The sequence below is a fragment of the Vibrio sp. SCSIO 43140 genome (genome assembly GCF_023716585.1).
Lineage (GTDB): Bacteria > Pseudomonadota > Gammaproteobacteria > Enterobacterales > Vibrionaceae > Vibrio > Vibrio maritimus_B.
This window is the reverse complement of the sequence record NZ_CP071851.1, coordinates 288,358-403,700: the sequence shown is the minus strand read 5'-3', so window position 1 is coordinate 403,700 and position 115,343 is coordinate 288,358. Positions and strand designations below refer to the sequence as shown.

At 46.4% G+C, this 115,343-nt stretch carries 92 protein-coding genes, 1 tRNA gene and 1 pseudogene (2 of these 94 only partly in view); 46 read left to right on the top strand and 48 right to left on the bottom strand.

Translation table 11 applies throughout. The features are described from left to right. Window positions 1-23, bottom strand: a tRNA-Leu gene (locus J4N45_RS20330); it reaches 61 nt to the left of the window's first position. A 379-nt stretch (window positions 24-402) separates the two neighbouring features. Here J4N45_RS20330 and J4N45_RS20325 point away from each other — a divergent pair. After that, window positions 403-861, top strand: a complete 459-nt coding sequence (locus tag J4N45_RS20325) for a magnesium transporter (RefSeq protein WP_252016485.1) — start codon at window positions 403-405, stop codon at window positions 859-861. After that, window positions 861-1,892 (top strand): HlyD family secretion protein, encoded by a 1,032-nt coding sequence (locus J4N45_RS20320; protein ID WP_252016482.1) that lies wholly within the window; start codon window positions 861-863, stop codon window positions 1,890-1,892. The genes J4N45_RS20325 and J4N45_RS20320 overlap by 1 nt, the downstream gene beginning before the upstream one ends. Window positions 1,893-2,009: 117 nt before the next feature. On the opposite strand, the gene J4N45_RS20315 is transcribed toward J4N45_RS20320, so the two are convergent. Next, window positions 2,010-2,303 carry a hypothetical protein gene (locus tag J4N45_RS20315; protein WP_252016479.1) on the bottom strand — a complete coding sequence of 98 codons (294 nt, stop codon included), beginning with the start codon at window positions 2,301-2,303 and terminating at the stop codon, window positions 2,010-2,012. A gap of 479 nt (window positions 2,304-2,782) precedes the next feature. Between J4N45_RS20315 and J4N45_RS20310 the strand changes: the two genes are divergently transcribed. Beyond that, window positions 2,783-3,463, top strand: coding sequence for a hypothetical protein (locus J4N45_RS20310; protein WP_252016476.1), 681 nt, complete (start codon window positions 2,783-2,785; stop codon window positions 3,461-3,463). A 117-nt stretch (window positions 3,464-3,580) separates the two neighbouring features. On the opposite strand, the gene J4N45_RS20305 is transcribed toward J4N45_RS20310, so the two are convergent. The 3 genes from J4N45_RS20305 to J4N45_RS20295 all read right to left on the bottom strand — a co-directional run bounded on the left by J4N45_RS20305 (window position 3,581) and on the right by J4N45_RS20295 (window position 7,253). Then, window positions 3,581-4,396 (bottom strand): hypothetical protein, encoded by an 816-nt coding sequence (locus J4N45_RS20305; protein ID WP_252016473.1) that lies wholly within the window; start codon window positions 4,394-4,396, stop codon window positions 3,581-3,583. Window positions 4,397-4,638: 242 nt separating this feature from the next. Further along, window positions 4,639-6,582 carry a GGDEF domain-containing protein gene (locus J4N45_RS20300; RefSeq protein ID WP_252016470.1) on the bottom strand — a complete coding sequence of 648 codons (1,944 nt, stop codon included), beginning with the start codon at window positions 6,580-6,582 and terminating at the stop codon, window positions 4,639-4,641. 296 nt (window positions 6,583-6,878) lie between these two features. After that, complete coding sequence (locus J4N45_RS20295) at window positions 6,879-7,253, bottom strand: YMGG-like glycine zipper-containing protein (RefSeq protein ID WP_234497280.1); 375 nt, start codon at window positions 7,251-7,253, stop codon at window positions 6,879-6,881. Window positions 7,254-7,527: 274 nt separating this feature from the next. Here J4N45_RS20295 and J4N45_RS20290 point away from each other — a divergent pair, with 274 nt between their 5' ends. From J4N45_RS20290 to J4N45_RS20280, 3 genes are all read left to right on the top strand, one after another. Continuing rightward, window positions 7,528-10,587 carry an efflux RND transporter permease subunit gene (locus J4N45_RS20290; RefSeq protein ID WP_252016467.1) on the top strand — a complete coding sequence of 1,020 codons (3,060 nt, stop codon included), beginning with the start codon at window positions 7,528-7,530 and terminating at the stop codon, window positions 10,585-10,587. 160 nt (window positions 10,588-10,747) lie between these two features. Next, window positions 10,748-10,897 (top strand): hypothetical protein, encoded by a 150-nt coding sequence (locus J4N45_RS20285; RefSeq protein ID WP_156110920.1) that lies wholly within the window; start codon window positions 10,748-10,750, stop codon window positions 10,895-10,897. Window positions 10,898-10,907: 10 nt separating this feature from the next. Continuing rightward, window positions 10,908-11,054, top strand: a complete 147-nt coding sequence (locus J4N45_RS20280; RefSeq protein ID WP_234497283.1) for a hypothetical protein — start codon at window positions 10,908-10,910, stop codon at window positions 11,052-11,054. 40 nt (window positions 11,055-11,094) lie between these two features. On the opposite strand, the gene J4N45_RS20275 is transcribed toward J4N45_RS20280, so the two are convergent. Then, the gene (locus J4N45_RS20275) at window positions 11,095-11,979 is read right to left on the bottom strand and encodes a DMT family transporter (RefSeq protein ID WP_252016464.1); all 885 of its coding nucleotides are present in this window, start codon (window positions 11,977-11,979) and stop codon (window positions 11,095-11,097) included. A gap of 229 nt (window positions 11,980-12,208) precedes the next feature. Here J4N45_RS20275 and J4N45_RS20270 point away from each other — a divergent pair, with 229 nt between their 5' ends. Beyond that, complete coding sequence (locus J4N45_RS20270; RefSeq protein ID WP_252016461.1) at window positions 12,209-12,727, top strand: hypothetical protein; 519 nt, start codon at window positions 12,209-12,211, stop codon at window positions 12,725-12,727. Window positions 12,728-12,754: 27 nt separating this feature from the next. On the opposite strand, the gene J4N45_RS20265 is transcribed toward J4N45_RS20270, so the two are convergent. Next, window positions 12,755-13,684: a LysR family transcriptional regulator gene (locus tag J4N45_RS20265; protein WP_252016458.1), complete on the bottom strand. Its 930-nt coding sequence runs from the start codon at window positions 13,682-13,684 to the stop codon at window positions 12,755-12,757. Between the two features lie 90 nt (window positions 13,685-13,774). On the opposite strand from J4N45_RS20265, the gene J4N45_RS20260 reads away from it, so the two are divergent. Both J4N45_RS20260 and J4N45_RS20255 read left to right on the top strand, forming a co-directional pair. Then, a complete protein-coding gene (locus tag J4N45_RS20260) occupies window positions 13,775-14,017 on the top strand; it encodes a DUF2798 domain-containing protein (RefSeq protein WP_042470784.1) in 243 nt (80 codons plus the stop codon). A 49-nt stretch (window positions 14,018-14,066) separates the two neighbouring features. Beyond that, window positions 14,067-14,615 carry a carboxymuconolactone decarboxylase family protein gene (locus tag J4N45_RS20255; protein ID WP_252016455.1) on the top strand — a complete coding sequence of 183 codons (549 nt, stop codon included), beginning with the start codon at window positions 14,067-14,069 and terminating at the stop codon, window positions 14,613-14,615. A gap of 224 nt (window positions 14,616-14,839) precedes the next feature. Here the strand turns inward: J4N45_RS20255 and J4N45_RS20250 are convergent, their stop codons facing one another. The 4 genes from J4N45_RS20250 to J4N45_RS20235 form a co-directional block, all read right to left on the bottom strand. Beyond that, window positions 14,840-15,289 (bottom strand): hypothetical protein, encoded by a 450-nt coding sequence (locus J4N45_RS20250; protein WP_128649840.1) that lies wholly within the window; start codon window positions 15,287-15,289, stop codon window positions 14,840-14,842. Next, window positions 15,286-15,651 carry a hypothetical protein gene (locus J4N45_RS20245; RefSeq protein ID WP_252016452.1) on the bottom strand — a complete coding sequence of 122 codons (366 nt, stop codon included), beginning with the start codon at window positions 15,649-15,651 and terminating at the stop codon, window positions 15,286-15,288. Before J4N45_RS20245 ends, J4N45_RS20250 begins: the two co-directional genes overlap by 4 nt. A 76-nt stretch (window positions 15,652-15,727) precedes the next feature. Next, the gene (gene gntH, locus J4N45_RS20240) at window positions 15,728-17,350 is read right to left on the bottom strand and encodes a guanitoxin biosynthesis MBL fold metallo-hydrolase GntH (protein ID WP_252016449.1); all 1,623 of its coding nucleotides are present in this window, start codon (window positions 17,348-17,350) and stop codon (window positions 15,728-15,730) included. 90 nt (window positions 17,351-17,440) lie between these two features. Then, a complete protein-coding gene (locus tag J4N45_RS20235) occupies window positions 17,441-17,959 on the bottom strand; it encodes an outer membrane beta-barrel protein (RefSeq protein ID WP_252016446.1) in 519 nt (172 codons plus the stop codon). Window positions 17,960-18,184: 225 nt separating this feature from the next. On the opposite strand from J4N45_RS20235, the gene J4N45_RS20230 reads away from it, so the two are divergent. Next, the gene (locus J4N45_RS20230; RefSeq protein ID WP_252016442.1) at window positions 18,185-19,030 is read left to right on the top strand and encodes a LysR family transcriptional regulator; all 846 of its coding nucleotides are present in this window, start codon (window positions 18,185-18,187) and stop codon (window positions 19,028-19,030) included. 99 nt (window positions 19,031-19,129) lie between these two features. Continuing rightward, complete coding sequence (locus J4N45_RS20225; RefSeq protein WP_252016440.1) at window positions 19,130-19,606, top strand: DM13 domain-containing protein; 477 nt, start codon at window positions 19,130-19,132, stop codon at window positions 19,604-19,606. A 190-nt stretch (window positions 19,607-19,796) separates the two neighbouring features. Here J4N45_RS20225 and J4N45_RS20220 read toward each other — a convergent pair whose 3' ends face one another. Then, window positions 19,797-20,195 carry a hypothetical protein gene (locus tag J4N45_RS20220; protein WP_234497295.1) on the bottom strand — a complete coding sequence of 133 codons (399 nt, stop codon included), beginning with the start codon at window positions 20,193-20,195 and terminating at the stop codon, window positions 19,797-19,799. A 315-nt stretch (window positions 20,196-20,510) separates the two neighbouring features. Here J4N45_RS20220 and J4N45_RS20215 point away from each other — a divergent pair, with 315 nt between their 5' ends. Then, window positions 20,511-20,789, top strand: coding sequence for a hypothetical protein (locus J4N45_RS20215; RefSeq protein ID WP_042470774.1), 279 nt, complete (start codon window positions 20,511-20,513; stop codon window positions 20,787-20,789). A gap of 73 nt (window positions 20,790-20,862) precedes the next feature. Here the strand turns inward: J4N45_RS20215 and J4N45_RS20210 are convergent, their stop codons facing one another. The 6 genes from J4N45_RS20210 to J4N45_RS20185 all read right to left on the bottom strand — a co-directional run bounded on the left by J4N45_RS20210 (window position 20,863) and on the right by J4N45_RS20185 (window position 27,603). Next, complete coding sequence (locus J4N45_RS20210) at window positions 20,863-21,837, bottom strand: TAXI family TRAP transporter solute-binding subunit (protein WP_234497296.1); 975 nt, start codon at window positions 21,835-21,837, stop codon at window positions 20,863-20,865. Between the two features lie 43 nt (window positions 21,838-21,880). Then, on the bottom strand, window positions 21,881-22,723 hold the full coding sequence (locus tag J4N45_RS20205) for a beta-keto acid cleavage family enzyme (RefSeq protein WP_252016438.1): 843 nt from the start codon (window positions 22,721-22,723) through the stop codon (window positions 21,881-21,883). A gap of 2 nt (window positions 22,724-22,725) precedes the next feature. Then, window positions 22,726-24,060 carry an aspartate aminotransferase family protein gene (locus J4N45_RS20200; protein ID WP_252016436.1) on the bottom strand — a complete coding sequence of 445 codons (1,335 nt, stop codon included), beginning with the start codon at window positions 24,058-24,060 and terminating at the stop codon, window positions 22,726-22,728. Between the two features lie 176 nt (window positions 24,061-24,236). Continuing rightward, window positions 24,237-24,806, bottom strand: a complete 570-nt coding sequence (locus J4N45_RS20195) for a DUF2959 domain-containing protein (protein WP_394150486.1) — start codon at window positions 24,804-24,806, stop codon at window positions 24,237-24,239. A 193-nt stretch (window positions 24,807-24,999) separates the two neighbouring features. Beyond that, entirely contained in the window at window positions 25,000-25,713 is a 714-nt protein-coding gene (locus tag J4N45_RS20190; protein WP_234497302.1) for a GntR family transcriptional regulator, read from the bottom strand. Window positions 25,714-25,986: 273 nt separating this feature from the next. Further along, window positions 25,987-27,603: a PTS fructose transporter subunit IIC gene (locus J4N45_RS20185; RefSeq protein WP_252016434.1), complete on the bottom strand. Its 1,617-nt coding sequence runs from the start codon at window positions 27,601-27,603 to the stop codon at window positions 25,987-25,989. A 387-nt stretch (window positions 27,604-27,990) separates the two neighbouring features. On the opposite strand from J4N45_RS20185, the pseudogene J4N45_RS20180 reads away from it, so the two are divergent. The 3 genes and pseudogenes from J4N45_RS20180 to manA (J4N45_RS20170) all read left to right on the top strand — a co-directional run. Beyond that, window positions 27,991-28,434: pseudogene (locus J4N45_RS20180) on the top strand (fructose PTS transporter subunit IIA); the annotation flags it as partial. A gap of 175 nt (window positions 28,435-28,609) precedes the next feature. Then, entirely contained in the window at window positions 28,610-31,249 is a 2,640-nt protein-coding gene (gene mngB / locus J4N45_RS20175; protein WP_252016433.1) for a mannosylglycerate hydrolase, read from the top strand. Between the two features lie 57 nt (window positions 31,250-31,306). Then, entirely contained in the window at window positions 31,307-32,494 is a 1,188-nt protein-coding gene (gene manA / locus J4N45_RS20170) for a mannose-6-phosphate isomerase, class I (protein WP_252016431.1), read from the top strand. A gap of 185 nt (window positions 32,495-32,679) precedes the next feature. Here manA (J4N45_RS20170) and J4N45_RS20165 read toward each other — a convergent pair whose 3' ends face one another. Together J4N45_RS20165 and J4N45_RS20160 are read right to left on the bottom strand one after the other, a co-directional pair. Beyond that, window positions 32,680-33,204, bottom strand: coding sequence for a cytochrome b (locus J4N45_RS20165; protein ID WP_252016430.1), 525 nt, complete (start codon window positions 33,202-33,204; stop codon window positions 32,680-32,682). A gap of 125 nt (window positions 33,205-33,329) precedes the next feature. Further along, a complete protein-coding gene (locus tag J4N45_RS20160) occupies window positions 33,330-33,785 on the bottom strand; it encodes an Lrp/AsnC family transcriptional regulator (RefSeq protein ID WP_042470759.1) in 456 nt (151 codons plus the stop codon). Between the two features lie 132 nt (window positions 33,786-33,917). Here J4N45_RS20160 and J4N45_RS20155 point away from each other — a divergent pair, with 132 nt between their 5' ends. Together J4N45_RS20155 and J4N45_RS20150 are read left to right on the top strand one after the other, a co-directional pair. After that, complete coding sequence (locus tag J4N45_RS20155) at window positions 33,918-35,729, top strand: trans-sulfuration enzyme family protein (RefSeq protein WP_252016428.1); 1,812 nt, start codon at window positions 33,918-33,920, stop codon at window positions 35,727-35,729. 162 nt (window positions 35,730-35,891) lie between these two features. Further along, the gene (locus tag J4N45_RS20150; protein WP_252016426.1) at window positions 35,892-37,688 is read left to right on the top strand and encodes a choice-of-anchor I family protein; all 1,797 of its coding nucleotides are present in this window, start codon (window positions 35,892-35,894) and stop codon (window positions 37,686-37,688) included. Between the two features lie 56 nt (window positions 37,689-37,744). Here the strand turns inward: J4N45_RS20150 and J4N45_RS20145 are convergent, their stop codons facing one another. The 10 genes from J4N45_RS20145 to J4N45_RS20100 all read right to left on the bottom strand — a co-directional run bounded on the left by J4N45_RS20145 (window position 37,745) and on the right by J4N45_RS20100 (window position 48,937). Continuing rightward, window positions 37,745-38,284, bottom strand: coding sequence for a GNAT family N-acetyltransferase (locus J4N45_RS20145; protein WP_252016424.1), 540 nt, complete (start codon window positions 38,282-38,284; stop codon window positions 37,745-37,747). A gap of 176 nt (window positions 38,285-38,460) precedes the next feature. Then, window positions 38,461-39,651, bottom strand: a complete 1,191-nt coding sequence (gene manA / locus J4N45_RS20140; RefSeq protein WP_252017271.1) for a mannose-6-phosphate isomerase, class I — start codon at window positions 39,649-39,651, stop codon at window positions 38,461-38,463. Window positions 39,652-39,929: 278 nt separating this feature from the next. Beyond that, window positions 39,930-41,204, bottom strand: a complete 1,275-nt coding sequence (gene gabT, locus J4N45_RS20135; protein WP_234497315.1) for a 4-aminobutyrate--2-oxoglutarate transaminase — start codon at window positions 41,202-41,204, stop codon at window positions 39,930-39,932. Window positions 41,205-41,229: 25 nt separating this feature from the next. Continuing rightward, window positions 41,230-42,657, bottom strand: a complete 1,428-nt coding sequence (locus J4N45_RS20130; protein WP_252016422.1) for an NAD-dependent succinate-semialdehyde dehydrogenase — start codon at window positions 42,655-42,657, stop codon at window positions 41,230-41,232. 81 nt (window positions 42,658-42,738) lie between these two features. Beyond that, the gene (aguA, locus tag J4N45_RS20125; protein WP_252016420.1) at window positions 42,739-43,821 is read right to left on the bottom strand and encodes an agmatine deiminase; all 1,083 of its coding nucleotides are present in this window, start codon (window positions 43,819-43,821) and stop codon (window positions 42,739-42,741) included. An 11-nt stretch (window positions 43,822-43,832) separates the two neighbouring features. Continuing rightward, on the bottom strand, window positions 43,833-44,699 hold the full coding sequence (gene aguB / locus J4N45_RS20120; RefSeq protein ID WP_234497318.1) for an N-carbamoylputrescine amidase: 867 nt from the start codon (window positions 44,697-44,699) through the stop codon (window positions 43,833-43,835). A gap of 97 nt (window positions 44,700-44,796) precedes the next feature. Beyond that, window positions 44,797-46,074 (bottom strand): NAD(P)/FAD-dependent oxidoreductase, encoded by a 1,278-nt coding sequence (locus J4N45_RS20115; RefSeq protein ID WP_252016418.1) that lies wholly within the window; start codon window positions 46,072-46,074, stop codon window positions 44,797-44,799. A gap of 31 nt (window positions 46,075-46,105) precedes the next feature. Next, window positions 46,106-47,590: an aldehyde dehydrogenase gene (locus J4N45_RS20110; protein ID WP_252016416.1), complete on the bottom strand. Its 1,485-nt coding sequence runs from the start codon at window positions 47,588-47,590 to the stop codon at window positions 46,106-46,108. Window positions 47,591-47,616: 26 nt separating this feature from the next. Then, complete coding sequence (puuR, locus tag J4N45_RS20105; RefSeq protein ID WP_042470741.1) at window positions 47,617-48,174, bottom strand: HTH-type transcriptional regulator PuuR; 558 nt, start codon at window positions 48,172-48,174, stop codon at window positions 47,617-47,619. A 16-nt stretch (window positions 48,175-48,190) separates the two neighbouring features. Beyond that, a complete protein-coding gene (locus tag J4N45_RS20100; RefSeq protein WP_252016414.1) occupies window positions 48,191-48,937 on the bottom strand; it encodes a gamma-glutamyl-gamma-aminobutyrate hydrolase family protein in 747 nt (248 codons plus the stop codon). Between the two features lie 347 nt (window positions 48,938-49,284). Here J4N45_RS20100 and J4N45_RS20095 point away from each other — a divergent pair, with 347 nt between their 5' ends. The 3 genes from J4N45_RS20095 (at window position 49,285) to katG (ending at window position 54,638) form a co-directional block, all read left to right on the top strand. Next, window positions 49,285-50,631: a glutamine synthetase family protein gene (locus tag J4N45_RS20095; protein ID WP_252016412.1), complete on the top strand. Its 1,347-nt coding sequence runs from the start codon at window positions 49,285-49,287 to the stop codon at window positions 50,629-50,631. 16 nt (window positions 50,632-50,647) lie between these two features. Then, on the top strand, window positions 50,648-52,123 hold the full coding sequence (locus tag J4N45_RS20090; protein ID WP_252016410.1) for a Na+/H+ antiporter NhaC family protein: 1,476 nt from the start codon (window positions 50,648-50,650) through the stop codon (window positions 52,121-52,123). 325 nt (window positions 52,124-52,448) lie between these two features. Beyond that, window positions 52,449-54,638, top strand: a complete 2,190-nt coding sequence (katG, locus tag J4N45_RS20085) for a catalase/peroxidase HPI (protein ID WP_252016407.1) — start codon at window positions 52,449-52,451, stop codon at window positions 54,636-54,638. Window positions 54,639-54,856: 218 nt separating this feature from the next. Here katG and J4N45_RS20080 read toward each other — a convergent pair whose 3' ends face one another. After that, window positions 54,857-56,044 carry an MFS transporter gene (locus J4N45_RS20080; RefSeq protein WP_234497324.1) on the bottom strand — a complete coding sequence of 396 codons (1,188 nt, stop codon included), beginning with the start codon at window positions 56,042-56,044 and terminating at the stop codon, window positions 54,857-54,859. A gap of 89 nt (window positions 56,045-56,133) precedes the next feature. Between J4N45_RS20080 and J4N45_RS20075 the strand changes: the two genes are divergently transcribed. The 3 genes from J4N45_RS20075 to J4N45_RS20065 all read left to right on the top strand — a co-directional run bounded on the left by J4N45_RS20075 (window position 56,134) and on the right by J4N45_RS20065 (window position 58,594). Next, the gene (locus J4N45_RS20075) at window positions 56,134-57,120 is read left to right on the top strand and encodes an endonuclease/exonuclease/phosphatase family protein (RefSeq protein WP_252016405.1); all 987 of its coding nucleotides are present in this window, start codon (window positions 56,134-56,136) and stop codon (window positions 57,118-57,120) included. Window positions 57,121-57,225: 105 nt separating this feature from the next. Continuing rightward, window positions 57,226-57,723 carry a GNAT family N-acetyltransferase gene (locus tag J4N45_RS20070; protein WP_252016403.1) on the top strand — a complete coding sequence of 166 codons (498 nt, stop codon included), beginning with the start codon at window positions 57,226-57,228 and terminating at the stop codon, window positions 57,721-57,723. A gap of 625 nt (window positions 57,724-58,348) precedes the next feature. Further along, window positions 58,349-58,594 (top strand): hypothetical protein, encoded by a 246-nt coding sequence (locus tag J4N45_RS20065; RefSeq protein ID WP_234497327.1) that lies wholly within the window; start codon window positions 58,349-58,351, stop codon window positions 58,592-58,594. 51 nt (window positions 58,595-58,645) lie between these two features. Here the strand turns inward: J4N45_RS20065 and fhuB are convergent, their stop codons facing one another. The 3 genes from fhuB to J4N45_RS20050 are packed head-to-tail and all read right to left on the bottom strand — an operon-like array spanning window position 58,646 to window position 62,365. Further along, window positions 58,646-60,640: a Fe(3+)-hydroxamate ABC transporter permease FhuB gene (gene fhuB, locus J4N45_RS20060; RefSeq protein ID WP_252016401.1), complete on the bottom strand. Its 1,995-nt coding sequence runs from the start codon at window positions 60,638-60,640 to the stop codon at window positions 58,646-58,648. A gap of 7 nt (window positions 60,641-60,647) precedes the next feature. Then, window positions 60,648-61,577 (bottom strand): ABC transporter substrate-binding protein, encoded by a 930-nt coding sequence (locus J4N45_RS20055; protein WP_252016398.1) that lies wholly within the window; start codon window positions 61,575-61,577, stop codon window positions 60,648-60,650. A gap of 20 nt (window positions 61,578-61,597) precedes the next feature. Further along, window positions 61,598-62,365, bottom strand: coding sequence for an ABC transporter ATP-binding protein (locus tag J4N45_RS20050; protein ID WP_252016396.1), 768 nt, complete (start codon window positions 62,363-62,365; stop codon window positions 61,598-61,600). Between the two features lie 297 nt (window positions 62,366-62,662). Between J4N45_RS20050 and J4N45_RS20045 the strand changes: the two genes are divergently transcribed. Further along, entirely contained in the window at window positions 62,663-63,394 is a 732-nt protein-coding gene (locus tag J4N45_RS20045; RefSeq protein WP_252016394.1) for a carbonic anhydrase, read from the top strand. Window positions 63,395-63,716: 322 nt separating this feature from the next. Further along, the gene (locus J4N45_RS20040; RefSeq protein ID WP_042470728.1) at window positions 63,717-63,962 is read left to right on the top strand and encodes a hypothetical protein; all 246 of its coding nucleotides are present in this window, start codon (window positions 63,717-63,719) and stop codon (window positions 63,960-63,962) included. Between the two features lie 32 nt (window positions 63,963-63,994). On the opposite strand, the gene J4N45_RS20035 is transcribed toward J4N45_RS20040, so the two are convergent. Continuing rightward, window positions 63,995-64,852: an SMP-30/gluconolactonase/LRE family protein gene (locus J4N45_RS20035; RefSeq protein ID WP_252016392.1), complete on the bottom strand. Its 858-nt coding sequence runs from the start codon at window positions 64,850-64,852 to the stop codon at window positions 63,995-63,997. Between the two features lie 203 nt (window positions 64,853-65,055). Between J4N45_RS20035 and J4N45_RS20030 the strand changes: the two genes are divergently transcribed. The 4 genes from J4N45_RS20030 to J4N45_RS20015 all read left to right on the top strand — a co-directional run bounded on the left by J4N45_RS20030 (window position 65,056) and on the right by J4N45_RS20015 (window position 67,894). Continuing rightward, entirely contained in the window at window positions 65,056-65,595 is a 540-nt protein-coding gene (locus tag J4N45_RS20030; protein ID WP_252016389.1) for an NUDIX domain-containing protein, read from the top strand. A gap of 92 nt (window positions 65,596-65,687) precedes the next feature. Further along, complete coding sequence (locus tag J4N45_RS20025; RefSeq protein ID WP_252016387.1) at window positions 65,688-66,026, top strand: hypothetical protein; 339 nt, start codon at window positions 65,688-65,690, stop codon at window positions 66,024-66,026. 239 nt (window positions 66,027-66,265) lie between these two features. Beyond that, window positions 66,266-67,414, top strand: a complete 1,149-nt coding sequence (locus tag J4N45_RS20020; protein ID WP_252016385.1) for an iron-containing alcohol dehydrogenase — start codon at window positions 66,266-66,268, stop codon at window positions 67,412-67,414. A 171-nt stretch (window positions 67,415-67,585) separates the two neighbouring features. Then, window positions 67,586-67,894 (top strand): DUF6482 family protein, encoded by a 309-nt coding sequence (locus tag J4N45_RS20015; protein WP_252016383.1) that lies wholly within the window; start codon window positions 67,586-67,588, stop codon window positions 67,892-67,894. 56 nt (window positions 67,895-67,950) lie between these two features. Here the strand turns inward: J4N45_RS20015 and sigZ are convergent, their stop codons facing one another. Next, window positions 67,951-68,490, bottom strand: a complete 540-nt coding sequence (gene sigZ / locus J4N45_RS20010; RefSeq protein ID WP_252016382.1) for an RNA polymerase sigma factor SigZ — start codon at window positions 68,488-68,490, stop codon at window positions 67,951-67,953. A 41-nt stretch (window positions 68,491-68,531) separates the two neighbouring features. Beyond that, window positions 68,532-69,455: an EamA family transporter RarD gene (gene rarD / locus J4N45_RS20005; protein ID WP_252016380.1), complete on the bottom strand. Its 924-nt coding sequence runs from the start codon at window positions 69,453-69,455 to the stop codon at window positions 68,532-68,534. Between the two features lie 365 nt (window positions 69,456-69,820). Here rarD and J4N45_RS20000 point away from each other — a divergent pair, with 365 nt between their 5' ends. After that, on the top strand, window positions 69,821-70,960 hold the full coding sequence (locus tag J4N45_RS20000) for a BamA/TamA family outer membrane protein (RefSeq protein ID WP_252016377.1): 1,140 nt from the start codon (window positions 69,821-69,823) through the stop codon (window positions 70,958-70,960). A gap of 47 nt (window positions 70,961-71,007) precedes the next feature. On the opposite strand, the gene J4N45_RS19995 is transcribed toward J4N45_RS20000, so the two are convergent. From J4N45_RS19995 to ohrR, 3 genes are all read right to left on the bottom strand, one after another. Further along, window positions 71,008-71,925 (bottom strand): DMT family transporter, encoded by a 918-nt coding sequence (locus J4N45_RS19995; protein WP_252016374.1) that lies wholly within the window; start codon window positions 71,923-71,925, stop codon window positions 71,008-71,010. A gap of 194 nt (window positions 71,926-72,119) precedes the next feature. Beyond that, a complete protein-coding gene (locus J4N45_RS19990; RefSeq protein WP_252016372.1) occupies window positions 72,120-73,043 on the bottom strand; it encodes a LysR family transcriptional regulator in 924 nt (307 codons plus the stop codon). 3 nt (window positions 73,044-73,046) lie between these two features. Then, a complete protein-coding gene (gene ohrR / locus J4N45_RS19985) occupies window positions 73,047-73,487 on the bottom strand; it encodes a transcriptional regulator OhrR (RefSeq protein ID WP_252016370.1) in 441 nt (146 codons plus the stop codon). Window positions 73,488-73,605: 118 nt separating this feature from the next. Between ohrR and ohr the strand changes: the two genes are divergently transcribed. The 3 genes from ohr (at window position 73,606) to recQ (ending at window position 77,582) form a co-directional block, all read left to right on the top strand. Continuing rightward, window positions 73,606-74,028, top strand: coding sequence for an organic hydroperoxide reductase Ohr (gene ohr / locus J4N45_RS19980; RefSeq protein ID WP_234497344.1), 423 nt, complete (start codon window positions 73,606-73,608; stop codon window positions 74,026-74,028). A 259-nt stretch (window positions 74,029-74,287) separates the two neighbouring features. Then, window positions 74,288-75,088 (top strand): glucosamine-6-phosphate deaminase, encoded by an 801-nt coding sequence (gene nagB / locus J4N45_RS19975; RefSeq protein WP_042470706.1) that lies wholly within the window; start codon window positions 74,288-74,290, stop codon window positions 75,086-75,088. Window positions 75,089-75,410: 322 nt separating this feature from the next. Then, the gene (recQ, locus tag J4N45_RS19970; protein ID WP_252016368.1) at window positions 75,411-77,582 is read left to right on the top strand and encodes a DNA helicase RecQ; all 2,172 of its coding nucleotides are present in this window, start codon (window positions 75,411-75,413) and stop codon (window positions 77,580-77,582) included. Window positions 77,583-77,883: 301 nt separating this feature from the next. Here recQ and J4N45_RS19965 read toward each other — a convergent pair whose 3' ends face one another. Both J4N45_RS19965 and J4N45_RS19960 read right to left on the bottom strand, forming a co-directional pair. Continuing rightward, a complete protein-coding gene (locus J4N45_RS19965) occupies window positions 77,884-80,070 on the bottom strand; it encodes a malate synthase G (RefSeq protein WP_252016366.1) in 2,187 nt (728 codons plus the stop codon). Between the two features lie 127 nt (window positions 80,071-80,197). After that, a complete protein-coding gene (locus J4N45_RS19960; protein WP_042494951.1) occupies window positions 80,198-81,151 on the bottom strand; it encodes a LysR family transcriptional regulator in 954 nt (317 codons plus the stop codon). 133 nt (window positions 81,152-81,284) lie between these two features. On the opposite strand from J4N45_RS19960, the gene J4N45_RS19955 reads away from it, so the two are divergent. After that, on the top strand, window positions 81,285-82,883 hold the full coding sequence (locus tag J4N45_RS19955) for an isocitrate lyase (protein ID WP_042470702.1): 1,599 nt from the start codon (window positions 81,285-81,287) through the stop codon (window positions 82,881-82,883). Window positions 82,884-83,080: 197 nt separating this feature from the next. Then, on the top strand, window positions 83,081-83,659 hold the full coding sequence (locus J4N45_RS19950) for a hypothetical protein (RefSeq protein WP_252016364.1): 579 nt from the start codon (window positions 83,081-83,083) through the stop codon (window positions 83,657-83,659). Window positions 83,660-83,734: 75 nt separating this feature from the next. Here the strand turns inward: J4N45_RS19950 and J4N45_RS19945 are convergent, their stop codons facing one another. Further along, entirely contained in the window at window positions 83,735-84,025 is a 291-nt protein-coding gene (locus tag J4N45_RS19945) for a hypothetical protein (protein WP_252016361.1), read from the bottom strand. A 294-nt stretch (window positions 84,026-84,319) separates the two neighbouring features. Here J4N45_RS19945 and J4N45_RS19940 point away from each other — a divergent pair, with 294 nt between their 5' ends. From J4N45_RS19940 to J4N45_RS19925, 4 genes are read left to right on the top strand one after another with little or no spacing between them, the layout of a single operon-like run. Next, window positions 84,320-84,832: a hypothetical protein gene (locus J4N45_RS19940; protein WP_252016358.1), complete on the top strand. Its 513-nt coding sequence runs from the start codon at window positions 84,320-84,322 to the stop codon at window positions 84,830-84,832. Window positions 84,833-84,843: 11 nt separating this feature from the next. Then, window positions 84,844-85,761, top strand: coding sequence for a sterol desaturase family protein (locus tag J4N45_RS19935; RefSeq protein WP_252016355.1), 918 nt, complete (start codon window positions 84,844-84,846; stop codon window positions 85,759-85,761). A 40-nt stretch (window positions 85,762-85,801) separates the two neighbouring features. After that, the gene (locus J4N45_RS19930) at window positions 85,802-86,488 is read left to right on the top strand and encodes a response regulator transcription factor (protein ID WP_252016352.1); all 687 of its coding nucleotides are present in this window, start codon (window positions 85,802-85,804) and stop codon (window positions 86,486-86,488) included. After that, window positions 86,475-87,752, top strand: a complete 1,278-nt coding sequence (locus J4N45_RS19925; RefSeq protein WP_252016349.1) for a sensor histidine kinase — start codon at window positions 86,475-86,477, stop codon at window positions 87,750-87,752. The genes J4N45_RS19930 and J4N45_RS19925 overlap by 14 nt, the downstream gene beginning before the upstream one ends. Window positions 87,753-88,070: 318 nt before the next feature. Here J4N45_RS19925 and J4N45_RS19920 read toward each other — a convergent pair whose 3' ends face one another. Next, window positions 88,071-88,556 (bottom strand): VOC family protein, encoded by a 486-nt coding sequence (locus J4N45_RS19920; RefSeq protein WP_252016347.1) that lies wholly within the window; start codon window positions 88,554-88,556, stop codon window positions 88,071-88,073. A 227-nt stretch (window positions 88,557-88,783) separates the two neighbouring features. Here J4N45_RS19920 and J4N45_RS19915 point away from each other — a divergent pair, with 227 nt between their 5' ends. Beyond that, a complete protein-coding gene (locus tag J4N45_RS19915) occupies window positions 88,784-89,125 on the top strand; it encodes a DMT family transporter (protein WP_252016344.1) in 342 nt (113 codons plus the stop codon). Window positions 89,126-89,235: 110 nt separating this feature from the next. Here J4N45_RS19915 and J4N45_RS19910 read toward each other — a convergent pair whose 3' ends face one another. Beyond that, window positions 89,236-89,682, bottom strand: coding sequence for a DUF2753 family protein (locus J4N45_RS19910; RefSeq protein WP_252016341.1), 447 nt, complete (start codon window positions 89,680-89,682; stop codon window positions 89,236-89,238). A gap of 175 nt (window positions 89,683-89,857) precedes the next feature. Here J4N45_RS19910 and J4N45_RS19905 point away from each other — a divergent pair, with 175 nt between their 5' ends. From J4N45_RS19905 to J4N45_RS19895, 3 genes are all read left to right on the top strand, one after another. Further along, the gene (locus J4N45_RS19905; RefSeq protein WP_252016338.1) at window positions 89,858-90,115 is read left to right on the top strand and encodes a type B 50S ribosomal protein L31; all 258 of its coding nucleotides are present in this window, start codon (window positions 89,858-89,860) and stop codon (window positions 90,113-90,115) included. 11 nt (window positions 90,116-90,126) lie between these two features. Further along, a complete protein-coding gene (ykgO, locus tag J4N45_RS19900; RefSeq protein WP_252016335.1) occupies window positions 90,127-90,270 on the top strand; it encodes a type B 50S ribosomal protein L36 in 144 nt (47 codons plus the stop codon). Window positions 90,271-90,364: 94 nt separating this feature from the next. Beyond that, on the top strand, window positions 90,365-90,523 hold the full coding sequence (locus tag J4N45_RS19895; RefSeq protein WP_252016332.1) for a hypothetical protein: 159 nt from the start codon (window positions 90,365-90,367) through the stop codon (window positions 90,521-90,523). A 65-nt stretch (window positions 90,524-90,588) separates the two neighbouring features. On the opposite strand, the gene J4N45_RS19890 is transcribed toward J4N45_RS19895, so the two are convergent. Both J4N45_RS19890 and J4N45_RS19885 read right to left on the bottom strand, forming a co-directional pair. Next, window positions 90,589-92,475: a beta-N-acetylhexosaminidase gene (locus tag J4N45_RS19890; RefSeq protein WP_252016330.1), complete on the bottom strand. Its 1,887-nt coding sequence runs from the start codon at window positions 92,473-92,475 to the stop codon at window positions 90,589-90,591. 227 nt (window positions 92,476-92,702) lie between these two features. Continuing rightward, window positions 92,703-95,537 (bottom strand): HD domain-containing phosphohydrolase, encoded by a 2,835-nt coding sequence (locus J4N45_RS19885; RefSeq protein ID WP_252016327.1) that lies wholly within the window; start codon window positions 95,535-95,537, stop codon window positions 92,703-92,705. Window positions 95,538-95,737: 200 nt separating this feature from the next. Here J4N45_RS19885 and J4N45_RS19880 point away from each other — a divergent pair, with 200 nt between their 5' ends. The 3 genes from J4N45_RS19880 to J4N45_RS19870 are packed head-to-tail and all read left to right on the top strand — an operon-like array spanning window position 95,738 to window position 100,680. Continuing rightward, window positions 95,738-97,366, top strand: a complete 1,629-nt coding sequence (locus J4N45_RS19880; RefSeq protein WP_252016325.1) for an ABC transporter transmembrane domain-containing protein — start codon at window positions 95,738-95,740, stop codon at window positions 97,364-97,366. Continuing rightward, a complete protein-coding gene (locus J4N45_RS19875) occupies window positions 97,353-99,392 on the top strand; it encodes an ABC transporter transmembrane domain-containing protein (protein ID WP_252016323.1) in 2,040 nt (679 codons plus the stop codon). Before J4N45_RS19880 ends, J4N45_RS19875 begins: the two co-directional genes overlap by 14 nt. After that, window positions 99,385-100,680 carry an HlyD family type I secretion periplasmic adaptor subunit gene (locus J4N45_RS19870; protein WP_252016321.1) on the top strand — a complete coding sequence of 432 codons (1,296 nt, stop codon included), beginning with the start codon at window positions 99,385-99,387 and terminating at the stop codon, window positions 100,678-100,680. The genes J4N45_RS19875 and J4N45_RS19870 overlap by 8 nt, the downstream gene beginning before the upstream one ends. 61 nt (window positions 100,681-100,741) lie before the next feature. Here the strand turns inward: J4N45_RS19870 and J4N45_RS19865 are convergent, their stop codons facing one another. Further along, window positions 100,742-115,343: the 3' portion of a VCBS domain-containing protein gene (locus J4N45_RS19865; protein ID WP_252016320.1), read on the bottom strand. Its footprint extends 2,750 nt past the window's final position; the window shows 14,602 of its 17,352 coding nt (coding positions 2,751-17,352); its start codon lies off the right edge, out of view — the gene reads right to left on this strand; its stop codon occupies window positions 100,742-100,744.

Sequence of the window (115,343 nt, the reverse complement as noted above, 5' to 3'; positions counted from 1 at the left end):
TCTACCAATTTCACCATCTCGGCATCGATAATGCGGCGTGTTGCTGCACTTATTGACATCCACTTAATTAGTGGATGTTGAAATATTAACTGACGATTTTGGGCTTGTATAGCGTTTCGTTGGATAAATGTAGTGAAATCAGTTTGTTCGGTGAATAATTCATCACTTTGCGTATTAGACGCTCAAACCGTTGTTTTCTCTAATCCATCTCCCCCATCTCAACTCACCGAAAAGCCGCTTAATTCATAAACCACATTTATGTTTAAAGCCAAGTTCAGGCTATGTATCCAAAAGTAAGCGTTAGTTACTATGTTCACACCCAAGGCAATAGCGACTAAACAAAAACGACTTGGGATGTTTTCCAATCACATAGCTACGGAGAGCCTGAATGAAGGAGCTGACATGGTCAGACTACTAAAATCAGCATTACGATTGAGTGTTAAATCAATCGTTATCGTCGGCGGCTTTCTGTCGCTGAGCTACGCGTTTGCGCAGCTTTCTACAATTCACGGTAAAACACTGCCGGCAGAGTATTTCTCACAAGGCTTACCTAATATTTTGGGTCTGTTTAATTCCGAGTTTTTTATGGGAATGATATTTGTCATTACCCTCTCAATCATCACTTACGTACTTTATCTTCTTTGGCAGTTGCATGAAGTGGCGGTACATCGCAGTCAATATATGCAAAGTGCACAAGCAAACCTAGTGTTCGCATTGTCTCTCTGCGGTCTGTTTATCGACAAGCTTTGGTGGGTACTCGCCATCATTATCGCCTTTACTAACTGGGAAGCAGTAGCGAGTGCAGTGAGTAAAGTCATCAATGTCGGTATCCACGGTAAGAAAGAGTCGGAGGAAGCGTAATGAAAGAGATCATGCTGCCTTACGTATTGATTATTTGGCTGCTCGTTAAACTCGGCGTCATAAAGTGGACGCTCAGAAATGCCGTTATCAGTGTTGGCTTTGGTGCATTTTTAGCATTCATGCTATTTACCGCGCACAGATTTTGGTCACCTGCCGACCTCACAGACAGCACCACGGTAAAAGCGCCTCATGCCGTCCTTAGCCCGCTTTTTGGTCAGCAGGTTAAAGATATCTATGTCACCCATAACCAAGAGGTTAAGAAAGGCGACTTACTGTACACCCTGGAATCAGAAGACACGGATGAAGAGCTTAAAAGCTTGCAATCCAGTTTAGTTGCCGCAGAGCACAGAATAACGAGCATTGAAGAACAAATTGCGATTGACGAGAAGAACTACAGACGTCTGATTGAACTTGACGAGTTCAGTTCCGAACAAGAACGCGATGAGCTATACACCCGAATTCAGCAAGGTACGGCGGACCTAATGGCCGCAAAATCTGATGTGGACGGTATTAAGGCTCAAATCAACCAGAAACAGTGGTTAAATGACCGAAACCAAGTGAGAGCACCGTTTGATGGCGTCGTCGGTATTATCAATATTGCTGAAGGTTCACGTACAGGTAACTTGCACTTATTCGATACCAGCCGAAAGTTTGTCGAAATGCGAGTGAGTGATCAAACGTATCGCTATATAGAACAGGGGCAATTTGCAGAGTTTTTTGTCAACTCACACCCTGGCGAAGTATTTAGAGGGCGAGTGCATAGTGTTACAAGCAATACAGGTGAAGCAGCGGTTGCAGCACGCGGGGCAACTCAGCATGTTAGACAACATGTTGGTGACAACACAAGTGCACACGGACGTACGGTAGTCATCGAGTTTAATGAGCCCGAAGGCTACAACGTACCGCTCGGTGCCACAGGTTCAGGTTGGATTTCAGCCACAAAACCTTCACCAAAGCTTGGATTTATGGACATAATCGGCGGGGCAACCGTTCGATTAAAAGCCTTGAAGGCATACTTGAATGCCCTGTAATACAACCAGTTAACCCTTTTTGGACCCGCGCATAGTTGGAACTCTGATTGGAACTTGGAACGGAAACTTGGGTCTACCGCACCTCACTTAGTTGAGGTGCTTTTTTTTGCCTAAAATTTAATAATTTAACGCCTCTGAGACAATTTTTTCTTGGTGTTTTCGATACTCCACCGCCTTTTCCTGACTGCCAAAGCACCCTCTCGCGTACGGGTTAATCTTTCTTTGTGTTAGCTCGCCGTAGACGCTGTCCATCGTCACCTCTTCGTCACCAATCATGGTGCTATTTTCTGCCACATTACCCGTTTGTAATGCCGTGCAAAGATCATCACTTGAAACTCCGGATACATGGTCTACAGGTGCGCTGCATGCAGCCAGAAGAAAAAGAGGGGAAATGATCAAGATTGGCTTCATCGTCATGCTCCATGTTTCGATAACATGTATATCGGTGTGTTTTTTCTAAGTTTAGACGAGGGATTGAGGAACGATACTTGGGATATATGATAAATCTCTGAACCCTGTCTATTTACAGAGTTCTGGCTTCTCACCTTAGAAGCGGGGCGCGTAGCCGGAAGGAGTGAAACGTTAAGCTTTAATCGAGCTATATACGCTAGTTTTGAGTCCGCTTTACCCCCTCTAACTCCCCCCTATCAATGGGGAGAACTGCAGGCTAGCTCCTATCGTCGCATCGCCTAAGTTAAATAGCGTTGCGCAGCGAGCCTGTTGCTCCTTCTCTTACTAAGAGGAGGTTGGGAGGGGGGCTCTTACAATACAAAAACTCCCCGACCAATCAAAATACCGAATAGTTCCTAACTTAGACCTATTGCATTTTCTAGGTACCTTTGTGCCGCTCCAATTACAGGAGCGAAAACAATAAAATAGGTAATAAGAAAATGAAAAAAACAGCAATCCTTCTCGCTATGACATCTGCATTCTCTGTAAACGCAATGGCTGAGGGCGTGACTGGCGGTATCGAGCTAGATGCGAAGTTCGTTGACGGTGTAAAAGAATACACAACCACTAACGGTTCTGGCATCAAAGCTTTCGTGGGTTACGAGGGATTTGGTCTTTCGGCAAAGCGTAAAGCAAACTTTGAGAACGAGTATAACGTTAACTACAAACACGACTTTGAAAGCTTCTGGCTAAAAGGTGAGTACGAGTTCGTCGATAAGAAAAGTGTTCAAGGCAATGTGAACGACCAAAACAAGTTTGGTGTTACTGTAGGCGGAAACGTTGCTGATATGTTTGATACATCACTTCGTTTGCGTAAGGATATTGACCTAAACTCAAACAATGGCAATGCTCGCGGCGACATCACTCGCTTTGACCTAGCTGCTGGTAGACAACTTACTGAACGCATGTATTTAAACGCTAAGTTAGTTGGTCAGAAGCAACATGAGAAAAAAGTGATTGCTGGCGATAAAAACAAAGACATGATCTACAACGTTGAGCTACGCGCGACGTTCAATGCTATCGACAACATGATCCCTTATGTTGAAATTGGTAACGAAGGTAAACACGGCACAGACAAGCGTAATACCTACGGTAAAGTTGGCATCGTCTTCCCGTTCTAATTTTTTCAACTTCCTCTTATTCCAAGATATTCGAAGGAATGAATATCTTCTCTTCCATAGTAGAGCGTCCTTGCTCAATGAACAATCTAATCTGACCACTCGTCAAAGCTGCAGCTTCTAGAACTGATAGTTAAACTCCACTCTTTGATCGCCGTCGAAGTAGCTTTGCTCTTGAGTCCAGTTAGCAAAATAGCGAACATTAAAACGTGGTGTGAACTGATAGGACACAGCAAACTCGTTAGTGAAAATAGAACCCATTCCTTGACCATAAGCATTTTCAACATAGGACTTTGAACCTGAGATCGTTGTCAGCCACATAGGATTGTAGTTCAACCATAGTTTGTCGGTAATCGCATACTTAGTATAAGCACCCACAACCGCGTAGGTTCCTGGGATGGTGTAACCGATGTTCTGCTGATCGATTTGGCAATCTACGCCGACATTAGCACAACCAGGAAACTCTCCATTTCGCACATTTACGCCAAGCCCCGCTAGCGGGTATAGGTTCAAGTTGCCCAATTTTGGCAGCGCCTGAATAAAGCTGTACGACGCATTTAGGCTCTCTTGCTCAACGTTGTAATTAAGATCAATTTGAGCACCACGACCATTGGTCGTGTTGACGCTGAAGTTACGAAAACGAACGCTATCAATTGAATTATCGCGATGGCTTGAACCTGACCAACCTAAATATTCACCAGCAATACCCTTCACCTCGATGATGTTCATTGCCATCGTTTCTGGGTTGCCCGTATCATAAGTTCGACCCACTTTAATGTTGAGGCCCTTATCTGACGCACCCGCGCCCGCCTGGGTATATACCGCTAACGGATCAGACATATCCTGAACGTCATTATCAGAGTTTTGGTCTGCAAAAGAAGAAAAAGAAACCGTCGCAGCGATAGCCGCGCTTAAAATGGAAATGCTCGCACGCATGTAAACTCACCCTGAAGTTAAAAAGCGCGTCCTTACTCAGTGTGGTTCGAAAATTGGCGACCACAGCACTTCAATCCTAAAGTGCGCGTGCAGCCTAAAGGGGCGGAGCGGTGAGCTCAATTAACTGAAAGTTATAGTATTTATTCCCGCGAGATTATTGACCTAATTATTAATAAAATAAAACAAGGACTTACTCATGAGCGCATAATCTCAATAGCTTCTCGGATTTGTAAGCGCGATCACTAAAGGATTCTGGTCGTTTTACTATTAAGTGGCTGTGAGTTCCTTTCCGTGTTGACTCGAACTTCGGCTTTGTTTTCATACATTAAAATATCCGCTTTACTCAGAGCCTCCTCTAGACCTATGTCCTTTTCAGCACGAAAGATACCAATGGCCACCGATACCAAGATAGAAGATGGCTCTTGCTCAAGTGGCACCAGAAACTCCTCTAGCATGGCTTGCGAATCTCTGAGCTGAGAATCGGTAGGCGTGCCTATTAACACAAACTCATCTCCCCCTACGCGATAAGCCTTACCGCGCCAATGCTTCTTGATGCGCTTACCCAGTAAGACTAATAATGCATCCCCCACCTTGTGCCCAAGCTTATCGTTAATCTGCTTAAATCGATTCACATCTAAGTACAATACCGTCTCACCTTCCTTGAGCCCTTTAAAGTAGCTTCTCTCTAGCGATCTTAGGTTCTTAAGCCCAGTAAGCGTATCGGTTCGTGAGGTTCGGTAAAGCAATACCGCGACCACGCATGCCATCATGATGATGAGCGCTGCAATGACGTAGATGAGTGTTGAAATTCTATTATGGGAGATCCAGATTTTCTGCCAGTCAGGCGGCGAATCATACGCGTTAATGATCTTTTCGATATCAACCAGTTCAAGCGCTTCCGAAAACAAGGCGGCAACCTGATTATGTTGGTCACGCTTTGAGAAGCCGACGGCGACGGGCACCGAGTGCACACTTGGAATGTTCATTTCAGGTCTGATTGGTAAAAGCTCATCAGCGAGCATGGCATTGAGACTCACTGAGTCCAACATGATGTAGTCCACTTTTTTACTGAGCAATGCTTCAATTAGAGCTTCTTGAGTGCCAAACAGAGTAATGGGTTTATTGGGTAAATAGCGCTCCCACAAATACTCTGAATAGTCCGCTTTGACCGCACCTAATTTTTCCAAGAACAGCTCAGACGCCGAATGATAAAAATGGTCCCTGTATCCGACACGCTTAACAACGTAGATTTCCGCTTCGTGAATGACATCGGAGAAATAGGTATGCAACTGACGAGGTTCAGATGAGACATAAGGGGCAATGACATCGACTTCACCTTGAATAAACTGAGCTTCGATTTCCTCCCAGGTCATATGTTTTGTATCAGTGATGGTGCAATGAAACTTAAGTAAACGACAGGCACTGTCGATGACTTCGAGCATTATCCCTTTTTGTTGACCAGCTTCATAAAAGCTAAACGGCTTTCGCCCCTCCAACGCAATATTCAGCGAGTAAGACAATGGAAAAAGCCGCTTAACTTTATAATCCAACGCCTCTAAGCGTGCGGACCTGATTGCCTGTTGAATCGTGTCATAAATGGTGAGCGCAGTGGTTTTTTCTGAGGCAACCGATGCGATATCTGTTAGCAGACCTGCTGCTGGGCTCTTTTTCAGCGCTGCCACCGAAGCCGGCGGCAATTTTAGTATGCCATCGACAGATTCTATAAAGACATCGTATTTCGCCACTCGTGCGAGGTCGCGATAGGTAATCAAGAATGCATCAATCTCATTTTGATTGAGCTTGTTGAACATGTCTGATTCAGCAAATAGCTCGACGGCATCAATGTGGGGAAATGCGCTAAGAAGATACTGCTTATAGGGTGAATGTACTTGTAGCCCAATGTGAAGTTTGTTTTGCCAATCGATGGGCTTCCTGCTTACCGCAAAAACAGGTTCTAAGTTTGTCGGGCTAGAATAGGCTATCTTACTTCCATTGATGTCACTACTTATCACATTAGCGACAAAATCAACACTTCCCTCTTCCAGCATAGAAATAGCGTGATACTGACTCTGCGCTTCAACTAGCTCGAACTCTGAATCGAGCGCTTGTTCAGCGGCAGAAAATAGTAGTGGTGCAACCTGGTCGCTCGGAGAAGTTGCCACCCGATAATGGCTCTCTGCCGCCATACACACGGCACCTATCAGCAGCCAGCAACCTATGCAAATAGTTAATAAATAGTTAGGCTTCAGAGAACGTTTAACTGACTCTGAGACAGGTAAAACCGGGTTCATATTGATTGCTGGAAGGGTCGAACGGGATAATAGGTGGCGATATATTATCCACTATTTTCGAAACCTTAAATGGTTCAAGCCGATTAACTATTAGAAATGTCAACTAGATCCCATTATATTTACAGATAGGTCAGGCGAACTTGAGCATTGACAATCGAATGGAATTGAGGCTATCAATACATGAAATGTCTCTACCAAGCATCATCCAGTGCTGCGTCCGCAATGGCATCATCGACTAAGCTATCTTCATAGTCTGCAATGATCGCATCTTCGACGATGGCTTCACCAACGACTCTATCTTCATAGTCGGACACAATAGCATCTTCAACAACTGCTTCACCAATCAAAGCATCACATTCAGCGTCATCATAAGCCCCATCAACAACGCCAGCAGCACCGCCAATCATAGCGCCAGTTTTGGCATCCCCAGCAATGGCGCCGACGACACCGCCAACGACCGCGCCTTCAACTGCATCGGTTACCACATTACCAGACTCACAAGGGTGATACGCGAAAGCAGAATGTGCGCCAAGCACGAAGAGGCAGCTAATAAGTATTTTTTTCATTGTTTTCCTAAGATGTTGATGTGCGAAGTGCACGATAGAAACGTGGCAGCACTTTAATGTGGTTGAGCCTATCCGAGAAAATGGTTTCTATTACATATTTGAATACATTAAGTTTGTGCTCTTAATTTAGGGAGAAACGACACCCAAAAAATCAAGCCATTCGAATGTTCGATATTAATCAGTTTATTTCCAAATAGATGAAGCTCGCTCTCATTTGAGATTGAAAAAACCGAGGCGTACACTCGGCACAATTATTCATCAATGGGTAGCTGACATGTTTAAAATGTTCATAGAAAGACCTAAGTTTGCAATTGTCATTGCGCTTCTGATTTCTCTTATTGGGGCAATATCTGCCGCTAATTCCCCCATAGGCCGATATCCCGATGTTGCGCCTGTCACAGTCGAAGTTCGCACCTTTATGGACGGGGCAAGCGCTGATGTCATGGCAAAATCTGTTGCTCCCGAGATTGAAAAGCAAGTCAACGGCGTGGCTGGTATGGAGTACATGAAATCCACCAGCGGCGCAGATGGCACCTACACCCTTGAAGTCGTTTTCGAGAGCGGTACTGACTCAAACAAAGCGGTTAACTTAGTTCAGAATCGTGTCAATCTTGCTCTGCCAGAGCTACCTGGCGATGTGATGCGAAACGGCGTCAAAGTGGAGAAGCTATCCAATGGCTTGATGCTTGGTATTTCGATTACCGACCCTTCAGGGAACGCCTCAGCAATTGATATCAGTGCGTTTGCTGGTGGTCCGCTAAAAGAGAAAATCCAACGTATCAATGGCGTGTCAAAGATCGACGTGCTTGGCGAGAAGAAGTACTCCATTCGTGTCTGGCTCAACCCAGACAAAATGAAGTACTACTCTATCAATGTTAACGAGATAAATGACGCGATTGCCACTCAGAACAAGATTGCTTCTGCAGGTAGTTTAGTTGATGACAAACTAGAGTTTCCGATTACCGTTGAAGGCGGGTTAACCTCGCCAAAAGAGTTTGGAAACATCGTGGTTCGTTCAGATGAACTGGGAAAAACCATCTTCTTGAGAGACGTTGCTAATATCGAGCTAGGCAGTGAGATCTATACCGCGAATGCATACGGAGAGAATGCGGACGGTGCAGTATTGTTCATCTATAAGACACCAGAAGCCAATGCTATGGACGTTGCCTCTGGTATTAAAACACTGCTCGCCGAGCCAAGCGACTACCAAATCAAAACGGTTTATGACGCCACTACCTTTATTGATGGCGCGATATACAACGTACTCGAAACCCTAGTGCTCGCGGTCGCTATTGTATCTTTGGTCACGCTCCTCTTTATGCAAAACTTTAGACTGACCTTGATTACAGTAACGGCAATTCCTGTTTCTCTAATCGGCACCTTTGCGGTTATGAGCGGACTTGGTATTCAAATCAATATCATTTCAATGTTTGGCTTGGTCATGGCCATCGGCATCGTTGTTGACGCAGCGATCATTGTTATTGAAAATGCCGAACACCAACTTCACGAGCACCCTGAGATGACGGTAAAAGAAGCGGTTTCCAAAGCGCTGGATATTACTTTCTCCCCTATCATTGCCTCTATGTTGGTTCTACTTGCCGTATTTACACCTTCTCTGTTTATCCCTGGTATGGCGGGCACGATTTATTCAGAATTTGGCATCGTGTTGTGTGCGTCTGTCGTTGTATCCACATTGGTTGCGCTCACCCTTACGCCTGCGCTCTGCGCACTGTTCATGACGCCGCCAAAGAAAAACGTCATTGCGAAATCGGTGGAATGGGTGATCACTCAAAAGATCAGAGCGTTTACCGGTTTGGCTTGGACCGCCACTCGCCTACCTATCCTAACTATCGCTTTACTAGCAGGTGGCCTGTACCTATCTGTTGAGCGTGGTGCAAGTTTGCCAACAGGCTTACTTCCAGAGGAAGACACTAGCGCAATCTTTGTCGTTGGCAGTTTCCCTCAAGGTACGGCTTTGTCTAAAACAGACGAGTATCTAGCGTCACTAACAGAGCAGCTCAACGCCCTACCTGGCGTGTCCACCAGCGTTGAGGCTTCAGGTTTTAACTTGTTGACCAATACCGCTGAAATGAGCAGCTTTATGATGTTGCTATCGCTTGATGAAATGCAAAGCCGAGCCACAAGCGATGCTGCAATCACAGAGCAAGTCAATGAAGTACTTGCGTCCAATACTGATATTCAGGCCTTTGCATTTAAACCGCCAGTGATCCCAGAGCTTGGCATGGTGGATGGCGTTAACTTTGTATTACTTGCGCCTGAACTCAACCCGACCGAGCTATATCAGCTGACGATGGACTTTAATACACGTCTGATGGAAGACGATCGCATCGGCCTTGCTATGGGGCAGTTTGAAGTTACCAAGCCATCAATGAAACTCAACATCAAGCGCGATGACCTGCTCAAATACGGTGTCACCTTCGCTGACGTTGTAGAAGGAATGCAGACTCACTTCGGGGGGATGTACATCAACACCTTTAACATGGGTGGTCGTAACTACAAGGTGATGGTGCAAAACGATCCTAAGTACCGACTCGATCCAGAAGCATTAAAGAAAACAGGACTTTCAAAGTCTAACGGTACTCGCATTACCTACGACAAATTCTTCGATGTAGAGGAGATCAAAGTCCCTAACTTCATCACTCGTTACAACGCAGAGCAAGGCGTATTTATCGACGTCATCCCGAGTGTCGCTTCCGGTCAAGCGATTGAGGCTATACAAGAATTAGCTGAAGAGTTTGGCTACCGCGTCGAGTTCACTGGAGCGGCAAAAGAAGAAGTCAGCGCAGGAAATACGGTCGCTATCGTAATGGGACTGGCGATGCTTATTACCTTCTTGGTATTGGTTGCCCAGTACGAATCATGGCTTATTCCGCTAGCCATCATGCTAACGGTACCTACGGCGGTTATTGGTATTGTGGAAGGCGTGATTCACATTAACGGTAACATCAACATCCTCACCCAACTATCTGCCATCTTGTTAATCGGCATGACAGTGAGGAACGCAATACTTATCGTTGAGTTTGCCAAGACACTTAGAGATGAGGGTGAGCTAACCATCAAGCAGGCAGCGGTACAAGCGCTACGCTTACGTGCACGCGCCGTGTTTATGACCGCATTCTCTTTCGGTGTCGGACTGATTCCACTGATGCTCGCTAACGCAGTAGGCTCTGGTGGTCAACAAGCTCTGGGCTGGGCGTCGTTTGGCGGAATTGTGACTGCGACGTTTGTTGGCTGCATTATGGCGAGCGTGTTCTTTGTGCTTATCCAGCAAATTCGAGAAAGGTTCAAGCCCGTTGCCATTCAGGCTATTTAAAATCGATGACGTTAAGGAGAGCTCCACTAGCAGCTCTCCTATTAGCGTAACTGATAGATACTAACTCGCACCATCTCGCCTTTCTGAGACAATAAGCCCATCCAAACACACAAACCTTGATTAACGGACTAATCACCTAAACCGATTAAACGAGGTCATGATGAAATATTTCCTAATCCAAAATGGTGCCAACCGCTTTGTTGTTGATTCTAGCGGCTTTAAACAGATCTGTGGCGAAGGCTGGTATGTTATCGATGTCACGATAGCTCCTTGCTACAAGTCAGCCGTTACTCTGTTTGCAGAATCGTAGCGGAGGTCTAATGGATATCGTATTGCAGCAAATGCACTACTGCTTAACCGACGATGCCAGCAATTGGCTGGTCATCGCGATTTCCGCGTTACTCGTCGTGCTTTGGTATGAACGTAAGCGCATCAAAGAGGCGATAAAGCAAGACAATACACATTAATCATGATGGGCAGGGAAATGAGTTCTCTGCCCCAATAGCTTTATGACTCCGCTTTTTTGGCGAAAGAAGAGAATGAAAAGCCCGTCACTAACATAGTGCCACTAATAACCAATACGGTGCCGACTACTGTGTTGACACCTATCGGCTCTCCAAGAAACAGATTTCCCCACAAGATGCCAAACATTGGGATCAAGAAGGTCACCGATAGCGCTGATGACGGACCAATATCAGTAATCAATCTAAAGTACAGCAAATAGGCCGCTCCCGTGCACACCACGCCGAGCAGGACAACAGACAACCAAACTTCTTGTGTTGGCACTTCTCGCATCGGGACAAAAGGGATTAACGGTAAAACAATCAAGCACGCCGCCCACATACTTCCGTGAGCATTATTAAACGCCGGAACCGACGGTGCGTTTTTCGCATAATTGGTCGCGATACCATAGCAACACGCGGCCATGACACCGGCAATAATTGGCAGTGTAGCCTCTTCTCCGATGCGGACAGCATCCCAACCAACTAATACCGCTACACCAATAACACCAACTAATAGCCCTAGTGCACCGCGCTTGGTCAGTGGCGTTTTAGTCCAGAAGACTCCAATCACAGCCCCCCAAATGGCAGCCGTAGAGTTAAGGATCGACAAGGTCGAGGCATTTAGCGTTTGAGCAGCGTAAGCAAATAGCAGAAATGGCAGCGCGGTATTGAAAAGCCCAATGGTGAAAAAGTGGCGGGTATGCTTGGTGAACTCAAGCTTCTTTTTTAGATAGAGACTTATAACGAGCAGAGCAATCGCTGCAAAGAATACTCTAGCCTCTATCAGAACCGCTGGTCCCATCACGTTGGCAGCTATACGCATAAATAGAAAGGAACCGCCCCATATTGAGGCAAGAAGAATCAACCTTAAAAAACTCGCTAAATCCATCTGTCTGTCTTTGTAGTAGTAATTTTTCCTTACTTTGCGCCATGGATATTTAAATCACAACCCCCACTTAGGTCTTATTTCAACTAGAGATCCGAAAATGACCAGTATTCATCATCACCTTTAAAAATTCAAATATGCACGCTTCTAATTCATTACTGTCTATTTTTGAATGATAAGAAGCTCGGTATCATGCTTATCACTTGGTCACGTTCACTACAGGTTCAATACTATGAGCACTTCACAACTCATCCTCGAATTATCGCTAATCGTTACTATGTTGCTTGTCACTGGTTACTATCTTTTTCGCACTTATGACGCTTCAGACTCTGTCTCAAAGCGCTCACAAAAAATCCTAACCGGTTTACTGGGTGCGTTTATGGTTATGGCTGGAACCGTTAAGTTCTTTGACCCATTCACAACCATGTTCACACAACAAATCGCGCTAAGTGAGCTTCCGTTTCCGACCTTGTCTCGCTGGGCAGGTCAATTAGGAGAGATTACCGCAGGCGTTTTGTTAATGGTTCTCATGGTCGCATCTCATCGATTGAGTACCAGAACCAATGACATTCTGATAACGGCTTCTACGTTACTGACGACAGCAATCATGATCGTCGCCGTGTATGTTCATTTGCTTCCAAGCGTGCCTGCTGAAGTACTCCCACTTCAATCTAAACCGCCGGTCATGACGCTAATTATTCTTGGATTAGCTTGGTTAAATGCCTATCTATATCAGCGAAACCGTTCATAAAAAAGAACCCGCATATGCGGGTTCTTTTTATTCTATTTGGGTTTTCTCATCACCAATCGATGCCAAAAATTGGTCAGTCTTTCCAAATTTCTCGAATACCATATCTCTAAATGCGACAACCCTTGTCGCAATCAACTTCCTATCTGCCCAAACTAAATAGGCCTTACCTGCCGGACATTCTACTTCAGGTAATACTCGCACTAATCGCCCAGCCTTGGCATGTTTATCAAATGCCGCCAATGGCATCATGCAAACCCCTGCTCCCTGCAACGTCGCTTCAATATTCAAACGTAGACTGCTGATGTCATATTTGGGTTGATAAGGAATTTGCACGGTCTTGCTGCCCTCCTTTAGTTCCCAATAAGGGAGGTTATTCCCAGACAGTAAGCGGTGCATCAGTAAGTCTTCGGTACTTTTAGGCACACCATGCTTGGATAAATAATCCGGCGACGCCGCCATGACGAGCGGTGATTCAAAAAGACGTCGTTGAACTAAGTTTGTGGCATGGGGCGGACTCGTCACGATAGCAAGGTCAATCTGATCGTCAAAAAAGCGCTCAGTCCCTGCACTAAACTGGATACTTATGGTGATTTCTGGATGCTGTTCCATAAAATCGATAGCCAGTTTTTGCAAAAAGTTATCCGCAAATGGTTCTGGGCAAGAAACACGGATTTCCCCGGTTAATACAGGTTGGCTATTTGAAAGCTGAACCCATTGATCATTGAGCTGAGAAAACAGAGCAGCAAATCGCTGATAGTACTCATCCCCTGCCGTGGTTAATTGAAATTGCTTGGCGTTTCGGTGAACCAACTTCTCTCCTGTTTGTTCCTCCAGACTAGCAACAGCTCGTGAGAGAGTTGGAGCAGATACATGCGTCTTGAGGCTTGCAGCAGCAAAACCTCCACACTCTACTGATTGGCAAAACAGGTACAGATTGGATATATCTTTAGCTTTCATAATTGCACGCTTCAGATTCAATATTGTCTATTTTTGATTGATTAATCGAAGACTAGAATAGCGTCATAAGTTAGTCAACTGGAGCAAACAATGAAAAAGTTTCCACGTAAATTTCAGTACCCATTAATGGTATCCATGGTATTGCCAACCATGCTGTTAGGTATGCCGGCAATCATGGTGGCTAAGAATCTTCCAAATGGCGCCTCTTTCCTAGACGCTTGGATGAATGCTGCGGGACAAATGCTTCCATCAGCCTTGCTACTTCTCGCGATCGTCGCACCGACAGTTCGCCTATTAGTGACTAAAATCCTTCTTGAGCCAGAAGCGAAATAGTCAACGTAACCACTATCAAAAATAGTCAGAATTGAATGAGGAAAATACTATGAATAACTTCAAACTACATACCGTCGATAGCGCACCAGAAAAAAGCAAAGCGATTCTAGAGGGTGCTCAAAAACAGATGGGGATGGTTCCGGGGCTTTATGCGGTGATGGCAGAGTCTCCAGAAACACTCAAAGCCTATACCCAACTGCATCAACTGTTCACCCAGACGTCTTTTGATGCTGAAGAGCTCACTGTGGTTTGGCAAACTATCAACGTTGAACATGAATGTCACTACTGTGTACCTGCACACACGGGGATCGCTCATTCGATGAAAGTCGATTCAGAGTTGATCGAAGCACTTCGTAATGATGCAGCAATGCCAACAGATAAACTGCAAGCGCTCAAAGACTTCACTCTCAGCATGGTTCGCAATCGCGGAAATGTGCCACAAGAAGAGGTTGCTGCATTCTACGATGCCGGATACGGGCCACAGCAAGTCCTTGAAGTGATCTTGGGTCTATCACAGAAGGTGATCAGTAACTATGTAAACCACATGGCGGATACGCCTGTCGATAAGGTGTTTGAAAAGTTCGCATGGCATAAATGATTACGTAACTGTGCATGCAATGAGGGTTCGCTTTAAATAAGCTGACCCTCTTACTTTGTGTTCATACTTGGAGGTTTTGAAATCCTCAGCCCTCTAGATACTGCCCCCATACCCAAAGAGCTAATACTCAAAAGACACCCAAACTGTACTGCTTTTTCCTGGAAATGATGGTCATCACTCCTTAAATACCGCTCAATAGTTAGTAGATTGGGTTGTTAAAACGGTTACGCTTCAGGCTTATCTTGTGACTTTTCACTTCCTGATAGCTTTATTTGGCGATTGAACTCTCTATCAGCCAGTTCTTGCTCGTCATATAGGTCCTCTAGTACCACTTGATCCATCGCCATCACGTCAAAGAACTGATCTTTGCAATAGTCACTGGTCCATTTAGGTAGCATTTCTGGATCGTTAGCGATGTCCTTTACATGGTCTGCTGCAAAATGCGCATAGTGCTCAAACAACTCCTCATCTGTGCCATTTGCAACCCATGCCAGCTTTTTAAACCACACCGCAGACTGCTCTTCGGATATGTGTTCGTTAACTTTGCAAACCGACATTGCCACTAACGATTCGGTGTAGTTCTCATAATGCGGCAAGGTGTTGTGGACGTGAGCGCCACAAGCAATAGCCAACGTTGGAATCAGTGCTACCAAACCAGTTACGACTTTCTTCATAGCGATTTCTCCTCAGGTTGAGTACACATTTGTTTGACATGCCCTTTCTGCTCGGCTTCTTGAATCAGTTTTTCCCCAAGGCTGACGCCCTGTAGATACATTTCATCTTCTTCGCTAAAGGTATAAGTTTCATGAAGTACTTCTTGTGATAGGCCTTCAATGGTTTCTCTAATCATCATGGCGTTTTGAAGCGAGTACTCCGGGCTCATAGTGCCTAGCTCTACGCAGTATGCATTTACCCTCTCTACAGCCGCCGCGGCCATTACGGCATTATCTCGGCTAAAGAGTGTGTCGTGATCATGTTGCGCGGCATGAGCTGCGGTACCAATCAGGCTCAAGCTCATCAATGTGAAAGTGGTCATTCGTCTAAACATAATGTGGTCTCGATAAAAAAGCGGTTGGAACACGGGCATCGTGCGTGATGCCCGCCAGTCTGGGTTATTGTTGTTTTGTATTGTCTTTGCGAGTATCGCGATAAGGGTCTGCAGACTCTTTTCTGTGGACAGAACGCGGCTCTAAGCCATGCGCTTCACGCATTTCATCCACCATTCGTTGCTTCTCACCCATGCCGCGTTTCATGCTCTCTGGTAACACTTCCGTTGGCACAATAAGGTCACGATCCAGCGGCCACTCTTTTAGCAGTTCTGGGTGATAGCCTTCTGGGTAATACAAAGCTTCATCAATCTCGAGGTCTCTGATCTCTTGTTCTTGAATGTCTGCTCGCGAGTTTTTAGGAACAGGTACTCGGAACACTTCACCGTCATTAAGGTTGAACTGAGGCGCTCGGTTGTTTGGAAAATCTGGAATGATCCCCTCTCGTACCCAAGCTTTCTCAGGGGTAATGTTGGCAACGATCATGTCTGGCGCGCCAAAGTGGTAAGGTCCCTTCCAGTGCTCACGGACCTGCGCTACGGTCTCATTGTTGTAATAAGGGTCGAACTCCATGTGTGTGGTCATAAACAGCCTTGGCTGTACTTGATTTGCAAGCCAACCCGCCGCGTAGCCAGACGTGTGATGAGTATCGATGGTATAGCGCGTCAAGAAAGCTGGAACACCTTGTACGATAGACGCAAGCCCAACCAACTCGGTTTGCACTTCGGTGACAAACAGGTCGCAGCCTTTGCCATATTCAATGTCAAGTTCGGTCGGTCGACCATCGCCTGTCCATACAAAACATAACGACTCTTCTTCACTGATCGTCCAATCGAGCCTGTAAGCAGATGCGCCATCTTTCGCGTGTGAGCGACGCCAGTGAGAAACTTTGACACCGTCAACGTCGTAGATAACGCCGCCATCGTCTTTAAAGTCGTACTCCACTACTTCAATATCGTTGCCTGAAGGGAACACATCAAAGGCATCTTGGTGCCACGAAAGCATCTGAAGCATGCCCTCAACCATGTGACGTGTTCCGTCTTCTGGATTTCGACCTGACGGGCCATAGATGGTTAGTGGTTTTTCCCAGCGACCGTTCCATCCACCAAACTGGTACAGGTACGGTAATGAACCGAAGTGGTCTACGTGTAGGTGTGTGATAAAGACCTTATCAAGTTCGTTTAAAGCTACGCCAGCACCGATGTAGTTGGCGATCGACGCTTCTCCCAAGTCGAATACAAAATTATCGCCGTTACCCAGTTCTACATAGATAGATGTATTCGCCTGACCAGGTCGAATCATTGGCGACGTACCCATGAACGTCACGCGCATCTCGTTGTGCTGAACCTGTTCTGTTCGAGGAAACCAGTTTGCCGCGGTAACCATATGGTCCATCGGCTCGATACCATCAAACATCAGGCCCTCTTTCCAGAGCTCTTCACCCGTTTGAATGTCCGTTTTGAGACCGCCTTGTAAAATGGCGTGAATCTCTTCTGGAGACGAATAAATTTTTCCTCCTTGTTTCATCAGCTCATCCGTACTGACATTTTGTTCGTAGTTGTAGTGCTTGTAACCTGAAAAACTGGCTGAATTTTCAGATTGATAATGCTCGAAAGGGTTCTGTGCAAATACCGAGCTCGACATGAGAATCGCGCCCGTGATAACACTTAATTGGTGAATTTTTCGCATAGTGATCTCTCCACGCCCACAATGTGAGGCTGGTGATTAAAAGTTGAGGTATATGTCGCGGGCTACCCCGCTATTTGGTTTAGGGTGACGCTATAAGGGCAGTCGAAAACCGACCAGCAATGTATTCTCAGGTAGGAAACGTGCGTCGGTATGGGAAGTGTGAATGTCGGTTTTAAACTCAGCATAAACGGGGACTTCTTGGTGCTGCACTCGAAGACCGATGTTAGAGCTGAATCCTAGATGACCGCCTTTGTCTGTAGCTTTGCGATCTTCATTATTCATAACACCCGTCGTCATGCCGCCTTCTAAAAAAGGACGAAGTTCAAAGCTGTTTGGTAAAGCGAAGTTGTAGCCAAGCTCAAGAGCAAAACCGCCACCGGTATAATCAATACTGCTGTCCGTACCTTTATAAAGATCAAAATTGATCCCCAAGTATTGATTTAGCTCCAGACCGACCGTGGCATTGACTGCTGAATGGCTGCCTTCAAGGGATGAATAGCCTAAACCACCTCTAAACTTAAGATCTGACTCAGGGGAGTGAGCCTTCGCTGCGCCAGTGAATACCAGCGCTGACAACGCCATAATAGAAATGATACGAGTGTTTTTCATTGTTTGAGTTCTCTTAATCTCTGAATAACCAATCACCTCCTTGTGTCGTTGAGAGCAAGTTTAAACATCCGTAAGAATGATATAAATAAAGCAAAAATCCATTTATATATAAATTTAATTTATATATAAATACTTCGATATCCTACATATTCAGGCTGCTTCCCCCAATTGACAGCACTCAACCCTCTGCTAGGATAGAGATATCATCCATCAAATCAGTTTGTTATGGACTTAAACCTACTCTCAACGTTTAGCGCCGTTTATCGACATCGCTCTATCACCGTTGCGGCGGAAGAGTTAGAGCTTACACAGCCGGCCGTTAGTGCCGCATTGAAACGTTTGGAAGGCGTCGTAGGCAAAACTTTGTTCGTGCGCTCAGGTAGAGGCATTGCACCGACTGGGGCCGCGGTAGCTTTAGCGGATAAAATTGAAATGCCGCTCGCCGTTCTAGAAACGATAGAAAAACGACAAGAGATAACAAAGGTCTACTGCAGCGAGGCATTGATGCACTTGGTTTGTGACCTTCCGGGATTGTCATTCATCGAAGCACCATTAAGTGAAGAGCAGCTTTTGGCAGATATAGACTCACAAAAAGTTCATCTCGCGATTGATATCGCAACAAGTATGAGCCAAGCCCATATTGTAGAGGATATCTTTGATGAGCCTGCTGTGTGCGTATGTAGAAAAGATCATCCAGACATCGGCGACACTCTGTCTTATGAGGACTACTTCAACGCACAACATATCGCGCTAAAAATTCGCCGTAACAACGTCAACATGATGGACTTCCTATCGGAAAAACCTAGCCCGCACAGAGTGGTTAAAGCGGAAACAGGCTCAGTTTCTAGCATGTTGGCATTGGCAGCAACAACCAACCTTCTTGGTGCGTCAACGCTTTCGCTTGCAAACCATTTGGCGCCAATGCTTAACCTAAAGGTGTTCCCGATTCCATTAGAGATACGCAACGTCCAACATCGAATGATCTATCATCGCCGATTCATAAACGATACCGATCACAAGGCAACACGTGAAACACTCAAAGCGGTCATCCAAAACAATCAGTATCAATAAATAAGAGCACTTATTACGTTAACGAAGTTGATGAGCGCATCAAGCTTGCACTATGGTTAGCACTAGAAGTGACAACGTCGTAACGTCAAAGGAGTGACTGTGAAACGAGTAATTCTACTATTTACCCACCTCGGAGCCCTCTTCTTTGGGTTCATGCTCGGCATCTATGTATTGCCGATCTTGACTCAGCCAGAATCGCCATCAGAAGAGATGGTTCGTTCGCAATCTAACGCCATCCTCTATCAGGGAGAGTTTGATAAAAACCGCCAAGACAGCGATTTTCTTCATTGGGGGGAAGGAACCATCAGCTTCTCAGCGGACAGTGCTATTTTCGTTGGGGAACTGGCACCGGGACCAGACTACAAGCTGTACCTATCGCCGACCTACGTCGAGACCGAAGCTGACTTTATGGCAGCCAAAGCATCAATGTTGCAGGTGGGAGATGTGAAAACATTTGATCGCTTCTTGATTCCACTGCCAGAGCAAACAGATTTGAGTCAGTATCAGGCCGCAATTATTTGGTGTGAGAGTTTTGGGGAGTTCATTACTTCAGCAAAACTAACAGGAACGCTTTAATAACAAAAACTTAGTTGGAACTGTGAACACAGTTCCAACTCACTATAGCACTAACATTGCGCTCACCTAACCCTGACAAAGGATAATGCAAGTCGATGCACTATGGCGATGCCTTAAGCACCTAGTGCATGTGTTATGCGTGTAACTCGAGGCAATACCCCCTTTTGTATTGCCTCTTTTTTTATCTGTGTTAGAACTTCCAAGATACACCTAAGTCCACACCAACTCCGACATCGGCACCATCGTTAAACTTCACCTCTGGTGTTGCAAACAGATCCACATCTAAGTTTTTCACTGGCTCCCAACGAAGACCAACAGGCGCGTGAATATCGACACGTTCACTGTTCCAGTTATAACCGACACCACCCTCGACAAACCAGCTGATATTGTGTTCAGCAGAAATTGGTTTTTCTAAGAAAGCAAAGCCACCATTCACATAGTTGTCTTTAACACCAACAATCACCTTATCGAACTGGAAGGTCACACCGCGTTTGGTATCCGCACCTAACTCAAATGCTTGTGCTGTTGTTGTCAATGCCAAAATACCAGTAGTTGCTAGTGCTAGTTTTGTGATGAATGTTTTTTTCAAAGTCGTTGCCTCAATCAAGCCATCCTAAGCGGTTCAATCCTCAATAATGGGAGTCGGACACAATGCGATTCCTGCTGGGCATGTTGTTATTTACCCGTCGTTAGCAGCTTCTCATTTGTGTGTTCGACCAAGTGATGGAGCGTATTTTAGAGCTGAATGATTTTTGTACTTACCATTTCGTGCCACGATGATGAAAAGCACTCGACGTCCACTAGGAAACATAAATATGATTAATGGTACAAATCTATATAACTGCCTATATCTAAAATGATGTGGTGGTTAATCTAGTTAGCAAGCCCCAAAGAAGAGAAAACGATGACGACACTTAACCCTTATGAGCAATCAAATCAAGATAATGCTCACGCATCTCCAATCTGGATCGGAACGCAGATGCGCAATGTAAGACAGGGAGTCGCCGCCGCCAATGAACTGGAGTTAGAACATATACAACGTGCTTATCAAAGCTGGGAAAACCTCGTTGCTTATGGCATGGCGCCGTCAATGATTTGCCATCTCGCTGATATCACACCCGCAGATCTCATTCATATTCGCTATCTCGCCACACGAGAGACAACGACAGAAATTCAGAGCTAGCAGATAAAGAAAACCCAACGCAAAAGCGTTGGGTTTGTTGTTTTCAAGGGTAAGGTTTAGAGATACGAGTTAGTTACTTCAACAAACCCACCTCTTTGTAGTACTTTTCAGCCCCTGGATGAAGAGGCGCAGAAAGGCCATCTTTGATCATCTCTTCTTTCTTCAGGTTCGCGAAAGCAGGGTGAAGTCGTTTAAAGTCATCGAAGTTTTCAAATACTGATTTAACTATGTTGTAAACCACATCCTCTGGCACGGCAGTAGATGAAACAAACGTCGCACCAACACCAAAGGTCATAGCGTCTGCTTCGTTACCTTTATACATGCCACCAGGCACCGTTGCCACGCGATAGAAGCTGTTGTCTGCCACCAACTTATCAACCACTGGACCTGCGACGGTCACAATCTTGCTGTCGCACGATGTGGTCGCTTCTTTGATTGCGCCGCTTGGGTGTCCCACGGTGTAGATCATGGCGTCAATTTTGTTATCACAAAGCGCTTTCGACTGTTCTGATGCTTTGAGTTCTGATGTCAATTTAAAGACATCCATACCCCAGCCGTAGCCATCCATCAAAACTTCCATGGTACCGCGCTGACCTGAGCCCGGGTTACCAATGTTTACTCGCTTACCTTTTAGATCCTCAAATGTCTCAATACCTGAATCAGCGCGGGCCACAACCGTGAACGGTTCTGGGTGAATAGAGAATACAGCACGCAAGTCTTTGTATGCACCAGCATCTTCAAACTTACTTGTGCCATTGTAGGCGTGGTATTGCCAATCGGATTGAGCGATACCCAGATCCAACTCGCCTGCTCGAATCGTGTTGATGTTGTAAATTGAGCCACCCGTACTTTCTACCGAACAGCGAATCGAATGGTCGGCGCGGTTCTTATTTACTAGGCGACAAATCGCACCTCCAGTAGGATAATACACGCCCGTTACGCCACCAGTACCTATTGTCACAAATCGGTCTTGAGCTTGCGCGAGGGTCGCTCCGCCCATTGCCATACATACAGCGGACACGGTTAACATGGTCTTCAATTTGGTCATAAGTATTCCTTTTCCTGTCGTAGGGGTCCTGACCGGTTACTCCTTAACTACCGGTCGAAGTGAGATGGTATTTCAACCTTTCGGCTGTCATTCGTTCAATGTTGAGCGCACTTGCTGTCTCTACCAACTGAGAGACCAAAGTGGCGTTGTTCGGGGCGATAGCACCTTGATTGTCATAATGATTATTTTCAAACCCAACACGAACATCAGCCCCCATAAGCATAGCAGCGGTTAAACACTTGTGTTCAAATTGACCAAATGCACACACTGCCCAACGGTGATCGAGCTCAAATAATTGCGATCCAAGTATGGTGATAAGATCGCTCGGATAAGCTACCTGTCCATCGCTATATCGCCCTAGTACCAATAGCAAATGGTGATGATAGTTAGGCAACACACCTTGAGATAACCACTGTAAGTAACGCCGTAAATCGTGATTATCGTAGAGGATGTATTGCGATAAGATCCCCTGCTCAGCCACCCAGTGAAAAAAATGACTCGCTGAAGCGATGTCGCTCTCGTCAGGAATGAGTTCTCTCAACGCAAAAGAGGCCGCTTCTGGCTTTACTGCTCTTATCAGCGCTTGCTGCTGCGCGGGGCTGTATTGACCGACAGCCTCCGTGGTGAGTTGTACCAGAATACTGTCGCCAACCTTGTCTTTTAGCGCTTCATAAAGCGGGAGGTTGTCTTCTATCTCGAGGGAATGCTGGCCAGTTCGCTTACGAGCATGAAGATGCACCATGGCAGCTCCCGCCTCTCGACAGGCGATCACCTCATCTATTATTGATTGCTGCGCTATCGGTATATTAGGGTGGTCCTCTTGAGTCTTACGAGCGCCATTGGGAGCGACAATGATGGCCGTTTGGGATGGCTGAAACAGTGACATATTTAGCGCCCCCATAAACTAGCAGCAAGACTGAGCGACACACTGAGCTTTGAAACTAACTCATCAAGCTCTGACTCTGAAATGATGAAAGGCGGTGCGAGCAAGACATGGTGCCCGAGCCTACCATCTATCGTTCCAGACATGGGATAGCACATGAGACCATTGTCCATCGCTATCGACTTCACCCATTTATGTGCTTGTGTTTCTATGGCTAACGGCGCTTTGGTTTCTCTGTCCGCCACTAGCTCTATACCAACAAATAGGCCTCTCCCTCGAATATCACCGACGAATGGCAGTTCACCAATGGCATCTTGGAGCCTCGACTGCAGCCCTTGCCCCTTGTGTAAGACCTTAGCAGTTAAGCTTTCATCAACAATAGTGTCTACGGTTGCTAACGCTGATGCGCACGCCATTGGGTGACCCATAAACGTATGGCCATGTTGAAAAAAGCCTGAGCCATTGGCGATTTGATTGTAGATTTTCTCATGAGCCAACACTGCCCCAATAGATTGATACCCCGCGCCCAATCCCTTCGCGACGGTGACAAGATCAGGTACAACAGCGTCTTGCTCGAAAGCAAAAAATGACCCCGTTCGCCCGATACCGCACATCACCTCATCAAGAATAAGCAGTACATCATATCGGTCGCATATCTCTCGAATACGCTGCAAATAACCCGCTGTCGCTGGCACCGCGCCAGCGGTTGCCCCAACGACCGGCTCGGCGACGAACGCCATGACACTCTCAGCGCCTAGGGCCAGGATTTTACTCTCAAGCTCATTCGCCGCTCTCAGGCTATATTCCACCTCAGTTTCCGAATCCAGTTTGTCACGATAGGCATAGCAGGGGGCGATATGATGACTAGTCGAGAGCAAAGGCCTAAAGGGCTCCCGACGCCACTCATTACCTCCAACAGCGAGCGCTCCTAGAGTATTCCCGTGATAGCTTTGCCGACGAGCAATAAACTGAGTCTTTTGTGTTTTGCCTTGTTCGACAAAATACTGACGTGCCATTTTCAGCGCGGCCTCTACAGCCTCCGAGCCACCACTCACAAAATACACATGCTTTAGTGGGTTAGGCGCGAGCTCCACCAAGCGGTCCGCTAATCGTTCACTACTCTCGGTGGTAAAAAATCCGGTGTGGGCATAGGGGATGCTCTCGAGCTGATCTCGAATCGCCTGCTTAACTCTGGGGTGACTGTGCCCCAAATTAGACACCGCAGCTCCACCACAACCGTCTAAATATGCCTTGCCCTTGGTATCAAAAAGATAGACTCCGTTACCATGACTCACGGTCGGCAACTGCCCTCGGCAACTACGATGAAATACACTACTCATGGTTCCCCTCGGATGTGGTGAGTTATTCGTTAATAGTTGTTTGCTTTAAGGGGTTTTACAAACTTAAACACAAGAAATTGATGTGACGGGAATCTTGAAAATACAATTTAGGCACAGAATGAAAAAAGCCCCCTGAACACAGGGGGGCTATCGATGAAGCTTCGTTGTTTAACTCTCTATTGGTTATTAAGCTTACCAATAAATTTATCCGACTCCTCTATCGCGGCATTCATCTGGTTGATCGCGACTTGAATGTCCTTCTCCAGACTGATTAATTCGCCTTGCAATGAGCCAATTGCACTCGCGTTAAGGTTGTGTTTGAGGTACAGCGTGTTATCGCGCAGCGTATTGAGGACAGGCGTCATCTTCTGCTCTGCTCGCTTCATCGCCTTAAGCATGGTTTGGTAGGATGCTCGAGTATCCTTTAACTTCTGCTCACTCGAACGACGCAGCTTAGCGCTGGTATATTGCTCAAGTTCAGTTTGCCACTCTTCAAACAACGCTTCTGAGACATCCTCTACTGCCGAAATGCGATCGCGCACCTCTTCCGCTGCCTTTTCGCTGTCTTCATACTTATCGTTGATGTCGTTGTAGACTTTTTCTAAATCACCACCATCAAAACCACTCAGTGCTGATACCGCTTCGAGCGCACTCGTAAACTCTTCTTGCGCTTCCTGCTGAGATTCTTTGGCGTCTTCAACTCGCGTCACCATAATGTCGCGTTTGTGGTAACCAACTTGCTCCATTGCAGAGTAATAAGTTGATTGGCAGCCCACTAAACCACCTACTGCCAAGGCTCCAATTAACATCCAACGCATTGTTTTTATTCCTTTTCGGTATGCTTGATAGGTTAACTATAAATGGGATACCTTGAAGATACCAAGTTCAAAGCTTGAACTTGGACCACAAGGCTCAAAAAAGCGACAGCATCAAGTAGAGTTAGTGACGTTTGGCTACCAAGGTGAACTTGTACTCGCTCGACTTAAAGTAGTTGCGGCTATACTCAAATACCGTGTCATCTTGTAAGTGACTGCGAGTGCGTTTCTCTATGATAGGTTGAGCGGGGTCCATATCGAGTAGCTGTGCAATCTCATCAGGCGGTAGGATTGGGATAATTTCCTGCTCGCTACGATCAATGACCATTCCTTTTTGCTTCTCGATGTATTCATATTTCGATCCCTGCATCACTTGGTAAGTGAGATCAGGAAACATTGCGGTTGGCATCCAAGTTTCCTCTACCGTGATTGGAGTTTCATCAAGGTAACGGACACGTTTCACGTAGAAAATTCGCTCGCCTTGGTTGATCTCTAGATGCTCTGCCATCGTTAGAGAAGCGGACTGAATTTCAAAAGCAAGTACATCGCTGTGAGTGACGCCTTCAAGGTGAGCCCATTTCTCAGCAAAGCTGGTTTGGCGGTAGATATCGTAGTTAACTTTGTTCTCTTTCACATAAGTACCACTGCCTTGCACGCTCTCAAGCTCCTCGTTTTCTATGAGTAATTTAAGTGCTTGCCTGACCGTCACACGACTCACAGAGAACTCTTCGCGCAGTTGAGCTTCTGTCGGAAGAGCATGACCAACGCGATACTCTCCAGTGCTGATTTTACTACGAATTTCATCAGCGATTTTACGATACATTGGCAATCTAGCCATAGATACCTCAACACTTAGACCTATCGACTAACAAATGAGTGAGCGATGTTAGTGAACTTGCCTTATAGACCAATTAGATAGAGCATATAATACAAATTATAAAATTATAATACAAATACAATCTGGTAATCTTCTGACCGCATTCAAATTTGTCAGCTAAAAGAGACCGACTCACGTAGTGACGAGTACCTAGATGGTGACTTTCCACCAAATAATACAAATCAGGCTCTAGGAAAACCTAGAGCCTGAAAAAAGGAGCAAAGTGCTTGCCCACTATGCTGTTTCGACTACCGCTTTTTTACTTGGGCCAAAAGCTTTCAGGGCAATCGTCAATGCGATAGAAACCGCGATACCAATTAAGAAATAAAGTAGCCAAGCCGTTGGGTCGCCGATAACCGGTAGCATGAATACCGCACCACCTGCGACAGTACCGATAGTAATCTTCGACGAGAGAATAAGTCCCGCAGCAACACCACCGCCAATCATATGTGCTGGAATGATACGCATTGGATCTTTTACAGCGTAAGGGATTGCACCTTCAGTGATTCCACAGAAGCCCAAGATGGCTGTAGACGGCCCTGCCAGTCTGTCCTCTTTGTCGAAGTAGCGCTTAAATAGTACTGACATGATGCCAAGAGACATACCAGGGATACATTTTGCAGCCGTAAACGCCGCATAGAAAATCGAAGCATCGCCAGCGAAGTCACCACTGGTACCGACACCGATACAGAACATATAAGCCGCTTTGTTTACCGGACCACCCATATCAAAGCACGCCATCGCACCAAGGATGAAACCGAGGATCAATAGGTTGTTAGTACCCATCGACGTCAGCCATTCGACAAGGCCAGAGTTTAACTGAGCAAAGAACTTACCTGGGCCTACGTACATAAACAGCAGCGTACAAATACCGGCCAGTAGCGGAGTAATGATGATCATCTTAACGGACTCAAGCACCGCGGGTACTTTTATCTGGCGAATCAACATCACAAACAGCGCTGCAGCCGCACCTGCGACTAAGCCACCAAGGAAGCCACCCGTCATGATAGAGATCTTACCAAACCCACCACCCATGGCGACATAGCCGCCAACAAATCCCGGAGCTAAACCTGGTTTACCAACCATGCCATAGGCGGTAAAGGCAGCGAGAACACAAACCAATAGCGGGTTGAATGCTTTCAGTGTGCTGTAATACAGGAAGTGGACAATGCCTTGCAATGAAGACTCAAACTGAGCTTTCGCTTCAGGCTGGGCTATTGCTGCATATACCTCATTCTTAATCGCACTGATATCACTGCTAGCAAGGCCTTCGGCCGCGCTTACGATCCCAAGATCAGCATAGGTTTTACCGGTATATTCAATCAGGATAGCTTCATCATAAAGGTGGGTATAATCGTAGCCGAAGAATAGGTTCAATAAACCAACACAAAGGCCGCCGATTATGACAAGAGGGATGATGTGAGAAACACCTGAAAGTGCGCCTTTATACCAATCTTTTAGGAACTTAACGACGATGTTGTCATTACTTTGCTCTTCTGGCTCTGAGAAAGAGGCTACATTGGCTTTGGGAGTGGCGCCGCCCGCTTTTACTTTTTGCTCTAGAGCATCAAGCATCTCATCCGCTTTTTTTATGCCATCTTTCACTTTGCCTTGAACAGACGGAAGCCCTTCGAAGCGCTCTACTTCGGCAACGCCCACATCTGTGGCGAAAATAATGCCGTCCGCTTCAGCCACATCTTGCTCGGTAATGCGACCATCAAGGCCGTTAGCACCTTGCTTCTCGACCTTAATCTGCCACCCTCGGGCAGCCGCTTTATTCTCTAGATTCTTTGCTGCCATGTAGGTGTGAGCTACACCGGCAGTACATGCTGTAATCGCTAAGATTTTCATCTTTAGTCCCTTTCTTCACGCTTCTACAATTATTGAAGCAATATTGGATTTGCTCAATGCGTCAATTATTGCCTAGCTTTAGATTCTCATCTGTGACCCCCTTCACATATGTATTAAATAGGTATCTTTGTTGTATTATTACGAAGTGTATTTGTCTGAAGATAACCAAGAAAGGAATTATAAAAACAGCAACTTGCGCCAATAAGAATCAATCACTTAAAGTAACAAAACAATTAGTTACGTTACAGAGTCTTTACTTCCTCTCTAGGCAAATGCGGTTTTTGCATTTAATGAGACATTGATCACCCTTTATTTGTATTGTAGTGGTATTATTGTTGTATTAGCCAATCAGACATAACCCAGGCATTGGATTACGGAAGCAAGATTATGAACTTAACGACATTAACGAACCCATCTCTTATTAACCTACAGACCACATTTGCGAGTCGCGATGAAGCGATCCAATCATTAGCAGCTCAACTTGATCAACAAGGCAAGCTCCACGACAAAGATGAGTATCTGAAAGCAGTTTATGAACGCGAGGCTCATGGAGCCACCGCTCTCGGAGAGGGGCTTGCGGTTCCACACGGTAAGACGGACGCAGTAAAAGAAGCCGCATTCGCCGTCGCCACGCTAAAGCAGGATCTCAAGTGGCAAGGCATTGATGAAGAGGAAGACGTAAACCTCATCTTCTTAATCGCTATCCCAAATGCCGAAGCAGGTTCGACTCATATGCAATTACTAACCGAGCTTACCGGTACGTTGGTCGATGATGAAGTGCGCGAAGCCGTCCTTAAGGCAACAACCGTTGATGAGATCATGACTCTTCTTCGTGACGAAGAGCCTGCGCCAGCTGTCGAACCAACGGCTGCTGCAAAGCCGGCTTCGCAGCCACAAAAGAAGGAGCCAACGGGATTCTCTGGATTTGTATCGAAACTGTTTGGACGCTCTTAAGAGTTACCTATACCAAAGCACCTAACTCAACAGCATTAAAAAGGGTCTCACAATGACTACATCTCGCGTTCATATCACTCCTCACATGCACTGGGACCGTGAATGGTATTTCACAACAGAGGAATCACGCATTCTGCTTGTGAACAATATGGAAGAAATCATGCAGCGTCTGGAAAATGACCCTGAGTACAAATACTACGTACTCGATGGTCAGACTGCGGTTCTTGAAGATTACTTTGCCATCAAACCAGAAAATAAACAGCGAGTTAAAGCACTGGTTGAGGCTGGCAAACTGATTGTTGGTCCTTGGTACTCACAAACTGACACCATGCAAGTCTCTGGCGAGTCCATTGTTCGCAACATGCTTTACGGAATGCGTGACTGTCTTGCGCTGGGCAAACCAATGAAGATCGGCTACCTGCCAGATTCATTCTCAATGAGCTCACAGCTACCAATGATCTACAACGGTTTTGATATCGACACTGCTATGTTCTGGCGCGGCTGCTCTGAGCGTCACGGTACCGACAAAACGGAATTCTTGTGGCAATCAAACGATGGCTCTGAGGTTATGGCGCAGGTGCTGCCTCTTGGCTACGCGATTGGTAAATACCTACCACAAGATGAAGAAGGTCTAAGGGCTCGTCTAGATAAGTACTTCCCTGTGCTTGAAAAGCCTTCTGTGACCAAAGACATCCTATTACCAAACGGTCACGATCAAATGCCAATCCAAAAAGACATCTTTGAGGTGATGGACAAGCTACGTGAAATCTACCCAGATCGTGAGTTCGTCATGAGCCGCTTTGAAGAGGTCTTCGACCGTATCCGCGAAGAGCGTGACAACCTAGATACCATCAAAGGTGAGTTTAACGACGGTAAGTACATGCGTGTTCACCGCACCATTTCTTCGACTCGCATGGACATCAAGCTGATCCACGCAGAGGTAGAAAACAAGATCGTTAATATCTTAGAGCCGCTCGCTGCGATCGCTTGGACACTGGGTTTTGAGTACCACCATGGTCTTATAGAGAAAATGTGGAAAGAGAGCATGAAGAACCATGCCCACGATTCTATTGGTTGCTGCTGCTCAGACAAGGTTCATGCTGAGATCCTGAACCGCTACATTCTTGCTGACGATATGGCCACCAACCTGATCACTTTCTACAAGCGTAAGATCGTTGACCATATGCCAGCGCGCGAGGGCTGTGACAAGCTGGCGTTCTTTAACCTATCACCATACGAGCGTGAAGAAGTGATCAATACCACCATCACTATCCGCGCTGATAAATTTAATCTGTTTGATGATGAAGGCAACCCCGTTGAATACTTCATTCAAGACCAGCGTGTGATTGACCCAGGTAAGATTGACCGTCAAATCGTTCACTACGGTAATTACGACCCATTCATTGAATACGATATCCAGATCAAATACACAGTGCCTGCGATGGGCTTTACCACGCTGCATATTCAAGGTAGCCAAAACGGCGCACAAAAAGCTGTGAAGTCGACGTCAGAGTACCTAGAGAATGAGTTCTACCAAATCTCTGTGAACAGCAACGGTACCCTAACCGTACTGGACAAAGAAACGCAAATGACTTTCGACCAAGTGCTGCGCGTGGAAGACGGCTCAGACGATGGTGATGAGTACGACTACTCACCGTCTCGTAAAGAGTGGCTACTATATTCCGATGAGTTTGATGTTGAAACCAACATCAAACACGAAGGTTTCCAGTCTGTTGCGACAATCAAAACACGCATGAACGTGCCAGCAAACCTTGAAGAACGCGAGGCGCGTTCAGGGCAAAACGGCTTCGTCGATATGAACTGCAAGGTAGTGCTCAAACAAGGTTCACGCCGGATCGAAGTTCGTATGGAAATGGACAACCAAGCCGACGATCACCGTGTTCGCGTGCTGGTACCGACACCGTTTGTTTCTGAGACTGTAGTAGCGGACAACCAATTTGGTTTGATTACTCGTCCAACCAACGACCCAGCAATGGATGTTTGGGAGCAAGAGGGCTGGAAGGAAGCACCAGTGCCGGTGTACCAGCTTATGAATTTTGCAGCGGTAGAAAACCAAACTGGCGGCATGGCACTGATGACCAATGGTCTGCGTGAGTTCGAAGTGATTTCCAGCCAAGGTAATGAAGAACGCGACACCTTCGCACTCACTCTATTCCGCGGTGTAGGCGTGCTTGGTAAAGAAAACCTGCTGCTTCGCCCAGGTCGACCGTCTGGTATTAAGATCCCAACACCAGACTCACAAACTCGAGGCAAGATTGTATGTGAGTTCGCACTATTTGGTTTTGCGGGTAATCACATCGACGCCAACCTAATGGCCGAGGCTCGTGACAATGTGACGCCAATCCAGTGTTACAACAAGATCCCATACAACGCGATGAAGCTTAACGTAGGCGAGCAAGATAAGCCGTTGACCTACTCGCTACTCAACAAGGGCAAAAAAGGCGCGGTTCTGAGTGTCCTCAAAAAAGCTGAAGATGACAATGCATTGATTCTACGTGTCTACAACCCAGCAGAGACGGGCAGCATCGAGGACCACATTGACTTTGCTCAGCCAGTGACGTCATGGCGAGAGGTGAGCCTAGATGAACGAGCGCGCGAAACGAATGTAGCGTTGCAATCATTCGGTGAGCTGAAGCCTTGCCAAGCTCGAAGCTTCCAAATCAAGTTCTAACATCCACCAGCTCCCTCAATTGGGGGAGCAACCCATCGCTGATTGGTAGAAAAACACATGTCTCTAGTAAAACTTAGCAATGATATCAAGCACTATGCGTGGGGAAGCAAAACCTCCATCACTGAGCTATTTGGCATTGAAAACCCAAAGAATGAACCACAGGCTGAAATCTGGATGGGTGCCCATGCCAATGGTAGTTCAGTCCTTGAAGACTCTGGTTCTTCACTCGCAGACTATATTGCCAGTGACAAGCAAAAAGCCCTTGGTGACTACACAACCAATCGATTTGGAGAGCTTCCGTACTTGTTTAAGGTGCTTGCTGCAGAAACGCCATTATCGATTCAGGTGCACCCTAACAAGCATAAGTCCGAGCTCGGCTTTGAGCGAGAGAATGCCCAAGGTATCCCACTTGATGCCGCAAACCGCAATTACAAGGATCCGAACCACAAGCCTGAACTGGTTTATGCGCTTACTTTCTACAAGGCGATGAATGGATTTCGACCAATCGAAGACATCGTTCGCTTGTTTGAATCCATTAGTATTGACTCACTTGAGCCTCAGGTGACTGCTTTGGCGAACAACCAAACCAGTGTTGGTCTCAAACGCTTTTTTGCCGAGATCATGTCTATTAGCGGAGACAATAAGCAGCAGGCACTGCAAGAGCTTTATGCCGCGTACGAGAGACCCGCAAAAAGTTTGATGGTTAGGGAAGCCTTGTCTTATAGTCAGAGTTTCTCTCAACACTACGCCAATGACATTGGTCTGTTTGCACCACTGATGCTAAACACCGTTGAACTCGCACCAGGTGAAGCGATGTTTTTGCATGCCGAAACCCCTCATGCTTATGTAGAGGGAACAGGCCTAGAGATCATGGCGAGTTCAGACAATGTTCTGCGCGCAGGCTTAACACCGAAGTACATCGACGTATCCGAGCTTATCGACAACGTTAAGTTCCAGCCTATCAAACCAGAAGATATCAGGCTTAATCCTGTAAACAAGTCAGGCCGGCTTAGTTACCCTATTCCAGTGGACGATTTTGGGTTTGACATTATTCAGTCTAACCAAGAAGTCCAACGTCAATACTTGCGCAGTGCAGAGATACTGTTCTGTGTAGAAGGTGAAGTAACCATATCGTCATCAGACAACCAAGTTGTATTAAAACCTGGCGAATCGGTATTCATCAGCAATGATTCTGCTCATTACCAATATCAAGGGAATGGTGTTCTTGCTCGTGCGTTTAACTAACCCCCGGTTACCGTGAACGCATTCAAAACACCTAGAGCCTGTTTAATTGAGACTTCACAGGCTCACTATTGGTAACTTATGGTCTTTTACGTAAATCGTAACAACCGCTTTGACCAACCCCGCTGCTAGGCGGGGTCTTTTCTTGTGCTTCTCTGCGCTCTAAAGTTGGATTACCAATAGAATCATTAACGACCCAGCATTCGGCTTAGCGTGCCATCTTTGTCTATGGCTTGGTGTTTGATAGCGCCTAGTACATGCAAAGCAACAGCCACCATCAACACCGTCGCTCCAATGCCATGTAAGTTACTGCCGAGCGAGCCAAGCCACTCAATCTTGTCACCCTTGTCATATAGAACCCAACCAAACACATCGATGCCTCTTCCTCCGCCGATGCTCATCATGATGCCAGACGTTGGCATGAGTAATGTGCCCAACAGAAGTAAGTGATGAATAGATTTCGCAGCGATTTCTTGCAGTCTTGGCATAGGTGCAACGCTTTCGATCGCACCCTCTTTAAATCGCCAGAGCAGGCGAGTGGTGGCGATCACAAGTAAAATCACACCCAGTGATTTATGAATTCCGAGGAGTTCGAATTTTTCTGGACTACGCTCCATCGATTCAAAGACTTTACCGAGTACGAAGATCCCGATAAAGGTTAGTCCTGTTAACCAGTGAAGAGCAATTGTCGGTTTTGATAATTTTTTTGACATGATTATGTTTCCTTAAAAAAGCTAAGGACATTATCAAGAATTTACAATTGTTAGGCGATAGTCAGGAATGTAAAGCTGTGTAAACATTCGTGTTTCGACGGTTCGACGGGTCGATTAAGCCAAATCTAGCTAATCGGGAGTTTGGTTTTTCGCTTAACTTGCCCGAATGCAAAGCTGGATTCAATCGAAGCGATATTGGTAAGCGGCGTAAGCTGACGACGAATGAACTGCTCGTAGGTTTTTAGTGATTCGCTCACCACATGCAGCAAGTAGTCGTGATTGCCTGTCATCAAAAAGCACTCCAATACCTCGTCCATACTGTCTATGTGACGCTCAAAGTCACGCATATTGTCCTCGGTTGGTTTATCCAACTTAACCAGCACGAACACGTTTATCGGTAAGCCACACGCTTCTTGATCCACGCTCGCGTGATAGCCGCGGATAACACCTTGTTTCTCCAATGCTCGGACTCTACGTAGGCATGGGGAGGGTGAGAGAGCAATACGATCAGCAAGCTCCTGATTACTCAGCCGGGCATTGCTTTGAAGCTCTTTCAATATCTTCTTATCAATCTCATCCATTGGCAGGTTCCTTCAATAATCTGTATTTCCGCGCAATTTTATTGCTCAGAGACCCTAAAACAGTTGGCACATCGCAATCATTAACATTTTTATAACACTAAACTTTTAAGAGGTAAAACAAAGGATGGAAATATGAATACCTCGACTCAACTCAGCCCTCTACGAAAAACAACCAAACACGAACAAGCAGAGGCATTGGCTATCGAGCAAGCCAAACACTTTGGTATCGATCCAAACAGCGAATACGGCATGTCGCTTGTAGAACTCGCGACCACGTTATACAAAGCGAACAACAAGACTCATGACCTATGGGCAATCACGGTCGAGGGCCTATCGGATCTTGATAAAAGCGATCGCATCGCATGGTTTAATGCTAAGCGATTCTTGTCGTTCCAGATCGCCAAGATCCTCGATAATCTTCAAAATCCCATGCGCGCCACGTATCAGTCAATTGCGACTAACAATGGTAACTTCGCGTCCAAAGGGGCCTACCCTATTTTTGACAATGTGGCGGCTATTTTCTCGGCAAGCCCAGTCATCACCCGCACAGCAACCTATCTTTTCGCGTGCACTGAGTGGATTGAAGATGCATTTAACGGCAAAGAGCCGTTGCATGACATCTACTCAAGGCTTCTTAATCCAACGTCTATTTCTCTCGCCAACCACATGGTCGATTTGGAAGCGGGGGAAAGAGCCAACCAATATCTCGCGTGGAACTTCAACTCTGGGATGGCAGCAATAGATGGTCTACTGAGTCATCTGCTCGGCTATGAAGATATCGTACTGGCGTCACGAAACATCTATGGCGGTTCATATCAATTGCTAGAAGACTGGTTCGCTAAACCTTCAAATCTCAATGTCGCGGTTGAATGGGTAGATGGTTATTCCGGTGATGACTTCGCCAAACGCTTGGATGAAGTAGCTGAGAAATACGCTGACCGAATAGAAAATGGCAAACGCATCTATATCTACCTTGAATCACCGTGCAACCCTCACGGATACGTGCTGGATGTCGCTGCTATTAGCCGCGCCGCACACACTCGCGGTTGGGATGTGATTGTCGACTCAACGGTTGGTACGCCAATGCTACATCCTGTGCTGAAACGCGATGACGTTATGGAGCGCCCTGACTATGTCATTCACTCGTATACTAAAGAGCTCGCAGGCTCGGGAACAACGACCGCCGGCGTGGTCATAGGTCGAAACGAAACCATGTTTATCCCCAAAGGCGAGAGTGTTCCATTCACTAAACCCAACGGTGATGAGGTCACTATTGAGTGGAATAACTCGCTGTTTTGGAACGTTTACTACATCAAGGGGGCTTTCCTCGATGCGGACAAGGCGTTTGAAGTACTCAACGGCATGAAAACCTACGAGATGCGTGTGGTGCAAAAAACGATTAATACGCTAACGCTAGCCAAGATCTTCGATGCACATCCCGATATTAATGTCTCTTGCCCTGCTCTGCCTGATAGCGACAACTACCATCACTGTCAGAAGAACATGTATCTCGGTTTGCCAGCGGCGCTGTTTACCATCGACATGGAGGGAAATGGCAATCGAGCATCTATCAATCGAGAAGTGTTCAAGCAGTTCTTTGACATGCTTGAGCCTGCGATTGGCATGCAAGTCAGCCTTGGACAAACCAACACGGTCGCGCTGTGCCCTGCTCTGACGACTCACTCAGAGCTTAGTGATTCAGCGCTGTCCGAAGCAGGTATAAAGCCCACCACGATGAGGCTTTCTATTGGTCTTGAAGATCCACGTATGTTTATTGCCCACATCATAGAAGCAGCAACTCTGTCTATTGATAGTAAGCATCCCGAGTTTTCACAAAGTTTTCCGTGTGCCGAGCAGATTGACGACATCTACCTGCAAACCTACACGCAGGTTCATGACAAAATCGTTCGCAATCAACCGAGTTTCAATACATTAAGGCGATAGCTCTGACTATCAGAGACGAGAGAAGCGAGAGCCCAGGCTCTCGCTTTGTTTTATTCCCTTGTTTGCTGTCAAATATGTCATTTAATCAGATGGTTATAATATCGACATAAAACTGTCATACCACTTCTCTACAGTCGGCGAGTCTACTTTCAAGGAGGAAACATGAAACACACACTCGCACTATCTGCATTAGCTCTAACAACATCAGCCTTAATAGGATGTTCTTCTAACTCACCAACATCCACTACCACCAGCTTTTCAGCGGTTGAGTCATACAACATCCAGTGTGCAACTCGCATTGAACCTCAGCCGAGCGAAATGTCGGTAAGTGGCCTAACATTGGTCGGTACTTCAATAGCAGACGCACCATTTGGCACATCAGCAGCCGAGATCGTTAGCTATGACACCTGTACCGACAAGCTATACGTCGTCAACGCGCAGGGAAAGAAGGTTGACGTTCTATCGCTTTCAGAAAGTGGCGAGCCTAGTGCGCAAGGTCAAATCGATCTAACCTCAGCAGCGACTCAGTCTGGCGTTGCGATCGGCGCAGCAAACAGCGTGTCCGCGCACCAAGGTTTGGTTGCGGTCGCCATTGAAAACGAAAACAAGCAAGAACCAGGCATCATCGCACTGTACCGCTCAGACTCTCTTGAGCTGATCACCACCTATCCAGCAGGTGCACTGCCAGATATGGTCAGTTTTTCAAAAGATGGTCAATACATCGCGGTAGCTAACGAGGGTGAACCTAACGCCGATTACTCCATCGATCCTGAAGGGTCTGTTACCTTAATCGACCTGAAAAGTGGACCACTCGATGCGGTTGTCACTCAGATTGATTTCCGTGAGTTCAATGAGGGCAACGCCCGTCATGGTGAACTGTCTTCGGACGTTCGTATCTCTCATCCGAACGCAACCGTCGCGCAAGACCTGGAGCCTGAATATCTAGCCTTTGATGACAATGGTCAGTTGTTTGTCGCTCTGCAAGAAAACAATGCTTTGGCTTCGATTGATGTTAGTGCAAAGCGAGTCACAGGCATCTATGGACTGGGTGGCAAGTCTTGGCAAGACGCTAAGCTCGACGCGTCAAACAAAGACAAGATAGTTGGCAATCTTCAAAGTTACCCAATGCTAGAAGGGCTATACATGCCTGACAGCATCGCCAGCTACACGGTTGACGGGCAGACTTATATCCTCACCGCAAATGAAGGCGACGGTCGAGAGTATGGCTTTGATACCACCCAACAAAAATGCGATGAGCTAGGTTACAAGTGGGATGGCGACGAAGACCAATCGAAAGCTGATTATCAATCGAAACAAGATTTTTGTATTGCCTATATCGACGAGGTTCGCGGTAAAAAGCTAAAGGTTGCTGATAACCACCCGCTTGCCGCAGCACTCAAAGACAACAAGCAACTTGCGCGCTTAAAGGTGATTAAACCTGAGGGTGAACTTGCCGCCGATCAGAAAGTGCAGGCGTTTGGTGCTCGTTCGTTCTCTATTTGGAATGACAAGGGCGAAAGGGTGTATGACAGCGGTGACGAGTTTGCCAACATTGTCCTGATGAACGACAAAGCCAACTTCAATAGCACCAATGACAACAACGACTCTGCGGATGATCGCAGCGATGATAAAGGTGTTGAGCCAGAAGCCATTGAAGTCGCATCGATCAATAATCGCCACTACGCCTTTATTGGGTTAGAGCGTCATGGTGGCATCATGGTTTACGACATTACCACACCAACTCAAGCACTTTTCGTAAGCTACGTAAATAACCGTGACTTCAGCCAACCTGTTTGTACCAAGGTGGATGATGGTGATTGTGACAACGACACCTACAATCCAAAAGCGGGCGATCTCGGTCCAGAGTCTATCAAGTACTTCACTAGGCAAGGCCAGCACTTTATTGCCGTGTGCAACGAAGTGAGTGGCACGACGTCGGTATACAGTATCGATTTCTAAACATAAAAACGGCGCCTCACTTGAGCCGCCGTTTTTATTGCCATCCGATTTAGCGATTATGCTAATACATTGCAGCCTTCACTGAGTTCTGCAGGTCGCTTCCAAGTATAAAGGTACTCATCTAGATACTTGCCACAAGGCGATTCCATACGCTGCTTGAGCTCTCGATTTCCACCCAAAGCTTCATAGAACTTAATTGCGTTGGCGTTATCTGCTAACACTTCTAGGAATACGCCGTTGTCAGGATAGAACTTCTCTGCCCACTTGACCGCTTGGATGATCAGTTGCTTGGCGATACCACGACGCTGCGCCTCAGGAGTAACGTGTAGATTATCGATGATAGTGCCGTAATCCACGTTATGATTACCAAAAAGACAGATAAAGCCCAATAGCTTACCTTCTTCTTCCGCAACCAATACGTGTTGGCTAAAAGGTGGATTGAGCAATCTTGTTTGCCAAATCAGTTGTTTATCTTCGAGTACGGTTTCATCAAGATAAGACTGACGCATGATGCCCTTATAGGCGGCTTGCCAACTTTCTGCATGAAGTTGCGCAACACTCTGAAAGTCAGCATATTCTGCTACTCTAAATTCCATTTTACAGTACCTAGTGCTTTAGTTTTTACATATCCTTAAATTACATACTAGTTATCTGTAACTAAATTGCAATCCATGCTGATTATCTTCTGTTCATTTGAACGTAAAAAAGGGAGATCTATCGCGATCTCCCTAAAATTGACTGGATAACGGCTTGTTTTTAACAGCTGACTACATCAGCAATACGCTCGAGCAAACTTACCTGAGCAGGTCACCTTATAACCTTTCGCTGATACAGGGATAAATACCGATTGCCCACGCTCAATAGTTAGAGTCTCACCATCAGTATGCGTTAACTCGACTGGCGCATCTAAAGCAAGAAGGATTTCAGGGGTGGACACCGTTACCTCTCGTTTAACTTGATTCACATACACACTAAACTTGAAGTCACCAACAGGTACGGGATAGTGCTCTGCGCCATTATCAAAGCTTGGTGCGGTTAGCAGTTCATCGCGAGCCTTTGGCTCAAAGATGGTACACGACGCAAGCTCTGCGACGTCAATGTGCTTTGGCGTTAACCCCGCTCTTAGCACATTGTCTGAATTCGCCATGATCTCAAGTCCTGTGCCCTGACAATAAGCGTGCGGAGTACAAGCATGGAGGAACATGGCTTCTCCCGGCTCAAGAGTCAATACATGAAGCATCAACGGAGCGAACAGTCCAATATCTCCAGGGTATCGCTGTTCAAGCCACACAATGAGCTCAAAGGTCTCATTACCCGATTGGCTTTGAGCATAAGTCAAAAGCTTATCTAACGCGGCTTCCTTCTTGTGCCCCTCTAAGTTCAGCATACCTACGAAAAAGCGTTCAAGCCCCTCTGCGTTTTGATTGGCTTGATAGCCTTCTACCATTTCCGACAGCTCTGCGATACCTAACGCTTCAAAGTAGCTCAGTATCTCTTGATGAGGTCGAAAACCGTTCATCGCCTGATAGCGCGTTAAAGCGTAGACCAGCTCAGGCTTGTGGTTTGGGTCACGGTAGTTGCGAGTGTCACTGTTTCTCGGAATCCCTTCACGGTCTTCTTTTGCAAAGCCTTGCTCAGCTTGGCTTTTACTCGGGTGAACTTGAATCGATAGCGCACTTTTCGCCGCAAGGACTTTAAACAAATAGGGTAGCTCACCGTATTCTTGTTCGATCGACGCACTTAACACTGCCTCTGGATTCGCAGCTATCAACTGATCAAGACGAACTTGCTCGTTGTTTAGCGTGACATGAGAGCAGCCATTTGGATGGGCACCCATCCAGAGTTCGGCTTGTGGTGTGTTTTCTGGGTTGTCGATACCGAGAAGCGCCGAGAACGACGTATCGCTGCCCCACGCATACGTTTGAATCACGTTACTCATCGGTAAAAAGTGCTGCTGTGTCATTGTATTCCAACCAAATTTCAAAGGGATCTTGATAACCATCTGCGCCAAATCGCTATCAAGATCCGAATAAGTCACTGGGATCCTGTGAGGAGTCTATATAATTTAACAGAACTACATTTATAACTATATAGTTTTAAATGTAGAAGAATATATAAATAAGCACTAGATCAAACTTTGAAAAAAATCACAGGAGAAAAAAGGTTGGACGATCAAAAAAGCCCCCTCGGGCTCGAATCGAGGGGGCTTGTGTTATCGGAGCGAATGTGGAGGTTTGGGGGTTACTTCGCTACATCCAGAATGATGGCTTCTAGCTTATCTAAGCCCTCTGCCAGCACATCTGATTCAATCGTCAACGGTGGAAGCAAGCGAATGACGTTCGCTTTCACACCACACGATAGCAAGATAAGACCATTTTCTTGGGCTTTGGCGATCACGGCCTTAGTGACATCTTGCAAAGGCTTTTGTGTCTCTGGATCGGTGAACTCAATCGCCATCATTGCACCAATTGTTCGAATCTCACCAATGGCAGGAACCGTTTTTTGCAGCGCTGTCATGCGAGCATTGACGACTTCACCAATACCTTGAGCTTTCGCGCACAGTTGCTCTTCTTCGATGATCTTCAGAACTTCTAAGCCAGCAATACAGCCAAGTGGAGAGCCCGCATACGTTCCGCCAAGACCACCCGGAAGTGCTGAGTCCATTACGTGTGCTTTACCCACAACCGCTGAGATTGGGAAACCACCCGCAATCCCTTTTGCCATAGTCATCAAATCTGGTTCGATACCAACGTGCTCAGTGGCAAACATTTTACCTGTGCGAGCAAAACCCGTTTGGATCTCATCAGCAATCAACAAGATTCCGTGCTTGTCACACAGTGCACGTACCGCCTCGGCAAAATCTTGAGGCGCTTGATAGAAACCACCCTCACCTTGAACCGGTTCAAAGATGATCGCCGCGACGCGACTTGGTTCGATATCACAAGCAAACAGATCCTCTAGCGCTTGTAAGCTATCTTGAGTGCTAATGCCGTGGAACGCATTTGGGTATGGCGCGTGGAAGATCTCATTTGGGAAAGGGCCAAAGCCCGCCTTGTAAGGGGCGATTTTGCCTGTCAAACCCATGGTCATGTTGGTACGACCGTGGAAACCACCTTTAAATGCGATAACACCGCTACGTCCCGTGTGCGCTCGCGCTACTTTGACCGCATTCTCTACTGCTTCTGCACCCGTGGTTAAGAAGATCGCCTTCTTCTCAGTATCACCAGGAGCAAGCTCAGTGAGCTTTTCTGCTAGCTCAACGAATGACTCGTATGGCGTAACCATTGCACAAGTGTGTGAGAAATTCTCAATCTGCGCTTTCACCGCTTCTGTAATACGCGGATGAGAGTGACCTGTGTTGGTTACAGCGATGCCCGCCGCGAAATCGATGTATTTGTTGCCATCGACATCCCAGACATGAGCGTTTTCTGCTTTTTCAACGTACAGTGGATACAGTGCGCCCATGCCCTGAGCGATAACCTTGCTTCTTCTTTCGTGTAGTTGTTGATTTTTCATTGTTTAATCCTTGATAAGTTATCGCTTAGTTGCCACCAAAACATAGGTATTTCACGTCCATATACTCGTCGATACCTTGCTTCGCGCCTTCACGTCCAATGCCTGACTGCTTAACACCACCAAACGGTGCAACCTCAGTAGAAATAATGCCTTCGTTAATTCCAACCATGCCGTATTCCAGTGCTTCTGCCACTTTCCATACACGGTGGATATTTTGGCTGTAAAAATAGCTCGCTAGACCATAGATAGTGTCGTTGGCCATCTCGATAAGCTCTTCGTCTGTCTCGAAGCGAATCACAGGCGCAACCGGACCAAAGATCTCTTCTTGAACGATATCCATGCTGTGCTCAACGTCTTTGAGCACGACTGGCTGCATGAAAAGACCGTCTAGGGTTTTCAGCGGAGTTACCGGTGTCGCACCTTGCTCAACCGCACGGTCGATCAGTGCTTGGATACCTTCTTTTGCACTTTCGTTAATAACCGGACCGATGTTTACACCTTCATCTAGGCCGTTACCAATCTTGAGCTGTTGTACCGCAGCATCAAACTTAGCAACGAACTCATCATAGACATTGCTATGGACGTAAAAGCGGTTTGCACACACGCATGTTTGTCCAGCGTTACGGAACTTAGATGCCATAGCACCTTGTACTGCGGCATCAATGTCAGCATCGTCGAACACGATGAACGGTGCATTACCACCAAGCTCCATAGAGGTGCGTTTCACATCTTTCGCCGATTGCGCCATCAATACGCTGCCTACCTGAGTAGAGCCTGTGAAAGATAGCTTTCTGATCAATGGATGCGAGGTAAAGATTGCGCCAATCTTACGAGAGCTTTCACCTAACACCACTTGCAATGCGTCTCTTGGGATACCCGCTTGATACGCAAGCTCAGCCACGGCAAATGCCGATAGCGGTGTAGAATCCGATGGTTTCACCACAAAGCTACAACCCGCAGCCAGTGCTGGACCTGCTTTACGTGTGATCATCGCAATTGGGAAGTTCCAAGGGGTAATAGCAACAGCCACACCAATTGGCTGCTTGATGGTGACTACACGTTTATCCGCTGTTGGACCCGGAATCGTATCGCCATAAGTGCGCTTAGCTTCCTCTGCGAACCATTCAATAAAGCTCGCCCCATAAAGCACTTCACCCGCTGCTTCTGCCAACGGCTTTCCCTGCTCCATCGTCATGATTCGAGCAAGGTCATCTTTGTTTTCTAGAATAAGTTGGAACCAACGGTTCAGCAGACCAGCTCGTGTTTTAGCTGGCACTTTTGCCCACTCTTTTTGAGCCATGTCTGAGCGCTCAATGGCATCCATCAGTTCTGCTTCGCTTGAGCGAGGCGCGTAGCCAACGATCTCTGCCGTTGCAGGATTTGTTACTTCAACAGCGTCATCCGCTGCCGTCACCATAAAGGACAATAGGCTCTTGTTATCAATTTGCTGCATGGTGATTCCTTATGTTTCATCAACCCAGCGAGGGGCTGGGCGCTAATCTTTTAGCTGGTTTTCATTGAATAAGCAGACAAGCTATGCCGGTATCTGCTGCGTGATACAGTGAATATTACCCCCTCCAAGGAGGACTTCACGCGTCGGAATACCGACAATTTGGTAATCTGGTAATGCTTTTGCGAGTATTTCTTTGGCGATGTCGTCAAAGTCGCTATCTAGCAATGGCAGGAAAATATGCCCATTAACCATAAGGAAGTTGGCATAGGATGCGCTTAAACGTTCCCCTTCTTGGCGATTCATGCCATCGCTCGATTCAATCCCATTCGCTTCTTCATGAGAGTAGAACAAAGGTCCAGGTAGTGGCACCTTGATGACTTCAATCGAGCGACCTTTTGCGTCTGTTTGTGAGGCTAGTGCCGCGAACGCTTCTCTTGAAAGAGAATATTGAGGATCGAATGGATCATCAGTCCAGCTCAGCACCACTTTCGCAGGCGCGACCACATGGATAAGGTTGTCTACGTGACCATCAGTCTCATCGTTAAATAAGCCTTTTGGTAGCCAAACCACCTTATCGATACCCAAATACTCGCGCAGTTGCGCTTCAATTTGTGATTTAGACAGACTCGGGTTTCGACCCGGACTCAATAAGCACTCTTCTGTCGTATACAAAGTACCTTCACCATCGGTATGGATCGCTCCGCCCTCTAGTACAAACGGCGCACGGTAATGGTCAATGCCCATGACATCGCACACAGCTGCTGCGACCTTGTCGTCATCACTCCAATCCTCGTAAAGACCGTTGTACGCACCACCCCAAGCATTAAACTGCCAGCTCACACCGCGTCTTTCTCCAGCCGAGTTAACAACCACCGTTGGACCAATATCTCGCATCCATGAGTCGTTAAACGACATCTCAACCAATTTGACTGAGCTGTTCAACATAGCTCGAGCGGTTTCATATTGCGCGGAGCTCACTGCAATAGAGACCGTCACGACCTCAGAAATCGCATTGGCGACAGCAGCAAAAGTTTGCTGAGCGGGCTTGGCTTTGTTACGCCAGTTATCGCGGCGCTCAGGCCAAGCTAGCCATACTTCTCTAATTGGCTCGAACTCTGCGGGAAATACGAATCCATCTTGTCTTGGTGTTGTGGTGAGTTTCATCGGTCACCTCGTTACTTCGCTAGGCTTAGAACATCTTGATAAAGATCTGGGCGACGGTCACGGAACAATCCCCATGCGTGACGTGCTTTTGTCGTCTCTTTAAGATCAATCTCTGCGTAGATGATCGCTTCGCCTTCACGCGGAGCTTCTGCTAGCTTGCCACCTGTGTGATCGGTGATAAATGAAGAGCCATAAAAAGTCGTCTCAATGCCGTCATCAACTTCAACACCAACACGGTTCGACGCAATCACAGGGACTAGGTTTGCTGCTGAATGACCTTGCATTGTGCGCTGCCAGTGATCGCGAGAATCAAGTGTCAAGTCTTGTGGCTCAGAGCCAATTGCCGTTGGATAGAAGATCGCTTCTGCCCCATTCAATACTAGGCTGCGAGCTAACTCAGGGAACCATTGATCCCAACAAATACCCGCGCCAAACGTACCGTACTTAGTCTTCCAAACCTTAAAGCCGGTGTCGCCAGGGCTAAAGTAGTACTTCTCGCTGTAACCAGGGCCATCTGGAATGTGAGACTTGCGATAGTTCTCTAGTACCGAACCATCAGCATCAATCATCACAAGGGAGTTGAAGAAAGTGTTGCCTGCTTTCTCAAAGTAGCTCACTGGAATCACTACATCGAGCTCTTTTGCAAGGGCGCTGAGTTCTTTGATTAGGCGACAGTTATCTGTCTCTTCCGCTAGTTCAAAGTACTTAGATTCTTGTTTTTTACAGAAATAAGGGGCAGCCATGAGCTCCTGTGGCACGATGACATTGGCACCATTTGATGCTGCTTCACGGATCGCACCTTTAATTTTCTCTAGGTTTGCTTCTAGGTCCCAAGTTTTCGTCAACTGAAGGGCAGCAAATTTGATTACTTTACTCATAGGATCTTCCTTTATCTCTTCTTAATTAGGGCTGACTGAGTGCCTGTCATTGCAGGCACTTCTTTTTGTCTAGTGGTGTTTTTATATTTACCTGGGATTAGATTGCGAGTTTGTCGCGCAAGTTGTAGTACGCCGCACCCATTGCCGTGAACGGAATCGCGAAATGGCGACCGCCAGGGAACGTTACATGCGTAAGGTCGGCGAAGGCATCAAAGCGTTCAGCGTGACCAGATAGCGCTTCAGCGAGCAGTTTTCCTGCAAGGTGCGTACAAGTCACACCATGGCCGCTGTAGCCTTGCAGGTAGTAGATGTTGTCAGCAAAAGAGCCAAACTGCGGCATACGGGAGTAAGTCAGCAGGAAGTTACCCGTCCACTTGTAATCAATACCGATGCCTTTAAGCTGCGGGAAGATCTTCTCCATCTTCGGACGAATCAAGGCTTCAATGTTCTCTGGGTCACGTGCGCCGTATACTACGCCACCTCCAAACAGCAGACGCTTATCTGCACTGAGGCGGAAGTAATCCAACAGATAGTTACAGTCTTCAACACAGTAATCTGATGGCAAGATATCTTTCAACATCGATTCTGATAGTGGCTCGGTAGCCACAACTTGAGTACCACAAGGGATCGCTTTATTACTGATGTTTGGTGCCAAACCGCCCAAGTACGCATTTCCTGCTAGGACAATGTACTTCGCTTTTACACTGCCTTTTTCTGTGTGAGCGACAGGGTTCACGCCTTTTTCCACGCGCGTTACGCCCGATTGCTCAAAGATTTGACCACCAAGAGCTGTGATAGCTGCGGCTTCTCCAAGCGCAAGTTTTAGTGGGTGAATGTGACCACCATTCATGTCGAGTAGCGCGCCTTTATAAGCTGTCGTACCGACCGTAGCTTCAACTTCACTTGCATCCATTAGGCTTAGCTTATCGTTACCGTAGCGTTCCCAGTGTTTCTTATGCTCTTCCAAGCCTTTCATCTGCTTGTTGTTTAGTGCAGTGAACATACCGCCCTGTTTGAAGTCACAGTCGATGTTGTGCTTGTCGATAAGACCGCGAATGATGTCGCCACCTTCGAAAATCATGTCACATAGAGCTTTTGCTTGCTTCTCACCGTAGCGGCTTTCAATCACATCCACATCGCGGCTGTAACTATTTACAATCTGGCCGCCATTGCGACCGGTAGCGCCGAAGCCAACCTTAGCATTCTCTAGCACCACGACTTTAAAGCCCTTTTCAGCAAGATGCAGCGCTGACGATAGTCCCGAGAAACCTGCACCAACCACGCAAACATCACACTCGATATTATCTTGCAGTTGTGGGTACTCACTTACGTTCTGAATCGAGTGAGCGTAGTATGAATCTGTATGTTTATTCATAGTTCTATTCCTTGTTGTTACAGCTTCGGGCTTAAGGTTGGAGACGAATCCACGTCGTTTTGGTTTCGGTAAATTTTTCAATGGCATGGATAGACTTATCACGTCCGTTACCACTCATTTTGAATCCACCAAATGGGACGGTCATATCGCCCTCGTTGTAGTTGTTCACCCACACCGATCCCGCCTCTAATTGCTTAGCGACGCGGTGTACGCGATTGATGTTGTCACTCCATAAAGCCGCACCTAGCCCGTACTGAGAGTCGTTGGCAATGGCAATGGCTTCTTCTTCTGTTTTAAATGGAATGACACAAAGAACAGGTCCGAATATCTCTTCTTGGGCAACACGCATGCTGTTATCGACGTTGTCTAGGATCACAGGCTCAACAAATGCGCCCGTACCTTCAACATCACCGCCGCAGCGAACCACAGCGCCGGCTTCTTGGCCAAGCTTTACATAGTCGAGTACTTTCGCTTTATGCTCACGGTCGATTAATGCACCCATGGACGACGTTGGGTCCATCGGGTCTTTTGGCATAAAGCCTTGAGCGGCACTGATGACTTTATCGATGAACACTTCTTTAATGCTTTCGTGTACTAGCAATCGGGTAGCGGCAACGCAGACTTCACCTTGGTTGTAGAAGCATCCTGCTGCCGTTTCTGCTGCGGCTCTGTCTAGGTCAGCGTAATCTTCAAATACGATATTGGCATTTTTACCGCCGGCTTCCGCCCACACTCGTTTGAGGTTAGTTTCACCCGATGCGATCATCAGATGGCCCGCAACACGTGTTGAACCGGTAAACGCAATACAGTCTACCCCTTCGTGACGAGCGAGCGCTTCACCTGCTTCATGGCCAAAGCCCGTAATCACTTGGAATACGCCAGCAGGGATCCCTGCTTCATTGGCGAGTTTGCCGAGGAAAATGGCCGTCAACGAAGACTTTTCAGACGGTTTAAGGATAACGCTGTTCCCCGCGGCCAATGCCGGACCTAGCTTCCAACAGCCGATCCACAATGGGAAATTCCAAGGAACCACAGCCGCAACCACACCAATGGCTTGGTGAGACACGAACGCGTGCACGTCTTTCTCGGTTGGAGCGACTTCGCCGTAAACTTTATCGATAGCCTCTGCATACCAACGGATGGACTTAGCAGCGCCCGGTATGTCTGTTGAGACACTATGAGAAATAGGTTTACCCGTATCAAGGGTTTCAAGTAATGCCAACGCTTCAACGTTTTCGTCGATAAGATCAGCAAACTTGATCAGGATAGATTTTCTGTGTGCTGGAGAGCTTTGGCTCCATTCGCCCTTTTTAAAGGCTCTTTTCGCGTATTCAACGGCAAGATCGACGTCGGCAGATTTACAGCGAGCGATGTTGGCGATGATCTCATCCGTGGCAGGGTTGACCACTTCAAGTGTCGTCTCATCAACAGCGGTAGTGTATTCGCCGTTAAGAAAAGCGCGCTGTTCAATTACCTGCGCCTCTCGTTGTTCAATCCATTGTTGTTGCGTTTTCATACGCTCTCCTTGGTTACCTCAAGGCGCTAGAATGCTTTTGGTGTATGAGCACTTATCATTCTGCAAGCCTTATCGGAGTAATTAGTAAATTTGTGTGGGATGGTCGTGTCGATTACATAGGATTCGCCTTCTTTGATTAGATAGGTTTCACCGTTGTACTCTAGTTCGACTTCACCGCTCAATACGGTGCCGACTTCCTCTCCGTCATGCTTAATATTGGACGCTCCTGTTGTGCTTTTTGGAGCGTATTCCTCTATCAAAAATCCAATTTCTTGTTTGTTGCTGCCGTTGTTGACCAGTTTCATTGATACCGTTTCACTGCCGATTTCAATCAAGTCTTCCGGCTTAATCACTACTTTTACTTCTTTGTTTTCTTGCTGCTCCAGAGTAAAAAACTCAGAAAGTGACAAGGAAAAAACGTTCACTATTTTTTGCAGAGAACTCACCGAAGGACTCACTTTGGCATTTTCAATGGATGAGATAGCACTATGTGTAATGCCTGCTCGCTCTGCCAGTTCTCGTTGTGAAAGTCCGCGCTCTTTTCTTAGTTGAGCAATATTTTTACCAATCTGGTGGTTGTCCATGCATTCAGCCTCTAAATTACTGGAAAGCTGACATAATAAATTCTTTAAACAAAATTTGTGAGAAATGATTGTTTTTTGCTTCCCATTCTGGGTGCCACTGCACGCCAACAAAGTATTTTTGCCCCGGTAAGCTAAATGCTTCAATAAGACCATCCGGTGCTTTTGCTTCCACTTTTAGTACTGAACCGAGCTGTTTAACCCCTTGGTTATGAAGGGTATTGACCTCAAACTTGCTGGTATCTTCCCATTTGGCATTCACCAGCCACTCTTTGAATACACCGTCACCTTCAACGTATACAGGGTGAGCCGGTGCGTATTTCTCAGTAAAGTCTTTCGACTCATTTTCACGATGATCTTGATAACCTGACTCATGTACCGCCGGATCTAAGCTACCACCCAGCGCCACGTTCATCTCTTGGAAACCGCGACAGATCCCTAAACACGGAATATTCATGTCTATAGCTCGACGAATCAATTGAATAGATAGCTCGTCACGCGCTTCATCTTTCTTCTTCTCTTCATGACTGCCGTTATAACGGTGCGGTGCTACATTAGAGTGGCTTCCTGGAAACAGTAGCCCGTCACAGACAGCCAGCACGCTGTCTAACTCATCTGTTTCTATAGCCGATGGCAAGATGATTGGTGTACCACCGAAATCTTTCACCGCTTGTAGGTAGAACTCATTCAATGCCTGTATTTGATAGCCAGCGAGCTCTTTCTTACAGCTTACGAGTCCTATTATTGGTTTTCTTATCTCAGACATTGTCACACTCACGTTCGATTTATTTAACAAAAACCGTACAACCCACGTACACAATTATCAACAGTAGTGTTCAAAATAGATTCCAAAGCGTGATTTTGATCTCTATTTCGGTCAAAAAAAGCACTAATTTCGCTCGATATATTGAGCAAAAGCCGATCAACTGTTACAAATTAGTTAACGTTTAACACGGTAGAAATAATCACCAAGTTGAACAAAACACAATAAAAACAACAATTTAAACTTACAATTCAGCCAAAAACCCTCATTAGCTAATGGTTATTGTGTTCAATTTGTTAAACACCGCATCATTTAGCGTCAGTCAGACAGGGTAACTAGGAGTAGTAAAGATGGATACCTATTTACAGGAAGTTAAAAATTTTCGACAAAACTGGCCAGAGATTGAGTATGTTGACGTTATATTTACCGATCTTAACGCCACGCCTCGCGGCAAACGCATTCCAGTCGGCGCGCTTGAGAAGCTCGCGAAAGGTGTCGCCCTCCCCCTCTCTACTATTACTCTAGATACCAAAGGTGCTGTTGTTGAATCGGCTGGGCTGGGTGAAGACCTTGGTGAGCCTGATAACCTTTGTTTCCCTGTTTCTGGAACACTGTTACCAACGGCAAAAGAAGGAACAGGTCAGGTTTTGCTTTCCATGATGGAAGATGATGGCAAAACGCCACATCGACTGTTTATCCGCAATATTGTTGAACGTATGGTGGAAACCCTACACGCTAAAAATCAATTCCCTGTCGTGGCGCTAGAGCTTGAATTCTATCTTATCGATAAAGTGCGCGGCGAGAATGGTGAACTGCAAACCGCCATCAACCCAACTAAGAATAAAAGAGAACGTGACACCGAAGTTTATGATGTCGATGGCCTTGATGACTATGCCGACTTCTTATCAGAACTGAACGCAGCTGCCGCCGACCAAAGCTTGAATACAGCAGGCGCGCTAGCAGAGTCTGCGCCAGGTCAATTTGAAATCAACTTCAATCACTCTAAAGACGTACTGCGTGTTTGCGATGAAATCGTCTTCTCAAAACGCCTAATCAAACAGATCGCTCACAAGCATGGTTTTGACGCGACCTTCATGGCGAAGCCGTTCCTCGAAGAAGCAGGAAACGGTCAGCACATGCACATCAGTCTCATCAACGAGCAAGGCGATAACCTATTTACTAATAATGAGGATGACTCAGCAAGTCCATTGTTCTTCCAAACAATGGCAGCGATGTTGTCCCAAATTCCGGACGCGATGGCACTTCTCTGCCCGAACGTGAACTCTTACCGTCGATTTGTACCAGGTGCTTATGTACCAACACGTGCCGATTGGGGTGAGAACCACCGAGGAGTCGCACTTCGCGTACCGATTAGCGATGGTAAAAACCGTCGTATTGAACACCGCATCGCTGGTGCGGATGTTAACCCTTACATTCTCGCTGCAGTAGTACTATCCGCAGTATTAGCGAGTGATAACTATACCCAAGAACAGTGTCCACCAGCCCTAAGTGAAAATGCCATCGACCTGCCAACACGCATGTCCGATGCCCTAACTCAACTCGATAACAGTGAATTAGGCACGTATTTCTCCCAGGACTTTATTGATATGTATCTCGCTTGCAAACGAAGTGAACTGGCTGAATTTGAGCGCATTATTACACCGCTTGAAATCGACTGGATGCTTCACTCTGCATAAAGAAAGGAATTAGTTTATGACTACGCAGACAAAGGCGCTGGAGGCGCCGCTCAAAATAAGCAGCAAACATTTGGCGGTCAGCCTGACTATTGTCTTCTTGTTTATTACCTTTACTTCAATTGGATTGAACCATGTCGAAGGTGAAAGCTATGGTTGGCTTGCCCTGCTGCCAACATCACTTGTTCTTGTGTTCGCACTGACGACTCACCGAACCGTCGAAGCACTGTTTAGCGGCACTATCGCTGGGGTGCTTCTGCTAGACCCAACAAGCGCGGTTGAACAAATCGTTGGCATCTCGATGGATGTCATGATGAACGAGACAATTGCTTGGATCATCTTGGTTTGTGGTCTGATGGGCGGCTTGATCGCTATCCTTGAAAAAGGCGGCAGTATCCTAAGCTTCAGTGACATGCTAGTAAACAAGGTTAAGAGCCGTAATCAATCACTGCTGATGACCTTCTTCTTGGGTATTCTGATCTTTATCGATGACTACCTCAATGCTATCGCGATCTCATCTTCAATGAAGAAGATCACCGATGGCTATCAGGTGTCCCGTGAGAAACTTGCGTACCTCGTTGACTCAACAGCGGCTCCAATTTGTATCCTAGTTCCTATCTCAACTTGGGCTATCTTTTTCAGCTCCCTTCTAGAAGCCAATGAAGTAGCAGAACCAGGTCAAGGTATTGCGGCGTACATTCAAGCTATCCCTTACATGGCTTACGGCTGGGTAACGCTCGGCATCGTGTTCTTAGTTGCGATTGGCAAAATGCCAGACCTCGGCGCGATGAAAAAAGCGGAAGAGCGTGCACGTAATGGTCAAGTGAAGCCAGATGGTGCTGTAGACATCGATTTTGGTTCAGACATCAAAGCGCACTCGAATCCAACAATGGGGCTGATCAACTTCCTACTGCCGATGGTCGTACTAGTCGGTGCATCTTGGTACTTTGGTATCGATCTACTTGCAGGTGTGTTTGTTGCAATCATCTTCACCATCTGTTTCTACGGCTTCCAAAAGCTTGTAACCATGAATGAGCTGTTTGATGCGGTTTATGACGGTATCAAGGTCATGTTGCTTCCACTCGCAACAGTTATTGGCGGCTTTATGCTAAAAAGCGTTAACGACTCGCTTGGTTTAACGCAATACGTGATTGAGACAGTTAGCCCTTATCTATCTGCTCAGTACTTCCCTGCTCTGATCTTCTTGGTCACAGGTGGTCTAGTTTTCGCATCAGCATCTTCATGGGGTACGTTTGCGGTTGCCATGCCAATCATCCTGCCACTGGCAGAGCAAATTGGTGTACCGCTACACCTTACGATTGCAGCAATGCTTTCAGCATCGGCGGCAGGTAGCCACTCATGTTTCTTTAGTGATTCGACTGTGCTATCCGCTCAGGGCTCTGGTTGTACGTCAATGCAACACGCAACGACGCAGTTCCCATACGCGCTTATCGGTATTGTTGCTACAACCCTATTCTTCATTGTGGTTGCTTAACACTCGTTAACAAGTTCAATGAGAATCCAAAAGGGATGCCACTCAGCAGGCATCCCTTTTTATGTCTGTTTTTCATCACTTTAACTCAGAATCTAACCCACTGTTTTGTAGTCTTTTTCTCACCTAAATCGCCACCCTTTGTAAATTAATGTAAATGAGAGGTGTACTCATTTAACTTTTGATCCACATCAATACCCACATCTGTAAAACCATATTAATTAGTAGTTAATTCATACAATATGAAGTGAATTTAACCATCCCAAATCCAGCTTTGGGACTATATTTAACGGAAATTCTTAGCGTTGGTCGCAAATCGGAGGCGTATATGCAAAGTGATAAAAATGCACCGCAAGGCAAATGTCCTGTTATGCATGGTGGTAATACTCGTGTTGGTGGTCGTGGTACTCAAAATTTAGATTGGTGGCCAAACCAACTGAACATCAAGATCCTTCATCAGAACGATCGCAAGGGTAACCCTTACCATGAGAGCTTCAACTACAAGGAAGCGTTCAAACAGCTAGACCTAAAACAAGTTAAACAAGACATTGAGAATGTGCTGACCGATTCTAAAGATTGGTGGCCAGCCGACTACGGTCATTATGGTCCATTCATGATTCGTATGGCGTGGCACGCAGCTGGTACCTACCGTACTGCCGATGGTCGTGGGGGCGGCAACTCTGGTAACCAGCGTTTTGCACCTCTAAACAGCTGGCCTGATAATGGCAACCTAGATAAAGCCCGTCGCCTACTTTGGCCAGTGAAGAAAAAATACGGTCAAAGCCTCTCTTGGGCAGATTTGTTTATTCTTACTGGTAACGTTTCTATCGAATCTATGGGCCTAAAAACCTTTGGTTTCGGCGGCGGTCGTGAAGATATTTGGGAACCAGAAGAAGATGTCTATTGGGGCATGGAAAGCGAATGGCTGGGTGACAAGCGTTACTCTGGTGACCGTGAGCTAGAAAGCCCACTTGCTGCAGTACAAATGGGTCTTATCTATGTAAACCCAGAAGGTCCTAACGGTGATCCAAGCGTACTTGCATCAGGTCGCGACATTCGTGAAACCTTCGCCCGTATGGGGATGAATGACGAAGAAACCGTAGCTCTGGTCGCTGGCGGTCATACTTTTGGTAAAACACACGGTGCGGGTGACCCTGAGCTAATGGGTCCAGAGCCGGAAGCGGCTCCTATCGAAGAGATGGGCTTTGGTTGGCGTAATGGTTTTGGTAGCGGTAAAGGCGACGATACGACCACCAGCGGCATCGAAGGTGCATGGACACCCAACCCTATCCAATGGGATAACGGCTACTTCGACATGCTATTTGGCTACGATTGGGACTTGGTGAAGAGTCCAGCCGGTGCATGGCAATGGGTACCTGTCGGTGTTCCTGAGGAGCATATGGCTCCAAAAGCACACGATCCTTCTCAACGTGTCACGACCATAATGACAACCGCTGATATGGCGATGCGCATGGATCCGATCTACGGTGAGATCTCTAAACGCTTTCATCAAAACCCAGATGAGTTTGCTGATGCCTTTGCTCGCGCTTGGTTCAAGCTAACCCACCGCGACATGGGTCCAAAAGCGCGCTACCTAGGTGAGGAGGTTCCTGCTGAAGATCTGATCTGGCAAGATCCCGTACCAGCCGCAACATCCGAACCTATCAGTACTGAAGATGCTGCGACACTGAAAGCTAAGATCTTGGCTTCCGGATTGAGTGTTTCTGAGCTGGTTTATACCGCGTGGTCTTCTGCTTCTACCTTCCGTGGCTCTGACTATCGTGGTGGTGCAAATGGTGCTCGTATACGCCTTGCTCCGCAACGCAACTGGGATGTAAACCAGCCTGAGCAACTCGGTCGTGTATTGGATGTCTATGAGCGTATCCAAGCTGAGTTTGATAAGGCAGTGTCAATTGCTGACCTGATCGTTCTTGGCGGTAACGCGGCTATCGAAAAAGCTGCGAAAGACGCAGGTGTTTCAGTAGACGTCCCATTTGCCGCTGGTCGTACCGATGCGCTTGAATCTCAGACTGATGCTGAATCATTTGCTGTACTTGAGCCACTTGTTGATGGCTTTAGAAACTACAGTCAGAAAGCATTTAGTGTGTCTGAAGAAGAGCTATTGCTAGATAAAGCTCAACTACTAACGCTCACCGCACCAGAAATGACCGTGTTGATTGGTGGTCTGCGCGTACTGGGCGCAAACTATGGTGACAGTGATTTTGGTGTGCTTACTGACCGCAAAGGTCTGCTAACCAACGACTTCTTCGTTAACTTGACGGATATGGGCACTGAATGGCGTCCAACCAACGATGACGCGACTGAGTTTGGTGGCTTTGACCGCGCATCGGGCAGTCAGAAATGGAAAGCTAAACGTGCCGATCTTGTGTTTGGCTCTAACTCACAGCTTCGCGCACTGGCTGAAGTCTATGCGTGTGATGATGCTAATGACAAGTTTGTTTGTGACTTCGTCTCTGCTTGGGTCAAGGTGATGAATGCGGATAGGTTTGATGTTTAATGGGTAATTGGGGGAGATGGGCGTTTGCTGTTGGTCTCGCGCATTTACCCCTCCCAGCCTCCCCTAACTAGGGGAGGAGCATAGTGCTCGCGGTGCATCGCCAACAAACAACAGGCAATGCTGCGCTAGCAGCTAGCCTTCAGTTCTCCCCCTATATAGGGGGAGCTAGAGGGGGTAAAGTGCGCTGAACTATCAACCAGTGATTGGCAAAAAAATCCTCAACTCCACTTCAACACCCTAACCTCATTCCCCTCTTCCGGCTTCTTCGGAATATTCAACGACAATAACAATGACACTGCCGCCATCGCCGCACCGATATAAAACACACTAGAAGGTGAAATCAACCAAATAAAGCCAAACGTCACTGGAATCACTACCGCGGCAATGTGGTTAATCGTAAATGACACGCCTGCCGTTGAAGCCATATCCGCAGGGTCAGCAATCTTCTGGAAGTAGGTTTTGATGGCTAGCGCTAATGCGAAGAACAAATGATCGATAACATACAGCGCAGCAGCCCATTCCGCTGTTTGCACCAAACCGTATCCGACAAACACGAAAATCAGTCCAACGTACTCTACAATCAGAGCTTTACGCTCACCCACGACGCCAATGAATCGACCAATCTTCTTCGCAAACAAGAAGTTAAATAGGTAGTTAATCAAAAATAATAGCGTGATATCGGACACGCTGTACCCAAACTTTTCTACCATCAAAAAGCCAGCAAAAACGGTAAAAATCTGACGTCTAGCACCACTCATAAAGGTCAGCGCGTAATACAGCCAATAACGCTTCTTAAGCACCAACTTTTTAGTTTGCGGAGTGTCTGTCTTAAACTGAGGAAAAGCGAAGGCAATAAACAGAACCAGAATAAATCCAATACCACCAGAAATACCGTAAACCCATGCGTAATCAAGCTTAAATATTTCGACCATGACCCAAAGCCCAGCGTACGTCAGCAGTGATGCCAAGGCTCCAACGGATATGAGCTTGCCCAATACCTCTGGCGCTTCTTCTTTAGTCAACCATTGCAGTGACAACGACTGTTTCAAGGTTTCAAAATAGTGAAAACCGGTCGACATAATAAGCGTCGTAATCAGTAGTCCAGCCACCGAAGGAAACAAACCGGTAATCGCCGTGCCCGCGGTAAGCAAAAGCAAAGATACGATCATAAATTTTTGCTCTCGAATGAACAAAAGCACAAACACCGTAGTAAACGCCAAGAAGCCAGGTATCTCACGCACACTTTGTAATAAACCAATATCCGAACCGTCGAAATTAGCTTTCTCAATAACAAAGTTATTAAGCAGTGCCATCCAGCTCGAAAAAGCGATGGGCACTATAATCGAGATGATGATGAGGAAATTTTTGGGCGTTCGCCAAGCAGGTTCGGTTTGCTGTTGAGACATTGTTATTCCTTTGAATGCGTTATTTTTATATGCTCATCCTTAACCACAGCGACTTGGGTTAAACATAAGCTGTCATGGAGTCTAATACTTTGACACAAATAAATAAATTGAAAGTCACTACGTGCAACCTGTGCAATTTTGCAGAGCCACCATTTGCGTTTTATGAGATGGATAACATCTATGATGCGAAGCAATGGGCTCAAAAAACTAACTGGCTCTCTAAAACCTTAATATCGCTCGACAGTGACGTTATCGCGTTCCAAGAAGTATTTTCTATTGAAGCGCTGCGTTCGCTCACTTTAGCTCTTGGTTACCCATATTTTGAGTATAACCAACAACCCACTATCGAAGCAGATTACATCTATTCCAATCCGGCGTTAGCGTTCGCGTCTAAACATCCGTTAAAAAGACATCCCAACTTAATTATGTCTGAGTTATTCTCAGGCGACTATAGCCGTCCGCCACTCCACGTGACATTAATGGCGGAAGGTCTTGGGGAGATCGACCTTATCAATGTTCACCTTAAATCTAAAAGAGCCATTCTTGGTGAACAAGATGAAAACACTGATGAGGTCAAACTTTGGTTAGATGAATTGCACGGCGTTGCCCTATCCCAACAATTAAGACAACAGGAAGCGCTCGCTCTTCATAGAGCAATCATAGGGATAAAACGTAGCAGTCAACATCCTGTCATTCTATTGGGTGACTTTAACAACGTATTGAGTGCCAGTGAGTTTGATCCTTTTCATTCTAGGCATCGACAACGACGTAAAGAGTCTCGGTACTTTATTTCTCCATATCATTTTTATGATACCTGGACGCTTGTGCGACATGGTGAGCCCATCCGCCCTCAAGACCAAATCAAAGCGCCCGTTACCCATTATTATGGAGAGAAAGGGAATCGAATTGACCACATTCTAGTATCCAGTGAGTTTGCACCAGAATATGATCATTCGCTCTATGAGCTAACCGAATATACCATCACCGACAAGCATATTGTTGACCCGAGGTTTGGTATTGATGACGTCGCTCCAGACCATGCACTCGTTTCTATTACGTTTGAATCTAGGCACTAGCATGAAACAAACAGAATTGCCTTGCTAACATTCGCTAATTCAATTAGTTGTATAGCAAGATAATTTACTTTTTTGACGCAATAACTTGCCATAACGGAGACTTCGATGAACGTCAATATTCGACCAACGGATGAAAAAGATGCCGCAGGTTTATGCGAGCTATTTTCACAACCTAAGGCACAGAGGGAAACTCTGCATCTGCCTCACTCATCGCTAAAAATGTGGCAAGAGCGACTTAGCAATATTCCCACTGGTGTCTATACCTTTGTTGCTGAGCTCGACGGAAAAATCGTTGGCAATATAGCACTGACTCACTCTCAGCGTCCTCGCACTATGCATACAGCAACCTTTGGGATTGCGGTTCACGATAACTATCATGATATGGGTATTGGTAGCCAACTGATCGAAACGGTTATCGATTTAGCCGACAACTGGCTTAACCTAATGCGGATTCAGATTGAAGTGAACACCGACAATAAAGCGGCGATTGCACTGTATTCAAAGTATGGATTTGAAATCGAAGGTGAAGCTTTGTGCTCTGCTTTTAGAGATGGTGAGTACATCTCTACTTACTATATGGCGCGATTGAAGGAACAGCAATAACCTCTACTCGCGCCACTAACACATTTCTCCTCAAATAGTGCATCACGGTGCACTATCTAGTGAACTTCTTGTCACTTTCACATGCGAATAGCAACTTGGCTCATAAAAAATGTAAAACATCATTAACGTGATATTAAAGTGCATGCAGTTGCATTAATTCGATATAGGGTACGGCAATATACCGTGCTAGTCTTTGGACCAAGATCACACTTTGATTGAGAAATGGAAAAGGAGAGAAAAGGAATGTGTGAACACGGAGCAAGACTTCAACGCCAACGACGCACGCTAATGATGAGATTGCTGTTGGTCAAAGAGTACTATGCGTGTGCCAACTGCGGACACCAAATTGTCATTGGATCCGAGTTTCGACCTCTCAAATGGCTCACTAATGTATTGTTCACACAGCAGGTCCTTAACCCTAGCAAATCTGACCTGACCCATACTTAATATCATGGACATGATCCAAACTCACCAGCGCAGCAATTCTAATACCAGTCACCATGTCATCAAGGTTCATAGTCGGTGATTAGCACTTTTTTCATGAGTTTCTAGACCTATTGTTGGTTTCTCTGTTTAACTTAGGTAGAGTACGCCACCAAATATACCACTCAAGTGATAGATAACGATGAACATTGATAACGAAGTAATTGAAACCCTTGAGGAACTCGAGCAATTTCTGATTCTTTTGGAAAGTGGTGCTTTAGGTTTACAAGGGGTCGCCGGTGTTGCGTTGGCAACGTCTAACTCTGACGGTCGTCCGTTTGTTGCCGTTCTGAGTGACAACCATGAACTTATTCTGGGACGCTGGGTATCTCAAGACGTCTATGAAAATGGTAAAGACCTGGTTCGCAATGGACCTAAACGCAATTAGATCTCAATGAAATAGAGAATGGCGCTAATCAGCGCCATTCTTGTTTTAATTTTAGCTTCCCTTCCTAAGCAGGATAAGGAAATAGGCGCCACCAATAACGGAAGCCATTAGTCCCGCAGGAAACTGCCACGGAAACCAAATCGTCCTTCCTAACCAGTCGGCACTCACCATCAAAATGGAACCAACCAAGCAGGCAACGACCAGCTGGTTTTTTGCTTTGTATTGCCCGAGCGCTCTTGCAATATGCGGCGCCAAAAGACCCACGAAGCTAAGCGGTCCAATCACAAGCGTAGAGAGAGCTGTCAGCAAAGATGCGATCACAAGTAAGAAAAGACGCGTTTGCTTGGTATTCACGCCAACTGAAACAGCGGATACCTGCCCCAGATTCAAGATATCTAACCATCGGCTAGCAGCGTATGTCGCCCCACCAAACACGACAATACCTAGCCCTAGAGCGAATACATCATTGTAGCTTGCCAAGTAGGTAGAGCCAGACAGCCAAGTTAGCAATGCTTGCACGTTATCTTGCCCTGACGATAACGCAACTCGAAGTACTGCATCGAGCCCAGCACTTACCGCTATTCCCGTAAGCAGTAATTGCGACGGTGCATAGTTTGAGCGCTTGCTAAACTGCAGGATGACTATCATGACCAGAGCGGCACCGACCCCACCGTAAACAATCTGTTCGATTCGAGTTGGTGTGAAGCCAAACCAAGCACACAATACAAGTGCGAGTGCTGCACCAGAACTGATACCCATCACCTCTGGGCTTGCCATTGGGTTAACAGTAATGCGCTGCACCATGGTACCCGCAAGTGCCAGTCCGCAGCCTGCGAAGATCGCGCCGAGTACACGAGGCATACGCAGATCTAGAATACTCAGGTCGCCACTAAAGCCCCAACCGACTTGTGTGCGCCCTAAAAGAACTGCCAGTGCTGTTACGACGACGAGTAACAGAGCCAAGATAAGTGACACTAAGGCAAAAGATTTAGGGTGATAGACTTTGTTAGCGACTTCTTCCGCTTTGAAGCTAGAGGCAAACTTTTTTTTAGTTAACAACCATAGCAAGCAAGGCGCGCCAAACAAGGCCGTCATTGCGCCCGTAGGCAATAGTTCGCTAGATACACCAGAAAATGGCTGAATGATCAAGTCAGCAGTCAATAGAAGCAGCGCGCCTACCACGCCACTTAGCAATACACGCTGAGCAAATTTTCTCGCGCCCAACATTTTAGCAATGGTTGGTGCGACTAGACCGACAAAACCTATTACGCCAACTGTCGCGACGACGACAGAAGTAATAACAACCGAAAGCCCTAGTCCAAAAGCTCGAACTCTAGCAACATTGACACCAGCCGACTCTGCGACCTCGCTACCTAACTCCAGTGCTGACAATGGTCGTAGCATCACCATGACCAAGCCGAGCACAACCGCCAGCACCCAAAAAAGCAAATGAGCGTTTTCCCAACCTTGCTGAGCGAGAGCGCCAGCTCCCCATACAAACAAACTTGTAAGCTGCTGCTCGTTTAGCATGACTAACATCATGTTTGTCGCCCCTAAAAACAGAGTGACAACCATACCCGCTAAAACCATCTGCAGCGGTGCGAACCCTCGTTTAGCAGTAAGCAAGAAGACCAGACTTGCTGCAAGCATGCCTCCGCCAAACGCGTAAGCATATTGAATCAAGCTTCCTCCAACGACACCTGCAAACAGACTGGCTGTCATGCCGAGTTCAGCACCGGCTGCAACACCCAGTGTCGTTGGTGAGGCAAGTGGGTTTTGTAGCAAATGCTGCATTAAACAACCAGCAATCGCCAGCGCAGCGCCACAAAGCAGCGCCATACTGAGGCGTGGAAAAAAGGTAAAGTGCAAAATGAGCTGACGATAATCACTGTCATCTCGACTTAAAAAGTACGTTCGCCACTCAGAGAATGACAGGTGATAGGGCACAGCATTTTGGAAAAGCCAGACGAGTACGAGCGCACTAATAAAAACAAACAGCGCCATTTTACCAAATGGCGCTGCACCGCGGTGGGCTGTTAACTGCATGAAGGACCTACTGTTTGCCCAGTGTTGAAACCTGTGATACGACTTCATCGCTCAAACGCTGCATTGCGACCAAGCTACCAAACGTCCATACTTTAGGTACGATCTTGACTCTGTTTTCTCGCGAAAACGCCATCGCTGCCCATAAAGGTGAGCCATTAAGCTGTGCTTGCTCGGCATCCGATAGCGGACCAAAAATAAGCACATTACTGTCTTGGTACTGGGCGAGCTGCTCAACGCTTGCTGAAGAGAATCCCCAGCTGTTGGTTGGTCCTTGCCAGCTGTTTTCCAGAGACATGGCAGAAATAGTGTCATTCATTAGAGAGCCCGCACTGTGGACACGGATGTGCCTATCTCCAATAAAACGCACCATAATAAATGGCTTACCATTGTTCATCTTTGCTACCTGTTCACCATTTTGAGCCAACTTCTGATTAGTCTCATCGACAAGCTGCTGTGCTTGCTCAGGTCGCTCGAACACATCTCCGAGGGTTATCACGAGAGTTTTTGCATTTTGATAAGGCTGTTTCTTGTCATTGTAAATACTCATCACCAATGTCGGTGCGATTGCATTCAGCTTTTCATAGGCCGGAGCCAAGTGTCCGCTCATCAAAATCAAATCGGGCTTCAAGCTTGCTATCAACTCTAGGTTTGGCTCGCGACGTGATCCAACATCGGTCACCTCACTTGGCATGGTTGGTGACCCAACCCAATCCTGATAGCCTTTTACATCAGCGGAAGCGATAGGAGTCACACCGAGCGCGAGCACTGACTCTGCAAGAGCCCAATCCAGTACAACCACACGCTTCGGCGCTTTGTTTATCTCAACAGTTCCTAACTCGTGTTGGTACGTTTTTGCTGATGCAGCGAATGATGACAAACACGCCAATAAACTGACTAATACGACAGTGAAGTGCGTGGTTTTAAATCTGTTAAACACAATAATTATCCTTTTATCGATTATCTAACGTAGCTGATGACATGCTGAGTGCTAGGGTCTGTGAAAGTGGACAGCGGCATACCATAGATTTCGGACAGCGAGGCTTCGTTCATCACACGTTCTGGCGTGCCGTCAACGATAATTTCCCCGCCTTTAAGAGCAACCAACCTGTCGCTGAATCTGGCAGCCATATTGACGTCATGGATGACCATGATTACCGTTAGGTTGAGGCTTTGATTAAGCTCTCGTATCAACTTGAGCAGCTCATATTGGTGAGCGACATCAAGGGCTGACGTCGGTTCGTCAAGCAAGATACATTCACTTTTCTGTGCTAACAGCATTGCTACCCACGCTCTTTGACGCTCCCCTCCTGACAAGGTACTCACGAAACGCTCCGTAAACACGGTTAGCCCAACCCTATCGATCGCTTCGCCCACGAGCTCGTGATCTTCTTGGGTATATCGCCCCAACACACCTTTCCAAGGGTAACGACCGAACATAACCAGTTCGCGAACAGTAACCCCATCTGTGATAGGCGGATGCTGAGGCAGGTAGGCAACTTTTTTGGCGTACTCTTTTGCTACGTAACTATCAAGTGGCCTTTCATCCAACAAAACACTCCCAGAAGAGACTTGATTCTGACGGCTAAGAAGTTTGATTAGGCTCGATTTACCACTGCCATTATGTCCAAGCAAAGCGGTGACTTGTCCCGGAACAAACTCCAAGTCAAATGGCGATAGAATCTCAAGCGAGCCAATATGGAAGCTCGCCTGCTTAAGTGAAAACATAATGACTCATCATCTTATGGTTGACGCAGTCAAATCTAACTGCAAATGAGAAATATTTGTATACGCATTGTATTAATTTTATTAACTCATGTCATTACGAGCTTCAAAAACGTGAACCAACGCTCTCATAGGGCGTGATACTCTTACCGAAGCTATGTCACCTCAATGAAAATTTGAAACTTTCTTCTCGCGTAAAATCGCAAACTAAGTATGCAACTGATTGGTTCAAATGGTTTTGCCCTAATCTAGTCGCCGAAAGCGTCCGCTTTCGCAAACGTCAGTAAACTAAGGATAATTATGAAAACAGCAATGAAGCTTGCATTGGTCATCGGCACAGCAGTCTCTATCACTGCACCGGCTTATTCAGCGGAATGGGGATATGGTGAGGGCGATGGCCCTGCGACATGGGGGAAGCTAAGCGCCACTTGCGACAAAGGACAAAACCAGAGCCCAGTTGATATTCAAACCAACCAACTCACTCAGGCGAAAAAGGCGCCACTGAGCTTTGAGTACAATGGACGAGTAGATCAGATTATTAATAATGGTCACACAGTCCAAGTTAATGTCACGGGTAGTAATTCTCTACGCCTAGACGGTCAAGACTTTGAGCTCAAACAGTTCCACTTCCACACACCATCAGAAAACACTATCAATGGCAAATCAGCCCCTCTAGAGGCACATTTTGTTCATGCTAACCAGAAGGGACAGTTAGCCGTTGTTGCAGTGATGTATAAAGACGGAGAACGTGAAAGTGATGAGCTGGCCGGTATCCTGAAAACCTTGCCTGCCGCTGGAGAGAAGATAAATGCGGAATCCGATATCGGGCTTGAGCAACTACTCCCAAGAGTAAAAGACTATTATCGCTACAATGGCTCGCTTACAACGCCACCTTGCAGTGAAGGCGTAAGATGGATCGTACTCCAAGAGCCTCAGTTTATTCCAAAGAATCAGCTAAAGCGCCTATCAAACACCATGGGTGATAATGCAAGACCAACTCAAGAACTCAACGCACGACTTATCTTGAACTAATCATACTGAGCCCATGCTACCAGTCTTGAATATGGGCTCACATCTATCCATAATTTCAAAAAACTTAGCAAAACCCGCCATTTGTGTTCCGCTTTATGCGATCAACATTCCATAAATTTGGTTTGAACGTCATACAAATTAGACTATTTGAACTGCTTCAAAGTTTACCGTACGAACAACGTGTAATTTAACTGTTACACAAAAACAAGATTATGTTGCAATGATGAGATTTTGAATAACATGCTATTCATCTGCGTTCCCTGCACTCAAACGTGTGGTTAGCCTTGAATAACAGTTAATGAAAGTTTTGGGGGACAGTGGTATGCAGCAGTATGAAATTAATGTTTATGATATGCGCTATGAAGAGCAAGCGATTGTTCTGAATATCGAGTTCTCAGACGCAACCAAAGCCGACTTCATGTGGAGCAATATGCCTACTACGTCGTGCCGTGACTACATCTCACACCTAGTCGTTGCCGGTAATGTCGTCGCCAAAAAATACATCACTGAAGATGACCTTAGTGATATGAATCGCGCGACCAGCCTACCTTTTTCAATGACCTGTTAAAAGCGGAGCTCTTTGGCTCCGCTAGGCATTCATTAAGCGATCTTAACGCTGGATAACGGCTCTTTTAGCCCCTCTACAACGTCTTTGGCAATGACAAGTTTGCCTTTTTCGTTGCTGCCAGCAGCTGATGTGACAATCACATCACGCATATCTTTACCGCCAAAACCAACCATTGTTGGGTTTTCCGAAGGTACGTCAATCACCGCAAGGACTTCACCATTCGGCGCGATCTTAACCACAGATTGACCTGCGTACATCGCAACCCAATAGTTGCCATCTACATCAACACTCGCGCCATCAGGACGACCGTTATAGTCAGCCAGGTCGCAGTGAAGTTCCTGCTCGCCGTACTCACCAGTCTCAGCATTGTATGCGTGCTTGTACACTTTGCTTGAGCCTGTATCTGACCAGTATAACCACTGACCATCCGGTGAGAATGCTAAACCATTACATGTCCATGCGAACATAGGTAACGCCTCAATCGTGCCATCTAGGTGCAGTTGCCAGAATTGTCCTTGGTCTCCTTCTTTCGCACCATTACGTGTGCCGGCAACGAAACGTCCTCCTGGAGCACAACGTCCGTCGTTGTAGCGCATACGCGGGAACTCAGAGACAAGAGGGACTAGCGACGTTAATTCCGCATTCCAGTCGCTGAGATAATACATACCCGTTTTCATACCGAGCATAAAGCCTTGATCGCCATGCATCGCAAAACAGCCAAGCATATCATCAAACTTACGCTTCTCGTTTACGCCATCTTTATGACGCCAAAGCTCACCGTCATTGATGTTGACCCACATCCATGAGTCAGTACGCCAATCCCAACGTGGGCATTCCGCTAAATCAAAATCAAGGTCGACGAACTTTTCAAACTGTAGAGACTGTGCCACGTTGATGTCCTTTTTTATTCATTACTATTGTTTGTTTACCTGCTACCCTCAGTCAATGATTCCAGCAGGCAGGTTTGTGCCCTGTTTTAACAAAATAGAGGCGTCGGTGCTAGGGTTATTTGTTATCAAAATCTATCTCTAAATAGCGCCAACATAAAAAGTTCGATAAGCTAGATTTCTGATTTTGTTAAGGTAAAGAAGTCATGACGATCAAAACCCTAAGCTCAAAAGTCGTTTATCAAAACCCATGGATGACCGTTCGAGAGGATGATATTCAGCGGGAAAGCGGTGCCAAAGGCATTTATGGCGTGGTCGATAAGCCTGATTGTGCGGTTATCATCGCGATCGAAGATGAGCGAGTTCATTTAGTAAATCAGTATCGTTATACCGTTTCCGATAGCTACTGGGAATTGCCACAAGGAGCCTGGGAATCGAACCCTGATGCTGATCATTTAGAGCTAGCTCGAGGCGAATTGCAGGAAGAAACCGGTCTTATCGCTGATAAGATGACGTACGTTGGCAAACAGTTCATTGCCTATGGCTTTTTAAACCAAACCTGTCATATCTACCTCGCAACTCAACTTACCTTGCAAGATCGCAACCTTGATACTGAGGAAGAAGATCTTATCACTCAATCGTTTCCAATTACTGAATTCGAACAAATGCTGATTGCAGGAGATATACCGGACGTGGTGACAACGGCTGCTTGGGGGCTTGCAAAACTTAAAGGGCTTATCAAGTAACGAGCGATCTTGATCTCATTTTTCTCTTTTTAGCTCGACTTAACAATATGCTGTCCCATCATACGCTCAGAACCGATGCGCAAGGAGGCAGCATGGACCAACTTACCCTTCAAGAAACGTTAATTTCTACGATAAGGCAACTAGAGGTCTACAAACCCAACATTCGATTAAGCGAAGAAGCTTATGACCTAGAGCTCGCGGTCAGCAAGCTCACGGAACAACTGTTTAGTTTGCAATCGCTTAGCTCATTGAAAGGCTCCATTGACGATATTTCAGCTTCAATTGAGATGTTGAATACCTTGTCATCGCAAACAAAACATTCTCTCGAGCAAGGCATCGACATTGATGACCCAAGAATCATCATCAACGAATCCTTGCGAGTGAACTCTGAGCTTTCAAAGCTCACAATGGGTGAAATGCACGCTTTCTAACGTAAACTCAGCCAACTCAACCTACCAGACTCTTCTATAGTTCAGCCTAGCAATCACCCAATTATTCAATGCTAGGCTTGTCCTACAAATATTAACATGTTGTTTTTAAATAATTTAACTTAAATTGCTCTGTACTTATACGCCTTTCATCCTATTGATTTAAGTCATGCTTATCACAATTTTTGCATGTTAGCTTACCGCCATTATATTCATCATGGCGAATAGCAAGGAGCATTCAAATGAGCAGTACTATTATTCTTCCTTCTACAAACTTTCTTGGAAGAGAGTGTTTAGACAAGGCGCTAGACGTTGTGCAACAACAAAGATTCACTAAGGCTTTAGTGGTCACTGATGCGGTACTAAATCAAATCGGCCTTGTCGCTCAGATTACAAAAAAACTAGAAGATCGTCAGATCTCATTCGCTGTCTATGATGGAACTCAACCCAACCCTACTATTCAAAATGTCGAAGAAGGGCTTCAAGTACTATCCGACGAAAGCTGTGATTTGATCCTATCTGTTGGTGGTGGATCACCTCACGATTGCGCAAAAGGGATTGCACTTGTCGCTACAAACGGTGGAAAGATCACCGACTACGAAGGCATAAATAAAGCAACCCAACCCCCTTTTCCATTGGTAGCGATCAATACTACCGCTGGCACCGCATCCGAAATGACGATGTTCAGTGTGATTACCGACGAAGCAAGACAACTAAAAATGGCGATTGTCGACCAAAAAGTTACGCCATTAATATCCGTTAACGACCCCAACTTAATGCTGGCTATGCCAAGCTCACTTACTGCTGCAACAGGCATGGATGCGTTGACACACGCTATCGAGGCTTACGTCTCCGTGGCAGCCAACCCAATTACGGATACCGTTGCACTTAAAGCCATCGAGATGATTACTAGATACCTTCCTAAGTGTGTTAGCGACGGTGAAGATGTCGAAGCTCGAGAGCAAATGGCTTACGCGCAGTTTATGGCAGGGATGGCATTTAACAACGCTCTGCTTGGCTATGTCCACGCGATGGCGCACCAACTAGGTGCTATCTATCACTTACCTCATGGCGTGTGTAATGCCGTACTACTACCGCATGTACAGCGATTCAACGCATCGACTCATCCAACAAAGTTTGTCGATATTGCGAAGGCAATGGGTAAGGATGTATCGGGATTAAGCATCGAGGAGGCAGCAATGTCTGCGATTGACGCGATGCAAGAACTGTCGTCAGAGATAGGCATTCCAGCTACGTTATCCGAGTTGGGTGTGAAAAGCGAGGATATTGAAACGCTCGCCAAAAGCGCGTTGGAAGATGTGTGTTGTATGACAAACCCGAGACAGGCTTCGCAATCGGAGATCGAAGCCATATTTACTTCGGCAATGTAACACCTCCTCCCTGACCATCCACAATTAGGCAGCCTAACTACTGTGCTGCCTATATTTTACATTGTAAATAACACCTTAAGCTTCATCCTAACCGAGAACCATTCCCTCACAATTTAAGTTGTTTTCCTTTTGTCGCCGTACAACTCGGTTACACATTGGAGGAGATGCGACATGAACACAAAACTCAGCACGCTTGAACAGTTCGCGAGATTCGACAAACTAGTCATTCATTCGTTAGAAATGTCGCTGTACCAAGCGTCGGTAATACTGGACGGAGAAGAACACTACGTCACTCATGATAACGGGTCTCTGCTTCGTACGCACAACGTCGTCGATATGAGAAGGTTGTGTCAAAATTTAACCGCGACGGAAACTGTATTGAGACAGGATAGTGCTTACGACGAAATGGTTGGTAGCCCTATCCGAGCAGGAGAAAATACACTCGAGGTACCGCTTGGAAGGTTTGATTCTGTCATCTGATTGACCAGGTCAAATGAAGTCGAACTGGCTGTTGGTGATATCACACAGGTGGCGGACTAACAGTTATTGCACTTCTTCGACTTGGGGTGATAGTTCATCACGTTGCCCTGTGTATCGAACGAGAACTGACAACACTTCTCGTAGACGACACGCAACTCATGGCGACTTTTTTGGACTCTTGATTTAAGTGTTGAATAGCTTATACCAAGCTCTGCAGCCACCTCTTTCTGAGAGCGACCGTCTATATCAATCGACTTAATTAAGGCAGTGGTGCTCTCTGGAAGCGATTCCATCATTGGGAGCAGACATTCAGCGAGCTCACGACTCACTTGTTCCTCCTCTTCCTCCGTCCAAAATGTGTCTAAATCGACATCCTCCGTCGCGTTATCTTTGCGGTAATGGTCTATCACACTTCGGTTTGCGATTTGGAACAGCCAAGACTTGACGCTCTCGGGACTCTCGAGCTTGTCTATGTTCTTATAGGTTTTAATCAACACCTCTTGAAGCACATCATCAACATCGGCTTCGTTTGCGATCTTGCTACGCAAGAAACGACGCAACCCGTTTTGATATTCCGACCATACCGCTTCTAACATTGCATGACTCCTATTATTAGAATGATGATTGACGATTAGCTTCATACGGCACCGTGTGATTTTGCTCTTTTTACGCCATCTAAAGCCAAGATTAGCAGAGCGATCATGACCAATATATAGGTAGGCATGTCCGCGGCGTCAACTCGCTCACCAAGCAGTAACCCAACTCCAAACACCAATACTGGTTCAACATAACCAAGCAACCCAAAGATTGACATAGGTAGCGCTTGAGAAGCATAGAGGAACAGCAGCATAGGTACAGAGCCTGCGATAGCTAATCCGAGATAATATACCCAACTGGTTAGCTCTATTTGCTGAATTTGTTCTAGAGGAAGCAGATAAAACAGAGCACCAAACGCGATTGGCAATAAAAACGTGTTGTCCAAAGCGAAACCCACATCACTCGGCACATTAAGAGTCTTGCGGTGAATGAAATAGATTGGATAGCCCAGAGCAATCAGCAAAACAATCCAAGACAGCCCCTCTGCCATCACATAAGCGTAGATAACCCCAATGGCAGCAACTAAACACGCGATGAGTTGAAGTGGAGACAGCTTGTCACCGTAAACAAATTTGCCCACCACCACCAGTACTAAGGGAAGCGTAAAATAACCCAGAGCAACAGACAGCGTCTCGCCATACAACGGCGCCCATACGAAAATCCAATATTGGGGACCGACAAGCAACGCAGAAAACAGATATCGATGCCAGCGGCGCGTTTTTCTCAACTCTGACCACAAGCGCTGAATGCGCCCACTCACCGTTAAGAACACGATCACAATCAAAACGCTCCAGATGATTCGCTGTGCCGCAATCCAATTGCCCGCACCGCCGCCTGAACGGAAGGTTCCGACATCGGGTTGAAATTGAACATACAACGGCAATAGACCAAATAAACAGGAGGCAATTATAGAAGCAACGACACCTTTCGACGTTTCTGACAAATCTTGAAATCTGCGAACCATAGCTAACACACAACCATAATAGAGTGTGCGGACATTACCGCATTTAATCCCAATAAAATACTGTTTTGTTCGCAAATTTATCGAACAAAACGTTAGCCCTTCTCTAGTGTATAAAACTAACCACTATTCATCATAGAAATTGCGTTTTAATTGAGCACGGCTGTCAAAAAACTCTCGCCCCCACTAGAGCAAAAAACCTAATAATCAAATAGAACCTATTCGATAGACAATTGGATTAAGCCGCTACTTTCAAAACAAGTACAGTTAGCCGCTCGAAAAATGACATTAACGTCGCTAAAATGCCGATATAATTGGACAAATTGCATGGAGCACCTATAAACACACCTTAAGCGACGCATTAAACTATGAACTTAAATAATAGATCGGTACGGCTATCTCTAATAACCAGTGCTTTAGTCGGCGGCTCCTTTTCTCATGCAGGCATGATGGATAATTTCATCGATCCACAAGATGGGCGGCTCGACGGTAGTCAGTTCATTCTCGACAACGCCGTTGGTTTTCTCCCTGTTCCATTGACGGTTACTGACCCAGCTGTTGGTGTTGGTGGCGGCGCGGCATTGTTATTTTTCCACGAATCTGAAGAGCGCAAGCAGAAGCGATTAGCTGGGGAGGAAGTTAAAGATATTCCTGCAAGTACATCTGGTTTAATGGCGTTAGGCACCAATAACGGCAGTCATTTATACGGTGGCTTCCATTCAGGAAACTGGATGAATGATCGCATTCGCTATCTCGGCGGCCTATTCGGTGCCAAATTCAATCTCAAGTTCTATCCTGTGGCAGAATCAGCGCCAATGGACCTGAGTTTAGAGGGCTTATACTTCTTTCAAGAATTAGACGTAAGACTCGGTGATTCCAACTTTTTTGTTGGTGGTTCATACAGCTATATGTCATCAAAACCAACACTTGATGGCTTTAGTCACGCAGATTGGGCGCCGAAAGATGGAAAACTGGGTTGGCGTTTTATGTACGACAGTCGCAACAACCAGTTCTCACCGCGCGAAGGCACGAAAGCAGGTATAAAAGTGGACTATCACAACAAAGCATTTGGTGGTCAGTTTAACTACCAGAAGTATAACGCCTACATGCAGAACTACTCTCGCTTATCCGATAAGTGGGGGCTAGGTTTGCGTGCTGATTTCAAGTCTATCTCTGAGAACGTCGATCCAAGGGCATCTGTCTACGCGACACCTTTTATTGAAATGAGAGGCATCGCGGCGATGCGTTATCGTGCCGAGAATACCGCCCTTGGCGAAGTCGAACTCAGCTACGACATTGATGACCGATGGACAGTACTTGGCTTTGTTGGTGCGGGCACCGCCTTTAATCATGACGAGAGCATTGCCAAAAGTCAGGTACATTACACTCGGGGCGGCGGTTTCCGTTATCTTATCGCAAGGCAGTTAGGGCTTCGCGTCGGTGTTGATGTTGCGAAAGGTCCGGAAGAATGGACGACCTACATCCAATTTGGTAGTGCTTGGCGCTAGGCAATACGTTGAATGATGCCGCAGCAAAGCGGCATCTTCGGCGGGTATCATGACGATTTTTTCATACTGTACACAGAAAAAGTCACCAGACACAGCCCAATGAAATGGTACAAAGTAAAGGCTTCTGAGAGTATGGCTACTGCCATGACTGCGGTCACACCAGGTCCGATATTTGACGTAATACTCAATTCTGTTGGCGACAACCTCGCCATTGCAGCTGCGACAAAATAAGAAGGAAGAACAGTACAAAAAACGCCTAGCAATACGCCCAGTACAATAAGCTCAAAAGACCATTGACTCATCTCAGCCGAAGATAGGGACAAGTGGGTAATAATCGCAATGCCAGCGCTTCCCATTCCAATACTCGTGAACAGGTCACTACCCATCTTGCTGATAATACTTTTGCTCAGCATCAAGTAGACCGCAAAGACAAACGCTGAGCCCAACGCCAAGGCACTTCCTTTCCAAATTTCCTCACCTAGAGATTGAACATCATGAAACAGTATTGCCGCGATACCCAAATAGCCAAGACCGACGGCGCGCAGCACATTCCCAGTTGGCTTCTGCCCTAGAAACATCCAGCTTAATATCACAACAATGCTTGGGAAAAGAAAAATCAATAGACGCTCTAGCTGAGCGCTTATGTAATCAAGCGCCGCAATATCAAGATAGCTCGCCACATAGTACCCCATCACTCCTACCAAAGCCGCTTGCCAACCAAACTGCGTAACCTGAGTTCGACGTTCCGGCTTTTTGCACAACATAAGAAGAATCAGGGCATAAAATGGGAGGGAGCTTAATGCACGAAGCGACATGATCGCCGTTGCATCACCACCATATTGATAAGCAACCTTGACGAAAATAGGTTTAATCGAAAAAAGCGCCGTTCCGATCAGAGCATAGATAAGCCCTTGCACTTGCTTCTGTCTGTTGGATTTTGGTTCTACTGATGTCGCTTGATTCATTCTTGTTCCCTTTTAATGGTGGCGACGAGAATGAATGTATGAGGTGGCTACAATCAACTCGTAGCCAGGCGCAGATAATCCTACCGAGCTAGAGGCATAATAAGAGAGAGCCAGAGGTAGGAGTGTGAAACGTGCATTGAAAATCCTTTGTGATGAAATTTCAGGCTACAAGAACTTAGTCCCATATGCAACCACTATGGAGAAACCTCAAGCTCACGAAGGTATGTACAGAGCCATTGAACCGCAGGGTCATTAATACTTGCTCGGTTCCAAACAACGCTATACGCGACTTTACCATACTCAAAAGGTAACGTTTTAACGGTCAGTCCTTTCGCTTGACGAGCAACATCTGCCCAATGCTTAGAGCAAGTAAAAAGCAATTCTGACTGATGGCACATTACCGCCGCGGCACCAAAATCAGGCACGACTATTTTCACTTCTCGTGTGCCATGTTGTTGTCTTAGTGTCTGCTCAAAATAAGGGCGACTCAGCTCAGATTCCGCAATACCGATATGTTGACTATTAAGGTAATGCTCGACGGTCAGTTCTACATCAGCCAAAGGGTGTTCCGGAGACATTAGACACACGAGCTCATCCTGCAGTACAACTTCCCAAACCAACTCCTTGGTATTGGTTGGTGGCTGGCTAACATCATGCGGCAATATGATGAAATCGACCTGACCACTGTGCAGGGCACCAAAGCCAAACTTTGCCTTGGTCATAATGTTGAGCTTGGCTTTCGGGATGTAATTGGTAGAGAGTTTCGCGAGCGAGTGTGCGAATAGTTCGAACGTACTTTCGCGCATTGATAAACTAAAACGCCCCTCAAACGCACTAGGCTCAAAGCGAGCTTGGTTAAGTAATCCATTCATGCTGGCCAGCATCGAATGGATAAGCGGCGCTATCTCTACGGCATAAGGTGTCGGGGTTAATGACGTACCATCGCGGAAAAATAGCTCATCATCTAGAATTTCACGAAGCTGAGTAATAGTTTTACTCACGCTTGAGGGAGTCACAGATAACTGTTCGGCTGCTTTAGTTACATTGCATGTATCCAACATCACGTGAAGTGCTAGCAGATGCTTAAACCCAACCCGTGTAAGTCCTTCGATATCCATTTTTTAATCCATTAAATTATTGGTCAAGCGCTCACAAATGCGCTTTAGCATTGTGGCTTCTTCCTCTGATAGTTTCGCCTTACATGCTATAGCTCCAGGAATCGACATCGCTTTTTCACGAACCGCGTTGCCCTCTTCGGTAACAAAGATCATTCGAGCGCGTTCGTCGGTTTCGCTACGTTTTCTTTCCACCAACCCTTTTTGCTCCAAACGTTTTAGCAAAGGGGTTAGCGTACCAGAGTCTAACTTCAACTCTGCGCCAATGTCTTTAACGTTCATCGGTGCTTTTTTCCAAAGCACGAGCATCGTCATATATTGTAGGTAAGTAAGATCAACTCGTTCCAGAATTGGGCGGTAGGCACGTGTCAGCGCATTACTCGCACTGTAAAGAGCAAAACAGACTTGCTTGTCCAAATCGAGTGCTTCAGGGCTTTCTAGATCCATAACCAGTCATCTTTTCAATTAAGTTGTGCACAATATACTTGCAATCCGTTCATTTTGACAATATAGTTTGCGTGCAACCTAATTTTACACAATTAAAAATTTGAGAAAGGAATACATCATGTCAGCACTCTATACTACTTCTGCCACCGCTCTTGCGGGTCGTAACGGTCAGGTTTCTACCGACGATGGTCTACTTGATCTTGCTCTCTCTTATCCAAAAGAGCTGGGCGGGACTGGCGCTGCAACTAACCCAGAGCAATTATTCGCCGCTGGATATTCGGCATGTTTTTCTAATGCGATCTTGCACGTTGCTCAACAACAAAAAATTGCCGTGAAACAGGCTCCTACAAAAGCGACGGTAGCTCTGAAGCCCAATCAAGAAGGTGGGTTCGTATTGGATGTAGCACTGGATGTGACTCTTGATCTAGAAGACAGCGCAGCAGTTGAACTCGTCCGTGTTGCTCACCAAGTATGCCCATACTCAAATGCGCTTCGCGGCAATGTTGATGTCGCAGTCACAGCGAATGGGCAAGCAATCTAAGTCATACTACAAGGGCAGCACCTCTCCTGCCCTTATCCTCTCTAGCTTCTATCAACAAAGTCACTTTATTCACCTTCAAAATTTTGACGATTAAAGAAGTCTATTTCGTTTACATTTCCGCAGCAAATCCACTAAAAGGCGATCGTGATCAAGAAAAATCGCAAAATTCACAGAAAAGTAATAGCCGTGTCGAAAAACTTTTTTTATAATGCGAATTAATGTTTCAGAACAAACTAAATTCTTTTATTAGGGGATCAACATGAGACTTATTCCATTACAGAACGCAGAACAAGTAGGTAAGTGGGCTGCACGCCATATCGTTGAGCGTATCAATGCTTTCCAACCAACAGCGGAAAAACCATTTGTTTTGGGTCTGCCTACTGGTGGAACACCTCTATCAACGTACAAAGCGCTGATTGAAATGCACAAGGCTGGTGAAGTTAGCTTTAAGCACGTTGTTACGTTCAACATGGACGAGTACGTTGGTATTGACCCTGAGCACCCAGAATCATACCGCTCTTTCATGTACGATAACTTCTTCAACCACGTTGATGTGCAAGAAGAGAACATCAACCTTCTTGATGGTTTAGCAGATGATATCGATGCTCATTGTGCAGCTTACGAAGAAAAAATCCGTTCATACGGCAAAATCAACCTGTTCATGGGCGGTATCGGTATCGACGGTCACATCGCATTCAACGAGCCTGGTTCATCTCTAAACTCTCGTACCCGTATCAAAACGCTGACGACTGAGACTCGCATTGCAAACTCTCGCTTCTTCGACAACGACATCAACCAAGTGCCTAAGTATGCCCTGACTATTGGTGTTGCAACTCTTCTAGACGCTGAAGAAGTGATGATCCTTACTATGGGTCACAACAAAGCTCAAGCTCTGCAAATGGCAGTAGAAGGCTGCGTAAACCATATGTGGACAGTAACAGCGCTGCAAATGCACCCTAAAGCAATCATTGTTGCTGACGATGCAGCTCAACAAGAGCTTAAAGTTAAAACGGTTCGTTACTTCAACGAACTTGAAGTTGAGAACATCAAAGGCCTATAAGCCCAGTTCTCTTGCACATCAACTCTTTTCTAGTTGATGTGCGCAGGTTTAGAGCAAGGCAGTGGAACTTTTTCACTGCCTTGTGTCTAAAAAATTGTTACCTCGTTTTACTTTGGTAACAAAGGCGATGGAAAATGCAAAATTATCCAAAGCTCCGTATAAGTCGGGCTTATATGCCAAGCTAAGCCCGACTTCCCCTTTTGTTCTAACCCCTCTCTCGCAAGTCGTACAACTCCGTTTGCACAGATAAGCGTTTCCACTGCGAGTACAAGCACAAACCTCAACCACCCTCTTGAAAAGCAAAGCACCTCCTGACAGACTCATGGTTCATTCTCGACCTGATACCGACTCCAATTTACTTATGACCCCTAACGAACTGCTCAAGTCCTTATTTGGCTATGATGATTTTCGACACCAGCAATCCGACATCATCGATTCTCTTATGGCTGGCAAAGATGTATTAACCTTGATGCCAACAGGTGGTGGTAAGTCAATTTGTTACCAGATCCCAGCAATCCTTCGTCAGGGTGTTGGTGTGGTGGTGTCTCCGCTTATTGCTTTAATGCAAGATCAAGTTGAAGCCCTGCATCAAGTTGGCGTAAACGCCGCGTACTTAAATTCAACACTCAGCTCTTATGATCAGCAAGTGGTCGAGCAACAGGTACTCACCGGTGAAGTACAAATCTTGTATTTGGCTCCAGAGCGTCTTTTATTGGAGAGAACGCTGCGCTTACTCGAGCAGTCCAATTTATCTCTTTTTGCGATTGATGAAGCGCACTGTGTGAGCCAATGGGGTCATGATTTTCGCCCGGAGTATCAAAAGCTCAGCGTTCTTAAGCAACGATTTCCATCCGTACCAAGAATTACGCTGACGGCAACAGCTGATCTTAAGACTCGAGAAGAGATCATCGCGCAGCTAGCACTTGAACAAGCTGACGTTTATGTTCATAGCTTCGACAGACCAAATATTCAGTATCATGTGTCCGATTCAGGTAACGCAAAAAAAGAGCTTTGGAGCTTTATTAGCACTCACCATCCCGATGATGCAGGGATTGTCTATTGTCTATCTCGTAAAAAGGTCGAAGAAACCGCTCAATGGCTTACTGATATGGGTAAAGTCGCGCTACCCTACCATGCTGGCCTATCAAGTGAGCAAAGAGCTAGCCACCAGCGCCGCTTTTTGAGCGAGGATGGCATCATTGTAGTTGCCACTATCGCGTTTGGTATGGGTATAGATAAACCTGACGTTCGATTTGTCGCGCATCTCAGTTTACCTAAAAGCATTGAGGCGTATTATCAAGAAACGGGCCGTGCAGGGCGTGATGGAATGCCAGCCAACGCATGGATGACCTTTGGTATGCAAGACATGGTGCTGCAAAGACAAATGGTTCAAAACTCAGATGCCGCCGAACAATATAAGCGTGTATCACTTCAGAAACTCAACCTCCTCTTAGGCTACTGCGACCTCGCCACCTGCAGACGCCAATCTCTACTCGCTTATTTTGGAGAGACGCTTGCAGAGCCTTGCGGCAATTGCGACAACTGTCTCAACCCTCCAGAAACTTGGGATGGCTTACAAGCAACACAAAAAGCCCTATCCACTGTCTATCGAACGGGACAACGATTTGGCGTGAGTTATTTGGTGAACATACTGCTAGGTAAAACTGACGCTCGCATCACGCAAAACCAACACCATACCCTATCGACATTTGGTATTGGCACTGAGTTATCCGCGAAAGAGTGGCAAGGTGTATTCAGGCAATTGCTGGCGATGAACTTGCTTGAAGCGCACGGCGAACATGGCAGCCTGCAACTTACCGAGACTTGCCGGCCTTATCTTAAAGGGCAGCACCCAATTGAACTAAGAAAGATTCGTGTTTCGAAGCAGTCAACAACTAAAGGCGCTAAAAAGAGAAACAAGGGCTCACTATTGACCTCGGATATGCCTCAATTCGAGCGACTTCGTGAAGTTCGATCTGAGCTTGCCAAACAACAATCGGTTCCAGCTTACGTAATCTGTCAAGACGTCACGCTAGAAGCACTCGCCACCGAGCGTCCTACCCACTTGGACCAACTGGCAACCATACCGGGATTGGGTGAAGCAAAGATTGAAAAATATGGTGAAGCATTCATTGCAGTCATTGAACCGAAATCATTGGCAGAGAAAGCTCTCTCAGAGACTGAGTTAGAATCGCTATCACTATTGAACCAAGGCCTTACCGTTCAAGATATCGCTAATGCTCGCGGGCTAAAAACAAACACGGTCCAAACCCACTTAGCGACTGCTATTGAACTCAATGTTTGTGAACTTTCAAATGTCGTCGCTTTATCCAGCGAAGAAATCGAGAGTATTAACCAGCAAGTCATCGCGTTAAACACTATTGAAGACGGTGCCCTTAAGCCTCTCTATGAATACTTCGAACAACGCTACGACTACGGAACATTGAAATGCGTGGTAGCAAAGATGCTCGCAAATTCAAATGCAGTTGCTTAATAAAAGTGCAAAATCAGATTTCATCTATGACGTTCGCTTTACCCCTTTAGTCTAATGTTGTTATCAGCGGTGTGAATATAAGATCACTTTCGTTGCCCTACATGTGTAGCCAACGATCCTTAAGATTTTTGTGTTGGGAGACTCAGCCCTCCCGAGTTTACTATTACTATCTTTTTTGACGCCAAGACCTATTGTCTTGGCGTTTTTTTTATCTGTAGATCTTTGCTTACCTCTTGCGTCAGAACAAAAAAAACCGCGCTCGAAAGCGCGGTGTTACCTTGGGCTTGGTAATTACAGTGTTTTATCGTTGTTGTGATTTTAATTTGAGTCGCATTGCGTGCAATACGGGCTCGGTATAGCCATTGGGCTGTGCGCAGCCTTCGAACACCAACTGACACGCAGCAGAGAACGCTATGCTGCTATCAAAATTGGGGGCCATATTGTTGTAATTTGGGTCATCGGCGTTTTGTTGGTCAACAACTTGTGCCATACGCTGCATGGTTTTCATCACTTGAGATTCAGTGCAAATACCATGACGTAACCAGTTGGCAATGTGCTGGCTTGAGATACGCAGCGTAGCGCGATCTTCCATTAGACCAACATCATTGATATCTGGCACTTTGGAACAGCCAACACCTTGGTCAATCCAGCGTACTACATAGCCAAGAATGCCTTGTGCGTTGTTGTCTAACTCGCTTTGAATTTGTTTTGCTGTCAGCTTTTGCGAGCCTAATAGTGGAATCGTCAAAATATCATCCACACTCGCCATCACGCGCTCACGAAGCTCTTTTTGACGGCTTGGTACGCTAACTTGATGGTAGTGAAGCGCATGCAATGTCGCTGCAGTCGGTGACGGTACCCATGCAGTATTGGCACCTGATTGTGGGTGACCAATCTTAGCATCCATCATTTTTGCCATGTTATCTGGCTCCGGCCACATACCTTTACCGATTTGCGCTTTGCCTTGCAGACCGCATGCTAAACCGAGATCCACATTTTGATCTTCGTAAGCACCAATCCAAGTCATGGTTTTCAGCTGCGCTTTAGGAGCAAATGCGCCTGCTTCCATGCTAGTGTGGATCTCATCACCCGTTCTATCCAAGAAACCAGTGTTGATGAACACGACACGCTCTTTCGCAGCGTGAATACACGCTTTGAGGTTAACCGAGGTGCGGCGCTCCTCATCCATAATGCCAACTTTGATGGTGTTTCGCTCCAAACCCAGCGCATCTTCCACACGAGTAAATAGCTCGTTGGTAAACGCCACTTCCTCAGGGCCGTGCATCTTAGGTTTAACGATATTGATGCTGCCTGATGTCGAGTTTTGATACTGGCTATTGCCTTTGAGATCATGGATAGCTATTAGCGAAGTAATCATGGCATCCATAATACCTTCAGGCACTTCACGACCTTCACTATCAAGGATCGCTGGGTTAGTCATTAAGTGGCCGACGTTGCGAATAAACAGCATGCTGCGACCTTTAAGGTGGATCTCTCCGCCTGTCACGCTGGTATATTGACGATCTGGATTCAGACTGCGAACAATGGTTTTGCCATTCTTTTCTAGGCTCTCCTGCAGATCGCCTTTCATCAGACCTAACCAGTTACGATAGGCCAACGCTTTATCTTCACCATCGACCGCCGCCACCGAGTCTTCACAATCCATAATGGTGGTAAGCGCTGCTTCAACAACCACATCTTTGATGCCCGCTACATCTACACGACCGATAGGTGTGTTCGGGTCGATTTGAATTTCGATATGAAGGTTATTGTGTTTAAGAAGAATGCATGACGGTGAACTCGCCTCTCCCTGATAGCCGATAAACTGCGTGCTATCCATCAAGGTCACTTCCTCACCGTTGGTAAGGGTGGCAGTTAGCGTGTTACCTACACTGACATTGCTGATGCTGTACTGAGCGACTTCTCGGTGTGATACACCGTTGAGTGGTGCTGCTGAGTCAAGAAACTCACGAGCATAGGCAACCACTTTTTCACCACGCACTGGGTTAAAGCTGCCACCACGCTCCGCTCCGTCTTCTTCGCCAATCACATCCGTACCGTAAAGCGCATCATACAAACTGCCCCAACGTGCATTCGCTGCGTTAAGTGCAAAACGGGCATTCATAATAGGTACCACCAGCTGTGGACCTGCTTGTGTCGCAATTTCTGGTTCTACGTTTTCTGTGGTGATTTCAAAATCTTCAACTTCAGGGACTAGGTAACCAATCTGCTGTAGGAAAGTTTTGTACTCAGTCGGGTCAATGGCCTGTCCCGCACGCTCTTGATGCCAAGCATCGATTTGATGTTGCAGGTCGTCACGCTTGACGAGCAGCGCGCGATTTTTTGGTGCTAGGTCAGATAAGATCGACTCGAACGATTGCCAAAATGCGTCAGCTTCAATGCCAGTACCGGGAATGATTTGCTCATTAACCAAATTGTAGAGGGTGCTATCAATGTTCAAGCTTCCCTGTTGAATACGATTGCTCATAAAATTTCTCTCGAATTAGTCGATGACCACTGCTTAAAAATCTACGTAACTGAGGAGAATTTGACTAATTTATGCCACTTATAGTTAACATTCATAGAAAAAATACCCCTAATATTGACCTTCTCAGTTACTCCGTTACGCCACTTTCTAGCTCATTAGCGACGCTTTTTATTAGGCGGCGCATCCATTGATGATCGGGATTGCTTTGCAACAGTGGACTCCATGCCATCTTGACCTCAAATGGCTCTATTGCAAATGGCGCTGGCTTGATAAGCAGTTTGGGATTATTGCGTTGTGATTGGGCTGCCTTGCTCGGAATGGTCAAAATCAGATTCTTCTGCTGTGCAAAAAGAATCGCGGATAGATAGTGACGGGTAAACACCGTGATGTTGCGGGTTTTGCCTATCTTCATCAACGCCTCATCTATCCAGCCCAGTTTCTGAGCTTGACTGGGGTTAACGCCGTGCCCAGTTCCCATGCCGGTTTTACTTACCCAGATATGCTGTGCCTTTAGATAAGAGAACAAGTCAAAGTTGTCTGCGATAGGGTTGTCGCGGCTGAATAGACAAGAAAAGCCATCATGCCACAGACTCATTTGGTGAAAGGACTGAGGAATATCATCAAAGCGGTTAATGACGATATCAACAGTACCTTGCTCAACATCCTGATAGCTCACATCACTTGGCGTCATGATGTCTAAACGTATCTTTGGGGCAATTTCGCTTAGCTTTTCCAATAGCGGTTGAATAATAGTGGACTCGGCGTAATCACTCGCCATGATACGAAACACGCGCTCGCTGTCCTCTGCATTAAACTCGGTCGTGGTTTGCACCGTCTTTTCTACATTAGCAAGAATATTTCGGATCTGCGGCTGAAGCTTCTGGGCACGCTCGGTCGGGATCATCCCCTCACTGGTTCGCACCAAAAGCGGGTCTTCAAACAAATCACGCAAGCGACGTAATCCATTACTCATCGCAGGCTGAGTGATACCCAACTGATTCGCCGCTCGGGTCACATTACGCTCACGCAGCAGCATATCTAAATACACAAGTAAATTAAGGTCAATACGAGCAATATTCATAACAAAAATACCGAGTATAACAACTATAAATTAACAAAATTATCACACAAGCGGCTAGGATTTGTCCATAACAACAAGTTAATACTACAGGCCACTGGCCACCCTATATCCAACGTGAAACTAAGGAATAGTTATGTCGCAAATTAATCAAGATATCGAAATGATCGAAGTTGCAAAACGCGCTGCAGGTACGCCATGGGATGCAATCGATGCTGAATCTGCTGCTCGCATGCGTGCTCAAAACAAATTCAAAACTGGCCTAGATATCGCGCAATACACGGCGGATATTATGCGTGCAGACATGGAAGCGTATGACGCAGACAAGTCTCAGTACACTCAGTCTTTGGGTTGCTGGCACGGTTTCATTGGCCAACAAAAAATGATTTCTATTAAGAAGCACTTCGGTGGCAAGACTGATAAGCGTTACCTATATCTTTCTGGTTGGATGGTTGCAGCACTTCGCTCTGATTTCGGCCCACTTCCAGACCAGTCAATGCATGAGAAGACGTCTGTTCCTGCACTTATCGAAGAGCTATATACTTTCCTTCGCCAAGCAGATGCACGTGAACTAGGCGGTCTATTCCGTGAGCTAGACGCAGCACGTGAAGCCGGCGACGTAGCCCTTCAAGACCAAATCCAAGACAAAATCGACAACCACCAAACTCACGTTGTTCCAATCGTTGCCGATATCGATGCAGGTTTTGGTAACGCTGAAGCGACTTACCTACTAGCTAAGAAAATGATTGAAGCGGGTGCTTGTTGTCTACAGATTGAAAACCAAGTAGCCGATGAGAAGCAATGTGGTCACCAAGACGGTAAAGTAACCGTACCTCACGCTGACTTCCACGCCAAACTGCGCGCGCTACGTTATGCATTCCTTGAGCTTGGTATCGACAACGGCATCATCGTTGCGCGTACTGACTCACAAGGCGCTGGCCTAACCAAAGAAATTGCGGTAGTGAAAGAGCCGGGCGACCAAGGCGACATCTACAACTCTTACCTAGACGTTGAAGAAATCGATGTAGCTGACATGAAGCAAGGCGACGTTTGCTTTAACCGCGATGGCAAGCTAGTACGTCCTAAGCGCCTTCCTTCTGGCCTATATCAGTTCCGTTCAGGTACCGGTGAAGATCGCTGTGTATTTGACTGTATCGAAGCTATCAACGCAGGTGCTGACCTACTGTGGATTGAAACTGAGAAGCCACACATTGGCCAAATCAAAGAGATGATGGACGGCGTACGTGCAGTACACCCTAACGCGAAGCTAGTTTACAACAACTCGCCGTCATTCAACTGGACGCTAAACTTCCGCCAACAAGCGTACGACGCAATGGTTGAAGCAGGTGAAGATGTATCAGCATACGACCGCGCAAACCTAATGAGTGCTGAGTACGATGAAACTGAGCTTTCTAAGCGAGCAGATGACAAGATCCGCACGTTCCAAGCAGACGCATCGCGTGAAGCGGGTATCTTCCACCACCTAATCACACTACCAACGTACCACACCGCTGCGCTATCAACAGATAACCTAGCGAAAGAGTACTTCGGTGATGAAGGCATGCTTGGCTACGTTAAGAACGTTCAGCGTCAAGAAATCCGTCAAGGTATCGCGTGTGTTAAACACCAAAACATGTCTGGTTCAGATATCGGTGATGACCACAAAGAGTACTTTGCAGGCGAAAATGCGCTAAAAGCAGCTGGTGAACTGAATACGTCGAACCAGTTTGACTAAAGAGCTTGACCCCTCCTAGCTTCCAGTTAGCAAGGGGAGGGACAGCTGGCTCGCTAACGCATTGCCATTTCTTAAAGAGCTACGTGACGTTAGGAACGAGCCCGAAGTTCTCCCCCTATATAGGGGGAGCTAGAGGGGGTAACCACAGCGTGCTCCCACCCCCCACCCTCCACAAAAATAACCACAGAGGCAGCCCTATGACCACTCAAACTCCCCCACATCTACAAGACGCAAAAACCCTTCTATCAGACAAGGGATTTGCCACCAGCAACACGTGGTACCACGGCACCTCTTCTGCTCTCGTCGCTTCAATCCAAGCGCAAGGGCTCAAACGCTCAGGTGATAAGGCGCTCAATGAAGTAGCTAAAGCCACCATGGCAACAATAGGTAACCAATACACTGAAATCGTTGAACCGGTATTCCTAACCCAAAGTAAAGAGCTGGCTTTTTACTGGGCACAGCAGACCGTTCGTGAGCGTAGTATGAGATTCGAAGGGGTCGAAGAGCCCGTTGTATTGCAGATCAACCTTAGCGAAAAACAGCAGACAAGCGTAAAACCGGACGTAGGTGCTATGAGTTTATTAATGATGCGTGACGGCGAAGCTTATATGGCGCATATCGCTAAGCTATACCAAGACAACAATATAGCTATCCCAGAGATCGACTTACAAAATGCTGATCGAATGGCCTTTCTAGACACGCTTGGCATGGCATACATCGACCAAGATGTTAGCCGCGCGAGCATCGAGGTGCTCCAGGAGCCTGCCACTGCGTAATTCAATCTACTCGACACAACAAATACTTAAACACCGAGCGCTAGGCTCGGTGTTTTACTCTCAGTAAAGTTGATATTAAATACGGATATAACCCGACGTATTTAGACCATCGCCTTCATGAATACTTTTACCGTCAATTTTGATGTGCTCCGGGCACTCCAACGCTTTGCCCCACTTTAGTTCAAGCGGCATTTCGGTACTGCCTTTATAGAGGCAGGTTTTCACCTTTGTACTAACATAATCACGTATAACTACTTCTTTCTCGCCAACATAAGCCCCATAAGTCACATCATCGTTGTTCGCAAACGAGAATGAAGACATCGAAATCAAGCACGCAGCCAGTACACATTGAGTTAATTTTTTCATCGTAACCACCTCACCTTTATATCTGTAGTGAATAGCCGAATACTCCATCACCCCGCCTGTTGTTAATAAATATATCGAACAACATCGGAGTGATGAAAACAGATACCATCAGACAAACTGATACATATAGATAACTTGTTGATTTTCGATTAGCAATGCAAAGCAAAACCTCTAATGCATTCGATATTTAGATAGATAGTGGACACTTGAGCTCCATTACTTAGGTGATAACCTTTTGTTAACCCCCATAGCGATACGCTTGTTTTCAACAAGAAAACCGCTATGGAGCAGCCTATGAACCTAACCAAATCCATTTTCACATCAATGCTCATCACTTTAGTAACCTGGAACGGCGTTTCCGCTCAAGAACAACCTAAAGTTAAAGCCAATACTGCTGGAACAACGAAGACAGAACTTCACTACTTTTACTTACTGCAAACAAGAGCTGACTTAGACCATATTGAAATGCTATGGAACGACGCCTATGAGAAACTTGAATCTGTCTCAAGGGATAACTTGAGCACCATTATCGTCGCCTACACAGACCTTAGCCAAGATTTCGCCACCGCCGACATCACTATCGGATATCAATCGAGCACTGCCGTCAAAGGCGAGAAATCAACTATCGAACTCAATCAGAACAAACAGGTTCTGCTTAGCAATGGAAGCCATGACAAACGTGCGATAGAAAGCGCTTGGAACGACATTGACTACCGCCGAGAAATTGAAGTGATTATCGAAACACACGACCTCAATCAACATGGATTGCCCGACAGCAACTCACTGACCGTCTACTATAAGGACTAGGAGCTAAGACTATGGAAATACTCACTATGCTGTCCGAGCTGACAACACCCGATTCTTTGTATTATTGGGAAACATGGATAGACGATAACTTCTTCCTACTCGCCATGTTCGTTTTTGCTATCGAGCTTGTTCGCTATGCCTTTAAGCGTCGTATTAGCTGGCAGCTTGTTGGAGACAGTGCGACTAACTTCGTCACGCTTGGCTTTCTATTTGTGATGGTGTTTATTGTTGGGCTTGCTTACGTCGGCGCCTTTCTATTCACATACGAGAACTGGAGCCTCACGCACTTACCACTCACTGGCTGGACCGTGATCGGCTGTTTAATCCTTGCTGATCTTGCTTATTACTGGGAACACAGATTTCTCCATAGCAATGGCTTTGCATGGGGCACACACTCGGTTCACCATAGCTCACCGTTTTTCAATATCTCGGTGGCGTATCGGTTTGGTCCACTTGATTGGTTGTTCCCTTTCTTTTTCCATCTCCCTTTAGTGTTGTTGGGTTTCCATCCGTTTCTAGTGTTGATGTGTGAAACCATCGTTCAGGTGTTCCAAACGCTGCTTCACACCGAAACGGTCAAACGTTTTCCGCGTCCCATTGAAGCCGTGTTCAATACACCCTCTCACCATCGTGTTCATCATGCGGCAAACAAGCGTTACTTAGATAAAAACTACGCCGGGATCCTGATTATATGGGACCGGATGTTTGGCACCTTTGCGAGGGAAGAAGAGAAGGTAAAGTACGGCATCTACCCTGCGGTGAATTCCGTCAACCCAATAAAAGTGCTGTTTCATGGCTACTGGAAGTTAGCTCAACAAATTTGGAACGCGCCGTCGTGGGCATATCGATGTCAGTTGCTGGTTCGATCGCCGCATTGGGCGTGGGAGCAGTCACAAAAACAGCGACGCAGCGATGCGAATCCATCCTAGTTGATACAATAGACAGAGACTCATCGGTAAACAGGTAATTATGAGCAAGATAAACGCATTACTCATTGAAGACGATATCGATCTTGCTGAAGCAATCAGCGACTACATGGAAGTAGATAACATTGAGTTTGACTTCGCTTACAACGGAGTCAGTGGATTAGAGCTTGCCTCAACCAACCACTACGATGTAATAGTCACTGACATCAACATGCCCAAGATGAATGGCTTAACCATGACTCAAACCTTGAGGACTCAAGGAGTCGCAACGCCTATTCTTATGCTAACCGCTCGCGATACTTTGGAAGACAAGCTAACTGGCTTTCAAGCGGGCTCAGACGACTACCTCGTTAAACCATTTGCAATGGAAGAGCTCAAGGTTAGGCTGCAAGCCTTGGCTCGACGAGGGCTCACATCGGTCAGTAAGCTCACTATTGGTGATTTATCTGTCGATTTACAAACGCATCTCGCAGTACGTGATGGACAGGAGCTTCGCCTTCCACCCGTTTGCTGGAAAATGCTCGCTTGCTTGGCAAAGCACAGCCCGAACGTGGTCTCAAAATCTCAATTGGAACAAGCTATTTGGCAAGACGATGTCCCAGCGGCTGACAGCTTAAAGGTTCATCTTTTTAAATTACGGCAGGTTGTCGATACCCCTTTCGACACCAAACTCATTCATACCATTCATGGTGTTGGTATCGCCCTTAGAGAGAATCATGATCAGCATTAAAAGAGACGTTTATCTATTTCTATTCGGGTTACTTTTCCTCCTCGTCACAGCCTACAGTATCATGGTAAGCCAGAGTTATTATCTTGGGCTGGAAGAGTCGGCCAAATATGAAATGCTTTATGAAATGCGTGCCGTAGAAAAATATTATCAAGAGACAGGAACACTCCCTAACACCAAAGGTCGAACATTTCAGGTGTTCTCGAGTCTTGATTCCATGCCGATACATTTTCGCAAAAGCTTCGACTGGCAAGCGTTTGAGCCCGGTGAGATTTACGAGCACTACCTCGTTGCCAAAGACAATAGCAATGCTCATTACCTCTACGCCTCAATGCAGGAAGCAAAAGCCAATGGGAATATGCTTTACTTTGTCACCACATACGATGAATCCCTTTACTATCAACTCTTAGAGTCAGATATTCCTGATTCCTATACTCAATTCAATCAGGCTCTATTGATTAGCGGGGCGCTGCTATTGGCAGTTTTTGTCATGGTTAGATGGCTAATTTTCCGATTAACACAGCCCGTGTTTCGTCTGGCTAAGTGGAGTTCGACCTTAGACACCCAAGAACCTCCCCCCCAACAGAAACTGCGCTACCAAGAATTAATTGGGCTTGCTGACACCTTGACACAAAGTATTGAGCGAGAAAGAGAGTCAATCGCGAGAGAAGAAACGTTTCTCAAAACAGCCAGTCATGAATTGCGTACTCCAATTGCCACCATCTCAGCCAGCAACGAGTTAATTGAACGCGGTAAAGAGCACCTTTCACCAAGTCAAAAACGGGCGACCAAGCGCATCAACCGTGCCACTGCGAACATGAATAACTTAATTACCGCTCTGTTGTGGTTAAGTCGAAAAGAGCAACTTCCTGTTCAAGAGTCAGACATCAGATTACGAGACCTCGTAAACGAGCTTATCGAAAATAATCGCTACCTTATCGAACGTAAAGCGGTCGAGGTCGAGATCCAATGCGAGTCAGCTAAAGTAATTGAACTGCCGTTCGAGCTAACCCAAATTACACTCACAAACCTTATTCGAAATGCTTTTCAGCACTGTACCGAAGGACAAATTACCATCCGTGTTTTCAAAGAGGGTGTTCTAATTTCCAACCCAACTACCGAGCACGATGAAGAGTCTTCGCCCTCAGGGTTTGGTATTGGATTAACGCTGGTTGAAAAGATCTGTCATCAGCAAGATTGGGCTTTGCATTTTGAGCGTTCTAACTCAACGTACGTGACAGAATTGATGTTTGGAAAGCTGCGTTAACCAAACGATAACCTTTCTCCACCTAGACTAGCAGTATATTGAATAGGTAATGAGGTGACTATGCGAGTTTGGATTTTAGAAACACTTGTTTGGGCAGCGGTGACAGTCAGTGTTTGCGTTGCAATCTGGGGGGTTAACACCGTTAATATTTTATCTGCGCTCGGCATCTCTGTTGCAGTCTCCCTAATACTTGGCAACAGTTCGCGCTCTTAGTATAGGAAATTACACACCTTCGAAGTAAGGAGCAGACGGCGACAGGTGGCACAAAACGAAAAAGGGCTGGCTTAATGCCAACCCTTTCTGATTTTTCGCTGTCAATTACTCGTAATCAGACGCGTAAGTTTCTTCATATGTGTGTGAATAAAGTTCAAATAGCGTGCCGAACGGGTCTTCTAGGTAAACCATTTTTGCAGGTTTACTGTCATCCTCTGGGTGGTAACGCATAATGTCCATTCTTACTTTACCCCCATATTGTTTTACACGCTCAATCGTTGCTTCAAAGTCATCACTTTGCAACGAGAAGTGGAACAGGCCAATACGAGAAAAATCAACGCGGTGGCGTTCTTGGTGATCCACCATTTCAAACATTTCAAAACCAACACCATCATTGGTTACTAGATGTGCGATGTTGAAGCCCTTGAAGCCCTCCCCAAAAACTTCGATACACATACGACCGATGGCGGTTTCACGCTCCTCAACAACAGGAGTGTTATCCATGACAATGCGTAGGCCGAGCGCTTTAGTGTAAAACTCAACCGCTTTAGTCATGTCGCTGACCATAATACCTATGTGGCTCATTTTCATATTCAGTTACCTCAGTTCGTTTTGTTTGTTCCGACCTTGTGTCGATGAGGAGAGTATATGGAGAATTGTAGATTAGGGTAAATTATCAATTATTATTTTATTGATAATTTTTTGTTATTATCATAGTCAATTAGAAATGTCGTTACTATTTTGGCGATACAAAACCAACAAGTTGCAACAAAGGTGTGCTATTTTGCCGCCCAATATTCATACTCTAGGCTCCAAACATGCTATCAATCCCTCCTTACCTCGCTCTTGCCATCGCAATAGGGCTTGAGGTATTTGCCACATCTTGGCTTCCTAAGACTCAACAATTTACTGCTGTCGTGCCAACACTCGCTGTCTTGGTGGGTTACGGGCTCGCGTTTTATTTACTGGCAGTCGCAGTGCAAACCCTTTCACTGGGAATCGCCTACGCGATCTGGTGTGGGGCTGGTGTTGTTTTGGTGGCAGGTATTTCATGGCTGGTTTATGGCCAGAAACTCGATATCTACGCGATTATAGGGATAGGTTTTATCCTCCTAGGGACAATGATCATCAATATCTTCTCATCTTCGGTAAACCACTAAACGTATCATCGCCCGCCATCATCAGCGCCCAAAAACACAAGCTCACAAAGCGCTACAACAAGCTCCATCGTGCATAATTAAAAAGGTCAGCTTCTGTGAAGCTGACCTTTTTAATGAATTTGAAACTTGACGATCAACTCGCAATCGTTGACCGACTGAATCTGCTCTACGTGTTTCGCCACTTTCGGATTTGGATGACGCTTCAAGAACTCAACCAGTGCTGATTTACAACAGCCTAGGGAAGAAACAAAACGACTACAGCTCGTTCTAGGACACTGTGGCAAGAGCGTCATCACTTCTTCAGAAGCAAGCTGCAAGTACTTTAGCTCATAATCACTGTCGCCTTGAGCACGCCAAAAATCGGCTAAGTTATGACAAGACATCACCTTGATGGCTAATAGATCTTCGAGCTCCTCCATGTCTCCCTCAGCATTGATCTCCATATACTGAGATTCTGCTAACGCGACTTGATAATGCGCGACTGCTGACATTAATTCTCCGCGCTTAACTGCCTCATCAGCCAATAAAGTGTGTCTCTCCCATTTAACAGTGTCCATATCACCTATTCCATATCTGCCTATCGACACTAGATGATATTGATTATCATTTGTATTTCAACCACATTATTTTTAGGGTTGCAAGCCGATCAGCGTCATTCAAAAAACACTGGATCTCACTATCGATAACAATTATCATTTGCATAATGTTATAACATAACAACAGGAACGTATAATGAAGCCAAATATCCACCCTGATTACAGAAAAGTCGTTTTCCATGACACCACTGTAGACGAATATTTTATCGTGGGTTCCACGCTACAAACCGACCGCACCATTGAGTGGAAAGATGGAAAGACCTACTCATACATGACCATTGAGGTTTCATCAGAATCTCACCCCTTCTACACCGGAAAACAGCGCGTCATTAGCAAAGAAGGTCGCGTAGCTAACTTTAACCGTCGCTTTGGCGGCATTAAAACTAAGTCATAAAGGCGGATACAATGAAAGTTCTTAGCTCCCTAAAAAGTGCCAAGAAACGCCATCCTGACTGTCAAATCGTCAAGCGTCGTGGCCGTATCTACGTTATTTGCAAATCGAACCCTCGATTCAAAGCCGTTCAGGGCAAGGCAGGAAAAAAACGTTAAATTGTGATGAATGTAAATTATTTGTTAACTTGGACTTGAGTGCTGCATCAGTGCGACGTTAAGCTCTTCTTGTAAACTCATGCAAGGAGGCGTTATGGATGATTTGCAATTTTACCTAGTTAATGATTACTGCCCACGTTGTCACTCGGTCACGACTCATGATGCGTTTGAAGTAGACAACGAGCAACACAAGGACGGCCAGCAAGCTCAAGTCGAGCATGTGTGCGAGAAGTGCCAAGCACTCGGACAGTAAAGAGTATCACACAAATAAAAACCGCCTTAGCTGGCGGTTTTTTAATGGAGGTATCATCAATCTCGTTATGACAACCGCTTGTAGTTGACGTTGAGTGAGTCTAGATAATCTAATTGCGCTGCGACTCTTGGTAAAAAGCTCTGCCAAGATTTGTTTTCTGTCGCCGTCCACGCAACCTCAGCGACAGCAAACAGCCTTGGATACAATAAAAACTCAAGCGTTGCCCTGTCTTTAACAAACTCCGTCCAAACCAGAGCTTGAGTTCCAATCACTTGTTCGCTGTTTTCAATGCTACCCGGATCAAAGTCATAAGCAGTCTTTAAATCAATTGCCCCAGCCCAAAGTACACCCGTTTCATTAATGTCCTTATTCCAAGCCATATCCAAGTATGTCGCTTGAGCCGGACACATAATCACCGGATAACCGGCTTGCGCAGCTTTTTGTCCTTCAGCGCCATTTGACCACGCGCAGACTGTAGCCTTGTTAGTTATCTTGTTGCCATGGCTAGCCTCTTCCCATACAGCAATCGTTCGACCTTTTTGAGCAAGATATTGCTCTAAGTGGGAAATCAGATGCCCCTCGAGTAAGCGCACATCATCAAGCCCCATCGCCTTGGCTTTGGCAATACACGCAGGTGATTTCTCCCAGACATGCTTAGGTACCTCATCGCCCCCTAGGTGAATCACCTTAGATGGAAATAACTCACACACTTCATCGAGTATGGTTTCGAGTACTTGATAAGTACCGGGCAACGCTGGGTTGAGCACGTTATCTTGATATTGCTGGATAGAAACATATTCAGACTTATCGTCAGCTTCTCTCAATAAGTTAGGCAATGCCATGATCAGCGCTCGAGCATGACCCGGAATGTCAATCTCGGGGATCACAGTGATCTCCCGCGCTTTGGCATACTCAATCACCTCGTTGATTTGCTGCTTGGTAAAGAAGCCACCGTAGCGCTCTGGACCTGAGCCAAATTGAGATGGCTGCGCTTCTCCTTCTCCACGCCACGCACCGATGTCAGTGAGTTCAGGAAAGGCATCAATTTGGATACGCCACGCTTCATCGTCCGTGAGATGCCAATGGAAAGTGTTTAGCTTGAGCCATGCCATTCGGTCGATCACTGCTTTCACAGTATCTATGTCATGGAACGAGCGAGCACAATCCAAAAACTGTCCGCGGTAAGGGTATTGAGGTGCGTCGATTATCGTCGCTGAGGCTACGACTCGTTGACCTGTCACTAAAAGCTGCGCCAAGGTTACTGCGCCGTAAAAGAACCCTGCCGATGTTGCTGCTTTGAGCTGTATAGAGTTACTGCTAATCGTAAGTTCGTAGCCTTCGGGTTTGATATGTTCCGCACTTACCTTCGACAAAGATAGGGTTGCATTACCTTGCAGCTCGGTAAAGGAAACATCAGAAAACTGATTTGAGAACCAAGCTATTGCATTACTGGCTTCTGCTGGTTCAGCATCGATGGTCACTTGGCGACCAAGTTGAAACTCACCTTCAGCAAACTCAATTGATTGTGGATGAGGAATAACGCCGGACGTCGGTGGGGGAAGCGCTAATCCTCGAAGATCTAAATCTTCTGGTTGGCTCATCTTATGAGTCCCCACCTCAACGTCTAAAATCGTCTCTCCAGATTTCAAATAAGGGTGGTTTGGACGCTCAGAGAGATTGAACAAACCACAAGTTTGGCTTTCAACCGTCATTTGCCAGCGACCACCTTTTTCAATCACTGAGCTTGATAGAGGCGCCATCTCGATATGAGAGCCAACCTGCGAAACAATCTGTCCATTCACCACAGTATGTTTGTCAATAAAGCGAGGCATATCAAAGCACAACACAAAATCTTTTAGTTCCGTGTCGGAGCTGTTTTCTAGCACGATATTGAGTTTGAGCGAAGTGTCTGCATTGTTGAGCACTTCAAAATGTAATTTGGGTATACTCACGACAATTCCTTCTGACTGAATACGCTAACGAGCGTTGATTGCGGGGAGTGTGACGACCAAGCATATCAACTGCTCTAAACCGTGTGATGACACTTGTGAAGCACAAATTCAATAATGCGGCGCACCCCAGATAATTAGTCTGAAAAACCAAATAGCGATTGCCCATCAGGACACTTTATCGTATGTGCATACTCACTGTTAGAGATATTGTTGAAACTTAAAGCACTTTAAATCAACTTAGCTATATCAACCTCATCAAGCTGCTCGTCTAACATGTACTCTTGTGCAAATCGTAAATACACACCCGAGGTTAGAAACAGTTCAAACAACGATTTGTCCAAGTGATTGTCTTTTACCATATAACTCATAATTTTCAGCGATTCTGATAGTGTTTTCGCTTTTTTGTAAGGACGGTCTGCACTAGTAAGCGCCTCAAACACATCGGCAATAGCCATGACTTTTGCCGTCAATGGCATCTCATCCCCTTTTAGTCCCATTGGGTAGCCTGTACCATCCATTTTTTCATGGTGGCCACCAGCAATCTTAGCGACATTTTGCATATGTGCTGGGAACGGCAAAGATTCCAGAATTTGAATCGTTTGAATGATGTGATCATTGATGATGAAGCGTTCCTCTTCAGTGAGCGTACCCCTACGTGTCGACAGGTTATACACCTCTCCCTGGTTTGCTTTGTATTGCGTTGGCTTCATCGTGAAACGTGGATCGCTTTGGTGAGGGGCATCCCAAGATATAAGGTGCTCAGGCATATTAGCCAACAACGTTTCTTGTTGGGGGAGTTGCTCTTCTGTTTGATGGCGCTGCCTCTCAACCCAAGAAATGCCCTTGCGTTTACTTAAGGTACGTATCCACCGAGTTTTCGCTATTTGCTCCAACCGCTTAAGGTCTTCATCACTGACAAATTCCCCCCCGATATTAAGCGACGCGATAAAGTCAAAATCATCATCAATTTGTGTATGCAGTTCCTCCAGATCACGCTTTGCTTCTTGACTCAATTCGCCAAAACTTTCCTTCAACAGCATAATTTCTTTATCTCGCTTAATCACTTCAAAACGAGTTCTGATTTCATGTATTCGGTCATAGATGGTTTCGAGCTTCGTGGATTTATCAACCACATGTTCAGGCGTAGTGATCTTGCCACAGTCATGTAACCACGCTGCCATTTTTAGCTCTTGCCACTCTTTATCATTAAGGTGGAAGTCATTAAACGGCTCTAATGTGGATTCCTGCGCCGCCTGTGTTAGCCATTCGGTTAAGACAGGTACTCGCTGACAGTGATTACCTGTATACGGCGATTTTTTATCAAGTGAGCCAGCAAATACTTGAATGAAGGAGTCCAAAAGAGCCCGCTGAGACTCCAGCATTTGCTGAGTTTCAATTGCAATAGATACGTAACCAAGTAGCGTCTGCAAATAGTCGGAATACTCTCGATAAATCGACTCTGCACCTCCCTTCTCAAACATCAGGCCAAGTGCACCAATAACGACCTCTTCTCTATTTTTCAGCGGTATGTATATCACTTCACTTTTTTCGGGAAGACTTGCTTCAACTTGCAGGTGGTTGAGATCGTGTAACGGGAAAGCCTGAATCTTCTTGCCTACAAAAACATGTTCGATAAACCGAGTCGCATCTTGCGTGGAAATACTTTTAGCGTGAACATTTTGAGCCCTATTAAACTGGACAACATGAGGAACCAACTCATCACTTTTCCCATCAAGTAAGTACAGCAATACCCCATCAGCAGAGACTGAGTCAGCTGTGTTACCACACACCAGCTCAAGCATGCTGTCGAGGTTTTGCTGACGTGCGATCCCATCCGTCAGCGTAATAAATCGAGATATCGTCGCTTGAGTCGACAATTGGGCATGATTCAACTCTTGTATCTCTTTGATATAACTATGCGGGAGTGGTGAAGTATCGAACGAGAAGTTCTCAATGGCTTTCGCTTTTTCGGTCGCTCTCACAATAGGCTTTGAGATAAGCCTTGAGACCAAGTAGATACAGGGGAGCATCAGCAGTAACACTATCAATGACGCATACAAGGTTTGCTGCTTTATCAATAGTCCTTCATCAAATATTGATGACGCCTTTGTCGCCATTAACAAATGGATGTGCTCACTGTTGAGCGGTTTGATGGTAACGATGCGCCCAAACCAATTTTCTTTCTGAAACTCAAAGCGCCCTAGCTCAACACCTCCTTTTTTTCGGTCTATCGCATGTGGGACGATATCTCGATTAATATCGGCGATCTGCAAAATGTCACCATTGTTTTCATTACTAAAACCGCTAGAAAACGCGTACACAGCGCCATCGTCGTTATATAGCACCCGGATAGAAGAGTCGTTGGTCAGTGTGTCTTGCAAACTTTGGCGTAGATCTTTGAGCATGACATGAACAGAAACTCTCAGCCCTTGCTGATTTACCTGTGATATTACAACCCCCATTGCAGTGGAGTTAGCGAGCTTAGTCGGTTTGGAAATCGTATTGCGCCCGGGTGTTGCTGGCGAGTTCTCTTGATAGGCTTGGTGAAACTCTTCCTCATTGACCTCTAGCCTCTCAACAAAGTTGAGGCTGCGATCGTATGTGTAAACCTCGACTACACCACCAATCTCGTGCGCCACGATATATTGCGATTGCTGATTGTTGATCACGATATCAGAAGTCAAGTCTTCCGATACTCGCATTACGACAACACTATCACCATCTTTAAAAGAAAAGGTGTAAGTCTGCACATGATCAAACTGTGAGAGCAAGTGAATCACTTCTGGTACAACGCGTAAGCGCTCAAAACCAACAGAGGTATTTAGGCTATGGCTGTTGGAAAAACTCCCTAAAGCGGAGAACGCAGTGCCGTAGTGACTATTTAATTGGTGCTTAGTCTGCTCAGCTATTCTTTCGAATATCTTACTATTGGCCTTAAAAATCACCTCTGACATCGCCTTATTACTGAGTGCCATCTGTGTCCCAGATGCAATAGCAACAACGAATATAATGATAGTGACGATATGAACATGGATTGGAAACGACCTTTTCGAGATTTTCATTTCATTCCCTGTAAATTGAGCTCTCTTGTTTAAAAATAGAACTTTTCTCATCCTCACGTTCAAATTATTACTCGATCTTAGACTCAAATTTGTAACTTCAAAAATACGACTCCGCTAGATAACATTTTCCTTGGTTACTATTTGAAAGTTGGCGATTTCTGTCCGAATCTTAATTCATATGGTTCATAAGTGGATTACGTATGGAGACGACACTTTCAGCAGGCCTATCAGGTATAAGAAAAGTCCTTATACCCTCGATACTGATCAACATTCTTTCCCTAGCGGTTCCATTAACTGTTTTGCAGATCTATGACCGCATTATTCCCAACCAAAGTTATGGAACTGCGACGCTTTTGCTGTTTGGCGCTACGGTTGCCGTGCTTCTCGACGCTTTCTTGCGTTTTGCACGAAGTTGGATACTGGCGGCAGAGTCCTCGAATATGGAAAAGACTCGCTATGCCTCAGCGGTTCGCGTGCTCGCAAGCTCACCAACCGCAGAGATTAAAAAGCTAAAGGTTGGAGGGGTTCAGAATGGATTGGAGTCAATATCTAAGATCAAGGATATATATTCAGGCGGGTTGCTATCTGGTTTGATTGATGTTCCATTCGCACTGCTGTTTCTTTTCTTAATCTACTACGTAGGCGGAGCTTTAGTACTCGTTCCGTTAACTGTCTGGGCGATTACCTTCTCAATCGTCTGGTTTTCGGGAAGAAGAGCCAAGCGTCGAAGCGAGAAACACGCTCAACTCGATGATCTCAGAGCTGGATTTCTCATTGGACTTTCTCGAAATCTACTTGGAATTAAACGTCAGGCAACCGAGTATCGCACCTTCTCTACGTTTAAGAAAATCAACCAAAAATATCGACTCGTCACCGCTGACGATGAGAGAAAAAACACATTTGCCCAAGAGTGCATTTATTTAGCGTCTCTGGGGACATCGGTAGTCCTCGTTATCGCCGGAGCTTCACATGTGCTTTCTGGAGAGCTAACCACGGGTGGTTTGGCAGCTTGCTCAATTCTAGCAGGTAGAGCTGTCGCTCCATTAACGGCGCTAACAAATCTCAATATCCGCTACGCCAATATGCAAACCTCAGTTCAAAGCGTTCGAGAGTTACTCAACCTAACACCACACGAAGACGGCCTGAATGACGACTTAACATCCTTCAATCGAGTTAGCTATCAGAACGTCATATTCAAACGTTACGAGAAGAATATGACTCTTAACACCGAACTCTGCAGTGGAGAAATATACTTGGTCGAACACCCCAACGGTGAAATTGCCGGACAAACGCTCGCAGTGATGGCAGGGGTCAATACGGTCATTGATGGTGAGGTAAGCGTTGACCAAGTGGTTACGGACCCCAATTCCATAGCAGCTATCACCTCTTATCTGAGCTCTCGTGGTTCAATTTTACAAGGTTCAATCTTGGATAACCTTTGCGGATTCAATCCAGAGCTTTCTGAGCGTGCTTTGTCATACAGTAAACAGCTTGGTCTTTATGATGTGTTGACTCAGCTACCCGATGGTCTTGAGACTAAACTGGCAGACATGCCAACCATACCGCTCAGCCACAGCAGTATCCGTTTAATAAACCTGTGCTTCCAACTGGCCAAACCCACACCATTACTATTGATCGATAAACCAGAAATTGATCTCGACATAGATACTTGGCCAAAGCTTGCTGCGGTCCTAGAGAACGAATCTAGTAACGGCAGGACTCTCGCTTTGGTCACTCACAATACGGTCTTCAAGCAATTGGCCAATCAAACTATTACCGTAGATGAAGCCGGCGAAAGTCAACGAGGTGCGTCAGATGAATGGTTTTGAAACCGCCTCGCTAAAATCTCTTAGACTACTGGACGTAAACAGCAACGTTGACGTCTTCGCCAATCAATGGGTAGAAGAGAATGGTCTGTCAGACCTACAGGACTACTTGAGCATGCTCGACCGCCTAAACGTCCCTTATAGAATCGTAGGCAGCGATACGGCATTAGCTCAATACGAGTTTAAAGTTTCCGTCCATGTGTCGGAAACAGGCCTTGCCGCCTATCCGCGCAAAGAAGCAATGGAAGCAGCCTCTGCAGAGTGTGAATATATTGTCCTTCTGGAAGACTCCCCACCAGATAAACCGGATCCCAATTGGCTTGGTAGTCGCCTCGATGCGTTTCGAGATATTATCCCTAAAGTTGCGCTCGCCAGCTTGGTAGCAAACTTGTTCGCTCTTGCTATCCCGTTTATCACCATGTCTATTTACGACCACGTGATTGGAGGAGACGCAGCGCATGAACTGACTGGGATTGCCATTGGTGCTACGCTGCTGTTTGCCCTGCTTTGGCTACTGCGTGTGATCCGAAGTCAAACCTTAGCAACCGTTGCCAATCGAATAAGCCGCGAAATATCCGACGCCTTAGTCAAAAAGCTGTTAACAGAAAGCTACCAAGTGAGTAAAAACACCACGCAACAAACGCAGGTTAATCAACTCAACTTCTCCCAACGCATCGCAGGGGTTCTTTCAGGCCCGCTGGGGAATACTCTATTCGACATCCCATTTGTGCTGGTATTTCTAATTGCAATCGGAGCTCTGGGTGGCTGGTTAGTCATGGTGCCTATTATTTCACTTGGTCTTTACTACTTAGTTGCGAAGCGTTCTATCAAGCATTCTGCGGTGAGAGCTAACCAGTCCACGGTTGCTGGGGCTAACCGTCAAACGCTTATCGCCGAGCTCTCTGGACAACTCGGCTTCATGCGCAGTAGCCGAATGATCGATGGATGGCTTTCGAAGTTTGACAAAGCAAACCATCTAGCATCCACCAACAGCTTCAAGCAATCCCTACATCAGGCAAAATATACCTCGCTCTACTACGCGATCGGAATCCTATCAACCATCGCCGTAATTGGGCTGGGGATCGAGCTTATCTTTACAAACGTCATGTCAGCAGGTGGGTTAATTGCGACAATGATGCTGATATCAAGGATCACAGGGCCAGCTCAAACACTCGCTAATAATGCGTCCCGCCTGCAGCAGTTGAAGCAAACTGAGCTACAGATTAATCGTTCATTAAGCATCAACTCAGAGGAAAGTTACCGTTATCACCATCATACACTTGAGCAGTCGCCACCACGTATCGAACTCGACCAAGTCACGCTTCGATACGCAAAACAAGCGAAGCCAGCGCTAAGTGGGGTCTCAGCCATTATTGAGCCCGGAGAAATCATTGCGATAACGGGTCCTTCAAATAGCGGGAAAACGAGCTTAATTGACACCATCGCTAGCTTCCAACCCGTGCAAAATGGTGTCGTCAATATTAATGGTATCAACTTAAATCAATATGCTCCGCACCTATATCGACACTGGCTGTTTTATCAAGCCGCTCACCCACAAGTGTTACTCACCAGTATCAGAGACTGGTTCTCTGACAAGCAAGATATCGACGATCAACAAATCATATCCGCCATCGATAGAGCCGGTGGCAAAGAGTGGCTCGCTTCATTAGATAAAGGGCTTGATAGCAATTTAGCTGATTTATGGCCAGATAATATGTACGACTTGCTCTCGCGATTTGAGGCTCGGATGCTGATAACCGCGAAAGCACTCGCCACCCACTACCCCTTGTACTTGCTTGATAGCCCGTTGCAAGACTCAGCGCCTAGCTCGGTCGCGCTATTTAGTGAATTTCTGAATGAGAAACGCGGACAGTCGACGGTAATTTTCAGCACGCAAGATACCGAGCTGATTAAGCTTGCCGACAAAGTTCTGGTTCTTAACCAAGGCGGAGTAGCCTACTTTGGCACTTTAGACAGCCAAGACTCGGACAATCAATCACAACCTATGGAGATCGTTGCTAATGAGTAAGGATTATTACGCCGAAGCTATTGAATCCAAACAGACTCGACGACTTCTTTCTGTGACAACGTCAGCGATAGCCTTATCGGTGGTAGCATTTATCTCGTGGTCTGCCTTTACCAAAGTCGATGAAATTGCCAAAGCTCAAGGTACCGTGATCCCAGAAGGAGAAAGGCAGATTATTCAAAGCGATATAGGTGGCAAACTCAAAACGATTTCGGTATCTGAGGGGGACTTAGTTGAAGAAGGACAAGTCCTGGTCGAGTTTGACGCTACCTTTCAAACCACTGCCTTAGAGGAACTTAAAGCTCAACAAGCCTCTCTCAACTTAACCATTGAGCGCTTAAACTCACTAATAGACGAGCGAGAACCAGACTTCTCAGAGTATGAAGCACAATTTCCGGAGCTAGTCGCACAACAAAAAGCACAGCGCAGCGCTCAGGTTGCGCTCTACTATCAAAAGCGAATCGTACTCGAGAAAGAGGCAGAACAGATAGCGGAGCAACTCAGAAGTACCGATAACGCGATCCCTGCCTATGAACGCGAATTACAGGCATCAAAACAAGAATTGGCAATCCTCCAACGTGGGCAAAAGAGTGGCAATATTTCTCGATTACGCGTGCTCGAGATGCAGCAAAAGGTCGCGTCTATTGAGCAGCAAATTGAAGAAACTCGTGGTAAGAAAGCACTCCTGTTAAAACAGGCCGACTCTAACGATGAGAAGATCTCACAACTCTTAGCAGAAGCCAAAGTGGAAGTTGCCGACCAGCGTTCAAAAGCGGCTTCAGAGCTCTCAGCCCTAGAAGCGAGGGTTCGCTCGGGTGAAGCAAAGCTATCGAACACGGTATTAATGTCGCCAGTACAAGGGTTGGTTCAAAGCATTCCAAGTACTAAAGCAGGCGCCGTTATCCAACCCGGCGGCACCGTGGTAGAGATCGTCCCTATTGGTGGTAAGGCAGCCTTTAAAGCTAAGCTATCCCCTCGCGATATCGGCTTTGTTAATGAGGGGCAACTCGCAAGGGTCAAGGTCGATGCGTTTGACTACAGCCGCTTTGGTGCTCTGCGCGGAGTGGTTGAATCGATATCTCCAACCACCACAAAAGATGAGAAAGGCAACATCTTTTATGAAGTGACTGTATCTGTTGATACGCCTTATTTCAGAGATGACCCGGAACGTTTTGCAATTCTACCGGGCATGACGGGTGAGGTGGACATCACAACAGGTGAAAAGACCGTTTTTCAATACCTTTGGAAACCAATCTATACCAATGTAAGCCGAGCTTTCGGCGAGCGATAACCTACTCTTCGAACAGGAAAACGCCCTTGCATGACAAGGGCGTTTTTTTGGCTACTAAAGATTAGCGGGTCGGGTCATCAGGTAACGTCGGATCATCCACGTCATGGTGTTCGCTGTCCGTATCCTGCAGATGCTCAAGACCACTATGATTGCCATAATGACTCGCATCTTCGTGATGATCAAATTTCGTATCGTGTTGGTCCGCATCGTTGAAAACAATATCGATATCATCAGGCAAGTCTGTGCTGGAACTATCTGTGTGAGAATCCTGTTTGCCGATCCTCAACTGCTCCATGTAGCTGCTTGCGGCTGTATGTTTCTCAATCGGCGTATCATCGCTATGTTTGGGATGATCAATTCCCAGCTCCGCCATGATTGTTAGCTCATGAGGGGTCTCTTTTAGGAGAGCCGGCTCTGGTTCATCATAAGCATCTTTCGGTGGTGGCGGTGGAGGCGGTGGTGATGTATGAGGAAGCACAGGTGTGACCGTCATATCTAAAACTTCAGTGCCCAACGTTAACTTCCCACTATGCCCTGGTCCGTGACTTAAAATGCTGACTTGTACGTGCAATACAACATCATCATGATGGGAGCCTTGTAGAGCAATCTGAAAATGGTCTTCATGAACCCCAACATTCTGTGCAGAACCATGAGGGCCAGTATGAACATTAGCATGCTCTTGATAACTCAAATGCCCTGTTTGGGGATCAATACTGAGTGTCCCCCACTGACTGGTGAAAGACGTTTGATAATGCCCGCCAACCAATATGTTCCATCCTTGCTGTGAGGTTGGCACTGGCGTTTGTGACGGCATCAGGGTTGGAACACCGAGGTTCGCGCTGATATGGTGGCTGCCACTTGGGGCCGTCACGACGATAGGTTCAGGTTTTGCTCCCGCCGATACATTAAGAGCAGAACTCACATTACCATGCTCATCGGTCATCACCGCTTTAACAACGGTATTTGGTGCCACTTCTAATTGGATTCCATGTTGAATAGCATTAGCATCCAGAACATGGTCTACACCATTAATGTTCAAATGCTCACCAACCTTAGCATCGGCCGCCGCGTGGACGGTTGCCGTCACTGTTCCTGCCGCTCCTCTTGCTATCTCAGCTTTACTGTATAACTTATCTGGGCCGGGGCTCTCGAAACTGATAGAGGGGCTTGCTACCGTCGTATCAACATCAAAGTGGTGATCAACCGATGCCGTTCCCACGTTGCCAGCAAGATCAGAGCTCGTAATACTCGCGTGAACAGTTGTTGTCTGGGCTAATTCTGACCCAGGAACGTCAACATGATAATGGTGAGAACCATCAACGGTACCAGAATAGGAATGGCCACCTACTCTCAAGGTGACGACATCGCCTTGCTGAGCATCACCTGAGACCGACCCTGTAATCGTAACAATTCCTTGAGACTCGTGCGCATTTATAACATCATCCGTTGCGATAGTGTCGACAGTCAACGCGGGGCTCGGAGGCTGAGTATCTATCGTGACAGGAAGCAGCCCCGATATGGCAGGCACTAAATCTGAAGGCGCCAGCGCTCTTGCTGAGAGATTGTGAACACCGTTTGTCAGAGCCGTTGTGGATATTTGGTAGTTACCCTGTGCATCCGAATATCCACTACCCACTGCATGAGCGCCATCATAAAGCTTCACTTCAGAAAACGGGATATCCGTATGCCCGGCAATAGTTGGTGTCGTTTGGTTAGTCACATTATCGGTATGTGACTGTCCTGAGTCGCTTGCGGTAACCAGATCTATAGATACACGATTCGCAGGTTGAGAGACGCTGCTTCCATGACTAGGCATAGTAGTGGTGACCGTTGGTAGACCAGTGACATGTACACTGATTCCCGGGCGCTGACCTTGGATTGTAGGCGCTGTCATGTTGCCATTTAAATCAAAGGTCATATAACGCGTTGAAGTTGCGCCAGCCCTATCAGTAACAGTGACTTCAAATGTATCCTTAGCCGTGTACTGGTTACCGCTTGAGTGATACTGCATCCCTAATAGTTGGCCGCTTGGCACGTATTTATAGTCACCTGTATCCTGATCTAACGTTAATTGACCAAAACGACCCGTTGAAGAAGCGACAGAATAGTGATGTACATCCCCAATGTCTGGATCTATATTGGTTAACTGCCCTGTTATCGGTGTCACCGGTACTATGTGAAGAACAGGCGCATCATTGATCGCGTTCACATCGATGCTCATGGATGCGCTTGTCGAATCCTGATGCCCGTCATTGGCACGGAACTCAAAATGCGCATAATTAGCGCCGCTCTGATTTTGTATTGGTGTGAAGGTTAAATGGCCCGCGTCTAGATCTGCTTTAGAAACTTGTTGATTCGCAGTGACAGCTACACCATTTAAGGTTAACAGACCGTGGGAAGGTAACTGAGTAATCGTGATGTGGTTTAGCGCATCATGGTCAGCATCTTGGTAGCCAAATTCTGCAGCGGTGAAAGTATGACTTTGGTCTTCATCGCTTGTGACCGTTTGTGGTGTCACCGTTGGTGCATGTTGAGCTGGCGGCTTAACCTCTATGGATAGCGTATTTTGCGAGGAATCATTAACTGGGGTACCGCCATCGTCTCCGACTCGATACACCATGTTGGGTACTTTTCCGGTGAAGCCCGCTTCAGGAGTAAAGATGTAGTGACCGTTGGCTTCAATAGCTAGTGTGCCAATTCCCGCTATAGCATGAGGGTGACCTGGAGTGACAGCCACGTAATTTCCTGACACAGGATCTTTTATCTGAATGTCCTGAAGAACAAGGTGAGCATTAGAGTCTGAGTCTGTCGCCGCTGCCGCCGTACCTTGTGAGGTGCCTACACCAGAGATGAGATTACCCTCAATAGGTCCCGTGTTTTGAACACCTGAATCCGTAAAACTGTGTATCGTTGGTCTATCCGTCGAGCCACTGATGGTCACTGAAATTGAATGTTTAGTACCGTCTATCGAGGTAATCTCGATACTGTCGGTTAAGGTCTGGCCGTTATCTAGATCTTGAATGTTTGTATTGCTGTTGTCGGCAGTATAGACCCATGTCCCATCTGGCTTAATCAAGAAGTGACCATAGGTACCATCTTGCGATATTTGGTGCAGACCTTTGAGGTCCAATGCCGCTTCGCCTTGTCCGTCAACATCAGAAATCACAAGGCTTCCACGACAAAATAGTGCATCCTGAATAGTGGATGTACCTGCAAGTCGAGTGTTGTGTTGAAGGTTAGTATCTTCGACCAGACTTGCTGAATCGCCAGTAAATATTGCCGCATCATTAACGGCAGTTAAGTTCATTGTGGCGGACGTCGATACTGAAGCGCCATGTTCATCTTTGACGTCATAAGTAAACTGCACCTGTCCGTGATAATTTTTCTCCGGAGTGAAACTGAAGGTTCCATCTAAGTTATCGACCACCAGCCCATGATCAACGCTCAAGTTGTGCACACTCAATAGACTATGGTCATCAACATCACTGGCATGAGCGAGTAAATCCGCCGCGTTCAATGTAACTGGCGTGTCTTCTGTGCCTTGAGATAAGCTCACTGCGGAAGTAACGACAGGCGTGTCGTTGGTACCGTGTACTGTCACCGTGATAGTTTGCTGAGCCGTGCCATCAATCGATTCAACCGTAAACGTTTTCTGGTAGCTTTGCCCCTCACCTAAATGCTGCAGTTTGGCATTGTCTATTGTGTACTGCCATCCGCCACGAACATTGATAGAGAAATGTCCCCCTTCTGGTGTATCAAAACTCTGAGTAACGAACCCCGCTTGACCATGATCGGGGTCGATAACATGTAAATTGCCACCGCTCCACACTTGATTTGGCGTACTTCCCGGTGACAAGTTATCTTCATAAACATGATTAGCTAATGACGAATATTGTCCAACGACAATACGAGCTTGATCATCTTCCCCAATTACCTTAACGATGATGTTGAGTCTCTGACCATCACTGGTTCTGACCTGATAAGGGATCTCCATCGATTCCCCTTTATGGAGGCTGTCGATCAAATCATCGGCATGTCGATTGCGAGCTGACTCTAATCGGAATTCATAAGAACCGTCTGGCCAAACATACAAACTACCCGGCGCATAACCCTGACCCATGTATCGACCACTAAACACGAACTGAGTGTGATCCCCTGTATCAGGGTCTGTAAGGTGCAAGTTTCCATGATAACTCTTTGTTTTACTTAGTAAGGCTTCAGACTCCGTCATCTGAATAATATTAGATATCAGAACTGCCCTGTCATCTGTCCCTTCAATCGTTAAGGTCGCCGACTGTGGTGTCTGCCCTCCATGCCCATCATCGACAAGATAATTCACTACAACTTGCTGTGTCTGGCCTACGGCAAGATGCTGAAAGCTCAAGTGAGTTGCATCAATAATCACAGAATGACCATCTGCACCTAAAGTCAAACCGTCAGGCAAACTAGCCGTTGCGGTAGCACCATCGACTGAATATCTGATTTGGGACACAGACAAGGCATCCCCTTCTTTGTCTGTTGCGCCAGATAAGAGGTCAACGGCATGATGATTGGTTGAGTCTTCTTTGACTCGATCTGTAATTGGCTGAACATCAGGGCTGTCATTGACTGCAGCTAAGGTCGTGTTTGCTCCAGTGTGTGCAACTCCGCCATGCCTGTCAGCAACATCGTAAGTAAAATGAACGGTGCCGTTATAATTAGGGGCTGGATTGAAGGTGAAACTGCCATCCGAATTAGCGGTAATAGTACCGTGGTCTGCCGTTAGATTTTGAGCGTGCAGCCAACCTCTGTCGTTTGAATCGACATCTGTGGCGTTGGCGATAAGTTGTGCCTGCGTAATGTGTATTGACGAGTCTTCTTTGCCGGACGGTAAAGTCACCTCGCCACTCACCACTGGTGCATCATTATTGCCACGCACAACAACTGATACACTTTGTGAGACCTTACTACCGTCAGTAGATACCGCCTCAATGGTAAAGTGTTCCCAGTATTCGTCCCCTTCCCCGAGTTTAGTCGCTTTGCTCTGGTCAACATTATAGTGCCATTGGCCATCGGTACTTAGATGGAACGAGCCATACTGACCACTAACGCCACCCGCAGGTGTTGGTGTCCAGCTCACAGAATCATGAAGGTCTGTATCATGCGCCGTCACGCCACCTGCAACAGACGCACCTGTCTGGGCATTTTCGACAACATGACCCAGCTCAGATTTAGAATCAATGACAACGCCATCCTCAGTACCACTCACTTTCACTGTTATTGGAAACTCAGTGCCGTCAGCGGCGATTAGCTTGATCGATTCAGTGAGTGATTCACCGTGTTTTAACTCTTGAACATGAACATTAGAGTTGTCACCGATATAACTCCATGAATGTTCACCCGCATGTGGCCCACTCACCAAAGTATGAAATTGAAACTTACCATACGGAGTGGTTACATCTAGGTCGCTGCCCAAGTCCCACGTGTATTGTTGTCCGGCAAACTCAACCTTCACTTGTTTATTAGGACTGTCCACATCTGTGATTTGTAACGCTTGCCAGTCAACGGCATCCATGATGTTTACATTGGTCGACATATGCGTAGCGACATCCTCTGTAGCAGTACCGTGATCAACGCCTGTAATCGTGGTTTTGTCGTCGACAGAGGCAAGAGTAATATTTGCTCCCGTGTGTGTTGTGCCGCCGTGAGCATCCAAAACATCATAAATAAAGTGCACTTGACCGTTGTAATCTTTGTCAGGTGTGAAGATATAAGTGCCATTTTGGTTGTCTAGAATTGAGCCATGATCTGCAACGAGGTTAGCGATGGTCAGCTGACCTTGGTCGTTGTGATCAACATCGATCGCAGTCGCTAATAAATCTGCAGCAGTAATGGTTTTAGCTGTGTCTTCTTTACCAGAGTTGAGCTGAACCTCGCCAGAGACATATGGTGCATCGTTGTCACCGTGAATGGTTATGACGATGTCATGGGTGGTGCCATCCTTAGACTGAATTGTAATCGTGTCAGTTAATGTCTGTCCTTCACCCAATTGGTCTATCGTAGTGCCAACGGTAGATTTTCGATTACCGACCCAGTCGACATTACCAACCGTTACGTCGTAATGCCATGTACCATCTGTGTTGAGTATTAAATGTCCGTATTGACCATGGTATGAATTATTCCAAGCCCCTCCTTTAGGGTCGAATTGAGACTCACCACTGTCTGGGTCAATGATGTCCAACTTGCCAGACACACTGAGGGCTGCTTGCCCTAGTTTTGCCATACCTTGATGGGCGTAGTCTGGTGACATGTCCCCGAAGCTACCTTGGCCTTCGTCAACGTCACCGGTATCAACACCACTGATTTGAGCCGCATCTTTAACAGCGTCAATATGCAGTGTATTCGTTGCTTCTTGTGAGTCGACATGTCCGTCATTAACAGTGAACTTAAACTGAACATCACCGTTGAAATCAAGGGTAGGCACGAACTGTAACTTAGATATATCGGCAGCCGGAATACTCTGACCTGCCGCAATCTCGTGGCCATCAAGCACAAATTTGCCTTGAGTGGCTGGTGGAATGTCGGTGATGACAATTGAGTGCAGCGTATCACCAGTATCGACGTCCGTGAATCCGAACTGACTTGCCTGCATTTGATAATTTGTATCTTCTGCGCCGTTGCTGAGAACCACTTTGTTGACTGTAGGGGCGTCGTTGGTTCCAATGACATCAATATGTAAGTCGTATGCGGTGCCATCGAAGCTGTGGACGCGATATGTCACTGTTTCAACTTGCCCTTGTGCTAGATGTTGAAGCGCCGCGTTGTCGACGCTATAGCCCCAATTACCCGCGCTATCAATTCGAAGTATTCCACCAAATGGGTCGTGAACGCGAGTCTCGCCAAATTGGCTGTACTGGAACTTATCTTCGCCGCTGTCTGGGTCTATGACCTGAAGTTGACCACTTGCCAACTCGGTAATTGTTCCGTTGTTGTGCGTTGCGTGTGGCCCGTCTTCTATCACGGTTCCAGTGGATACCTCTGAAATAATGGCTTTATCTGGGGTCGCGACCAGTGTGGCATTTGCACCAGTATGTGTCGTGCCACCATGGGCATCTTTGACGTCATAGGAGAAGTGAACTTGTCCGTTGTAGTCTTTATCTGGTGTGAAGGTAAAAGTACCATCCTTATTGTCGAGAATTGAACCATGATCGACATGCAGATTCGTAACAAAGAGCTTGCCAGCATCGTTGGCATCGACGTCTATAGTATTAGCTAGCAACTCGGCTGTTGTGATGGTTTGTGCGAGGTCCTCTTTTCCACTATTGAGTTGTACTTCACTAGAACAGTACGGGCGGTCATTGTCGCCATGTATGGTTATTACAATGTCATGAGTGGTTCCATCTTTAGACTGAATAGTAATCGTGTCCGTCAGTGTTTGCCCTTCACCTAGTTGATCTATGGTGGTACCAACGGTAGATTTTCGATTACCGACCCAGTCAACATTACCAACGGTGACGTCGTAATGCCATGTACCATCTGTGTTGAGTATTAAATGTCCATATTGACCATGGTACGAATTATTCCAAGCCCCTCCTTTAGGATCGAATTGAGACTCGCCACTATCAGGGTCAATGATGTCTAACTTGCCCGACACACTGAGGGCTGCTTGCCCTAATTTTGCCATTCCTCGATGGGCGTAGTCTGGTGACATGTCCCCGAAGCTACCTTGGCCTTCGTCAACGTCGCCAGCATCGACGCCTCCGATAACCGCCCTGTCTGCGGTACCACGAACATTGATAGTCAGGTTTTGAGTTGTACTAGCGCCTTGTTCATCGGTTACAGTGACAGGAATGGTAACGACTTTATGCTCGCCGTCTTTTAGCTGTTGATAGCTAGCATGAGAAGGATCAAATGAATAACTACCATCTGTGTTGAATACCAGTCCATCAACGGCATGAGCTATCGAATATGTGAGCGTCGCTCTGTGGTCAATATCTTGCCCCTGCATCTGCCCAGTTAAACGACTACCGTCTTCAATTACAGACTGGGTTTGAGCGCTTAGAGTTGGCACATCATTAGTGCCGTGTATATTCACTTCAATCGTAAACGTCGTCCCATCTTTCGCGCGAACCACACACTGATCGGTAAGCACTTCTCCTTGGTTTAATGATTGAACTTGGGGCTGATGGTCTCGGATCGTGTAGGTATAGTGGCCATCGCGCATCAAAAAAATATGGCCGCCAAGCTTGGTATCATAGCCTATGCCTGTATAGGTTTGTGGACCGTAGTTAATATCAAATATCGCTTCTCCTTGGTCAGGATCAACAATGTTGAGTTTACCTTCAAAGTGAAGCTTGTCATGGGTATCAATGTAGCCTCTGTCTTCGGTCACACCAGCCAAATGATGGTCGGTCGATGAGTAGCTTATTTGTGCGTTATCTGACACTGGTTTGAGCGAAGCGCTCGCAAAGGTGACGACGCTTCCACCATGACCATCATGGACGTCGTAGCTAAAACGCACTGGTCCGTTGTAGTTGAGTTCAGGGGTAAATGTGAACGAACCATTGTGATTATCTGTAATGGTGCCAGCAGAAGAACCATCAGCCTTCAGCGCAACAAGACTAGCGACTGATAAATGACCTGCATCGTTAGCATCAACATCCGATGCATTGGCAAGCAAGGCGGCACCGCTAATAATATAAGGCTTGTCTTCATGACCAGATGGCAATGTTACGGCCGAAGAGACGTCCGGGTCATCATTGGTGCCATGTACCGTTACGGTAATGATTTTTTGCGCAGACCCATCCTTTGATTCAACGGTAAATTGCTCTTGGAAGCTCTCTCCGTTACCTAGCTGCTGAATCGCAGGTAAGCTGTTGTCAATGTGATATTGCCACATGCCCGTTTCTGTCACCGTGAAGTGACCTCCGTGGGTCGACACTAACGTTTGAGGCTTCAATTGGTCGTCATCATGGTCAGGGTCAATGGCCTTGACGATACCCGTTGCAAACAGCTCTGTAGGGTATGCCGGAGACGTCATCGAGTCTTCATGTAAGTGATTGTCTGTCGTACCATAATTAACGACAATCTGTGCACTATCTTCTTCACCATGAATGGTCACAGTGACGGGTTTTGTTTGCCCATCGGCGGTCTTCACATTGAAGGTTTCAGTGATACTCTCACCAGGTTTTAGTGCAGCCACCGTTTTTTGAGCATTGGCTGTACCAACATAATTACCTTGAAGAAAGTACTCGTAGTGTCCATCTGCACGTAGCGCGAGAGCACCTAATCGAGAGCTAGATTGGTAGATCATATCGACGAACTGAGGGCTGTCGGTCGTATCAATATCCGTCAGTTGAAGTGCACCTTTGATAGAGGTGCCGTGATAGGTGTGCTCGGCAGCAGCTTCACCGATATTTATCGAACTCGAAGCCAGCTGCGCCTTATCATCGGTACCGACTATTTTTACAGTGACACTTTGAGGTGTTGACGCTCCATGACTATCCGTGACTTTGTAACTCAGTTCAAATGTCGCGACCTCGCCTTGCGCAAGATGCTGGAATGCAGAACTGGAAGGGTCTACCTGCAAATGGCCATTGACTATGCCAAAGCCATCCGGAAGCCTCTCTATATGCCCATTCACCTTAACTTGAAACAAACTCCCCACGTTTAGTGCGTCACCATCTACATCCTGAGCATGGGACAACAAGTTAATATCAAGATGCTGTGACTGATCTTCATGGAACTGAGCAGTGATTGGCGTCACTGAAGGTTTGTCATTGGTTCCTTCGATAAGGAAAGACAATTCTTTTTGATCTTGCCCACCCGCAGTATCAGTCACTATGACCGTGGTTTTCACGGTTTGTGTGTCGCCAAGCGACAAATGCTGATATGACGAATGACTTGGGTCAAACGTATAGCTGCCATCTGGGTTGAATGTCAGGCCGTCAATTGGATTTGAGGTGGTATAAGTAAGCAAATCTTGGTCAACATCGGTTGCTACCATTTGACCGTGGAACATTGCACCATCTTCTTTCAGCGACTGCGACTGTCCTGCCATCACTGGTAAATCATTAGTACCTGTGATGATGAACTTGAGCTCTTCTCGATGCGAACCACCAGAGGTGTCGGTCACCGTTACCGTCGTAGTTACGACTTGGGTATCACCTTTTGCCAAATGCTGGTATGAAGCATGACTTGGATCGAACGTATAGCTACCGTCTGGGTTGAACGTCAGGCCATCAATCGGATGGGAAGTGATGTACGTCAGTAAGTCTTGGTCAACATCGGTGCCGACCATTTGACCGTGAAACACTGCACCATCTTCTTTCACGGATTGTGATTGGCCAGCCATCACGGGTAAATCATTGGTGCCTGTGATAGTGAACTTAAGCTCTTCTCGGTGCGAACCGCCAGCGGTATCCGTTACAGTAACTGTAGTCGTGACAACTTGAGTGTCACCTTTTGCCAAATGCTGATACGACGCATGACTTGGATCGAACGTATAGCTGCCATCTAGGTTAAATGTCAGGCCGTCAATTGGATTTGAGGTGGTGTAAGTGAGCAAGTCGTGGTCAACATCGGTGCCCACCATTTGACCATGGAACACCACCCCATCCTCTTTCACCGACTGAGACTGCCCTGCCATCACGGGCAAGTCATTGGTGCCTGTGATGGTGAACTTGAGTTCTTCTTGATGCGAACCGCCAGCGGTGTCGGTTACCGTCACCATCGTGGTCACAACTTGAGTGTCACCTTTTGCCAAATGCTGATACGACGCATGGCTTGGATCGAACGTGTAGCTGCCATCTGGATTGAACGTCAGGCCATCAATTGGATTTGAAGTGGTGTAGGTTAGCAAATCATGGTCAACATCGGTGCCCGCCATTTGACCATGGAACACGGCTCCGTCTTCTTTTACAGACTGAGACTGCCCTGCCATCACTGGCAAGTCATTGGTGCCTGTGATGGTGAAGTTGAGTTCTTCTTGATGCGAACCGCCAGCGGTGTCGGTCACCGTAACCATGGTGGTCACAACTTGGGTGCCACCTTTTGCCAAATGCTGATACGACGCATGACTTGGATCGAACGTATAGCTGCCATCTGGGTTGAACGTCAGACCATCAATTGGATTGGAAGTGGTGTAGTTTAGTGAATCATGGTCAACATCCGTGCCCACCATTTGACCGTGGAACACTGCGCCATCTTCTTTCAACGACTGAGACTGCCCTGCCATCACGGGCAAGTCATTAGTGCCTGTGATGATGAATTTGAGCTGCTCTCGATGCGATCCACCTGCCGTATCGGTTACCGTGACCATAGTGGTCACAACTTGAGTGTCACCTTTTGCTAAATGCTGGTAAGACGCGTGGCTTGGATCAAACGTATAGCTGCCATCAGAGTTGAACGTCAGGCCATCAATTGGGTTCGATGTGGTGTAGGTTAGCAAATCATGGTCAACATCGGTGGCTACCATTTGGCCATGGAACACTGCGCCATCTTCTTTCACCGACTGCGATTGCCCTGCCATCACGGGCAAGTCATTAGTGCCTGTGATGATGAATTTGAGCTGCTCTCGATGCGATCCACCTGCCGTATCGGTTACCGTGACCATAGTGGTCACAACTTGAGTGTCACCTTTTGCTAAATGCTGATACGACGCATGGCTTGGATCGAGCGTATAGCTGCCATCTGGGTTGAATGAAAGACCATCGATTGGGTGTGAGACTGAGTACGTCAATAAATCTTGGTCAACATCGGTACCCACCATTTGACCTTGGAAAACGGCTCCATCTTCTTTCACCGACTGCGCTTGGCCAGCCATCACTGGCAAGTCATTGGTACCTGTGATGGTGAACTTGAGCTCTTCTTGATGCGAGCCGCCAGCGGTGTCGGTCACGGTAACCATAGTAGTGACAACCTGGGTGTCACCTTTTGCCAAATGCTGATACGACGCGTGACTTGGATCGAACGTATAGCTGCCATCTGGATTGAACGTCAGCCCATCAACTGAATGTGAGATCGAGTATGTCAGTAAATCTTGGTCAACATCGGTACCCACCATTTGACCTTGGAACACCGCACCATCTTCTTTCACCGACTGAAATTGGCCTGCCATCACCGGCAAATCATTGGTGCCTGTAATGGTAAACTTGAGCTCTTCTTGATGCGAGCCGCCTGCCGTATCGGTCACAGCGACCATTGTAGTGACGACTTGCGTGTCACCTTTTGCCAAATGCTGATAGGAAGCGTGGCTTGGATCGAACGTGTAGCTGCCATCAGGGTTGAACGTCAGGCCATCGATTGGGTTCGAAGTGGTGTAAGTGAGCAAGTCTTGGTCAACATCCGTGCCCACCATTTGACCATGGAAGACTGCGCCATCTTCTTTCAACGACTGAGACTGCCCTGCCATCACTGGCAAGTCATTGGTGCCTGTGATGGTGAACTTGAGTTCTTCTCGGTGCGAACCGCCAGCGGTGTCCGTCACAGTCACCATGGTGGTCACGACTTGAGTGTCACCTTTTGCCAAGTGCTGGTACGACGCGTGACTTGGATCGAACGTATAGCTACCATCAGGGTTGAATGACAGGCCATCGACTGGATTGGAGATAGAGTACGTCAGCAAATCTTGGTCAACATCGGTGCCCACCATTTGACCATAGAACACCGCGCCATCTTCTTTCACCGACTGCGATTGCCCTGCCATCATCGGCAAATCGTTGGTACCTGTAATGGTGAATTTGAGTTCTTCTCGGTGCGAACCGCCAGCGGTGTCCGTCACAGTCACCATGGTGGTCACAACTTGAGTATCACCTTTTGCCAAATGCTGATACGACGCATGACCTGGATCGAACGTATAGCTGCCATCAGGATTAAATGCTAGGCCATCGACTGGATTGGAGATAGAGTACGTCAGTAAGTCTTGGTCAACATCGGTACCCACCATTTGACCTTGGAAGACCGCACCATCCTCTTTCACGGCCTGCGATTGACCAGCCATCACTGGCAAATCATTTGTGCCATCTATCTGAATGTCTACATTATGATGCGTACCGTCTACCGAAGAGACAGCAAAGGATTCACTTAGATGAGAGCCTTTAGCTAGTTCTTGCAGCGCCGTTTGTTGATTGTTCGCTTCATATTGCCAATGACCATTAGCATCGATAGTCAAGGTGCCAAATGTTCCTATCAAAGCTTGTGATAGGAAGTGATTCTGGCCTTGATCGCTGTCTGATATTGATAAATCTCCAGATGTTTTGATACTCCCGTTTACGACATTCAGATCTTCTTTCACCGAACCTGAATCTATACCAGAAATGATCGCGGAATCTGACGTGCCTCCTATAACAATTTCTATAAGTTGACTGGTTCCATCTACCGTGTGGATTGCGATTTGCTCTTTGATGCTATTGCCGGACGCAAGCTGTTGAATAGCTGACAGAGAGTTATCGACTTGATAGTGCCAATGCCCGTCTGAATCTATATCTAGTATACCAAATTTACCCTGAAGGACCTCAGACAGTGTACGAGACTCTCCCTGATCGACATCGACCACATCCACCTTTCCATGGACGTGCATTAAACCAGAGCTATCAACATTATGGTCTTCTGTGAGGGTGCCGTTGAACTGCCCGGTTATCCTAGCTGCATCATTGGTTCCAGTGATTTTAAACTGCAGTGCTTCACTGTGCGTACCGCCAGCACTGTCAGTGACCGTCACTGTGGTTTGAACGACCTCTGTTTGCCCTTGCGCCAGATGCTGATAAGAGGCATGGCTCGGATCAAAGGTATAACTGCCATCGGGGTTAAACGACAAGCCATCGATTGGGTTAGAGATAGAAAAAGTCAGCGTGTCGTGGTCTACATCTGTCGCTTTCATCCGACCATGAAAAACGGTGTCGTCTTCTTTAACACTTTGAGATTGCCCTGACATCACCGGCAAGTCATTCGTCCCTGTGATCGTGAACTGCAGTGCTTCACTGTGCGTGTCGCCAGCACTGTCAGTGACCGTCACTGTGGTTTGAACGACCTCTGTTTGCCCTTGCGCCAGATGCTGATAAGAGGCATGGCTCGGATCAAAGGTATAACTGCCATCAGAATTGAACGACAAGCCATCGATTGGGTTAGAGATAGAAAAAGTCAGCGTGTCGTGGTCTACATCTGTCGCTTTCATCCGACCATGAAAAACAGTGTCGTCTTCTTTAACACTTTGAGATTGCCCTGACATCACCGGCAAGTCATTCGTCCCTGTGATCGTGAACTGCAGTGCTTCACTGTGCGTGCCGCCAGCACTGTCAGTGACCGTCACTGTGGTTTGAACGACCTCTGTCTGCCCTTGCGCCAGATGCTGATAAGAGGCATGGCTCGGATCAAAGGTATAACTGCCATCAGAATTGAACGACAAGCCGTCGATTGGGTTTGAAATCGAATAAGTCAGCGTGTCGTGGTCTACATCTGTCGCTTTCATCCGACCATGAAAAACGGTGTCGTCTTCTTTAACACTTTGAGATTGCCCTGACATCACCGGCAAGTCATTCGTCCCTGTGATCGTGAACTGCAGTGCTTCACTGTGCGTGTCGCCAGCACTGTCAGTGACCGTCACTGTGGTTTGAACGACCTCTGTCTGCCCTTGCGCCAGATGCTGATAAGAGGCATGGCTCGGATCAAAGGTATAACTGCCATCA

Bases quoted from the DNA above. Each gene is read 5' to 3' on its own strand.
- J4N45_RS20325 (WP_252016485.1), top strand. From the start codon at position 403: ATGGTCAGACTACTAAAATCAGCATTACGATTGAGTGTTAAATCAATC.
- J4N45_RS20320 (WP_252016482.1), top strand. From the start codon at position 861: ATGAAAGAGATCATGCTGCCTTACGTATTGATTATTTGGCTGCTCGTT.
- J4N45_RS20315 (WP_252016479.1), bottom strand. From the start codon at position 2,303: ATGAAGCCAATCTTGATCATTTCCCCTCTTTTTCTTCTGGCTGCATGC.
- J4N45_RS20310 (WP_252016476.1), top strand. From the start codon at position 2,783: ATGAAAAAAACAGCAATCCTTCTCGCTATGACATCTGCATTCTCTGTA.
- J4N45_RS20305 (WP_252016473.1), bottom strand. From the start codon at position 4,396: ATGCGTGCGAGCATTTCCATTTTAAGCGCGGCTATCGCTGCGACGGTT.
- J4N45_RS20300 (WP_252016470.1), bottom strand. From the start codon at position 6,582: ATGGCGGCAGAGAGCCATTATCGGGTGGCAACTTCTCCGAGCGACCAG.
- J4N45_RS20295 (WP_234497280.1), bottom strand. From the start codon at position 7,253: ATGAAAAAAATACTTATTAGCTGCCTCTTCGTGCTTGGCGCACATTCT.
- J4N45_RS20290 (WP_252016467.1), top strand. From the start codon at position 7,528: ATGTTTAAAATGTTCATAGAAAGACCTAAGTTTGCAATTGTCATTGCG.
- J4N45_RS20285 (WP_156110920.1), top strand. From the start codon at position 10,748: ATGAAATATTTCCTAATCCAAAATGGTGCCAACCGCTTTGTTGTTGAT.
- J4N45_RS20280 (WP_234497283.1), top strand. From the start codon at position 10,908: ATGGATATCGTATTGCAGCAAATGCACTACTGCTTAACCGACGATGCC.
- J4N45_RS20275 (WP_252016464.1), bottom strand. From the start codon at position 11,979: ATGGATTTAGCGAGTTTTTTAAGGTTGATTCTTCTTGCCTCAATATGG.
- J4N45_RS20270 (WP_252016461.1), top strand. From the start codon at position 12,209: ATGAGCACTTCACAACTCATCCTCGAATTATCGCTAATCGTTACTATG.
- J4N45_RS20265 (WP_252016458.1), bottom strand. From the start codon at position 13,684: ATGAAAGCTAAAGATATATCCAATCTGTACCTGTTTTGCCAATCAGTA.
- J4N45_RS20260 (WP_042470784.1), top strand. From the start codon at position 13,775: ATGAAAAAGTTTCCACGTAAATTTCAGTACCCATTAATGGTATCCATG.
- J4N45_RS20255 (WP_252016455.1), top strand. From the start codon at position 14,067: ATGAATAACTTCAAACTACATACCGTCGATAGCGCACCAGAAAAAAGC.
- J4N45_RS20250 (WP_128649840.1), bottom strand. From the start codon at position 15,289: ATGAAGAAAGTCGTAACTGGTTTGGTAGCACTGATTCCAACGTTGGCT.
- J4N45_RS20245 (WP_252016452.1), bottom strand. From the start codon at position 15,651: ATGACCACTTTCACATTGATGAGCTTGAGCCTGATTGGTACCGCAGCT.
- gntH (WP_252016449.1), bottom strand. From the start codon at position 17,350: ATGCGAAAAATTCACCAATTAAGTGTTATCACGGGCGCGATTCTCATG.
- J4N45_RS20235 (WP_252016446.1), bottom strand. From the start codon at position 17,959: ATGAAAAACACTCGTATCATTTCTATTATGGCGTTGTCAGCGCTGGTA.
- J4N45_RS20230 (WP_252016442.1), top strand. From the start codon at position 18,185: ATGGACTTAAACCTACTCTCAACGTTTAGCGCCGTTTATCGACATCGC.
- J4N45_RS20215 (WP_042470774.1), top strand. From the start codon at position 20,511: ATGACGACACTTAACCCTTATGAGCAATCAAATCAAGATAATGCTCAC.
- J4N45_RS20210 (WP_234497296.1), bottom strand. From the start codon at position 21,837: ATGACCAAATTGAAGACCATGTTAACCGTGTCCGCTGTATGTATGGCA.
- J4N45_RS20205 (WP_252016438.1), bottom strand. From the start codon at position 22,723: ATGTCACTGTTTCAGCCATCCCAAACGGCCATCATTGTCGCTCCCAAT.
- J4N45_RS20200 (WP_252016436.1), bottom strand. From the start codon at position 24,060: ATGAGTAGTGTATTTCATCGTAGTTGCCGAGGGCAGTTGCCGACCGTG.
- J4N45_RS20195 (WP_394150486.1), bottom strand. From the start codon at position 24,806: ATGGAGCAAGTTGGTTACCACAAACGCGACATTATGGTGACGCGAGTT.
- J4N45_RS20190 (WP_234497302.1), bottom strand. From the start codon at position 25,713: ATGGCTAGATTGCCAATGTATCGTAAAATCGCTGATGAAATTCGTAGT.
- J4N45_RS20185 (WP_252016434.1), bottom strand. From the start codon at position 27,603: ATGAAAATCTTAGCGATTACAGCATGTACTGCCGGTGTAGCTCACACC.
- mngB (WP_252016433.1), top strand. From the start codon at position 28,610: ATGACTACATCTCGCGTTCATATCACTCCTCACATGCACTGGGACCGT.
- manA (WP_252016431.1), top strand. From the start codon at position 31,307: ATGTCTCTAGTAAAACTTAGCAATGATATCAAGCACTATGCGTGGGGA.
- J4N45_RS20165 (WP_252016430.1), bottom strand. From the start codon at position 33,204: ATGTCAAAAAAATTATCAAAACCGACAATTGCTCTTCACTGGTTAACA.
- J4N45_RS20160 (WP_042470759.1), bottom strand. From the start codon at position 33,785: ATGGATGAGATTGATAAGAAGATATTGAAAGAGCTTCAAAGCAATGCC.
- J4N45_RS20155 (WP_252016428.1), top strand. From the start codon at position 33,918: ATGAATACCTCGACTCAACTCAGCCCTCTACGAAAAACAACCAAACAC.
- J4N45_RS20150 (WP_252016426.1), top strand. From the start codon at position 35,892: ATGAAACACACACTCGCACTATCTGCATTAGCTCTAACAACATCAGCC.
- J4N45_RS20145 (WP_252016424.1), bottom strand. From the start codon at position 38,284: ATGGAATTTAGAGTAGCAGAATATGCTGACTTTCAGAGTGTTGCGCAA.
- manA (WP_252017271.1), bottom strand. From the start codon at position 39,651: ATGACACAGCAGCACTTTTTACCGATGAGTAACGTGATTCAAACGTAT.
- gabT (WP_234497315.1), bottom strand. From the start codon at position 41,204: ATGAAAAATCAACAACTACACGAAAGAAGAAGCAAGGTTATCGCTCAG.
- J4N45_RS20130 (WP_252016422.1), bottom strand. From the start codon at position 42,657: ATGCAGCAAATTGATAACAAGAGCCTATTGTCCTTTATGGTGACGGCA.
- aguA (WP_252016420.1), bottom strand. From the start codon at position 43,821: ATGAAACTCACCACAACACCAAGACAAGATGGATTCGTATTTCCCGCA.
- aguB (WP_234497318.1), bottom strand. From the start codon at position 44,699: ATGAGTAAAGTAATCAAATTTGCTGCCCTTCAGTTGACGAAAACTTGG.
- J4N45_RS20115 (WP_252016418.1), bottom strand. From the start codon at position 46,074: ATGAATAAACATACAGATTCATACTACGCTCACTCGATTCAGAACGTA.
- J4N45_RS20110 (WP_252016416.1), bottom strand. From the start codon at position 47,590: ATGAAAACGCAACAACAATGGATTGAACAACGAGAGGCGCAGGTAATT.
- puuR (WP_042470741.1), bottom strand. From the start codon at position 48,174: ATGGACAACCACCAGATTGGTAAAAATATTGCTCAACTAAGAAAAGAG.
- J4N45_RS20100 (WP_252016414.1), bottom strand. From the start codon at position 48,937: ATGTCTGAGATAAGAAAACCAATAATAGGACTCGTAAGCTGTAAGAAA.
- J4N45_RS20095 (WP_252016412.1), top strand. From the start codon at position 49,285: ATGGATACCTATTTACAGGAAGTTAAAAATTTTCGACAAAACTGGCCA.
- J4N45_RS20090 (WP_252016410.1), top strand. From the start codon at position 50,648: ATGACTACGCAGACAAAGGCGCTGGAGGCGCCGCTCAAAATAAGCAGC.
- katG (WP_252016407.1), top strand. From the start codon at position 52,449: ATGCAAAGTGATAAAAATGCACCGCAAGGCAAATGTCCTGTTATGCAT.
- J4N45_RS20080 (WP_234497324.1), bottom strand. From the start codon at position 56,044: ATGTCTCAACAGCAAACCGAACCTGCTTGGCGAACGCCCAAAAATTTC.
- J4N45_RS20070 (WP_252016403.1), top strand. From the start codon at position 57,226: ATGAACGTCAATATTCGACCAACGGATGAAAAAGATGCCGCAGGTTTA.
- J4N45_RS20065 (WP_234497327.1), top strand. From the start codon at position 58,349: ATGAACATTGATAACGAAGTAATTGAAACCCTTGAGGAACTCGAGCAA.
- fhuB (WP_252016401.1), bottom strand. From the start codon at position 60,640: ATGCAGTTAACAGCCCACCGCGGTGCAGCGCCATTTGGTAAAATGGCG.
- J4N45_RS20050 (WP_252016396.1), bottom strand. From the start codon at position 62,365: ATGTTTTCACTTAAGCAGGCGAGCTTCCATATTGGCTCGCTTGAGATT.
- J4N45_RS20045 (WP_252016394.1), top strand. From the start codon at position 62,663: ATGAAAACAGCAATGAAGCTTGCATTGGTCATCGGCACAGCAGTCTCT.
- J4N45_RS20040 (WP_042470728.1), top strand. From the start codon at position 63,717: ATGCAGCAGTATGAAATTAATGTTTATGATATGCGCTATGAAGAGCAA.
- J4N45_RS20030 (WP_252016389.1), top strand. From the start codon at position 65,056: ATGACGATCAAAACCCTAAGCTCAAAAGTCGTTTATCAAAACCCATGG.
- J4N45_RS20025 (WP_252016387.1), top strand. From the start codon at position 65,688: ATGGACCAACTTACCCTTCAAGAAACGTTAATTTCTACGATAAGGCAA.
- J4N45_RS20020 (WP_252016385.1), top strand. From the start codon at position 66,266: ATGAGCAGTACTATTATTCTTCCTTCTACAAACTTTCTTGGAAGAGAG.
- J4N45_RS20015 (WP_252016383.1), top strand. From the start codon at position 67,586: ATGAACACAAAACTCAGCACGCTTGAACAGTTCGCGAGATTCGACAAA.
- sigZ (WP_252016382.1), bottom strand. From the start codon at position 68,490: ATGTTAGAAGCGGTATGGTCGGAATATCAAAACGGGTTGCGTCGTTTC.
- rarD (WP_252016380.1), bottom strand. From the start codon at position 69,455: ATGGTTCGCAGATTTCAAGATTTGTCAGAAACGTCGAAAGGTGTCGTT.
- J4N45_RS20000 (WP_252016377.1), top strand. From the start codon at position 69,821: ATGAACTTAAATAATAGATCGGTACGGCTATCTCTAATAACCAGTGCT.
- J4N45_RS19995 (WP_252016374.1), bottom strand. From the start codon at position 71,925: ATGAATCAAGCGACATCAGTAGAACCAAAATCCAACAGACAGAAGCAA.
- J4N45_RS19990 (WP_252016372.1), bottom strand. From the start codon at position 73,043: ATGGATATCGAAGGACTTACACGGGTTGGGTTTAAGCATCTGCTAGCA.
- ohrR (WP_252016370.1), bottom strand. From the start codon at position 73,487: ATGGATCTAGAAAGCCCTGAAGCACTCGATTTGGACAAGCAAGTCTGT.
- ohr (WP_234497344.1), top strand. From the start codon at position 73,606: ATGTCAGCACTCTATACTACTTCTGCCACCGCTCTTGCGGGTCGTAAC.
- nagB (WP_042470706.1), top strand. From the start codon at position 74,288: ATGAGACTTATTCCATTACAGAACGCAGAACAAGTAGGTAAGTGGGCT.
- recQ (WP_252016368.1), top strand. From the start codon at position 75,411: ATGGTTCATTCTCGACCTGATACCGACTCCAATTTACTTATGACCCCT.
- J4N45_RS19965 (WP_252016366.1), bottom strand. From the start codon at position 80,070: ATGAGCAATCGTATTCAACAGGGAAGCTTGAACATTGATAGCACCCTC.
- J4N45_RS19960 (WP_042494951.1), bottom strand. From the start codon at position 81,151: ATGAATATTGCTCGTATTGACCTTAATTTACTTGTGTATTTAGATATG.
- J4N45_RS19955 (WP_042470702.1), top strand. From the start codon at position 81,285: ATGTCGCAAATTAATCAAGATATCGAAATGATCGAAGTTGCAAAACGC.
- J4N45_RS19950 (WP_252016364.1), top strand. From the start codon at position 83,081: ATGACCACTCAAACTCCCCCACATCTACAAGACGCAAAAACCCTTCTA.
- J4N45_RS19945 (WP_252016361.1), bottom strand. From the start codon at position 84,025: ATGAAAAAATTAACTCAATGTGTACTGGCTGCGTGCTTGATTTCGATG.
- J4N45_RS19940 (WP_252016358.1), top strand. From the start codon at position 84,320: ATGAACCTAACCAAATCCATTTTCACATCAATGCTCATCACTTTAGTA.
- J4N45_RS19935 (WP_252016355.1), top strand. From the start codon at position 84,844: ATGGAAATACTCACTATGCTGTCCGAGCTGACAACACCCGATTCTTTG.
- J4N45_RS19930 (WP_252016352.1), top strand. From the start codon at position 85,802: ATGAGCAAGATAAACGCATTACTCATTGAAGACGATATCGATCTTGCT.
- J4N45_RS19925 (WP_252016349.1), top strand. From the start codon at position 86,475: ATGATCAGCATTAAAAGAGACGTTTATCTATTTCTATTCGGGTTACTT.
- J4N45_RS19920 (WP_252016347.1), bottom strand. From the start codon at position 88,556: ATGAAAATGAGCCACATAGGTATTATGGTCAGCGACATGACTAAAGCG.
- J4N45_RS19915 (WP_252016344.1), top strand. From the start codon at position 88,784: ATGCTATCAATCCCTCCTTACCTCGCTCTTGCCATCGCAATAGGGCTT.
- J4N45_RS19910 (WP_252016341.1), bottom strand. From the start codon at position 89,682: ATGGACACTGTTAAATGGGAGAGACACACTTTATTGGCTGATGAGGCA.
- J4N45_RS19905 (WP_252016338.1), top strand. From the start codon at position 89,858: ATGAAGCCAAATATCCACCCTGATTACAGAAAAGTCGTTTTCCATGAC.
- ykgO (WP_252016335.1), top strand. From the start codon at position 90,127: ATGAAAGTTCTTAGCTCCCTAAAAAGTGCCAAGAAACGCCATCCTGAC.
- J4N45_RS19895 (WP_252016332.1), top strand. From the start codon at position 90,365: ATGGATGATTTGCAATTTTACCTAGTTAATGATTACTGCCCACGTTGT.
- J4N45_RS19885 (WP_252016327.1), bottom strand. From the start codon at position 95,537: ATGAAAATCTCGAAAAGGTCGTTTCCAATCCATGTTCATATCGTCACT.
- J4N45_RS19880 (WP_252016325.1), top strand. From the start codon at position 95,738: ATGGAGACGACACTTTCAGCAGGCCTATCAGGTATAAGAAAAGTCCTT.
- J4N45_RS19875 (WP_252016323.1), top strand. From the start codon at position 97,353: ATGAATGGTTTTGAAACCGCCTCGCTAAAATCTCTTAGACTACTGGAC.
- J4N45_RS19870 (WP_252016321.1), top strand. From the start codon at position 99,385: ATGAGTAAGGATTATTACGCCGAAGCTATTGAATCCAAACAGACTCGA.